This window comes from Bacillus sp. AC266 (assembly GCF_979253805.1).
The window spans coordinates 173014-288356 of record NZ_CEEDEC010000003.1 but is presented as its reverse complement, the minus strand read 5'-3'; the positions used below and the strand labels follow the sequence as shown (position 1 = coordinate 288356).

The window sequence follows — 115343 nt, the reverse complement described above, 5'->3', positions numbered from 1 at the left end:
TTGTTATTGACGAAATTGGTGATCCACTCGTTCATTTAATTCGTAATGCAATTGATCATGGTATTGAAACTGTCGAAAACCGACGTGATGCCGGGAAAAATGAGACAGGTACTATTAAATTAGAGGCGTTTCATAGTGGAAATCATGTCGTAATTCAAATTACTGATGATGGAAATGGTATTCATAAAGGAAAAGTATTAGAAAAAGCGATAAAAAATGGTGTTGTAACGGAATCAGAGGCAAATAAATTAACGGATCGTGAAGTGTTTGATCTTATCTTCCAACCGGGATTTAGTACAGCGGAAGTTGTATCTGACCTTTCTGGACGTGGGGTTGGATTAGATGTTGTTAAACATACGATTCATAGTTTAGGTGGGCATTTAATTATTGATTCTGAAGAAGGAAAAGGAAGTACATTCAGAATTGAACTTCCTTTAACATTGTCTATTATTCAATCAATGCTTGTTCAAACAAATGATAAGCGTTATGCCTTGCCTCTTGGCAATATTGCTGAAGCCATTCGAATTAAGAAAGAAGACATACAATCGTTACAAGGGAAAGACGTTTTAAACTATCGCAATCAAATTATTGAAGTGAAACATTTAAGTACTGTATTTGGTGAAAAAACAGTAGATGAGGCGTTCGCATCATATGATAGTCAAATGGTTCCTGTGTTAATTGTTCGTAATACACATCGTAGCTATGGACTTATCGTAAACACAATTATCGGTCAAAGAGAAATAGTTTTAAAGTCATTAGGTGATTTCTTTGCAGAGAGCTCTAACTATTTCTCTGGTGCGACAATTCTCGGTGATGGACGAGTGGTCCTCATTTTAAACCCAGAAGGTTTATAATAGGAATGAAGGAAGCTCCCCACTTGTATACAATTGGGGAGCTTTTTGGGTAGAACTAATAATATAAGTATATGAAAACCGTCGTTTACACATATTGTGGAAATAAATACATGTTCACAATTCAGATGATAAGTTTGGTAAAATATAACGAGTGTAATAGAGAGTTTAAATCATTTGATAGAAAAACAAAAATGAGGAGGCAGGAAAAATGCCTGAGCAACACACAAAAGGGGATACTGGCACAATTGTGCTAGAAAAAGAAAATGAACATTTAACGCCTCAAGAATGCGATATTCTTGGTGAGATTGCTAATATATCATTTGGTTCAGCTTCGACTGTATTATCAACAATTTTAAATAGGCAAGTAAGTATTACTGCTCCTCAAGTAGAATTGGTAGATTTATATGATACAAGTGATGTTGAAATTCCACATGTTGTATTAAATATCCATTTCACAAAAGGATTAGATATGGAAAATCTTCTTGTTCTTCAACAAGATGTTGCTTTATCTATTGCTGATTTAATGATGATGGGAACAGGTGAAGTTGAAGAGGGAAAAGAGCTTGGTGAATTAGAGCTAAGTGCAGTACAAGAAGCTATGAATCAAATGATGGGATTCGCAGCAACATCTATGTCAGAATTCTTCCAAGATACGGTAGACATGTCTCCGCCAACAATTAAAGTTGTGCAACTTACAGAAGAGATGGAGAAGATTTCTGGTATTAATGGGAATAATATGGTTGTTAAAGTATCGTTTGAATTAAAAATAGATAATCTTGTGAATTCTCAGCTTGTACAGGTTGTTTCAGTTGAACATGCGAAGCGAATGATAAATAAATTGTTACAATTATCTGGTGGTGTGGAAGAAGAAATAGATGAGCCGGCGGAAGTGCAGGAAACTGAGATTGTAGAAGAGCATGTAGAAAAAGAGCAATTAACACAAGAAGAGAAAGATGTGCTTGGTGAAATTGCGAATATTTCAATCGGTTCGGCTTCAACAGTACTATCGACGCTTTTAAATCAGCCTGTCACTATTAGTACACCAAATGTAGAGGCGATTAATGTTCGTCATTATGAAGGAGTACCGGTTCCGTTTGTTATTTTAAATGTCGATTTTGTTGAAGGACTAAAAAATGAGAATGTATTCGTATTTACGAAAGATGTTGCTTTAACAATGGTAGATTTAATGATGATGGGAACGGGTGAAATTGATCCGGAGAAAGAGCTAAGTGAATTAGAGTTAAGTGGCATTAAAGAAATTATGAACCAAATGATGGGGCATGCTGCAACAGCGATGTCAGAAATGTTTAAAGAAAAAATGGATATGACACCACCAGACGTTAAATTTGTTTCTTTAAAAGAAGAAATGGAGTATTTGGGAGAGTCGATGGCAGTTGACGAACTCGTTCAAATTACTTTTAATCTTGAAATTGGTGATCTCCTTCAATCAAAGATGTATCAAATACTACCGATATCAGAAGCGAAAGAAATGGTTAGAAGACTTCTATATCCAATGGTGGAAGAGCAAGAAGAAATAGTTGAGGAAGTTGTTGAAGAGGAAGAAATTCCTGCACCAGTCGTACAGCCAATTGAATATAAAGAAGTCAAGCAAGTTGAGCCAGTATATATGGATACATCTATTCTACAAAATGTAGAAATGAATGTTAAATTTGTATTTGGAAGTACAGTGAGAACAATTCAAGATATTTTAAGTCTACAAGAAAATGAAGCGGTCGTACTTGATGAAGATATTGATGAACCGATTCAAATTTATGTGAACGATGTATTAGTGGCGTATGGAGAACTTGTAAATGTAGATGGGTTTTTCGGAGTAAAAGTGACGAAATCGCTATAAGGCGTCAAAATAGGAGTTTGAACAAATAGATGAAAAAAGTAAAGTTTTTTCTAGTTAGTTGGCTATTCTTACATATATGCATATTTTCACCATCACAAGGGCAGGCAGAAGAAAAAAGTGTACAAGATCAAAATATAAGCGAAATGAATGACCAAGAGGGAAAAAATAAAGAAGTTCAGGAACAGCCGGAACAAGTGGAAATGCCCTCGGTTGAAGATGAAAAAAAAGTAGTAGAAAATGAGCAAGGGAAAGAACAAAAAGAAGAAAGAACGATAGAAACAGACCGAGGGGTTATTACAGTTAATAAGCAGGAGCTAAAGGTTGGCGAAGAAGTGTGGATTGCTGTAGAACCAAATGAAAAAAACATTCAAAGTGTAAAAGGTATATTACAATTACAAAAAAATGGTGAGCAGTACAGACAAGAGAGAATAATATCTTTTGAGTATGAAGAAGAAACGAAGCGATGGATCGCTAATTATAAGGCCGGAATATATGATTTACAAGGTGATTGGAACCTTAGGCTCGTTGAAAGCTATAAAGAAGATGAGAAGGAAGAAGTAATAGAGAACGAATTAAATGTCCCGCTCATTCGTATAAACAATGAAGCACCAACTATAGATAAAGAATTGCCAAAGTTAGAGAAAGTTAGTATTGATGAGGCAAAAGGGAACTTAATTGAACGGAAAAAGGGAGAATCCGTTCATATACGAGTACAGACGGTAGATATAGAATCGGTTGTTAAAGAAGTGCGCGTTATATTAAAAGGAAAAGAAGACGGTAACGATATTACTTTTTTATTAGACTATAATAAACGCGACATGGATTGGCAGAAAATATTTGAAATAACAGAAGCTTTACCTGTTGGGCCGCATCAACTTATTGTGGAAGTAACAGATGGGGCAGGTAACAAACTTGTGACAGAGAGTGAATATATCGTTTCTATCATCGAACAAAAAGTGAAAGATGATGAAAAGATAGAAGAGCAAGAGAATCAAAATGAAGTAGAAGATAAGAAAGAAATTGAGAAGCAGGAAGATCCGAAAATAGAGATGCCACTTCCAGAAGAAAAACTTCCAGTTGTTCAAATTCCAAAGCAAGAAGAAAAAGTGAACTCTTATATAAAAGAGCCGTTGAAAGAAAAAGAGGAAATCAACTACGTTATAAAAGAGTCGTTAACAGACAACAAGGAAGTAAATAATGTGAAGGTTCATAAAGAGAAAAAAAGCGGAAATGACAATCAAGTCGTTTCTAAAAAGAAAGAGAAAATAGAAGAACAACAAGAAAAGAAAGAGGAAAAAAGTGAGCAGGGAGTACAGGCTTCTAATGTGTTTGCTGTTATGTCAGGATTATTTGTACTGTTTTTAGTTTTAAAGAGTAATAAAGAATGGGGCTAATAATTTGATAGTAGTGGAGGCGCTTAAATGGAAATTAAACGTACGACAATTCAAAATAAGACGCTACAACCATTAAAACAGCCTGCAGCTATTTCAGAACATGAAATTCAGAAAGAACGAAAGCGGAGTAACCTTGTGTTTACTGGGCAGCCCAAAATCATTTCGAAAAACAATGAAATAGGGATTTTGCTTGCAAGTTTAGGTGATGGAAAGATTGTAAAAGAAATGCTTTCTAAGGAAATGGATACGGTGTTGCAGTTGTTTTCAAAGTTACATATGTTGTCCGAGGAAGGAAAGCAATCGGAAAAAATATATGAACAAATTGTTAGAAGTTTACAAGGGATTATTAAGCAAGCGTATATAAAAGATATTCCGTTACTCGATGGGACGTATGATTTCGCTGAAGTACAGCTTTCATTCGGGCGAAAAGTACATGTTCCTTTACTTGACGTAAGTGCTCTCATTTCTAGAGTGGAAAGTGATTCTTCAGAAGGAAATATAAATTTAATGATAACGGTTATTACAGCTTACATGACGAAATTGTCTAATGAAACAATCTTAATTAGCGGTACAGATCGTATTTCTAAAGAACGTGATGTGAGCGTGTGGAGAGCACTTGCAGAAATGAATATGACGCAATTATCTCATGCGTTGAAACATACGATTCAAGAGCATAAATGGTCTGTTACGGCTCTATTTCTCTTCATGTGGGTTATAGGTATCATATTGATTCGTATTATATAATAAAAAAAGGTCGTCATTTTAATTATGACGACCTTCTTTTATACTTTTTCGTAAAAGAATGTATCAAAGCGCTGAAGATTGTAGCGTTCAGGTGTTAAAATTTGTTCAGTGCTACCAACGAATAGTACGCCGCCCTTTCGTAATGAACGACTAAACTTTTCATAGAGCTTTACTCTTGCTTCTTCTGTAAAGTAAATCATTACATTACGACAAATGATTAAATCGTAGTTTGTATCGAATGACTGCATTAATAAATCATGTTGTTTGAATGTGACTTGTTGTTTAATGTTTTGGTGCAATATATATGTATCATCTTCTTTTGTGAAATGACGCTGTTTCAAATCATTAGGTAATTCTTTTAAAGAGCGTTCTGTATATTGACCGCGTTTTGCAGTTTCTAAAATATGGTAATCGAGATCTGTTGCTTGGATTTCAAAGCGAAATGGAGCTAGATGCTTCGATAAGATTAAAGAGAGTGTATACGGCTCTTCACCAGCAGCACAAGCGGCACTCCATACTTTTAATTTACCATTATTTTGTTCAAGTAGCTTTGGTAGAGCTTTCGTCTCTAACGTTTGCCAGCGATCTTTATTTCTGAAAAATTCTGATACGTTAATTGTAATATAGTCAATAAAACTTAAAAATAACGTTTGATCAGTACGTAAATGATTTGAAAAGTTTGTGTAATTTTCAAAACCTTTTCTCGAAATGAAAGCATCGATTCTTCGGCGCATTCTATCTTGTTTATAGGAAGCAATATCCATATTAAATTGTTGTTTAAAACTCGTGATAAAATAATCATAATCTTGTTCAGTTTTCATATTTACAATAGGCACAATAACGATATTGTGCCTCCCCCTTTACATCATACGAATTTTTTGTTCAAAGCTTTTTTTCATCTGCTTTTCATGTAAGCCTGGTAAATCATAAATAACAGCATCAATTCCTGCTTCTTTTGCAACGTCAACGGGAATGACAGACGTATGTTTATCTCCGTTATAAAAACAGAGAACTAAATCGGTATCTTCGACAATTTGCTTTACAAAAAACATATAATCTGATCGATAAATGGAGTCGGAAGGATGATCAAAAGCAATATACTCGGCTCCGTGTTTTTTTAAGTAATCAACGACTTCTTGAAATTCGTCTGTTAATACTTGTAACGGTTGTAGTGTGTAAAGGCATAAATTTTGAGCGAACCTTTCATTTTCAATGAAAAAACGAAGAACTTCATTTTCAATAGATTTATAACATAATATGTAAATTTTATGTTTGTGAGCATAGTCAATTAAAAATTTTTTTATTTCTTCCTGATCTAATGCTGTTAATTGATTTGAACCACAAAGAAAAATATTCATAGATTTGTGCCACCTCATGCTAAATTGTAACATATCTTCTATAAAAAATAACTGCAAAATATCATTGTACAGAGTATAATTATAAATAACTGGATTTTACGATTAAGTTTGGAAGGAAATAAAAAAATAAATAGGTGATATATATGCTGCGTTCTATCTCGCATAATCCAATTTTATCGCATATACCGCCTGCTACTCAAATGCCGAAAGAAGCAAATGTCAGGACAGGACTTGCTTTTTCGGATAATTTGCATGCAGATCCGAAAAAAGATAAATTGTTAGAACAAATGGAAGCATTTGTTGATAACATTGGAGAAATTAAAGAGAAAATCGAATTAGAGTTAACGCTCGATAATGTAATGGAATACAAAAATACTGTAAAATCATTTTTGAATTTTTACGTTGATAACGTATTGCAGTATAAAGATGTTATGTCTCGTCATCCGCGTTACGGATATTCGCAGAAAATGACGATCGTAAAACAAGCTGAAATGGGATTAACTGAGTTAGAAGATGTTATGAATTTAATTAATACGAAAACAGGGCATTTAGAAATGTTAAATCAAATTGGAGAAATTCATGGTTTGATTGTAAATTTAGTCTTGTAAAGGAAAGGAAGCTATATGTACATACAATTATATGAAAAGCTCGTTATTATTCAAAAGGCATATGAAAATATTCAAACGCTTGGGGAACAAATATATGAGAATTTAAAAAATAAAAATGTAAATGCAGTTCAAAAGTTGCAAGTAGAGCAATTGCAGTACATAGAAGGTGTTAAAGGATTATCGCGATCTTTTGAGGAAATGGTTGTTCAGCTTTGTAAAGAAAAACAAGTTGAACCGCTGCGTATGCGTTCGCTATTTTCGTATTTTTCACAGGAAGAAAATGAAAAAATGGAAGAATTACAAAAAAGTTTAAATGAATTAGAAGAAAATGTAAAAATGATTCTTTTGAAAAATCAATATTACTTAAACGTACTATTAAAAACTACAGAAAGTATTGTGGATTCCGTTTCTGAATACAATTTGGAGAAAAACAATAATTCGCAAATCTTTATGAATGAACTATTGTAAAGGAGAAGTGAAGCATTATGAGATTATCTGATTATAATACGCCGTTATCTGGTATGCTAGCGGCCCAAATGGGATTACAAACGACAAAACAAAACTTATCTAACATTCATACGCCGGGTTATGTTCGTCAAATGGTAAATTACGGATCTGTTGGAGCAAGTAACGGTCATACGCCTGAACAGAGAATCGGTTATGGTGTACAAACATTAGGAGTTGACCGTATTACAGATGAAGTGAAAACGAAGCAATTTAATGATCAGTTGTCACAGTTCTCTTACTACGCATATATGAATTCTACTTTATCACGAGTAGAGTCTATGGTAGGAACGACAGGGAAAAATTCATTATCTAGTTTAATGGATGGATTCTTCAATGCTTTTCGTGAAGTTGCAAAAAATCCAGAACAACCAAACTACTACGATACATTAGTTTCTGAAACTGGGAAGTTCACAAGTCAGATAAATCGTCTTGCGAAAAACTTAGATACAGCAGAAGCACAGACGACAGAAGATATTGAAGCACATGTGAATGAATTTAATCGTCTTGGTGCTAGTTTAGCAGAGGCGAATAAAAAAATTGGACAAGCAGGGACACAAGTACCTAATCAACTATTAGACGAACGTGATCGCATCGTTACAGAGATGTCTAAGTATGCCAATATTGAAGTATCTTATGAATCTATGAATCCTAATATCGCGAGTGTTAGAATGAATGGTGTTTTAACAGTAAATGGACAAGATACATATCCACTTCAATTAAATAAAGAAAAAGAACCAATGTCTGTTGCGATTTATGGATCGGATATTCCTTTAAATGGTGGAGCAATTCAATCAGCGATAGATACGAAAGCGAAGATTGCTAGTTATAAGAAAAACCTTGAAGAATTAATGAGTTCTGTAAAAGGTCAAGTGAATACAGTGATGGGAAAAGATTTCTTCGTTGGAGATCATGCGAAAGATATTCAGTTAAACCCTGAATTCGCAAAAGATGTTTCGAAAATGAAAATCTCCGCTGAAACAGCAAATAAACTAGCAGGAATTACAGATGGAGATTATAAAGAAGGTCTTTCTTATAAACAAGCATTAGACCAATTTATAGTTGGTGTAGTTTCTGATAAAAGTGCAGTGAATGCTTATCAAAATATTCATAAAGATTTATTAGAAGGTATTCAACAAGAAAAAATGAGTATTGAAGGCGTAAATATGGAAGAAGAAATGGTTAATTTAATGGCTTTCCAAAAATATTTTGTCGCAAACTCTAAAGCTATTACGACGATGAATGAAGTGTTTGATAGTTTGTTTTCGATTATTAGATAACATGTAGAAGGATCGAAAAAGCTTTTTTTGTGATGGAAGAGAGGGTCCGGCGCAGGGTAGAAGCGGACAGAGCCTTTTAGTGGACCAAGCCATGTTAGACCAGAGATATGGGATGGTTGAATGGGAAGTTAAGGGGGAGAATAGCCATGTTTAGCAAGCGTCCTCCCCCATGTAAATTAAATGAAAACGAAAAAGTCTTTTTTTATGAGGGAAGAGGATAGCTGTATATAGGTGCGGTTTCTTCTTCGCGCCAATTCAAATATAGATAAAGGAGAAGGTAAAGATGAGAGTATCTACATTTCAAAATGCAAACTGGGCAAAGAATCAGATGATGGATTTGAATGTGCAACAACAATATCATCGAAATCAAGTAACTTCAGGTAAGAAAAATCTTTTTATGAGCGAAGACCCACTTGCGGCAAGTAAATCATTTGCGATTCAGCATTCGTTAGCAAATATTGAACAAATGCAAAAAGATTTAGCGGATTCGAAAAATGTATTAACACAAACTGAAAATACATTACAAGGTGTTTTTAAATCTTTAACAAGAGCGGATCAATTAACAGTACAAGCGCTAAATGGGACGAATAGTGAAAAAGAATTGAAGGCAATCGGTGCAGAGATTGATCAAATTTTAAAACAAGTTGTATATTTAGCGAATACGAAAGAGCAAGGCCGTTATATTTTCGGTGGGGATAGTGCTGAACAAGCTCCATTTACAGAAGATGGTACGTATCAAGGTGGAAAAAATGATGTGAACTGGCAACTAAATGACGGTTATCAATTAAAAGCATTTCGTAACGGAGAAGAATTATTATCCCCAGTTATAAAAACGTTAAAACAGATGAGTGAAGCACTGAATAACGGTGATCAAAAAGCTTTGCAACCGTTATTAGGAGAAAATAAGAAAAACTTAGATAGCGTCATTAACCGTACAACTGAAGTTGGTTCAACAATGAACACAATGGAGACGTTTAAAACAATTTTAAGCGAGCAAAATTTAGCGCTTCAAGAAAACCGTAAAGAAATTGAAGATGTCGATTTGGCGGTAGCAATTTCTGACCTAGCATATATCAATGCAACGTATGAAGCGACGCTTAAAGCGGTTAGTACGATGAGTAAAACGAGTATTTTAGACTACATGTAAACAATAAGGAGTGAGACAATATGGCAGGAACATTAACAGGTATCGGTGGTAGACAACAGATTTGGAATCTCGGAAATAATATGATCGACACTTCTAACTTTGTAGAGTTAGAAATGCAAGCGTTAGATATGAGAAAAGCACCGTATACGAAAGAAAAGAGTGATCTTTCAAACGATAAACTATTATATACAAGTTTAAAATCAGAATTTAGTTCTTTTACACAGACTTTTAAAAACTTAGCAGCTTTTAAAGGAAATGAGAAAAAGGTAACAACATCACAAGACGGTTATATTAATGTAAAAGCTGATGGTGGAGCGATTGCAGGAACTTTTAATATGACGATTACACAGCTTGCACAACGTCATCAAATAGCCTCTAATAAGATTGCTGATATAAATGCGAAGCTTCCTAAAGATGAAACATTACAACTAGGCGGTAAAGAACTAAAAGTAACAACTGATATGACATATAAAGATTTAATTAACAAAATTAATGACGGAGATTATGGTGTATCGGCTTATACACTTGGAGATAAAATCTTTATGTCCTCGAAAAAAGAAGGAACAGATGGAGAAATTAATTTTAAGGGGAACACATCTACACTGTTTCAAGATATTGGTTTAGCTAAGGCGGATGGGACAGCAGTCAATACAATTAATGAAGCGCAAAATGCCAAATATAGTATTAATGGTATTGAAACTGAAAGTTTTACCAATACAATTGAAGCTCTTCCGGGCGTGAAAATTGAATTGTTAAAAGTAACTGAGCCGAAAGCAGAAGGAACACCAGATGCAGGTACAACAACAGATCCAAAAGCAAAAGGTATAGATCTGAAGTTTACAGTAAGTGACTCAAACGTAACAGATGCATCGAATGTTATTAAAAAGATGGTGGCGGATTATAATAAAGCTGTTTCTACAGTAGATATCTTTGCTGGGAAAGGTGGAGCTTTCCAAGGTCAAGCCATTATGCAAAGTGTACGTCAAGCGATGAATAATGTCGTGACATTTTCTCAAGACGGTAATTATTTATTCTCATTTGGTATCCAATTAAAGCAAGACGGGACGATGGAAGTTAATGATGAACAATTAACAAAAGCGTTAAAAGACAAGCCGGATGCAGCGAAGCAATTTTTCTTTGGTTCTAACGGTTTAGGGAAGATGATGGAAGAACCACTTGATAAACTATTTGGTGATAAAGGTGTAGTCGGAGAGCGTGTAAAAAACATCGATTCACGTGTAAGTGATTTAGATAAAAAGATTAAAGATATTGAAACACAAAATCTGCAAAAACAAGATGAGATTGTGAAGAAGTATCAAAAGCTAGAAAGTACATTAGCGGCGCTAGATAGCCAACTAAAAACAATTAAAGCAATGACAAAACAAAAAAGTGATGATTAATGAAAGTTAAGGAAGTGATTGTATGCAAGCATGGCAACGTTATATGCAAAATGATATTATGACGAGTAATCCAATTAAAAATACAATTTTTATTTATGAAAGATGTATCGTTGAGTTTCGTAATTTAGAAGAACTTTTAAATACTTTTAAACTACAAGAAGGAGATGCGCTTCTTGAAAAATTAGAACGTATTTTTGAAGAGTTAAAGCTTCAATTAAATCCTGAGATTACTAAAGATTTATATGATAGTCTATTCGGTTTATACGATTGGATTAGCATTCAAATTCAGACGATGAAAGTAACGCGTGAAGCAAAAGACATGGATGCGATTGTACAAGTGTTACAAGATTTAATAGACGGTTACCGCGGAGCACTCGAAAATGAACAATGATATTTATCGAGCGTTTGTCGGCTGTTTTAATGAAATCGGTGAATTGCAAGTATCAGATGGGGAATTTGCTGAGAAGAGTGCAATGTTAAATCGCTGGATGATGACATTGGATGAAGAGACGCGCGCAGATGTTGCAGCGGAAGTGAGTCCATTAATAATTAAGGCAGCACAGCATATTCGAGATAAGCAAAAATTTTTGGAAGAAATGATTATGACAAATGATGGACGAATGAAAGCGAATTCGTTTTACGGTAAATTTTAATGGTGAATTACGGAAATGGATACCCCTTTTAAAAGGGGATCCATTCCATTGTTTGAATAAGGCGTTCCGCTGATTGAGGTTTCACTTTATGACTGTAATAAAAAGAATGGTAATAATCCAAACAATGAAAAATAAGATGTCTTTATTTTATAGAGAGAAGTGTATGGAAGCTCTTTTTTTATTGTTTATATATCAAAATGTTACATGGATTACTACGCGTATACAGTTTTTTATATTCTTTTTTATATTTTTGTATTTTTCTAAAGACAACAATGGAAAAATGGAATAAAATATGTAAGGGTACATAATAGATAATATTTTAATAAATAAATACATATAGGAAAATGAATAATAAAGTGAAACTTCCATCAGTGGATGATCATGCGCTAAACGAGCATGATGGAAAAGGAAGGGTGTGGAATATGCCAGATTTAGTTAGTGATGTAAGTCATTATATGAACTATTTAGTAACGAAGCGAAATACCGTTTCTAGTAATATTGCAAATGCGAATACACCTGGCTATAAAGCACAAGATGTAACATTTGCTGAGAAAATGAATATGAGCAGTGCATTATACAAAAAAAATGCTGCGGATTTAAAGAGTAATCCAGATTTATATCAAACGAATGTAATGCACTTACCGACAGCAAATACGAAAAATACATACGCAAAGATTCAAACGAAATCAATGCAAACGAATAAAGATGGAAACAGTGTTGATGTAACGACAGAAATGCTAGATTTAATGAAAACAAACCAATTATACGGTGTTTCAATTAATGCAATTAATACGCAATACGCTATTAACCAAGCAGCACGTGGACGTTAATAGTTAAAAGGAGAGACAAAGATGTTTCAGGCAATTAATGCAAGTGGTTCAGGGCTAACTACAGCGAGAAAATGGATGGAAGTTACTTCTAACAATATCGTAAATGCAAATACGACGGGAGCACCGGGTGCAGAGCCGTATCACCGTCGAAGTGTAGTATTAGAATCAAATAATAGTTTTGCAAGTATGCTAGATGGAGCTCCTACTAACGGAGTGAAAATAAAAAGTATTGAAACGGATCGAAATGAAAATCTTGTGTATGATCCGACGCATCCGCATGCAAATGAAGAAGGATATGTACGTTATCCGAACATTGATGTGACAGCTGAGATGACGAATGTAATGGTTGCTCAAAAAATGTATGAAGCAAATACAAGTGTATTAAATGCGAACAAAAAAATGCTCGATAAAGATTTAGAAATCGGCCGAGGATAAGAGGGAAGAGGGGAAATATGAAAATTCAACCAATGTTAAATACACAGCCATTTGGAGCGATTCAGCCGATTGGCACACAGAAAACTTCAGAAAAATCTGTAGTTGAAGGCAAAAAGTTTATTGATTTATTGGAAGATATGAATCAAACGCAAAATAATGCCCAAACAGCAGTATATGATTTACTGACAAAAGGGGTAGGAGAAACGCATGACGTTTTAATTCAGCAGAAGAAAGCTGAATCACAAATGAAAACAGCTGCTCTCGTACGCGATAATCTTATTGAAAATTATAAGTCACTAATTAATATGCAAATTTAGGAAAATGGACGGGTGTATTTAAATGGAAAAGATAAAAAATGTTTTCCAATCGTTGAAAACGTGGCATAAGTTAGTGATTGGTGCTGCGCTTTTAGCGATTGCAACAGGAGCACTTTTATACTTCACCTTGCCAGATAAATATGTTGTTGTATATCAAAATTTAAATGATACAGATAAGCAAGAGATTACAGCAGAATTATCGAAGCTAGGTGTTGATTACCAATTAGCAGCCGATGGTTCGATTCGAGTGCAAAAGAACGATGCTCCATGGGTTCGAAAAGAAATGAATGGAATGGGCTTGCCGTTTAATTCAAAAAGCGGTGAGGAAATTTTATTAGAAAGCTCACTCGGTTCAAGTGAACAAGATAAGAAAATGAAGCAGATTGTCGGCACGAAAAAGCAATTGGAGCAAGATATTGTACGAAACTTCGCGACAGTTGAAACGGCAAATGTGCAAATTACATTACCTGAAAAAGAAACAATTTTTGATGAGGAAAAAGCGAAAGGGACAGCGGCAATTACTGTTGGTGTGAAACGTGGACAACTATTAACAGCTGATCAAGTTGCGGGTATACAGCAAATGATTAGTGCGGCAGTTCCTGGCGTGAAAGCAGAAGAAGTAAGTGTTATTGATAGTAAAAAAGGTATCATCTCAAAAGGAACAGATGAAGCGCATTCTAACAGTTCCTCTTCTTATGAAAAAGAAGTAGAGATGCAGCATCAAATTGAAGGTAAATTAAAGCAAGATATTGACGCAACGTTAATGACGATGTTTAAATCAAATGAATATAAAGTGAATACGAAAGTGTCTGTAAACTACGATGAAGTTACACGTCAGTCAGAAAAATATGGCGATAAAGGTGTACTTCGCAGTAAACAAGAGCAAGAGGAAAGTTCTACTGCGCAAGAAGGAGCAGATACGAAGCAAGGTGCGGGTATTACAGCGAACGGTGAAGTGCCGAACTACGGTACGAACAATAATCAAAACGGTAAAGTTGTCTACGATAATAAAAATGGTAACAAAATTGAAAACTATGAAATAGATAAAACAGTTGAAACAATTAAGAAACATCCGGAATTAACAAAAACAAATGTTGTTGTATGGGTAGATAACGATACGTTAGTAAAACGAAAAATTGATATGACAACATTTAAAGAAGCGATTGGCACAGCAGCTGGGCTTCAAGCTGATCCGAATGGAAACTTTACAAACGGTCAAGTTAACGTTGTAACTGTTCAGTTCGACCAGCCGAAAGTTGAAAAAGAGAAAGAGCCAGAAAAAAGTGGTATGAACTGGTGGTTATTCGGTGGAATTACAGCTGGCTTGCTAGCAATAATTGGCCTAGTATGGTTCTTCTTAGCAAGACGTAAGAAAAAGAGAGAAGAAGAGGAATATGAAGAATACTTAGCAGAAGAAGAAATTGCTGCTAGTAGTGAAAGTATCCTGGAAATTCCTGAAGAAAAAATAGTACCAGAGCCAAAGCCAGAACCGGTAGAACCATCAGAACCTACATTAGATGATCAAGTGCAGGAAGCTACGAAAGAGCATGTAGAAGGTACTGCAAAAGTAATTAAAAAATGGTTAAACGGACAGTAAGGGAGGAAAAACAATGTTAGATGAAATCTCCTCCAAAGAGAAAGCTGCCATCCTCATTCGTACATTAAACGAAGAGGTGGCAGCAAAAGTCATTGAATATATGACGGCTGAGGAAAAAGAAGTGTTACTTCGCGAAATCGCGAAGTTTCGTGTATATAAACCAGAAACGTTAGAAAATGTACTAGGGGAGTTTTTGTACGAACTAAATGTAAAAGAGTTGAATTTAGTAACTCCAGATAAAGAATACATTCGTCGTATATTTAAAAATATGCCAGAAGACGAGTTGGAAAAATTATTGGAAGACCTTTGGTATAACAAAGATAATCCATTTGAATTCTTAAATTCACTTACAGATTTAGAGCCACTTCTTACAGTGCTTAATGATGAATCGCCACAAACGATAGCGATTATTGCTTCTTATATTAAGCCGCAACTTGCTTCTCAATTAATTGAGAGATTACCAGATCATAAACGTGTAGAGACGGTAATGGGTATTGCAAAGCTTGAACAAGTAGATGGTGAATTAATTAATCAAATTGGTGAGTTATTAAAAGCAAAATTAAATAATATGGCATTTAGTGCTATTAATAAAACAGATGGATTGAAAACAATAGTGAACATTTTAAATAATGTTTCACGGGGTGTTGAAAAAACAGTCTTTCAAAAGCTGGATGAAGTCGATTATGCGTTATCTGAGAAAATTAAAGAAAATATGTTTGTCTTTGAAGACTTACTTGGTCTTGAGGATCTTGCGCTTCGCCGTGTATTAGAGGAAATTACAGATAACGGTGTTATCGCGAAAGCACTTAAAATTGCAAAAGAAGAAATTAAAGAGAAACTATTTACATGTATGTCTTCAAACCGTAGAGAGATGATTCTTGAAGAGTTAGATGGCTTAGGACCGCTTAAGATGACGGATGCTGAAAAAGCACAACAAACGATTACAGGTACGGTGAAAAAGTTAGAAAAAGAAGGAAGAATTATCGTTCAAAGAGGTGAAGATGATGTCCTTATTTAAAAACAGAATTCCGAAGAATTCTGTTTCTTTTTCTGAAGAAACGTATGAATTACAATTTCCGAAACCAGTATCAGTTCACATTGAAGAAGAGATACAAGTGGATCATGCAGAACTTCTTGCACAGCAAGATGCATTACATATTGAAATGAATCAACTAAGGCAGCAGCAGCAAATGCTAGAACGAGAGCGTCAGCAGTTGTTGCAAGATAAAGAACAGTTTCAAATGCATATTCATGAACAAATGGAACAGATGGAAGCAGCGCGTATACAGTTTCAAAAAGAACAACAAGAAACAGCATACGAATGGACAGAGTTATTATGGAATCAATCTTTTCAGTTAGCAGAAAAAGTAGTGAATCAAGCGGTAGATTCGCGCTTATTAGACGTTTTGCCGATTTTAACAGGCATCGTGCAAACATTGCCTACTTCATTTGAAAAATTAATTATAACGGTTCATCCAGAAACATTTGAACGTATACAAGAAGAGAAAGAAAATACGAAAGAGTATTGGCTACTACAATTAGTAGAATGGAAGTATGATTTTTCTTTACAGTTTGGCGAATTTGTTCTGGAAGAAGAGAAAGAGTTTTTTGAGTTTAAATTTGCGCCTATATTTGCGAAGCTTCGTCATAAGTGGGAAGAAGAGAAGTTGTTTGAGGAGCAAAATGTATGAACAACGAGCTAATGAATGAACATAATAAATGGAATACATTTATTGAAACACCGTTTTATACGAAAGTTGGCAAAGTTCATAGTGTACAAGAGCAGTTTTTTGTAGCGAAAGGTCCGAAAGCAAAGATTGGAGATGTTTGTCTCGTTGGAGAACATAGTGTCTTATGTGAAGTAATTGCAATTGAAAAAGAAAATAATATGCTACTTCCATTTGGACAGACAGAAAAAGTATGTTACGGAGATGCAGTTACATTAATTACAGAAGATGTCGTTGTTCCCCGTGGTAATCATTTACTTGGTAAAGTGTTAAGTGCAAATGGAAAAGTGTTAAACGAAGATGCCGAGAACATTCCACTGCAAAAAATAAAATTGGATGCACCGCCGATTCATGCATTTGAGCGTGAAGAAATTACAGATGTATTTGAAACCGGAATTAAATCAATTGATTCTATGTTAACGATTGGGATTGGTCAAAAGATAGGTATTTTTGCTGGATCAGGTGTTGGTAAATCTACTTTACTTGGAATGATTGCGAAAAACGCAAAAGCTGATATTAACGTTATTAGTTTAGTAGGTGAGCGTGGCCGGGAAGTAAAAGACTTTATTCGAAAAGAGTTAGGCGAAGAAGGTATGAAAAAAAGTGTCGTTGTTGTAGCAACGTCAGATGAAAGTCACCTTATGCAACTTCGTGCGGCTAAGCTTGCAACATCTATTGCTGAATATTTCCGTGACCAAGGTAATAACGTATTACTTATGATGGATTCTGTTACTCGTTTTGCTGATGCACGCCGAAGTGTTGATATTGCGGTAAAGGAATTACCGATCGGTGGTAAAACACTGTTAATGGAAAGTTATATGAAAAAGTTATTAGAACGATCAGGAAAAACGCAAAAAGGGTCAATAACAGGTATTTATACAGTGTTAGTTGATGGTGATGATTTAAATGGTCCTGTACCAGATTTAGCTCGTGGTATTTTAGATGGACATATTGTATTAAAACGTGAGCTCGCAACTCTTAGTCATTACCCTGCCATTTCTATATTAGATTCGGTAAGTCGGATTATGGAAGAAATCGTATCGCCGAACCATTGGCAGGTTGCAAATGAAATGAGAAAAATTTTATCTATTTATAAAGAAAATGAATTGTATTTCAAATTAGGAACAATTCAAGAGAATGAAGAAAATGCCTATATTTTTGAATGTAAAAATAAAGTAGAAGGTATTAATACGTTTTTAAAACAAGGTCGAACGGATAGTTTTCATTTTGAAGATATTGTCCAAGCGATGCACCATATTGTATAAGACCTCATGCTCATGCCTTGGGGTCTTATTTTTTTGTTTTTTAATATTTCACAGATTTTTTTGTAAAAAAACTATATAATAGAAAAAGGTAACGTTATAATAGGAAGGAGCTATGAAAACAGGTGAATAAACAGCAGTACGACACGATTAAATTGCAGATTAATCAAGAGAAAGAACATATCTTGAAAGAAGTGTACGAACTAACAGCTGAAAAAAGAAAAATAGAACGAAAAAAAGAATATGATCTATATGTTGTGAAATCACGCAATAAGGTTGTACAAACGGGACAACGTATTATGGCTGGTATGCTGTCTTCACATACATTTTCACCTGAAAGAATAGAAGAATGGAATCGAAAAATTAAAAAAACAGAAGGTTTTATTCAAAAAAATGAAAGCCTTTTAGAGCAAATAAAAGAAAAAGAACGTGTCATTGATGAAATGTATCAAGAAGATTGTAAGAAGCTTGCGAAAGTAAAAGAAAAGCTGGAAGAAAAAATGCTTCTTGATTTAAAAATGTGTATGAACGGATGAGGTGGATGTAGTGATACAGTTTGTATTACCGGTGCAGCAAAGTTTACCTCCGCAAAAAGAAAAAGGGCTAGAAGTACAATCGAAAAATGAAAATTCTTCATTCGATAATACAATGAGAATTGAAAATAAAAAACAGCCGAAAACGGAGAAACCGAAACGAGAAGAAGCACCAGAAGAAGAGAAGAAAGAATATATTCTCGCAAAAAAAACGGTAACGAAAGAAGAGCCGATTGTAAAGAAAGAAGAAAAGAAAGAGACAGAACAGTTATTGTTAGCTGTATCTGAGCAGATGGTTGCAATTGAGCAATTGCATATGCAGCCAGAATTGTTATATCAATACATACAAAAAATACAGGCGTTATATAAAGAATACGGAAATATTAAACTGAACGAATTGCCCGCAGCTGAATTACAGCAATTACAAGAGCTTTTTTCTAACATGAATATTAAAAATGCCATATGTTTAGAAGATACAATGCAAATGGTGCTAGACAAGGTGACGATGCCAGAGCAAACGTTGCAAGTATTAAAAGTCGTAGAAACAGAAACTTGTAATATCGCAAAGAAACAAGAGGAGTCCAAGGAAGTAGAACTCCAGAAAGCTGAAAGCGATGATGTGAAGTTAGAGTTACCAGAAGTCGATCAATTAAACGATTCAAGTTCGGCCGGAGCTGAATTATTAAATAAGGCAACGGGGACTGATCAAATAGGAAAACAAAATAGTGGAGCTGAGAAGGTTACATTACCTGACTTAGGCAAGAAAATGGAAGCACAAGTAGAGGCTCTGCAAAAGTTTGTAGTGAAACAAGAACGTGTTTTATTCCAGCTAAATCCAGAGAAACTTGGTTCATTAACTGTATTTATGAAAAAGCATGGAGATCAAATTGAAGTCCATGTAGAAATGGAAAAACACGATGCGAAAAAGCGTGTTGAAATAATTTTTGACGAATTGAAGCTGAAATTAAAAGAAAAAGAAATTAATATTCAAATAAGTTATTCAGAAAAAGATGAACAACGTAAAGAACAGCGAGAACAAGAGCAAAGACAAAAACAAAAATTAGCAAGTACGAAGCAAGAGAAACAAGAATCGAAAGAATTTGCAGGATTATTGGAGGAATAAAGCGTGCCAACAGTTGGATTAAACACAACGAGTACAAATCATATTCCATTGCAGGCAGGAGCGCAAAAAAGTAATGCACCTGTTAACGGTGTACAATCGCCAGTTCAACAAACAAACGGAGTATCAGAAAGTGCTCAAAAAACTCCTGGTGTAATGGGGAAAGACGATTTTCTAAAATTATTTTTATCGAGTTTCCAGCACCAAGATCCGTTCAATGCGATGGATATGAATCAAATGATGAACCAAACAGCGCAGTTATCTCTTATGGAACAAGTGCAAAATATGACAAAAGCAGTTGATTCTTTAAGAACGACGATGTATTCGACAGCGCTTGATGGTGGAATGAAATTTTTAGGGAAATACGTAAGAGGTATTGACGGTGAAGGGAACAAAGTAACTGGTCAAGTAGAGACAGTTCGCCTTGCAGAAAATAACGATGTACAGCTCGTTATTAATAATAAAGTAGTATCTCTTCGTTTCGTTGAAAGAGTGTCTGATAAACCGATTGGAGAAACGAATCCAGAAGATGCAAAGAAAGACGATCAAAAAGTAACTGAAGAAGTAAAAACTACAAATTCATAAGGAGTGTACATACGTTATGATTAAAGCGTTATATACAAGTATTACAGGAATGAACGCAACACAAAATGCATTAAGTGTAACTTCAAATAATATTGCCAATGCACAAACGGTTGGTTATAAAAAACAAAAAGCAATGTTTGATGATTTACTATATAACAATTCAATTGGTGCAAAAGGTGACGGTAAATACGCAGGAACGAATCCGAAAAGTATCGGTAACGGTGTGAAAATGAGTGGTACGGTTACGGATTATAGTGATGGTACAATTACGTTAACAGGTGGCAAAACACAAGCTGCAATGGAAGGTAATGGTTTCTTCGTTGTAGGTGATTCAAAAGGCGGAAACATGGAATTTACGCGTAAAGGTACGTTTGGAATATCTTCAGATTATTATATTACGAACACAGAAGGTCAATACGTATTCGCATACCCTGCTAATGAGGCGACTGGTGAAGTTGATTTATCTGGTATTCCAGGCCCATTGCAAATTCCAATGGGGACGGCAATTGGTGGTATTCGAACATCGCAAGGGACAATTAAAGGGAATATTCCAACTGGTGAAAAACAAATTACGCAAGACTTACCTGTATACGATAATGCCGGTAATACATGGACAATGCGTGTAGAATTTACACAAACAAGCGAACACAATTATACATATAAAGTACAGATGCGTAATGACTCGAAAAAGGATACAAAGTTTGAGGATGTTCCAGGTGCAGGTGGTAATATGACATTTGATGCTGTTGGAAATCCAAATCCGAAAGAGCAAGGGGCCAATATTCCATTTGATGGTGGCTCTATAAAGTTAGACTTAAGTCATTTAACGAATCATCCGACAGATAAAACATTATCAGTAACAAATGTAGATGGTAGAGCGGCGGCGACTGTTAAAGATTGCTTTATTGCTGACGGTGGATATGTGATGGTAAAATATTCTGATGGAAGTATGAAATCTGCTGGTCAATTAGCTGTTGCGATGTTCCCGAATGAAGGCGGTTTGATGAAAACTGGAAATGGTAACTATACAGCGACGAATACAACTGGTATTTTAGCGTTAGGTGCATCTGGCCAAAACGGTGCAGGAAAAATACGTGGTGGTGCACAAGAAGGTGCAAACGTAGATTTATCTGTAGAATTCGTTGATTTAATGTTATACCAACGTGGATTCCAAGGAAATGCGAAAGTAATCAAAATTTCAGATGAAGTATTAAATGAAGTTGTGAACTTAATTCGATAATAAATCGTAAAGAAAAATTGTAACGTAGTAGAAAGGGTTTTATATTCGTATGACAAGACAAGAGCGAATTTTACAATTGCCTTTTTTCGAAAATAAACGTGAGCTTGCTGAGCAAGTGTTAAAAATAGAACGAGAAGAGCATGTATATTTACCAGATCAATTTGAAATCAAACAAGTGCCTCCATATTCGTTTGGTGAAAAACAAGCAATCATTGGCCGTATACACGAGTTTTATTTCGTAAGTATTGGTAGCGATAGTGTTTGGAAGTATCAACTGTTTAAAGATGAGATGAAGTGCCGTGAGTTTTTCGTTATGTTGCCGGATATTACGGATCAGCAGCTTGCTTTTTGGTTCAATAACATTGAGCTGTTGAAAGGGGCTTAAAAGCTTTTTTTTAAGGTTTTGAGAGAGGGCCTAGCGATGAGTAGTAGCGGTTAGTGCTTATGAGTGGCTCGCGCATTGTGAGAACAGAGATATGGAGTGGTTCTAGGTTAGTTGAAGAGGGGCGAGGACCTAGCTGAGTGTAGTAGCGGTCAGTTGCCTATGAGTGGCTCGTACATTGTAAGACGAGAGGTGTGGAGTGGTTCTAAGGTAGTTGAAGAGGCCAAAAGCCAAGTGTAGGTGGTGCCTCTTCACTTTTGGGAGAGAGGATTTATCCGAGTCTAGAAGCATTGATTTGAAATAGATTTAGATTAATTAAGATATTGTACAATTAGACTAAGTTTATATAAAAGGAGAGGTGAGGAGGATGGCGCAGAATAAGTATCGCGTTACATTCATTTCGCCAAGTGAGGTTGAGCAACGTACTGTAATGGCGGCGAGTAGTTTACCTAATTTAATACGTCAAGTAGAGAGTATTATTGCAGATCCGAACGGTTATTTTGTAAATGATAAAAAAAATAATTGCTATTTTAAAGTTATTAAAGAAAATGTTACGTATATTCAATATGAGTTACTATTTTCTGATAAGGAAATTCACATTGAAAAATTAAAGCATATGGCGCCTAGTGTACTGAAGAAATTATTTGAGAAAATAAATGATCCTGAACTATACGCTCTTTCGCTTATCGATGTTGATATAGCGACGAAAGAATATGTGCTAGGAGAAATGGGTCCAGAGCTAAGAATGAGAGTGGAAACAGAGCTTTCAAAAAAATGGGAAGCGATGCCGACAGAAATTGTAGGAGCACAAGAAGTGTTACTAGAGGCACTTGCTTCGTTTATACAAGATTAAGTTTTACCGGTAGTATTTCTACTTTAAAACTGTGAGAATCACTCAACTATCTATATTTTTCATATAGGTAGTTGACTTTTCGGTTTTAATAAAGCTTAATAATTAGATATACGGAATTAATGGAAGGGGAGCGACACCTTTATGTCACAAGCACAAAGTATTTTATTAGAAAGCGGAACAAACGAATTAGAAATCGTAACGTACACTGTTGGTGAAAATTTATTTAGTATTAATGTAATGAAAGTGCGTGAAATTATTAATCCATTCCCTGTTACAACTGTGCCAGAATCTCATCATGCAGTTGAAGGTGTTGTTCAAGTACGTGGTGAAATTTTACCTGTTATTAACTTAGCAACGGCTCTTAATTTAAAATCTATAAAACCACTTGATCAAACGAAATTTATCATTTCAGAATTAAACCAAATGAAAGTTATTTTCCGTGTTGATGAAGTGCATCGTATTCAACGTATTTCATGGGAACAAATTGATGAACCAGCTTCATTATCTATGGGACTAGAAGAAACGACATCTGGTATTGTAAAACTAGATGGGAAAATCATTTTACTATTAGATTATGAAAAAATTGTATGTGAAATTAGCGGTACTGGTTATGACAATAAATCACTTGCAGGATTAGAGCAAAAAACAGATCGAGCTGAAAAAGTTATTTATATTGCAGAAGATTCAGCGATGCTTCGTCAAATACTAGAAGAAACATTATCATCAGCTGGATATACGAAAATGAACTTCTTCAGCAATGGTGCAGAAGCATTAGCTCAAATTGAAAAATTAGCAAAAGAGCAAGGTGAAAAAATGTATGAACATATTCACCTGCTTATTACAGATATTGAAATGCCGAAAATGGATGGACACCACTTAACGAAAGTAATTAAAGATAGTGAAGTAATGAATCAATTACCAGTCATTATTTTCTCTTCATTAATTACAAATGAATTATTCCATAAAGGTGAAGCAGTAGGAGCGAATGCTCAAGTAAGTAAGCCAGATATCCAAGAATTAATCGGGCTAGTTGATAAGTTAGTACTATAAAGCTTCTTTTAGTTGGAAGAGAGGAGCCAGCCATGTGTGTAAAGACAGAAAGGTAGAGTGTTTCTGAGATATTTTTGTTTTTCTGTAGCCACGGTGGTAATAATGGTCATTCTTTCGGTTAATTAGTTAGCGTTGTGTAAAACCCTCACCTTTATAGTAAAGGTGAGGGTTTTTTTACATGATGTTCAATTATCTCATCTATAAGATTTCGTGGTGGCGCAAACTTTTTCGGTGAAAATATATTAGGAATACCATATAATATAATTAAGTAGAATTTTTCTGATATAATATTTTGCTTAGCTATTTTTTATTTTTTAATATTTGTTAAAAATCATTTTTTATTTCGATACTTTTTATACCTTTTTGTATGTTAATTATTTGACAGATAATTTCGAAATGTTATAATATGGATATGTAAAAATTTCTATTTTCTTAAAGGGCATGGGAGTCATATGAGAATTGTGAAAGGATGAGGGGGAGTGACACAGATTATGTATCACCACACAGCAATCAATGTATTAAGTCTTTTACAAAACATGTCAAATAATAAAACGAACGATATGAAATTAGAGGCGGAATTTAAAAAAATAGAGAAACAATTCCAAGTCAGGTATGAAGAGTTAATCGATTTATATAATAGAATGGTATTATTTCAAATAGATATAGAAAAAAATGGCGGTATGCGAGTATATGAAAAATCAGCGATTACTTGGTTGAAGTCTGAACTAGAACTATTGTATGAAGTATATCAATTTTGTCAACGTCACGGCTTAAACATCGCAAATATTTCAAAATATGTTAGTAAAAATGAACTGAATCTTTTTCCGAAAACGGAAAGCCAATTGCAAAACACGTATTATAAATTAAAAAAACAAGAAATCCCGTTTGAAAATATTGAAAAACAAAAACCGGGGCGAAAACGTAAATATGCACCTGTAAAAGAGACAATTGCTGAGACAAAACAAGAAAGCAAGCAGGAAGTAAATGAAGAAGTTCGAAATGAAGAAGATGAAAAAAGCCTCGTAACAGTTATATCTGGCATCGTAGATAACTTTGAAACAATTAGTCAATGTAGTGAAAAGAGAGAACACGAATTGCATCAGTTCATGGAGGGAATCTATAAGCTTTCTAGCATGGCTGCAGAGCGTTCGAAGGATGAGAAGCACGCACGTGGTCTTGAAGGCGAATTACATTCATTACGAGCTGAAAATGAAAGATTAAAACGAGAGAAGGCAGAGCTCGTTCATGATATTAAAGAAATGACGCATCATTTAATTCATTTCATGACGAGCTCGGATATCGATCAAATTCGTACATTGCCTTACTTCGTAAAAGAATGCAAACAAGATCTGCATAAGCTAGGGTTATATAACGCACAAGACGGTAAAATGAAAATTATGGTCGATCGTAGTGGACAGGTTATGACCGTAACACAATAAAAAAATTGGGTACAAAACAAAAGGGAGATACATAGTGTATATGTATTTCCCTTTTGTTTTGTATGGAATCATTTCGGGCAGAGGAAAAGTTATAATTAATTTTAGTTAATCAAAAATTTGTACAAAAGGAAGGAGCTAGGTCTTACTTTGTAGTATTGTGATCCGAAAAATACTGGGAATATGCGTATTGTCACTGTGAAAGGGCTTAATACATAATGATTTTAAAGATAAACCGACTCTTCCTCAATATTTAACTGATTTAATTGAGGTGAATAAGTTGTATAATCGTACAGTTGTTATTACATTTCATCAACAAACTTTTAATACGGAGAATTGAAGAGTAAAGTAGGATTCCAAAGCATAGCCAAAAAGGTGGCTGTTATAAGTTATTTGCCGACCAAAATAATCAATATTTGTTTAAAATATAAGATTACTATTTTATTATACCGAGTAATTATTCACATTATATAATAATTACTTACTACATAATTAACATGGTTATCTTACAAAAATGTAAGGTTTTTTTAATTGACACTCGTACATATAAGTAACTATACTGGTTACACGACGTTGGTGAATATATTTAATAGTCTCTATCTATAAGTGTATGTCTCAGGATTCTTTTCGGAATAATAGTTAGATTTAAATTTATTATCTGTAATATATTGATAATACCTATTTAATCTGTTCTTTATTCTAGGTCGTATTATTTAAAGATTAACTATAAATGATATATTTACCAAGTTGTAATAATTTTTTAGAGGTGTTACATTTTGAAATACAAATTAATTGCTACAGGAATTCTTGCTGGAAGTCTACTATCCTATTCATCTAGTGCATTTGCAAATACTCATAAATTCCCAGATGTTCCTGCATGGGCTGACAAATCCGTTAATTATTTAGTTGATAAAAAAGTATTGAGTGGTTATCCAGATGGAACTTTTGGTTCAAGTGATACATTAGATAGGGCTTCTGCGGCAACAATTATGACAAAGGCCCTTGGTATACATATTGACTTAAATGCAAAACCATCTTTTACAGATTCACAAAACCACTGGGGAACGCCATACATTGCCGCAGCTGAAAAAGCAGGAATAATTAAAGGTGAAGGAAATGGAATATTTAATCCTTCTGGAAAAGTTACTCGTGCTGCTATGGCTACCATGCTAGTGAATGCATATAAACTACAAAATATAAGCACTAGTAATGGACAAAGTAAATTTGAAGATTTAAAAGGGCATTGGGGTGAAAAATTCGCCAATATTTTAATTGATTTAAAAATTTCAGTTGGTACAGATAACGGTTGGCAACCAAATAAATTCATAACACGTGCAGAAGCCGCACAACTTACTGCCAAAACAGATACCCTTCAATCCAGTCCGAAAAATCCTTTAGAAAGTAAAACAATCATTATTGATCCTGGACATGGTGGCGAAGATCCTGGAAAAGCCACAAAGGGATTGCCTGAAAGTAAAATTGTATTAGACACTTCTTTACGCCTACAACAATTACTCGAAAAACATACACCATTTACAGTTTTACTAACTCGTGAATCTGATACTAGACCTGGACATGACCAAAAAAGCTCTTTACAGGAACGTGTTAAATTTGCTAAGCAAAATGAGGGGGATATCTTTATAAGCATTCATGCAAATGCTTTTAATGGTAATGCAAAAGGGACAGAAACATACTACTATAAATCTTCTGAATCCGAAAAAACAAATCCTCATGTGGAAGAAAGTCGTGTGTTAGCGGAAAAAATTCAAACACGTTTAGTAGAGGCTCTTCAAACACGTGATAGAGGCGTTAAACATGGAGATCTTCATGTTATAAGAGAAAACGACATGCCAGCTGTGTTAACGGAACTGGCTTTTATAGATAATGGTATCGACTACAGTAAACTATCTACGGCAAACGGCAGACAGATTGCAGCAGAAGCCATTTATGAAGGGGTTTTAGATTATTATGAATGGAAAGGAAATAATGTATCTGAATATAGATTGTAATAGGTAAAAGAAAGTTTAGTAATTCTAGGAATATGAAATTTATAAATTGCTAAAGTATAATTTTGTTATTTGTAATGTGTTTTAGTTTTATAGTGTATACTGGCGCCGACTTATTAAGGATTATAAATAAGTCGGTGTTTAAGTTAGCGTACTTAATGAATACTATAGAAGTTATGAAGAAAAAAAGATAAATAGATAGGGGCATACACCTACATTCATTATTTTTACGTGAAATTTTAATTTAAAAATAGTTAAGTTATATGATTCAGATGGGCAGTATACAATGAGTTCAAAGAAAACATTCTTTGAACTCATTAGCTATTAAATAAACTTGTTACATAAATAGTTCGTATAACAATAATTGATAGTGTTAAGGACATAGCTGTTCATATTTTTTTGTAATTCCTGTTATAGAATTTTTAAATATTTACATTTGCAATGTAAGGCTACTTTATTTTGAAAGAAATCTTTTGAAATGGTCATAATATGAATAATAATTAGAAACAAATTTTTGAAAAAATGATGAAAGACTTAAGAAGGTGAATATATTGCTTAAACATTCACATTTGCAATTTATCTTATTAACAATAGCTCTAATATTCTATATAAGCTTTTGTTTTATATTTTTATTTGTTTTTCCGAATCATTATTTTGTATCAGATTTTAATATCCGACTATCATCCTTAGTTGTTGAAACTACTGTATTTATCTCATTACTTTATTCTATATTATCCGGAAAAATTAAGTTAGGAGTATTCTGGGTTTGCATTACTATTGCAATAGGGTGTTTCTTGATCGGGAATTTTATATCCGCTTTTCAAGTACTTAATGTAGAATTGCCGATACAAAATTTTAATATCTCTGATGTGTTTTTATTGTTTTTCTTATTCTTCTTTCTCTTTGCATTCTTTTATAAAATCATTATGGAATGTAACAAGTGGGAAAAAGCGTATTTAATTTGTGATTTATGTATTGTTGTTACTGCCATTTTTACATTAGAGTGGTACCTGTTTAATAAACCTTCTGCAAATATCTTATTCTTATCAATTGGAGATGTTTTTCTCTCATTTATTTTTCCGATTATAGATTTATTACTTCTTTTATTAGGAGTTAGTCTAATCTTTCGACCAGCTATTTTTAATGCGAAAAGTAAATTATTTATTTTTATTCTCGTATTAACTGGATTGGCTATTACGGACTACTTGTATTTTTACTTACAAGATGATTTGTCAGATCGTTCACTTATATTATTAAGGTGTTTGTATAGAGTTTTCCTTTTATTTATCGCTATTGCTGCTTCGATCTCAAAGAATGCATCTTCTAGAAGGAATTATTTCATTATCGATCCCACATTTGGGAAGAAACTTCTTGTTATATTTCCTTATCTTGCAGTTGCGGTATTAATTGGCTTTACTTTAAAAGAGCAAACTTCCTCGGCTACACTTATTACTGGGAATTGTATTGCATTTGTATTTGTGCTGATTCGTCATACTATCGTACGAATGCAAAACAGCGATTTAACCGAAATGTTAAAAGTGTTTAATAATCAATTAGAACAAAAAGTATCTCAAAGAACAGAAGATTTAATAAACAAATCCAATGACTTGGTCAAAAATCAAGAGAGATTTAAGTCATTATATGAGTATCATCCAGATCCTATTTTAACGATTAATTCAAATGGTACTGTGTTAAATATAAACCAGGCTGGAAGTATGTTATTAGGAAAAAACAGTGATGAATTAATAGGTAAAGAGTGCTTCTCGATTTTTTTAGACGAAGATAGATCTGAATTGGAAGCAGCTCTACAGGAAGGGAAACGATGCAGTTCGGCTTCGTTACAATTACGTGTGAAAAATAATAATGAGAAGGACATTCATTTTTGGTACGTCACCATTGTTCCTATTATGATAGAAGGACAAACTTTTGGGAGTTATGTAATGGTAAAAGACATTACGAGAATGAAGAAACAACAAGATGAGATAAACTATCTAGCATTCCATGATACAGTGACGGAGATTGGAAATCGAATATTCTTCCAAAAAGAATTAGAAAAATCCATTGAGCGTGCACGAAAAACGCAGGGTGAATTTGGACTCTTGTATATAGATTTAAATCGTTTTAAAACCATTAACGATACACTGGGACATTCAATTGGTGACAGTGTTTTAAAAGAAGTTGCTAAACGTTTTAGGCAATGTCTGTCACCGGCTATTCCTCTAGCGAGAATAGGGGGAGATGAGTTTGCGATCATAGTCCATAACCACACAGAGCAACAGCTATTGGATTTGTGTGAAACTCTATTTCGTATAACTGAAGAACCATTTGTAGTTAATCAACATAGTTTTTATTTATCTCTTAGTATAGGAATAGCGGTGTATCCGTTTGGAGGAATAAATACTACTACACTTTTACAACATGCTGATATTGCTATGTATAGTGCAAAGGAAAAAGGTAATAATGCTGTTTGCATGTATGACGAGACATTATCAAAAAAAATAACAAGACGATTACGATTAGAACAGGATTTACCGAAGGCATTAGAAAATAATGAGTTGTTTTTATTATATCAACCACAAGTTGACAGTAAGACTGGTATGGTTATTGGTGCAGAGGCTTTAATTCGTTGGCAACATCCAGAACTGGGACTTATTTCTCCTTTTGAATTTATACCTATCGCGGAAGAAACGTCGCAAATTATTCCAATTGGGAAATGGACGTTACAGGAAGCGTGTCGACAACTGAAAAAGTGGCATTCTGCAGGCTATGCAAATCTAAAAATGGGGATAAATTTATCAGCTATAGAGTTTGAACAGAAAGATTTTGTTCAAGCAATCATATCTACCATAGAAGCAGTAGGGGTACCTGCTAATTCGATTGATTTAGAATTAACAGAGAGAATAGCAATGGTAGATGAAAAAGAAACCTTATCGAAGTTAAAAGTATTAAAATCATATGGTGTACATTTATCAATTGACGATTTTGGTACAGGGTATTCTTCATTAGCATATCTCCCTTTGTATCCAATTGATACCTTAAAAATTCCAAGAGAATTTGTTAATAGGATCGGAAATTCTACTGATGGAAATGAAATTATTCATACCATTATTTCACTAGCGCATACTTTAAACATGAAAGTGATCGCAGAAGGGGTGGAAACGAAGGAACAATTAACAGTGTTACAACGTAATGCATGTTATCTAATTCAGGGCTATTACTACAGTAAACCTGTAAGTGAAGATGAATTCATCAAGTTTTTAAGCACAATGTCGCGTCACCTTTTCTAAGAAAACCACAATCTAGATTTGTTTTTTGTTGAAATTATAACAAATAGAGGACAGCAAAGTAACTGTCAAAATGTTTTAGCATTTAATTTGGCTTAATAGGAAATTCTAATGAGCAAAGACCTTATCTGATTTTAGTTTTAGAAAGGAGAGAAGCGGATGGATTCAATATGGCTAGAGTATGCTTGGGCATTGTTAATTTTAATCGGATTAGAAGGATTGTTATCGGCTGACAATGCCCTTGTACTAGCAGTTATAGCCAAGCATTTACCCGAAGAAGAGAAAAAAAGAGCTATAAATTACGGAATTATTATGGCCTTTGTTTTTCGATTTGCAGCCCTTTTTGCTATATCATTTATTGCAAATGTTTGGCAAATACAGGCGATAGGAGCAGCGTATCTTCTTTACTTAGGATTAAAGCATGTCATTCAGGCGCAATTCGGAAAAAATAATCAAAATATTCACAAGGAAGATGAAAAGGAAGCAGCAGGAAAAAGCTACTGGTTCACAGTAGGAAAGATTGCATTAGCTGACCTTGCCTTTGCGATTGATTCAATATTAGCCGCAGTTGCTCTTGCTCTGGGGCTTCCGGATTCTCCGCTTGACGATTTCGGAGGTATGGATGGAGGACAGTTCATTGTTGTACTTCTTGGAGGGATAGCTGGACTTATTTTAATTAAATTTGCGGCAACTTGGTTTGTACAATTACTGGAGAAACGTCCAGCACTAGAAACAACAGCATATGCGATTGTTGCTTGGGTTGGTGTCAAACTAGCTGTAATTACACTGGCTCATGAGGACATTGGTATTTTAGACCATGATTTTCCGCATAGTACAACTTGGACTTTAATCTTCTACGGAGTATTAGTTGCCATCGCACTAATTGGTTGGTTTGCACCGGGAAGTAAGTCATCTCAGAATAATCCTAAAATGTAATACAAAGGTCAGAGCATTATGTGCTTTGTCCTTTGTAATGATAATTATATTGTGTATTTTTCGATTTAACGCTATAATTACAGTGTTAAAGATGGAATCGTGATATGACCTGTTATGAATCTATCATTTTATTTATGAATAAATGGATTGGTATTTTAGCAAGATGTGCTAATAAACTACTCCACCATGATGATAACGTGCCAAAAATGTGGTGCGTATATTTTCGTGGTGGAGTTTTTTTTATTCTCAAAAAGGGGGAGTAACCATGAACGACAGCATGGTTCATATTACAATTAACGGCAAAGAGTATAATGCTGAGCCTGGTTCAACTATACTGGGCATTATTAATGAGAACGGAATTGAACATCCACAAATTTGTTATGTGCCGGAAGTGGATCCTATTCAAACGTGTGATACTTGTATTGTAGAAGTTAACGGAAAGCTTGTGCGATCCTGTTCTACTGTAGTGACGAGCGGTATGAATATTGAGCTGTCCTCTACTGGTGCAAAGGCAGCACAACATGAGGCGATGGACCGTTTACTAGAAAATCATTTACTTTACTGTACGGTTTGTGACAACAATAACGGGAATTGTAAACTGCATAATACGGCAGAATTAATGGAAATTGAGCATCAAAAATATCCTTATGAGCCAAAAGTTGATGCAAGCGAAGTTGATATGTCTCATCCATTTTATCGCTATGATCCGAATCAATGTATCGCGTGCGGTCAATGTGTAGAGGTGTGTCAAAACTTACAAGTTAATGAAACGTTATCTATTGATTGGGAGGCAGAGCGCCCACGTGTTATTTGGGATGAAGGAGTAGATATTAACGATTCTTCATGTGTAAGCTGCGGTCAATGTGTAACGATTTGTCCTTGTAATGCTTTAATGGAGAAATCGATGCTCGGTGAAGCTGGATTTATGACTGGGCTGAAGCCGGATATTCTTGAACCTATGGTCGATCTTATTAAAGAGGTTGAACCTGGATATAGCGGTATTTTCGCTGTGTCAGAAGTAGAAGCTGCGATGCGCGACACTCGTACGAAGAAGACGAAAACAGTATGTACGTTTTGTGGTGTAGGCTGTTCATTTGAAGTATGGACGAAAGGGCGCAAAATTTTAAAGGTGCAACCAACTTCTGAGGCACCAGTTAATGCAATTTCTACTTGTGTAAAAGGAAAATTCGGTTGGGATTTCGTTAATTCTGAAAAACGACTTACGAAACCTTTAATTCGTAAAAATGGAGTGTTCGTGGAATCAACTTGGGAAGAAGCGCTGCATGTAGTGGCGAATAAATTGGGCTCTATTAAAGAAGAGTACGGTAAAGGCTCTATCGGCTTTATTTCTTCTTCTAAAATTACGAATGAAGATAATTATGTTATTCAAAAATTAGCGCGTCAAGTGTTCGAAACGAATAACGTTGATAACTGCTCACGTTATTGTCAATCACCAGCGACAGATGGATTGTTCCGTACAATTGGTATGGGCGGAGATGCAGGGACGATTAAAGATATCGCACAATCGGGTCTTGTTATTATCGTCGGTTGTAATCCAACAGAAGGTCACCCAGTATTAGCAACTCGTGTGAAACGTGCGCATAAACTTCACGGTCAAAAACTAATTGTTGCAGATCTTCGTAAAACTGAAATGGCAGAGCGTTCAGATATCTTTATTAGTCCAAAGCAAGGAACGGACCAAGTATGGTTAATGGCTGTTACGAAATATATGATTGATCAAGGTTGGCACGATCAGCAGTTCATCGATGAGAATGTAAACTTCTTTGATGATTTCAAAGATAGTCTCGCGGAATATACGCTTGAATATGCAGAAGAGATTACAGGTATTTCAAAAGAAACGCTCGTTAAAATGGCAGAAATGATTCGTGATGCAGATGGTACGTGTATCCTTTGGGGAATGGGGGTAACGCAAAATACTGGTGGTTCAGATACTTCCGCTGCAATTTCAAACTTACTTCTTACAACAGGAAACTATCGCCGTCCAGGTGCTGGTGCATATCCGCTTCGAGGTCATAATAACGTACAAGGTGCTTGTGATATGGGAACACTTCCAGGTTGGCTTCCAGGATATCAGCACGTTACTGACGATGTAGAACGTGCGAAATTTGAAATAGCTTACGGAGTAAAAATTGATAACAAACCAGGTCTTAATAACATTGAAATGCTTCACGCAATTGATGAAGGAAAAATGAAAGCTATGTATCTTGTTGGAGAAGATATGGCTCTTGTAGACTCTAACGCAAATCACGTACATGAAGTGTTATCAAGCCTTGAATTCTTTGTCGTTCAAGATGTGTTCCTTTCTAAAACAGCTCAATACGCTGATGTAGTATTACCAGCAGCGCCATCTCTTGAGAAAGAAGGTACTTTTACAAATACAGAGCGTCGTGTACAAAGATTATATCAAGTGCTTCCAACGCTAGGAGATGCGAAACCAGACTGGTGGATCGTGCAGGCAATTGCTAATAAGTTAGGCGCAAACTGGAGCTATAATCACCCAAGTGAAATCTTTGCGGAAATGGCAAGCTTATCACCACTATTTGCACACGCAAACTATGAAGTGCTTGAAGGGTGGAACAGTTTCCACTGGGGAAGTTTTGATGGTACGAATACGCCGCTTCTATTCAAAGATGGATTTAACTTCCCGGACAAAAAGGCTCGTTTTGCGATAGCTGATTGGGTACGTCCTGCTGAATTCCCAGCAGAATACGATCTTCACATTAATAACGGCCGTATGCTTGAACATTTCCATGAAGGGAACATGACAAATAAATCAACTGGTATTCAATCGAAAGTACCAGGTGTTTTCGTCGAAGTTTCTCCAGAACTTGCAAGGGAACGTGGAGTGAAAACTGGTTCGTTAGTACGCCTTGTTTCTCCATTCGGAGCACTAAAATTACGTGCACTTGTAACGGATCGTGTAAAAGCGAATGAACTGTATTTACCGATGAATTCGACTGATAAAGAATCGGCAATTAATTTCTTAACAGGTCCTGCCGTTGACTTGCGTACAAACACGCCGGCATATAAACAAACGAAAGTACGTATGGAAGTGTTAGAAGTTGATGGCGAAAATCCGATGCCAAAAACGAACCCGCGTAATAAAAAGCGTCATCCTCAAAACGGTATTGAGGTAAATCGTAAGTGGGCTCGTCCAGGATACGTACATTTAACGGATAAAGTGAAACTTTAATCAGTGGGGGGTTTCTTTATTACCCACTGATTATTAGCTCGCACCAATCGGGCGTTTACGGGCAGCCCGACCCCCACCTAAATTCTTTGCTTTCGCTGAATTTTGAGGTAGGGTTCTTACTGCCTGCAAATAGCGGGATAACTAAGGGGGAGAAAAGAATATGGCAGCACCTATTCAAGCGATCCAGAAACAGGAGCTAACTGAGGAAGAACTTAAACAACAAAAACTCGAAGCTTTAAAAGAACTGCTAGCTAATAATGAAGATGCTTTAAATCAAATGTTTAATATAGTAGGTGAATTAAATGACATTGGGATGCTGGAAGCAGCAAATTCTATGCTGAAAGCGAAAGAACCAATCGCAAAAATCGTTCTAGGCCAAGTCACTCGTGAACCAGTTACAAATTTAATTAATAATATGATGGGCGCTGCAGGAGCTTTAACAGAACTTGATCCGGAACTTACGAAAAAGCTTATAGGTAGCGTATTGACAGGTATGGATGAAGGAAACCAGCATTTGCAAAGCAATAAAAAAGTAGGAATATTAGACCTTATGAAAGTACTGAAAGACCCAGATATTAATCGTGCTATCGGATTTGGTCTTCATTTCTTAAAAGGTATGGGTAAAGGGTTAAAAGAAGAATAGATAAGCAACAATAATAGTATTTCATATGTTGTTTGCGTACTTGAGATAATTGTAAAAGATGATCCATTTCGTCTCATTATTAAATAGTTTAGGCGAAATGATCATTTTGTTAAAATAGTTGTGATGGAATAACTAGGAAGGAATGAGAGTATGTCAAAAATGGTACATGAATTTAATGATATGATCCGAAAGCTTCGAAAAGAGTTGTTCGGGAAAGGGCCGGAAAGAATTCATACTGTATTTACCGAGAACATGGCTATTGCAACACTTTATGGGAATTTAACACCTACTGAGAAATTTATTTCGGGAACTACGGATGGGGCGGAAATGGTTCATATGGCTCGAACGAAAATGATTCAAGAAGTGTATGTGGCTAATCCTCATGAACATTTAGAAGAACTTGTTGGTGCGAAGTTAGTTCATCTGTTTTCTGATATGAAAGTAGATGAGGATATTGCAGTTTCCGTGTTTGTTTTTGATAAAAATATAACGTGAGAGAAGGATGCTCATCGTGAAATCGATTCAGGTGGAACGGAAAATTTTTAAATATGAGCAAGGGGAATTTAAACATATAGAGGACAGCATTGTAACAGAGTTTCCTGTTACGGTTAAAATTAACGGCCAGGAATTTGTTACAATGGTTAGTACTCCAGAGTATATTGAAGATATGGTAATTGGCTTTTTAGCCTCTGAAGGCATTATCCGAAAGTATGAAGATATTGATGAAATATGGATGCAAGAAAAAGAAGGCTATGTACATGTAAAAACGACGAAAATCAATCCTTATTATCGTGACATACAAAACAAGCGTTATATTACTTCGTGCTGTGGAATGAGTAGGCAAGGGTTTGTTTTTGCGAACGATGCGCTGACTGCGAAAGAAATGAATGATATTCGCGTAAAGATCTCTGCCGAGGATTGTTTTCGGTTAATGAATGATATGCAACAATCTGCGTCTACGTTTCAACATACAGGCGGCGTTCATAATGCAGCTTTATGTAATGTGAGTGGAATTGTTTTAAGCCGCATGGATATAGGGAGACATAACGCTTTAGACAAAATTTACGGCTATTGTTTAAAAAATAACATTTCGATTGGTGATAAAATTATTGTTTTTAGTGGACGTATCTCTTCTGAAATTCTATTAAAAGTTGCGAAAATTGGCTGTGAAGTAATATTGTCAAAATCAGCTCCAACTGAGTTAGCATTAGAACTGGCGGAGCAGTTAGGGATTACTACAATAGGCTTCATTCGTAATAAATCTTTAAATGTATATACGCATCCAGAGCGGATTATAAATATAAAATAAGTAGAAACGAGGCAATAATCATGAAATCTGTTACATTAGACAAATTAGATCGTCCTTTAAAGGATTTACGTATTTCTGTTACTGATCGCTGTAATTTTCGCTGTCGATATTGTATGCCAGAAGAAATATTTGGTCGTAATTATTCTTTTTTGTCTAATGATAAAATTTTATCTTTTGATGAAATTGAAAGGATTACACGTATTTTCGTTTCTTTAGGTGTAAGAAAGTTACGTATTACCGGAGGAGAGCCTTTACTTCGAAAAGACTTACCTGAACTCATACAGCGGTTAAACGAAATTGATGGAGTAGAGGATATTGGTTTAACGACAAATGGATCATTACTTAAAAAGTTTGCGCCAGATTTATATAAGGCGGGTTTATCTCGTGTAACAGTTAGTTTAGACTCGTTAAATGAAGAACGATTCTCTTATTTAAATGGGAATAGAAGTAAAGTAAAAACGGTTCTTGCGGGAATACAGGCTGCAGCGGAAGCCGGAATGAAAATTAAAATGAACATGGTTGTCCAAAAAGGGAAAAATGAAGAAGACATCGTTCAGATGGCAGAGTACTTTAAAGAGAATAAGCATATCCTTCGGTTCATTGAATATATGGATGTCGGAAATTTTAACGGCTGGGAATTAGGTGAAGTAGTTTCTAAGCAGGAAATAGTAGAGATGATTCATAAAGTGATGCCGCTTGAACATATTGAAGCGAACTATCCTGGTGAAGTTGCAACACGTTATCGTTATGTTGGTAGCGAAGAAGAAATAGGAATTATTTCATCTGTAACGGATTCGTTCTGCTCATCATGTACAAGAGCGCGTATTTCTGCAGAAGGAAAATTGTATACATGTTTGTTTGCTTCTAAAGGAAACGATCTTAAAGAATTACTTCGCTTTGGATATACGGATGAGGAGATTACTAATGTTATTCGTGACATTTGGAATAATCGTTCAGACCGTTATTCAGACGAACGGTTAAGCAATACGAATAAAAAAGCAATGCCGAAAATTGAAATGTCGCATATCGGTGGCTGAGAAGCTACTAAGAATGTAGATTCTCTTTGTTAACGTAAATAGTGGGAAATGTGCAAGTTTTGTACACTTTCTATGAGTATAGTAAAAATGATGATTGATATTTCTGTAAGAGATATGCAGAGAGATTAAGCAGCATTCAAAAATCCTTACGATGATAAGGGTTTTTGGTGCTGCTTTTTTTAGATGAGAAAAATGGAGGAATTGGTTATGGCATTTCATAAACCGGAACAAATTGCTGCGCTTGTGATTGAATCCGGTGTTCAAAAGGTGGGGCAACCGCTATCAGCGATGCTTATTCTTGGTTTTTTAGGAGGAGCATTCATTTCATTAGGATTTTTACTTAATATTCGTGTTCTAGGTAATGTACCGGAGCAGTGGGGAAGTTTAGTCAATTTTATAGGAGGAGCGGTTTTTCCTATTGGACTTATGCTCGTTGTTTTAGCAGGAGGAGAATTAATTACGGGAAATATGATGTCGATGGCCATGGCACTGTATGCACGGAAAATTTCATTGAAACATGTGTTAAACAATTGGGCGTGGATCACTTTAACGAACTTCGCAGGTGCACTTTTCGTAGCGTATTGTTTCGGTCACCTTGGCGGGTTAACTGAAGGTGCCTATTTAAATAAAACGATAGCGATAGCTCAAGATAAATTACATGAATCTTTCGGAAGAACTTTAATTTTGGCAATTGGTTGTAACTGGCTCGTTTGCCTTGCAATTTGGTTAGCGTATGGAACGAACGATTTAATCGGAAAGATTGTTGGGATTTGGATTCCGATTATGGCATTTGTCGTAATTGGGTTTCAGCAAGTAGTAGCAAATATGTTTGTCATTTCAGCAGTTATTTTTGCGGGTCACCTTACGTGGATGGATCTTGCGAAAAACTTTGTGCCAGTCTTTATCGGAAATGTAATTGGCGGAGCTGGATTTGTTGGATTCGCTTATTTTTCTTGTTATCAGAAACAAAGTGCTACCGAAGAAGATGTATTGAAAAAATAACAGTATTTGAAGCTGATTTTTACATGAAAGGAAGGTTACCTCATGATAGAGCGGTATTCACGACAACAGTTGTTCACTCCTATTGGAAAAGAAGGGCAAGAGAAGATTAGAAATAAGCATGTATTAATAATAGGGGCAGGTGCGTTAGGAAGTGCAAGTGCAGAAAGCTTTGTACGTGCAGGTATCGGGAAATTAACGATTATTGATCGCGATTACGTAGAATGGAGTAATTTACAGCGGCAACAACTTTACGCTGAACAAGATGCGATAGAAAAGTTGCCAAAAGCAATTGCAGCGCAGAATCGTCTCAAACAAATTAATTCAGACGTGCAAATTCAGGCGCTAGTAATGGATGCAAGAGTAGATAATATGGAAGCTTTATTAGGTGGTGTCGATGTCATTATTGATGCCACAGATAATTTCGATATTCGGTTTGTAATCAATGATATATCACAAAAATACAATATCCCTTGGATTTACGGTTCTTGTGTCGGAAGTTATGGCATGAGCTATACAATTATTCCGAAGAAAACACCGTGCTTACATTGTGTACTGAAAAGTGTTCCTGTTACAGGGGCGACGTGTGACACAGTTGGAATTATTAGTCCAGCTGTTCAAATCGTTGCAGCGTATCAAGTAGCAGAAGCATTCAAAATTTTAGTAGAAGACTATGAAGCAGTTCGGAAAACTTTTTTAATGTTTGATATATGGAGTAATCAATATCATTCTATCAAACTAGGGAAAATCAAAACGGAAGACTGTCCTTCGTGCGGAACAAATAGAACTTATCCTTATTTATCATACGAAAAGCAAACGAAGACAGCTGTTTTATGCGGAAGAAATACAGTTCAAATTAGACCGGCGCATAATAGACATTACAACTTTGATGAGTTAGAAAAAGTATTAAAGAACCACGGGAAAGTTGATCGGAATCCGTATTTGCTCTCTTGCCAATTAGAAGAGTATCGCATCGTCATTTTTCATGATGGTCGTGTATTCATTCACGGAACGAATGAAATTCAAAAAGCGAAACAACTATACTATCGGTTATTAGGATAATAGAGAGGGATTGGTAATGATGGAAAGAAGAGTGCCAATTACAGTTGAAGAGGCTGTTCGTAAAGTGATGGCATTTGCTAATTGTGGTGTAAAAGAACTAGTACCACTGGAATTAGCATACGGACGTACGTTAGCAGACGATATAGTAGCGGATCACGATGTTCCTTCCTTCGATCGCTCGCCATATGATGGATTTGCTATTAGGGCAGAAGATACTTTACGAGCAAGTCGTGAGAATCGGATCGTATTTGAAGTCATCGGTGAAATTGGAGCAGGTTCCGTATTTCCTACAGAAGTAGGAGCGTTTCAAGCAGTTCGAATTATGACAGGGACACAAATTCCGAAAGGATGTAACGCGGTCGTCATGCTAGAACTGACTCGTCATCGTCAATATGAGAATATCGGAAAAAGCTATATGGAAGTGAGGCGCTCATTTAAAAAAGGGGACAATATATCCTTTCAAGGTGAAGATGTTCAGAAAGGAATCGTTCTCGCAAAAAGAGGTAGTTACATTAATCCGGGTATTTCAGCTCTTCTTGCTACATTCGGTTATAGCGAAGTGCCAGTAGCAAAAAAGCCTGTCATTGGACTATTAGCGACTGGGAGTGAACTTCTTGATGTTGATGAAACATTACAGCCAGGGAAAATTCGAAATAGTAATACGTATATGATATCGTCTCAAATTCGAAGAGCAGGTGGAAAAGTAAAATACTTTGGGAAGTTTAGTGACGATTTTAATACGTGCTACGAAGCAGTGAAAAAAGCGTTAAGCGAAGTGGATATGTTAATTACAACTGGTGGTGTTTCGGTAGGCGACTATGACTATTTGCCAGCTATATACGAAAGGTTAGGCGCATCAGTTCTTTTTAATAAAGTAGCCATGCGGCCGGGTAGCGTCACGACTGTAGCGCAATTAAACGGAAAATTATTATTTGGATTATCAGGTAATCCATCTGCTTGCTATGTAGGTTTTGAATTATTCGTAAAACCTAGCATTCGTGCGTATATGTTTAGCGAAAAACCACATGTAAAACGAGAAAAAGCAATGCTCGGAGAAGATTTTCTAAAACCGAATCCATTTACAAGATTTGTACGAGGTAAGCTTCAGTATAACGAAGGACGACTAATCGCTTATCCATCAGGATTTGATAAATCTAGTTCCGTTTCTTCATTAGCGGAATCAAATGTTTTTATCGTACTACTAGGCGGAACGAGAGGATATAAGAAAGGAATGTTTGTAGATGTTCTCTTATTAGAAGATAACGAAGGTAGTGAATGGCCTTGGACATTCCGTAAAGTAGGGAGAGGTTTTGATGGGACAAGCACGATTTGAAATTGTAGATACTCCGATTGTAGTTGAAGAAGTAACGAATAAAGTAGCAAGAAGAGAAGCAGGAGCCATTACAACTTTTATTGGAACGGTTAGAGAATTAACGAAAGGAAAACGAACGTTACATCTTGAGTATGAAGCATATAAACCGATGGCAGTAAAAAAGCTTACTGAAATTGGAGAAGAAATTAAGAAGCAGTGGCCGGATGCAAAAATAGCAATCACGCACCGAGTAGGCCGACTAGAAATAATGGATATTGCCGTTGTCATTGCAGTATCGTCACCGCATCGTAAAGTAGCGTACGATGCGAATGAATACGCAATTGAACGTATAAAGAGAATCGTCCCAATTTGGAAAAAAGAATTTTGGGAAGATGGAACGGAATGGATTGGAGATCAACTTGAAAATACTCCGTATCCAGAAGGAAAGCCAAAGAAAGAAGAATGAGAGAATGATTACAATTTTACTGTTCGCAAATTTGCGAGAAGAAGTCGGGTCAGAGAGGTTAGCAATAATCAATAAACGAGAGATGACTGTTCATCAATTGAAAAAATGGTTGAAAGAAAACTATCACTTACAGACGCTAGAAAAAGTTATGGTAGTAATCAATGAAGAATTTGTAACGGACGAAGATATTGCAAAAGCCGGAGATACTGTCGCGTTTATCCCACCTGTAAGCGGAGGGTAATTTTTTTATTCGAGTATTAAATCTTTCATACGTTAAGGAGGATCATTATGAGTGAATTTTCGCACTGGAATGAAGAGGGTAGAGCTAAAATGGTTGATATCTCTCAAAAGGATATTTCAACACGCACAGCTGTTGCGCAAAGTACAATTTTTTTATCAAATGAACTATTTGAAGCAATTCAAAGTGGTGGATTGAAAAAAGGAGACCCGCTCCAAGTAGCACAAGTTGCTGGCATAATCGGTGCTAAAAAAACAGCGGATATAATCCCGATGTGTCACCCGATATTAATCCAAGGAACAGACTTTACGTTCCGTTATGAAAAGAAAACCGATGGCTATGAATTAATGATACGAGCTACAGTAAAATGTAGTGGGAAAACAGGTGTAGAAATGGAAGCATTAACGGCTGTATCAATCGCCGCCCTTACTTTTTACGATATGTGTAAAGCAGTTGATAAAATGATGGTCATGAAAGAAACGTATTTAGTACAAAAAACGGGTGGGAAAAGCGGAGACTTTTTTCACAAGGTAAAATAATTACAATGGAAGGAATGTGTATGATGATTACTCACGAACAGATTATGAACGCGTTAAGCCATGTAGAAGATCCAGAGTTACACAAAAGTATTGTGGAACTAAATATGGTTAGAAATATAAAAATAGATGGTACAGAAGTTGGGCTAGAAGTTGTTTTAACAATTCAAGGTTGTCCGTTGAAAGCAAAAATTCAACAAGATATTGAAGACTCCCTTCGAAACATTGGTGCGTCGAAAGTTTCCTTAACATTCGGTTCTATGACACCAGAAGAACGCGCGGCATTAACAGCGTCCTTAAAGAAAGAAGCTAGAACAGAAACAGGAATGCCTAGTATGCTTCGACCTGATTCAGGAGTACGTTTTATTACTGTAACGAGCGGAAAAGGGGGAGTCGGAAAATCAACTGTGACGATTAACCTTGCTACTGCGTTAGCTCGTATGGGGAAAAAGGTTGGAATTTTAGATGCAGATATATACGGATTCAGTATCCCAGCTATGATGGAAACGAATGAAAAACCAACAATGATTGATCAAACAGCAATTCCAGTCGTTAGTCACGGTGTTAAAATTATGTCGATGGGATTCTTTACAGAGGGAAACAACCCAGTAATGTGGCGAGGACCAATGTTAAACAAATGGATTCAAAACTTCCTTGCGAACACACACTGGGGAAAACTAGACTATCTTCTTCTAGATTTACCACCAGGAACAGGAGACGTTGCGATAGATGTTGCTGCAATGATTCCACAAGCGAAGGAAATTATCGTTACAACTCCTCATAGTGTAGCTTCATTTGTCGCATCTAGAGTAGGAGTAATGGCAAAACATACGAAACACGACATTTTAGGTATCGTTGAAAACATGGCATATTACGAAGAACAAGACGGCTCAAGAAACTATCTCTTCGGAAAAGGCGGGGGCGAAATGCTAGCAGAACAACTGCAAACAGAAGTAATCGTCCAAATACCGTTTGCAAAGCGAGAAGAAAATAAGGGCTCATGTGTATATGATGAAGACTCACTTGTTGGAGAAATCTTTACTTCTTTAGCTGAGGATCTAATTTATAATGAATAAACTAGTGTAAAAGTAAAAGGGAGATACATAAACGCTATGTATCTCCCTTTTATTTTTATATGGGGTTCTTTCAATAGTTTTAAAGGTTATATTTAAGATTGTAGTAATTTCGAAACCATTTGCGGAATTTGATTTGCTTGTGAAACCATACTAAGGGCAACTTCAGTTAACAATTTAAACTTTAAAAAATCGCTCATTTCCTGCGCCATATCCGCATCTTCAATTCGAGATGCAGCATCTGTTAGGGCCATACTTTGGCTATTTAAATTTTCAATATTAAACTGTAAACGATTCATCATAGCCCCAAGATCAGCACGATGAAGTGATACATTTTGTAAAGCCTCTTCAATTTTACGAATTGCCGCTCTTGCTTCTTGTTTTGTTGAAATCTTGATGTCATGTTGTGTAGGGGAAGGGGGAATATGTTTTATCATATTTACTGTATGACCAATATCATCTAACGTAACAGGCCGGTTTTGTTCATCAAATACAGATAAATCATTAAACTCAGTCGTCTCGCCAATATAGCCAATTTGCTCTGTTAAAGATTGAAACTCTTTATTTAGTGAATCACGGTTTTTATTTGAATTTGTACCGTTCGCAGATTGAACAGCTAAATCACGCATACGTTGTAAAATATTCGTCACAGTTTGAAGAGCAGCTTCCGCTGTACGAAGCATTGATATTGCATCCTCATTATTACGAATTGCAACGTGCATACCACTCGCTCTCGCATGCATACGAGTCACAATCGCAATATTTGCCGGATTATCAGAAGCAGCATTTAACTTCTTACCAGTCGCCAAATGTTCCATCGCAACATTCATACGTTTCTCATTCTCATAAAACGATTGCCTAGCATTCATACTTAAAACATTCGTACCAATACGCATAATGGACACTCCTTATAGATTCATATAGGGTCTTAAAGCTAATAAACGGCTATGAAAAGAAAAAGGACTTATGCTCATTTCCTATTTGTGTTTTAACATGGGATGGAGTAAAAATAGGCACTGACCGCTTCTACGCATCGCTGATGCTCTCTTTCACCTAAAAAAAAGAAAGGTTTTACAAATAATTCATTTATATAGAAAAAATGAACCTCTCTGCAAGCAGAGAGGTTCATTCATGAAACTAACTCAAATGGCTTATTGTAATAATTTAGAAACCATTTGTGGAGTTTGGTTTGCTTGAGAAAGCATGCTGATACCAGCTTCGTTCAAGATCTTGAACTTAGTCATTTCAGACATTTCTTTCGCCATGTCAGCATCTTCGATTTGAGAAGCAGCTGAAGCCATAGAAGAAGATTGGCTCTTCAGGTTGTTTACGTTAAAGTCAAGACGGTTTAATGTAGCACCTAGAGTTGCACGGTTAGATGCAATGTTTTTAAGTGCTGTATCGATAGACGCGATTGCACCAGAAGCATCAGCTTTAAGATCTGAAGTTTCAAGTTTTGTTAATTTAGCAAATTCTTTACCTAAATCATTTGCTGCAGCTGTTGATGCAGCACCGTCTGTTGCTTTAGTGTAGGTTTCTAATTTTGCTTCGATTTTCTTTACATCATCTGCAGACATGAAAGATTTAACTTTGTCAAATTCTTCCATAGTAGCTTTTACTTTTGGATCAAGTAGCGCTTTAGTAGCATCTGTTGCCTTTCCAAGATTATCAAATGATGTTGTAGTTGTCTCATATGTTGTTTTGTTAACTTTATCAGTTCCGATAGATAAAGTATCAAGTTTTAATTCTTTAGTGGATACATTAGATAAGTTAATGTTAATTTGTTTACTTGTATCAGCGTTATCTAATGTTTGAATTGCGATTTCTGTATTTGAACCATCTAATAATTTTTTGTCATTGAACTCAGTGTTTGTAGAAATATAATCGATTTGCTCTTTTAATGCATCAAATTCTTTGTTTAATGCAGCTTGGTTTTCATTAGTATTTGTACCATTTGCAGATTGGTTTGCAAGGTCACGCATACGAAGTAAGATGTTAGATACTGAGTTCATTGCTGAATCAGCTGTACGGATTAATGAAATACCGTCTTGTGTGTTGTTAGCTGCAACTCCTAATCCGCTTTCACGAGCACGCATACGAGTTGCGATTGCAAGACCTGCTGCATCGTCAGAAGCGTTGTTGATACGTTTACCGCTTGATAAACGGTCCATAGCGTTGCTCATTTTTGCTTGGTTTTGGCGCATGTACTCTTGAGTACGCATGCTATTAATATTTGTATTGATTCTCATGTTAAGAACCCCCATTTTTTTATATTGACTTTTCTGCAAATTGAAAAACGGTAATATGCGAAAAAATCGATTTCGAGATTTATTGTAATCCTTGCTACAACGGGTGTCAACTAAAAATTCGAATTAATGAATATAAAAAAATAACAGTTTAACAATCTATTCATTTTTTTATTACAATATTATTAAAAGGATTATTGCAAACTTTTTAAAAAAACTCTAATATTAGATTATCTTTGTTTACCGAAAAGGTGATATTATGGTAGTTGGAAATATAGTAAAAGAAGTTCTTGCATATAAAAAAGGACAAATTCAGCAAAAGTTAAGTAGTCCGCAAGCGTTCGTTAGTAGCCGTTTTCAAGATCAATTGCAGAGTGAATCTGCGAAGGAGACGAAAGTTGCTAAAGAGCCGGCAAAAGTAGAAGATATGAGTCAGCCGGTACAATCTACGAAAATAGAAACGGTTGTTAATAAACCGGAAGAATCTATTAATAAAGTAGAGGAAGCGAGTAAGCCTGAGGAGACGGAGAAAGCTGAAACGAAGAAAGTAGATGAAGTGCAAGTCGCACAAAAAGAGTTTGAACGACGTTTCCCAGAAACGAAAAATGAGCCTGCTGATACGTGGGAATTAACGAAGAAGTATAATATTCAAAAAATACGTTCTTCCAATGAAGGTAAGTATGAGGATATTATTGATCGCGCTAGTCATACATACGGAATTCCGAAAACGTTAATTCAAAAAATGATTGAAGTGGAGTCTAATTTTAATCCGAAAACGGTGTCACATGCAGGGGCGATGGGGCTTATGCAACTTATGCCAGCGAATGTGAAAGAGATGGGTATAAAAAATCCATTTTCACCAGCTGAAAGTATTGAAGGCGGCGTGAAAGAGTTAAGCGGTTATTTAAAGAAAAATAACGGTGATCTCGTATTGGCGCTTGCTTCTTATAATGCTGGTCCTGGTAATGTGAGAAAGTACGGGGGCGTACCGCCATTTAAAGAAACGCAAGGATATATTAAAAAAATATTAAATATCGACGTTTCAAAATAAGAAATTTCATATATAGAGAGAACATGAAATTTTTGTGAACATGATATGGGAGTTGGCTAGATTTGAAATTACAAGATGATATTCCGTTAACAATTTATTTTGAAATCGGAAATACGAAAAAGAAAATTGAAGATCTGCTTCATATTACGAAAGGTACATTGTATCGTCTTGAAAATTCAACGAAAAATACGGTGCGTCTTATGCTTGAGAATGAAGAGATTGGAACCGGAAAGATTTTGACGAAGAATGGGAAAATGTATGTCGAAATCGTTGAATTGAAAAGGTAGGGAAGGGGATTGTCATGAGTGGCGAAAAATTAAGCCAAGAGCAAATTGATGCCCTGCTGAAGGCGGTGAATGAAGGCGAGGAAATGCCAGCTTTCGCACAAGAAGCAGGGAAGCAAGATAAATTTCAAGAGTATGATTTTAATAGACCAGAGAAATTTGGTGTTGAACATTTACGTAGTTTGCAGGCGATTGCGTCTACATTTGGAAAGCAGACGTCACAGACGTTGTCAGCTCGTATGCGTATTCCAATTGAACTAGAGCCTTCGGCCGTTGAGCAAGTTCCATTTACGAGTGAGTATGTAGAGAAAATGCCGAAAGATTATTATTTATATTGCGTTATTGATCTAGGTTTACCAGAGCTTGGAGAAATTGTTATTGAGATTGATTTAGCGTTCGTTATATATATTCATGAATGCTGGCTTGGCGGAGATAGTAAGCGTAACTTTACGATGCGTAGACCGCTAACGGCGTTTGAATTTTTAACGCTTGATAATATATTCTTGCTTCTTTGTAAAAATTTAGAGCAATCATTTGAAAGTGTTGTTGCGATTGAACCGAAGTTTGTAACGACGGAGACAGATCCGAATGCACTTAAGATTACGACGGCAAGCGATATTATTTCATTACTGAACGTAAATATGAAAACAGAGTTTTGGAATACGACGGTTCGTATTGGAATTCCGTTCTTATCTGTTGAAGAAATTATGGATAAGTTAACGTCTGAAAATATTGTCGAACATTCTTCGGATAAGCGTAAAAAGTATACGTCTGAAGTAGAAGTGAAAGTAAATCAAGTGTACAAACCTGTTCACGTTGCGATTGGTGAGCAAAAGATGACGATTGGTGAGATTGAGAAAGTTGAAGAAGGCGATATTATTCCGCTTCATACGAAAGTTTCAGATCAACTACGTGGTTATGTAGATGGGAAACATAAATTTAATTGTTTTATTGGGAAAGATGGAACGCGTAAGGCGCTCCTATTTAAAAGTTTTATAGAGTAGGAGGATCCATATGAAGCATGAAGTATCTCCTGTGTCATTAATGGGATTAGAAGAATTTGCAGGGAAGCGAAATGAAGCGGGGAAGGCACATATTGATACCGTTTCAGACATTTCGATTGAACTTGGAGTAAAGCTTGGGAAGTCATCTATTACGCTTGGTGATGTGAAGCAGTTAAAAGTTGGCGATGTTCTTGAAGTAGAGAAAAATTTAGGACATAAAGTAGATGTATATTTAAGTGATATGAAAGTCGGTATTGGTGAGGCAATCGTAATGGACGAGAAGTTTGGCATTATTATTTCTGAAATTGAAGCTGATAAGAAACATGCAGCGCTTATGAAGGCACAAAATCAAATGCAGGATAAAGAGTAGAGGAGGAGTCATATGTCGTATATGACGACCTTATTTCAAGTCGTTTTACTGTTTGGTGCGCTCGGCTATGGTGCATATTATATGACGAAAAAGACGCGCAAACAGCAGTTTTTTAAGCAAGGTGAAAATGGACACATTCAAGTGAAAGACGGTGTTTATTTAAATCATCAAACGAGCGCCTTTTTATTTGAAGTGGACGGAAAGCAAGTGTTCACTGTTATTAGTAATAACGGTGTACAATCTGTGCAGTTAACAGGAACAGGAAATCAGTTTCAACAAGCGTTAGAAGACGCGGTGAAGAGTGAAACGAAAAAAGTAGAGGATCCATCATGAGAATAAAGAAACAGTTATCGTTATTTGCCGTTATTTTCGCATTTTCTATTATTTTTTCATTTGTTTTTGTAAATCCAGCGTATGCAGCCCCGAACGGCTTTATTAATTTCGAAAATGGAAAAGAGTTTACGAGTAATTCAAGTGTACAACTATTCGCGCTCGTTACCCTTCTATCATTATCTTCTTCTATCGTTCTTTTATTTACGCATTTTACTTATTTTATGATTGTTCTTGGGATTACTCGTCAAGGGCTTGGGGTTATGAATTTACCACCGAACCAAGTGCTTGTTGGACTCGCATTATTTTTATCGCTATTTACGATGCAGCCAGTGCTTGGTCAATTAAAGAGTGATGTGTGGGACCCGATGACGAAAGAAAAAATAACAGTAAGTCAAGCTGCGGAAACGACAGCTCCGATTATGAAAGATTATATGTCGAAGCATACGTATAAGCATGATTTGAAAATGATGCTGAAAGTGCGCGGAGAAGAGTTGCCGAAAGATTTAAAGGATCTTTCACTGTTTACGCTTGTGCCATCCTTTACGTTAACGCAAATTCAAAAAGGTTTACTTACAGGGATGTTCATTTATTTAGCGTTTGTCTTTATTGATTTAATTATTAGTACACTTTTAATGTACCTTGGGATGATGATGGTACCGCCGATGATTTTAAGTTTACCATTTAAAATACTCGTTTTCGTATATTTAGGTGGATATACAAAAATCGTCGATATTATGTTTAAGACGGTCGCCTGAAGCGTTTGATGCTATGTGATAGGAGTCATATAAATGAATACGTCACCAATTATAGATATTTTCCAAACCTTTTTTTATAAAGGGGTTATGATTTTAATGCCGATTGCCGTTGTAAGTATGATTGTCGTTATTATTATCGCGGTTATTATGGCGATGATGCAAATTCAAGAGCAAACGCTGACGTTTTTACCGAAAATGGCGAGTATTGTGCTCGTTATTATCATTTTAGGTCCGTGGATGTTTCAAGAGTTAACGATGCTTATTTTAGATTTATTTGATAAAATCCCATCGCTATTGCGTTCGTACTAAGATAGGTGAACTGAAATGAATATGGAATTATGGGCGGCGACGTTTTTTGCGTTTTGTCGCATTACTTCATTTTTATATTTTCTACCGTTTTTCTCAGGCCGATCAATTCCGGCGATGGCAAAGGTTACATTTGGACTCGCTCTTTCGATTACAGTGGCAGATCAAGTGGATGTCTCTCACATAAAGACAGTTTGGGATGTAGCAGCTTATGCAGGAACGCAAATTGTAATTGGATTATCACTTTCAAAAATTGTAGAGATGCTGTGGAACATTCCGAAAATGGCAGGGCATATTTTAGACTTTGATATCGGTTTATCACAGGCGAGTTTATTTGATGTAAATGCAGGGTCACAGTCCACTTTGCTATCAACAATTTTTGATATATTTTTTCTTATTATTTTTATTTCACTGGGCGGCATTAACTATTTCGTTGCCACGATTTTAAAGTCGTTTCAATATACAGAGGCGATTTCAAAATTGTTGACGAATAGTTTTTTAGATAGTCTACTTGCAACGTTATTATTTGCAATTACATCAGCGGTTGAAATTGCTTTGCCACTTATGGGCAGTCTATTCATTATTAATTTCGTCCTTATTTTAATCGCAAAAAATGCACCGCAATTAAACGTTTTTATGAATGCGTACGTAATTAAAATAACGTGTGGTATTTTGTTTATTGCGATGAGTGTACCGATGCTCGGTTATGTGTTTAAAAATATGACAGACGTATTACTGGAAGAGTATACGAAACTATTTAACTTTTTCTTAACGAAGTAGGGGGACGCGCATGGCAAAGGATAATAAAACAGAAAAGGCCACCCCGCAGAAGCGTAAAAAATCGCGTGAAGAAGGGAATATCGCCCGGAGTAAAGATTTAAATAATTTATTTTCCATTCTTGTATTAGCAGTTGTCGTTTACTTTTTCGGAGATTGGCTCGGCTATGAGATTGCACATTCCGTAGCGGTACTGTTTGATCAAATTGGAAAAAATACAGATTCGACCGAGTATTTTTATTTAATGGGTATATTACTTCTGAAAGTATCGGCTCCTATATTAATACTTGTATATGCTTTTCATTTGTTCAATTATATGATTCAAGTTGGTTTCTTATTTTCTTCTAAAGTACTTAAGCCGAAAGCATCACGTATTAATCCGAAAAACTATTTTACGAGATTGTTTAGTCGTAAAAGTTTAGTAGATATTTTGAAATCACTGTTTTATATGGGATTAATCGGTTACGTTTCGTACGTTCTCTTTAAAAAGAATTTAGAGAAAATCGTTAGTATGATTGGATTTAACTGGACAGCGTCACTTACTGAAATTATTAGCCAAATTAAATTTATCTTTTTAGCCATTTTAATTATTTTAATCGTTCTTTCTATTATTGATTTCATTTATCAAAAATGGGAGTACGAACAAGATATTAAGATGAAAAAAGAAGAAGTGAAAAGGGAGCATAAAGATAATGAAGGGGACCCGCAAGTAAAGGGGAAACGAAAAAACTTTATGCATGCCATCTTGCAAGGGACAATTGCGAAGAAGATGGATGGTGCAACGTTTATTGTGAACAACCCGACGCACATTTCAGTTGTGCTTCGTTACAATAAACAAGTTGACGCAGCGCCTATTGTCGTTGCAAAAGGGGAAGATGAGCTCGCATTATATATACGAACGCTTGCCCGTGAACAAGAAATACCAATGGTAGAGAACCGTCCGCTCGCTCGTTCTTTATATTATCAAGTCGAGGAAGACAGGGCGATTCCAGAAGATTTATATGTAGCTGTAATTGAAGTTATGCGCTATTTAATTCAAACGAAAGAACTTGAAGTATAATAGCGCGTTTGGAGGGGATCTCTTTGTTTAAGATGGATTCTGCAAGAACCTATTTTTCTATCTTTTTAGCAGCGTCATTCGTTGTGGCGCTCTTAATTCCACTTCCACCATTTATACTTGATATCGTTATCGTTTTTCTACTAAGTATGTCAGTGCTTATTTATATGCGAGCTACAAGTATTAACGAGTGGGATGAATTAAAGTCATTTCCGACGATGTTGTTATTAATCGGGATTTTCCGCGTATCGATTAACGTTTCGACGACGCGAGCGATTTTAACAGACGGAAATGCGGGTCATGTTATTGAAGAGTTCGGCCAGTTCGTAATTGGCGGAAACTTATTAATTGGTATCGTTATTTTTATAGTATTAATCATATTCCAGTTTATCGTTGCAAACGGTGCGTCTCGTACAGCTGAAGTAGCAGCTCGTTTTACACTTGATTCTTTACCAGGGAAACAAATGTCTATCGATGCTGACTTGAATCAGCGTCTTATTACAGAAAAAGATGCACAGGCGAAACGAAAAAAATTAAATATGGAAACAGAGTTTTACGGAGCGATGGATGGTGCCGGAAAGTTCATTAAAGGGGACGTTATTTTCGGGATTGTCATTTTATTCGTAAACATTATTTTCGGCTTAATTGTTGGTATGATGCAGCAAGGAATGAGCTTTGCAGATGCGGCTATTCACTATACACAGTTAACTGTCGGTGACGGAATTGTAAACCAAATCGGTTCGTTAATGCTTGCGATTTCAACAGGTATTATCGTAACGCGTGTATTTGACGGTTCAGCTGATACAGTAACTGAAGGAATCTTTAAAGAGTTATTAGCGCATGAAGTTGTTGTATATGCACTCGGTGGTTTATTTATCGCAATGGGTGTTTTTACACCGCTACCATTTTTACCATTTGCTCTCGTTGGAGGCACGATTATTTTCTTAGGAGTTCGTAATAAAAAGCGAATAAAGAAAGAAAAAGAAGACGAGCTTCAAAAAGAATTAGAAATGATTCAAGGCGATGAAGAGCAACTGCAGCAAGTGGAAGATTCATTCGGCGTCTTTACGGATAAATATCCAATTATTGTAGAGCTCGGTTTAGATTTAGCGGCACTTGTAAAGCAGAAGATTAACGGGGAAACAGCTCGTGATAAAGTTGTTCTTATGAGGAAGTCGATTATTACTGACCTTGGTATTAACGTTCCTGGAATTAACTTTAAAGATAATACGAGCTTTAGACCACGCGGACGTTACATTATTCGTATTAAAGGTGCGAAAGCGGCTGAAGGTGTTTTAAAATCAGGTTATTTACTAGCACTGAAAACACCGAATGTAATGGCTGATTTAGATGCAGAACCAGCGAAAGATCCAATTTTTGGTGAAGATGGATATTGGATTTTGGAGCATATGGTACAAGATGCACAAATGAAAGGCTATCAAGTGTTAGAGCCGCTCAGCATATTAATTACGCATTTAGATGTTGTCGTTAGACGTAATCTTCATGAGTTAATTCAGCGTCAACATGTGAAAGACTTGATTAACTCGCTTGAAACTGATAATGGCGTTTTATTAGAAGAAATTAAGAAGAAAGAAATCGATTTATCACTCGTGCAAAATGTTATTAAACAACTTCTGAAAGAAGGAATTTCAATTCGTGATTTACCAACAATTATTGAAGGTATTATTGACGGGAAAGAAATTTATCAAAACCATGTTGATGGTGTCACTGCATTTGTTCGTGAATGTATTTCAAAAGTTATTTGTGAGAGTGCGAAAAATCCTGATGGAAAAATTTATGCGGCACTCTTCGCTGACTCGCTTGAGTTAGATGCGGATGTTGTTAATAATTCATACCAAGGTTATTTATTAAACTGGGATTTAGATTTAGAAACGCGAGTAGTAGAGCAAGTACAGCGCGTTTTCAAACAAGCTCGTTTAATGGGACGAGAGCCAGTATTATTAACGCGTAGAAAAGATTTCAGGTTTGCGATTGTGAGACTTCTTGAACGTTATCAAATAGAAGCTAAAGTATTATGTATTAGTGAATTGGCACCAGAAATTGTTGTAGATCAAATTGCTTATATTGAATAGTAGGAGGTGAAGTAATGGAAAGTACAGAAAAAAAAGAAGCGTTAATGCGAATAAAAGCAGCTTCGAAAAATGAATTGTATCGAAAATTATTTGACCAATATGGTACAGATTATTACTACGTTGTCGATGAAAGTGTAAAACGAAATATCCCGTTTTTTTGGAAAAAGAATTATGAAATGTTAGTCGCTTTTCCTGAAGGTAAACAGGATGAAAATAGTGAAGGAACAACTCAATTTCATGAGCAATTAATGGATGTTGTAAATGAACCTTCAGAAGAAATTGTGAAGGCAAATGGAATTCAATCGGTACTGCACAATTTAGAAAACGTAACGACTTCTATGTCATACGCAGCGATGCAAACAGGCAATAGTGAAGAATGGGCAAGAAAAAAAGAGAAACTATTACAACTGTTTGAAAAAGGTATTGTCGTTGTGAAACGTACGGAGGAGACGAAAGTAGCTAAAAAACAGCCTGTTGTGAAACAAGCTATTCCTGTAAAGAAAGAAGAAGTAGTTATAAAAAAAGAAAAACAGGAATCTGTACCATTTATTATTCAAAAAGTAATTCGGATGTTAGAACAAAACGATGTGGAACAATATTTCATTCATGCATATGCTGAAAAATTAAAAGTGAAGTTTGAGAATGCAACGATGATTACAGAAGAAGAAGTCATCGGATACATATTGGAAGATATGAGATCTCATTTCAATACTGAAAACGTATTTGAAAAAGAGGTACAAACAATTGCATTAATCGGTCCAACTGGCGTTGGAAAAACGACGACACTTGCGAAAATGGCGTGGCAGTTTCACGGTAAGAAAAAAACGGTTGGTTTTATTACAACAGACCACTCTCGCATCGGAACGGTACAGCAACTGCAAGATTACGTGAAAACAATTGGATCAGAAGTTATCGCTGTGCGGGATGAAGCCGCAATGGCACGGGCGCTTACTTATTTTAAAGAAGAAGCGCGCGTCGATTATATTTTAATAGATACAGCCGGAAAAAATTATCGTACGTCAGAAACGGTTGAAGAAATGATTGAGACGATGGGGCAAGTAGAGCCAGATTATATTTGTTTAACGTTATCAGCTTCTATGAAAAGTAAAGACATGATTGAAATTATTACGAACTTTAAAGATATTCATATTGATGGTATCGTGTTTACGAAATTTGATGAAACAGCAAGTAGTGGTGAATTGTTGAAAATTCCAGCAGTATCATCAGCTCCAATTGTATTAATGACAGACGGACAAGACGTGAAGCAACATATACATATCGCTACAGCTGAACATTTAGCAAAACAAATGTTACAAACATCGTAAGAAAAGAGGTGAAGAATAAGGCGCTTGCCTTATTCAAATGAGTATGAACGGTCTTTATATAGGTTCTATGGGTATGATGAATTACATGCAGCATATTAATGTTCATTCGAATAACGTCGCAAATGCCCAAACGACAGGATTTAAAGCAGAAAACATGACGTCTAAAGTATTTGATGTGCAAGACACATATCGCCGTGGAGACGGATCGGCGACAAATATCGGCTCGGTCGATTACGCTGTCGTACCAGCTGCGACGCATGTGAACTTAGTACAAGGAAATGTACAAATGACAAATAGTGCTACAGATTTCTTTTTAGACGACGGTGCGGCTGGCACATCATCATTTTTCGTTACATCTAAAAATGATGAAACATTTTTAACGAGAGACGGTAGTTTTACATTAAACAGTGATCGTTATTTACAAACAGCATCTGGTGCTTTCGTAATGGGTGAGAATAATGAACGTATTCGTATTCCAGAAGGAGCAAAGATAGCTGTACAAGCAGACGGTACATTATACGATGAAGTAACACAAAATAATATTGGCCGCTTGCAAACGAAAACAGTAGATGCAGAAACGAATGCTCGCCTTGTGCAACGAGAAAATAAAAGTTTTACACTAGCAGAAGGTAACCTCGCTGATTTACCGAACGGAACAGGAATAGTAAAAAATCATATGCTAGAAAATTCAAATGTGGATATGACGAAAGAGATGGCAGATCTTATGTCGAGTCAAAAAATGATTCAAGCATCGCAACGTATTATGACTTCGTTTGATAAAATTTATGAAAAAGAAGCAAATGAAATATTGAGATAAAAGACTCCCATTAGCGGGAGTCTTTTTTGTTATTGCATTTATTTCAGTAACATCATAAAATGATATTGATAATCATTATCATTTTATGTGTTATAAAAAATACAAGATGTGATGGTCGCATCACTTGTTTAACTAGGTGAATTAAAAACTAAGGGGAAGGTGTGTACATATGTCTACAAAAAAACAGCTTTGCATTGGACTATGTTTGATTTCTAGAAAGAAAGAACAAGAGAATGAGTTTGATTCGGGAATTGATGAGCAAGTAGAGTTAGCGAAGCTGGCAGAAAAATCGAAGTTAGATTTTGTTTTTAAAGCGGATTATTTAGTGGCACATCCAGATTTAATTGTACGTAATAAGGGGAATGTAATTTTAGATCCAACATTACTTTTTACTGCAATTGCTTATGCGACAGAAAAGATTGGAGTGGTTACGACCGCTTCAACATCATTTTATCCACCATATATACTAGCGAGGCAACTACAATCTTTAAATTGGATTAGTAACGGCCGAGTAGGATGGAACATTGTCACATCAATTGATGGTGCTGAAAACTTTGGTGAGGCAGGGATGCCACCATCTGAGGAACGATACGCGAAAGCGGCAGAATGTACAGAGTTAGTAAGAAAACTTTGGAGGAGTCATCCTTATGAAGTTTTGAAAGAAGACAACGCAGATGTAATTAGAGAGATGGTACAGCCAATTGAGCATCGTGGTGAGCATTTTGAGGTGAAAGGTCCACTTAATATCCCGCAACATATTTCTGGGGAAATGCCTTTATTTCAAGCGGGTGCTTCAGAGTTTGGCCGGAATTTCGCTGCTTCTGTTGCGGATGCAATTTTCGCCGCGATGCCAGATGTAGAATCAGGAATCGAACTTCGCCAAGATTTAAGAAGAAGAGCAGAAAAGCATGGCCGAAAGCAAGAGGATATACGTGTATTGCCTGGTTTATATTTCTTTATTGGCGATTCATATGAAGAAGCACTAGAAATGCACAGGCAAGCTCATCAACACCTTACAAAAGAGAAGAGGTACGCTTTACTCGAAATGGTTCTCGGATTAGACGTTAGAGGGATGCCATTAGAAAGTAAGGTTACTGAACATATGCTACCAAGTAGAAATCAAGCTGTACGTAGTAAAACGCATGCCCAATTATTACGGAATTTCATCATAAAAAATGAACCAACTGTTGAGCAAATACTAGAACGACCAGAAGTTGTTGGTTCTGCTCATTGGGTCGCTATTGGCACACCACAAGATGTTTGTAAGCAAATTATGGAAAGATTTGAAGCAGGGGCACTAGATGGATTTATTGCAATTCCAGGCGGTCCTCCAAAATCATTGGATTTATTCTTTAGTGAAGTCATTCCTTTATTCGTGAGAGCAGGTGTATTTAGAGAAGAGTATACAGGCTCAACCTTACGTGAGCATTTGGAGGGTAATATATCAAATGCTCTACAGTTGAAATAATTCCTTATGCACAAAAAGCCTTTCAAAAGAAGGCTTTTTATTTCGAATAAAAATTCGGAATTATCAGTTGACTTGTAGAGGCTTCTTTTTTATATTAGTAGGTATAGCAATAACTACTAATGGAAAGTGAAATCGTAGTTTTGAAATTAGAGCTATATAAATTGTGAGGGGTTACCGATGGATGAAATAATAAAGGAGTTACAAAAGTTAGGTTTTTCCCAGTACGAATGTAAAGCGTATATTGGACTATTAAAACATTATCCAGTAACAGGTTATGAAGTGAGTAAACAAACAGGCGTACCCCGTTCAATGATTTATGAAGTACTTGGCAAGTTGATGGATAAAGGAGCGGTGCATATCGTTCCTTCTGAACCAGTGAAATATGTACCAGTGCCAGCTACGGAATTAATGGATCGAATGCGAAAAGATTTTGAAAAGTCCTTTGAATTTTTAGACCGAAAATTAAATTGTTTAGAACAAGAGCGACAAATTGATGTAATTTCGCATATTCGCTCAAATGATCGTGTTTTGAAAGAAATATGCAATATAATTAATAGAGCAAAAGAAGAGTTATGGATTTCTGTATGGGAAGATCAAGTGCAAGAGATTGAGCCATTCATTCATCAAAAGGAAGCGGAAGGCGTACATATTTTTTCAATTTTATTTGGTGCTCCAGAAACAAAAATAGGAGCGACATTTCACCATAATTATATGACACCTCACGTCGTTGAAAAGAGAATGGGTGGTCATTTAACTGTTATCGCGCGTGATGGGGAAGAAGTATTAATTGCTAACTTTTCAAATGATAGCACTTCATGGGCCGTTACAACGTACGATCCAGCTTTAGTTCTCGTCGCTACAGAATATGTTCGACACGACATTATGGTGGAAGAGATTACGAAGGAGTTTGGAGCTGATAAATTAGATACATTATGGCGTGAAAACATAGATTTAGTTCATGTCGTAACAGGAAAACGTACTATGGAAGAAATGGAGGGAGATAATGGTGAATAAAGCTCAAGCACATATGACACTGCAGAGCGATGATTCATTTCAGCAAGGTGTAAAGGATTGTTTACCAACTGTATTTGGATATTTGAGCATCGGTATAGCGGCTGGTGTTATTGCGAAAACAGCAGGTTTCTCGATCATAGAAATTGCTTTTATGTCCACATTAATTTACGCAGGTTCTGCTCAGTTTATATTAGCGGGTATGTATGCAGCGGGTGCCCCAGCCTCGGCAATTATTTTTACTGTGTTCTTTGTTAATTTACGTCACTTATTAATGAGTGCTGCACTCGCACCTTACTTCACCAAGATACCTCTTTTTAAAAATTTAATAATTGGTTCGCAAATTACAGATGAAACTTTCGGCGTTGCAGTGCAACAAGCAGCACAAAAAGGCTATTTAGGCGAGAAATGGATGTTGGGACTTAATGTAACAGCATATTTAAATTGGATTTTAGCTACAGTTCTCGGAGGGCTTTTTGGAGAGTGGATACCAGATCCTCATACGTACGGAATGGATTATGCGTTACCAGCGATGTTTATCGGATTATTTGTACTTCAGCTAATAAGTAGTAAACCGAAACTAGCCATTCATCTAAGTGTTGCAATTGTAGCGATTATTATCGCATACGTTTCACACTTATTTATGCCAGATAGTATAGCAGTTATTATCGCAACACTTTTAGCTGCGACAATCGGGGTGGTGATTGAAAAATGGAAGTAAGATTGGACGTATTATTCCTTTTACTAGCAGCCGGAGCTGTCACACTCGTACCACGTATTTTACCTCTTCTCGTATTTAGTAAACTACAAATTCCAGACTGGGGTTTAAAATGGTTAAATTACATACCAATTGCGATATTAGCAGCACTTTTAGCACAAGTATTATTTATGCATGAGACAGTGCAGTGGGATTATATCATTGCGGCAATTCCTACATTTTTCGTAGCGATATATACTCGTAGTTTATTAGGAACAGTATTAACAGGAGTCATTGTAATTATTTTGTTACGTTTATTTTTCTAAAAAGGATTCAGCTCATATAATAGCGAAAGGTGTAATAACATGAAATATATAGGGGTGGTGTTATGATACTTTTAACGATAGGAGCAATATTGTTAACGTTGTTTATTTTTTTTATTATCGGCTTTATTACGTTTATGATGTTTGTTGATAAGGCGACACCTCAAATTTATTACACACCTTGTGAAACTATGACAATAAAATCTAAAGGTAAAAATAGAAGGAAGAAAAGTTGATGTTGGGCTTTTCTTCCTTTTATTTTTACATTCCTGAAAGAACTAACAACAATAATCCAAATAGAAAACTAATAGAAGAAAGGAAACCAATAGATATGGAAAAAATACGATTGTTCTTCCATTCGCGTGCGAAAACAATAAAGCCTAAAACGCAAAGGAAAAACCAAATAGGTAGAAATATAAATCGACTAACTTTCTCAGGTAGTAATGAATAAAAATTTGTTAAATATAATATCCAATTCGTAAAAAATAGAGCACATACGATGAATGATTGTAAGTATGGTCGGTTTAGAAAATTTCCTTTTTTAACCGTCATAAAAATGAGAGCTAATGCTGAAATGAAGGGAATTATTAGGAATATGAGTAAAAGTAATGTAAGTGACATATAAAACTCCTTTATCATATTGTTTGCGTAAGAAACGAATCTATTAGGTTGTATGCTTGCTTTGTAGAGTGCTCGTTATATTTTTCAGTGTACGGATTTAAAAATCCATGTTCACCGTGTAGTTGATTTATTTCTAATAAAGGATTATTTTGTTGCTGCAATGTTTGGATTAAAGAGGATACTGAAAAACTAGCTTCTTGTTTAGGGAAAATAAGTAATGTAGCACATGTAGGTTTAATGTGAACATAGTCACGTATACGGGAACCGTAACATCCAATGATAAAATCTATTTTTGGATTGTTACTACAGAGCCAAGCGATGGTAGCCCCAACACTAAAGCCGATAAGTCCTATATGCGTGTAATCATTTGAAAGGGTAGAAATTACCTCATTAATTTGTTCTTTCCCATAATCAAATCCAATATGATTCATAAAATATTGATATGCTTTTTCTTCATCACTATAATGAAATGAATTTTGTAATTGTAGAAGGTTAGGACAGAATACATCTAATATAGATGTAGTGAAGTGATCTATAACATGATGCATATGATCATTCACACCGTATATTTCATGAACAACAACGAGAGCTAGTTTTTTCTTCATAGTTACAATGTACCTCTCTGAAACTTATATTCTTTCTCAACAAGGCAGATGCGCAGGTGGAAATTTTCATACCATTGCTCACGGCCTCTTTTTTTCGCTTCTTTATGTAAGGCGTTCCTTTTCCAATTTTCAATTGCTTCAAGTGACTCCCAATAAGAAATTGTAATTCCGAGTCCCGAATTATCACGTGCACTTTCGACACCTAAAAATCCAGGTTGCTGTTTCGCAAGTTCCTCCATTTTTTCGGCAACGGTACTATAGTCTGTTGTATCATTCGATAGATTAGAAGTGAATATAACCGCGTAATAAGGGCTAGTTTTTTGTGGATTAGTTCCCATTATCTTTCCTCCTTAACATATATGGTACGAATGTTCAGTTCATAGTTTGTATTGTAGCACGTAATAACAAGAACAGAAGCAGGAAGCTTCTGTTCTTGTTCAGGTGCTGAAAAACAGGGGTGAGAAGGAATATACAAATTAAGTGATACAAAGTAAGAAAAATGCCACTTCAAAAAAAAGAAGTGGCATTTTTTATATTTCCTCTAAGCTATTAACTGGAACCGTTAATTCGCGTTTTGGATTTGTTACTTCATATATGCGGGCGGTTTCGTTGCTTTCATCGACGTGTTGAATCATAACAGGCATGCCTTGAAAACTGACATTGGCTTCTTCAGATGACTCGGAAAGCTCTTTTGCGCGTTGTATATTCATTTATATTCCTCCCATCATTATTATCTTTGCAAAAAAGGAGGAATAATATACCATTTCGAGACATTTTTAAAGTTTTTGTATTATTTGTAATGTTTCTTTAATAAAAGAAGAAAAGATGGAATCCGGGTAGGATTGTATCTTTTGAGCGGCTTCTGTAGCTTCCTTCAGAGCCCTTTTTTTATCGTTAAGTTTTACATAACAAAGGGCACGATATGCACCTGCTGTTGTAAGCCACGCTTGATCAAGTGGATGGTTCATATAATCCGGCATGATATCACGTTGCAATGCTTGTAAAGCTTCCTCGTAACGTTTCAATCCGTATAAAGCTTTTCCTTTTTCAAGATAATACAATCCGTCGTCTTGAAAAAGTGGCTCATCTTTTAGTTTCTCTCGAAATTGTTCTAGATGTTTTAATGCGATTGTATATTCATTAGTAATCGTGTTGTAGTAGTAAGCTTTTAAAATATCAATAATCGCAATGGATAGAGTATCTTCTGTAAAAATGGCAAATTGCTCAGATTTTTTTATGTAATATAAATATTGTTCTTTATCAGCTGTAATGACTTTTTGGTAAGATAAAATCCGATAAAATTCGTCTGTTTTAAAATATACTTGATGCTTTTTTGAAAACTCGAGTGCCTCTAATATTGTTTTTTCACATGTTTCATAATCGCCGCATGCTAGTAAAATGATGGCTTCATATAAACATAACTCGATATGTATAATGAGATCCATTTCTAAATGTTTCTCCTCATAATCATTTCTAATACTAGCTATAAGTTGTAAACATTCACCATACTTTTTACGTGTGAATATCGTAAAGGATAATTTTAATTTTGTTTCCGTACTGTCCCGGTATAACGTATATTTTTCAAAAATAGAAGTAGCCTTTTCAACGTAATATTCAATGTTGTAATCTTTCATAATCGCTGCAGCTGTTACAAATTGTTTATATAAACGAGCGGTATTTAAAGTAGAAGGTAGCTCTTTTTGAACGATAGGTAGTAAAGTCTCATATACTTCATCACATTTATTTGCCTTTATTAGTTGTTCCATTTGTTGAATGATTTCTACAATTTCTACATCATCTTCTTCTAGTAAAAAACTCGTTTCGCATCCAAGTTTTTCAGCGATGTATTGTAATGTTTTCATGGAAGGTGTAGCTTTTCCATTTTCAATTTGACTTAACATACTTTTTGTCAGTTCTGAACCTGCTAATTCAGTTTGAGTAAGCTTTTTTTCTTTTCGTAACGTTTTAATTTTCTCGCCGAGAGTAGCCATCATATGCTCCTTTATAATTAAAAAGTTAAATATAATTAAACTTTTCGTTGTAAAAATTGGAAAGTTTTATATATAATAAGTTTAACACAATTTAACTTTTAAAGGGAGAGTGTCATAATGGGGGATGTAAGTATAGGTCAAAATGATTGGAAAATGAAGATTGCAACGAGAAATATTATTTTAATGATGATTGGAAAAATGACGTCCTTGTTAGGGGCGGGTATTTATACGTTTGCAATGGGATTATACGTATTAAAGACAACTGGTTCAGGAATGGGGTTTGCAACTACTCTTATTTGCGGATCAATACCAAGAATGATCTGTGGCCCAATTGCAGGTGCTGTAGCTGACCGTGTGAACCGAAGATGGCTTGTAATTGGCACTGATTTATTAAGTAGCTTAACAATGCTTATCATGTTTATTCTTGCTACTATATTTGGACCATCACTTCTGTTTATTTATGTATCAGCGGCATTATTATCAATTTGTGCAAGTTTTTATTCTGTTTCATTAACTTCGTCTATTCCTAATTTAGTAGATGAGGAGCGTATTCAAAAAGCGAGTGCTTTAAATCAGACGGCATCATCTTTATCGAATATTTTAGCGCCGATTATTGGAGGAGTTGTATTTGGTTTCTTTTCAATCAAAACATTTTTCTTGTTAAATAGTATTACATTCTTTTTAGCAGTTATTGTACAATTATTCATCGTATTTGATTTATATAAAAAAGAATTGGCCGAAAGTAAAGAGCATTTCTTGACGAGTATAAAAGAAGGTTTTTCATATGTGAAACGACAGCATGAAATATATGGTTTAATGAAAATTGCAGTAGGGGTAAACTTTTTTGCGAGTGCACTTTTCGTTTCGCTTCCATATATTATTATTAAAAATTTGCATTTATCCTCGAAGCAACTCGGTGTTGTAGAGGGAATGTTAGCAGTCGGGATGCTAATTGGTGCAATTGTTTTATCAGTACGTAAAGAAGTGAATAATCCGTTTCGCTCTGTTTATATTGGACTGTTTTTATTTGCGGGCTTGAGTTTATGCACAGTCTTTCCGTTGTTAGTTATCATTCCGAAAGTAGCAAGTTTTATTTACTATATCACTTTTATGATTTTAACTGGTATATCAATGATGGTTGTAAATATCCCGATGCAAGTACATATGCAAAAGACGACAGATCCAAACTATTTAGGACGTGTATTCGGTCTACTTGAAACAATTTCTACTGCAATCGCACCGCTTGGAATGATTGTATATGGATTATTATTAGATATGTTGCCAACTAGCATTGTTATGATGACATTAGGTGGAGGATTATTGTTAGTTGTATTAGTTGGAGTAAAGCAGCATATGGCGAAAAAACAAGTGGATGTATCGGTTTAAAAGAAAATTTTAACAATATAAAAATGACCATATTAGTATTTTAGTTTTTGAAACTATTTTTCATGTATGTTACAGTAAAGTAAGCAGGCAAAGAAAAGGAGAAAACATCATGAGAAAATTAAGTTTTGTAATGCTTTTTCTGTTAGTCGTAATGGCTGGATGTAGTAATTATGACACGTATATTGAAACAGGTATGCAATCATTGAAAAATGAAAAATATAGTGATGCGATTATGTGGTTTGAAAAAGCGGAAAAAGAGAAATCAGGGAATGAAGCAAAGGCATATAAAGAAGTCGCTCAGTTACTAGATCGTGGTGCGACAGCATTAAAAGACGGTAAGTATTTAGAAACGAAAGATATTGCAAATGAAGTGTTACAAAAGAAAAAAGATGATGCACTTGAAAAAGCTGTGACATCAAATGCAGAGAATATGCTTCAAAAAGCAAAAGATGTGGAAGAGAAAGTAAATGAAAGAGTAGCGAAACGAAAAAAGGTAAATGAAGAAGGAATCGATAAATTAATTAAAGCTGTTGATAGTATAGATGATGTAAAAGAAAAAGAGAAAAAAGTTTCAGAAGCATTAGATAAGGCTGAAGAGGCACAAGCGAAAATTGAGGATAAGAAAAACAAATAGAGTTATAGTTTAAAAGGCTGTCGTGTATAACGACAGCCTTTTAATTTTTTTCTGCAAAAGAAGTAATGCTATGTAGTAAAAAAGAAATTATTTTAGAATTCCATCTGTCCTCATGATGAATGGTATAAATATTACGCTGAAATTCAAAATCAGGGATCGGTATATAGCATAGCTCATTTCGTTGTACTTCTTGCTCAATAGCAAGTTTTGAAATAAAGGCAACCCCATTACCATATTTTAAAATTTGTTTCATCGTTTCTAATGAATCTAGTTCAATTTCTGATTGGAATGTAATGTTATGTGCTAACGTCCATTGTGTAAGTAAATCTCTCGTTGTAGATGGATTACGATGCAATAATATACGTTCTTTTTCGATATCTTGTAATGATACATTTGTTCTTTTAGAAAGATGATGTTCTTTGGAAAAGGCAAGAACAAGTGTATCAGGCATTACATTCATTTGTTTTAGAAGTGGTTCGTCAAACGGTGCCGCAGAAATTACCCCGAGATCAATTTCATGATTTTGTAGCATCGTTCGAATTTCAGGAGCTGTTTTTACTATGAGTGTTATTTTTATATTTGGAAATTCGCATTGAAATTGGTGAACAACTTCTGGTAAAAGATAAGTCGCTGGTACATAACTAGCACCAATTGTTATAGCGCCTTTATTAAAATCTTTAAACTCTTGTGTGACCCGCCTAGCTTCTTTCATAAGTGCATCTATTTTACAAGCATAATGATGCAACGCCTCACCAGCTTCTGTTAAGAAATACCTTCCAGAACGTAATTCAAATAAAGGTACACCAAGTTCCTCTTCTAAGCTTTTTATATGAAACGTAATAGTAGGTTGTTTAACACCAAGTTTTTCTGCAACGATAGTAAGCTTTTTGTATTTCTTAATAAGCACTACAATTTCTAATTTTAAGAGATTCATGATAAGTTGGCCCCTTTTTCTTCTAACTATAGAAAAAATCTATAGAAATAAATAGTTTATTAGAGATTTTTTAATTTAATCTTTACAGTACATTAACATTCAGTATAAAACTTCCAGATAGAATGAAAGCAGGTTAAGAATGAGGGGAGAGAGGTGAAACGATGGATATTAAAATTCATGGATTAGAAAAGGCATTTGGGAAAACACAGGCGTTAAAGCCGTTACAGATTGTAATGAAAAAAGGGGAATTCACCACACTTTTAGGACCTTCAGGATGCGGGAAAACGACTTTACTTAGAATGATTGCAGGGCTTGAGGAACCGGATAAAGGTGAAATATATTTTGGAGATAAGTGCATGTATTCTTCTGCTAAAAAGATAAAAACATCTCCTCATGAGCGGAATATCGGCATGGTATTTCAAGATTTTGCTTTATGGCCGCATATGACTGTATTTGAAAATGTTGCATTTGGTTTAAGGGCTACAAAGCAAACGAATCACTTAAGAGAAAAGGTAGAAGATGCGATAAAGCGAGTTCGTTTGCAAGGTATGGAGAAAAGATATCCGCATGAACTCTCAGGTGGACAGCAGCAACGTGTCGCATTTGCTAGAGCAATTGTAACGAAACCTCATTTTATTTTGTTCGATGAACCGTTAAGTGCACTCGATGCAATTTTGCGAGAAGAAATGCGATTAGAACTTATGGACATCGTTCATTCAATTGGTTTAACGGCATTGTATGTAACACATGATCAAACAGAAGCTATGTCAATGTCAGACCAAATTATTGTCATGAAGCAGGGTGAAGTATTACAAAAAGGAACACCAGAAGACATTTATGTGAAACCGTCTCATGAATTTGTTGCAAAATTTGTTGGTAAGGCAAATTGGCTTGTAGAGGGGAAAAAAATGATTCGTCCAGAGCATGTGAGCTGGACAAAAAATGACTTATGCGAAATGTATACAGGTGAAGTTCAGCACGTTACATATGTAGGAGAACGTTATGAAGTGAAAGTAAACATGGGGACACTCGGTGTATGGACAGCTTATCACAATAGTAAGCTAAGCATTGGTAAACCGGTATCGTTATATGTACCAAAAAAATGTATTCATCATATAGGGGGAGAATCGTATGAAGAAATTCAGTTCGCTTAAGTCTTTATTTGTATGTACTTTACTATTTTCTGCTGTAGTAACAGGTTGTAGCTCAAAGACAGGCAGTGTAGATGCAAAAAATAAAAACGCTAATGAAAAGAAAATTGTTGTATATAGTGCAGGACCAAAAGGATTAGCAGAAAAAATTCAAAAGGACTTTGAAAAGAAAACAGGGATAAAAGTAGAAATGTTTCAAGGAACAACAGGTAAGATTTTAGCAAGAATGGAGGCTGAAAAGAAAAATCCAGTCGTTGACGTTGTCGTACTTGCTTCTTTACCAGCGATGGAAGGATTAAAAAAAGATGGGCAAACGTTAGCTTATAAAGAAGCAAAAAAAGCTGATAAGCTTCGTTCTGAATGGTCGGATGATAAAGGACATTATTTTGGATATAGTGCTTCAGCATTAGGAATTGTGTATAACACAAAAAATGTGAAGACAGCACCTGAAGATTGGAGCGATATAACGAAAGGAGAATGGAAAGGGAAAGTGAATCTTCCAGATCCAGCACTTTCAGGTTCAGCTTTAGACTTTGTAACAGGATATGTGAAAAAGAATGGACAAGATGGATGGAATTTATTTGAACAGCTTAAGAAAAATGAAGTTACAGTAGCTGGGGCAAACCAAGAAGCGTTAGACCCAGTTGTAACAGGTGCGAAAGATATGGTAATTGCGGGTGTTGACTATATGACGTACAGTGCAAAAGCAAAGGGTGAACCGGTTGATATCGTATATCCAAAAAGCGGAACAGTCATTAGTCCACGTGCAGCAGGCATTATGAAGGATAGTAAAAATGTAGAAGGTGCAAAAGAGTTTATTGATTATTTATTATCAGATGATGTGCAAAAACAAGTTTCTAAAGCGTATTTGTTGCCAGGTAGAAAAGATATAAAAGCTGAAAATAGACCGAATGTAGAAGAGATTCCAGTATTAAATATTGATTGGAAAACAGTTGAGAAAGAACAAGATGAAATAGCAAAACAATTTAAGAAAGTATTTCAATAAGATGGTGATTACATGGTAAATCGATTCGTATCAGTAAGACAAGTTGGAATGACAGTAGCGTTGTTACTTGTGGCGATGTTAATCGTCATTCCGCTTTTTCTCATTTTATTTTCTAGTGTATATGAAAATAGCAGTTGGAATTTTTTAAAGCCTTTTGAAGTCATGCAGAGTGGTGGATTAGCTGGAATTTTTCTGAATTCGATGCTTCTAGGTGTACTCGTTGTAATAGGAGCTACAATATTTGCGTTTCCATTGGCGTTCATTATGAGCAAAACAGATGTAGGAAAGTATAGTAAGTTAGATATTGTTTTTATGATCCCATTTATGACCCCACCCTATATCGGATCGATGGGATGGATTTTGTTCATGCAACCTAACGGTTATTTTGAACAATTTTTTCCGGCTTTAAAGCCGATTTCATCATCGTTTTTTAGTTTAGGCGGTATGGTTTTAATTATGAGTCTGCATTTATTCCCATTCCTTTACTTCATGTTGAAAAACACGTTACTTCAGATTGGGAGTAGTAAAGAAGAAGCGGCAGCAGTTCATGGTGGAAGTTTTTTCTATCGTTTAAGAAAAATAATACTACCGTTATTGTTATCAAGTTATGTAATGGGTGCTTTACTCATTTTCGTAAAGACGATTGCTGAATTTGGAACACCAGCTACATTCGGACGTAGAATAGGATTCCATGTGTTAACATCTGAGATTCATAAATTTATCTCTAGTTGGCCGATTGATTTTGGCAGTGCCACAGCACTATCTTCTTTATTACTTAGTGCGTGTATGCTCATTTGGTATATGCAAAATGTATTGAATCGAAAGTATACATATGCAATGGTTAGTGGAAAAGGTGTGAAATCTAAAAGGTATACTTTGTCTATATTTGCGCGCGTTATAGCATGGGTTTATGTAATTGGCTTACTAATAGTAGCAATTGGAATCCCATACTTTTCTATACTTATTGCTTCTTTGTCGAAGTTAAGAGGCGGTGGCTTACATTTTAATAACTTTACAACAAGTCATTATGAAGCATTATTTACAATTGGTTCTCCGGGATTAGAAGCTTTATGGAACAGTTTTCTTTTTTCACTCGTAACGGCGATTGTTGCTGTAATTATTGGCGTATTTTTGGCGCTTATGATTCGAAAGGGGAAAAAGTCCTCTGAAAAATGGCTTGATATGTGCGGCATGTTACCGAATATGGTACCAGGAATAGTGATGGTTGTAGGGCTTATTTTATTTTGGAATTCACCCTATATGCCTATGTCAATTTACAATACACCAGTCATGGTTATCGTAACGTATGTTGTTCTCTTTTTACCTTATACGGTGCAGTATGTAAAAGCATCGCTCGGACAAATTGATGATTCTCTTGTACAGGCAGGAAGTATTTTTTCTGGGAATTATATTTATATTTTTAGAAAAATAATATTGCCGCTTATTATTCCAGGAATTCTTGCTGGATGGGCGATGACATTTACGATTTCGATAAGAGAGTTAGTAGCATCGCTTCTCGTACTACCTCCATCAGTAGAAACGTCAGCAACGTTTATTTTTGCTCAATTTGAACAAGGAGAAGTATCTATAGGAATGGCAATGGCTGTTGTTTCTGTTGGGCTTACAACAATGTGCTTATTACTTCTGCAACATATGGAGCAAAAACGAAAAGGGGTAGCATGATGAGGATGGAAGTATGGGGAGGAGCGGGAGAATACGGTCGTTCCTGCTATTTTGTAAAAAATAAAGAGACAAAAATAGTATTTGATTGTGGTATTAATCGATCATATGAGGATAGTTATCCAAAAATAGAAAGAGAAGTTGTTCCATTTTTGGATGCAGTATTTTTATCACATATTCATGAAGACCATACGATGGGTTTACCTTTATTGACGAAGTATGGATATAAGAAAAAAATTTGGACGACTCGTTATACGAAGGAGCAATTTCCAGCTCATTTTGAAAAATGGGGAAACTACAATCTTTCAAAAGGGTGGAATTTACCTTATAACGATCAAAATATTAAAGATTTAAATTATGTATGTATTGATGAGATTAGTAATCCAAATGAATGGATACAGATTACACCAACGTTGCGGTTTCAATGGGGGTATAGTGGGCATGTATTAGGAGCTGTTTGGTTTTTAGTGGATATGTGTAATACATACGTATTTTATTCTGGTGATTATTCAGCAGAATCTAATATACTACGAGCTAATTTACCTAAAGATTTGCGAAGCGATATAAAAATTGCAATTGTAGATGCCGCTTATCACACTGATGATGTTTCACAAAAGGAACGAGTAGACGAATTATGTGCAGAAATTGAACGAGTTGCGCACAATAAAGGAATAGCATTACTACCACTGCCCTCACTTGGTAGGGCGCAAGATATAGTATTGTATTTATATGAACGATATAAAGAACTTCCAATTATAGTAGATAAAGAAATTTTTGCTGGATTTGAAGAGATGTTCGTATATAAAGATTGGTTAAAAAATAATAAAAAACTTGAACGGGTTGTGGAGGATTTAAAAAGAAACATAATAGTTATGGATAAGGACATTTGTATGCAAAATAGTTACGGAATAGTTGTAATGAGTGATGCGAATATGCAAACAAAACGAGCACAGTTGTATTATGAACAACTTCGGCATAAAGAACGAAATTCCATTATCTTTACTGGACATATTGCTAAAGGAAGTTTTGCAGAAAAAGTTTTGAAGGAACGTGTAGGTAAAGAATGTAGGGTGAAGCGAGTTCCATATAAAGTTCATCAAAGTATAAGTGACGTTAAGGAAATGTTAAATACACTATTACCAGAACATACGGTGTTAGTACATGCTTTGAAAGAGGATACGGATCGATTACAACAAAAGCTAAGCACAGCAGGATATGAAAATGTGTATTCGCTTACTCTGGAACGTATAGAAGTAATTTAAAATGTAAAGGAGATCGGTATATGAAAAAGGTATTTGTATTCGTAAGTATTTTCTTTTGTTGTTTCCTTTATCATGTTAAGGAAGGGTTTGCTGCTAGTCCAATGAAACCCAGTTTTGAAGTGAAGTTATTATTAAAGCCAGAACAAGTATTAGGTTATAACAAAGAGATGAAGCAAGAGGTACTAGAATATTTTCAGGCTGGTACAAATTATGAAAGAATACAGGTGCAATTTTTAGATACGGCAAATAAAAATTTAAGTAATGAAGGTTGGTTTGCGAGAATTCGAAAGAAAGAATTTAGTAAAGATTTTGAGCTAACATATAAAAAAAGATATCCTATTCAAAATGGTGTAATTCAAGAAGCACTAGAAGTGGCTAAAAAGGATGGATTTGATAGTAAAACTGATAATTATGAGGCGGAAATAGATTGGGGATTTGAGAAAAAAACGTTAAGTATTTCAAATAAGAAAAGTTACAGTGCTAAAGGATATGGAGTACTTGATTTACCAAACGAACGAGCCGCTCAAAACATGTTAATAGAAAAGTTGCCAGGGAAAATGAACAAATGGTTGTATACGAATTGGGGAGAAGAAATGCTCAAGAATTCTCGTATTTACGGTCCTGTATTAATGAAACGGTATACAGGGGAGTTTGAAAATATAAAAACGAATATTGAAGTTTGGCCACTAAGTAATACAGGGAAAATAGAAGATGATTTCGTAATAGAAGTGTCGTTTAAAACAAATGAGGAAAGTATTGCAACAAAACAAAGAGAATTATTAATGAAGAGTTTAGAACAAAAAGGATGGTTGTTACCGAAAGATAGTTTGAAGACAGAGCTTATTTTTCAGTAAATAGGAAAGAAGGAATCCATGTGCCATGGATTCCTTCTTCTAATATATGAGTATTAAGCTAAATCAGCTGACACGAACATATCATTATTTTGAAGGTTTTTAGAGCGTAAACTATAAGCAACTACCTTCTTTTTATGTTGTTTTACTACATCAACATGCTCTTCATGACTATAAATATAAAATGTAAAATCTTTTTTGCCACGTTTTGCATTGATAATTAAAGGAGTGCCTTCATTGTGTGGTGGTGCATAATAGCGATCTAAAAATAATCCTTCATTAAAATCATGAATAATTTTGGATTTCTTTTCGCCTTCTAAGTTATTTCCATTGATTGTAACAGTCACATTCTCTTCTTCAAGTTGTGGATGTGTTTCGTACTTGCTAATAATGGATTCAATAGCAGAGTTAGGAAGGCTAGAAACAATAATTTTAAATGCTCCAAATACAACTAACATTACAATAAACCAAGTCGTCATAGTATTTCATCCCCTTTATCCCACAGTAACGGTCCGTAAAATCCTGGTTGGTGCGGGCTAATAATCAGTGTGGGATAGATACCCCGTACTGACTAAAATTTCACTTTATCCTATTTAACAATATAACTCATGTGGCAATAGTACATATGGTGAAGTTTTGTATAATTTGTGAAAAATATTCCATTTTTATGAACGAAATATTAGAAAAATCAATTTTGTTACAAAAAGTTGAAATCGAAGTATTTTAAAAGAAAAAGGTTTATAATAAAAATATAACTAATAACAACATTACTAATTATAAGGAAGTGTAACTATGAGTACTGTAACAATCGTATATGGTATTATTCTTTCTACAATTATTGTTTTATTTATTGTCGGGGTATCGCGTTATATTCATAAGTGGAAAGAAGGAGTTGCGAAATTAAATCATATTGAAGAAGAACTTAGTGATTTAATGTTACATCATGGTAAGTAAAAAGTTTATTTTTTAACTAAATAATGTGAAAAAAATCACAAAACATGCTCTCATCATGAAGGCATGTTTTTTTGTTATGTTGTTAATAGGCACATTTATAAAATTTCCCCATACGATACAGTGTGAAAGTAGAAATGTTCGGAGTGGAAAAGAGGGATAAAATGAGTAGTTCAGGTTATGTTCCAGATAATAAAAATTTAAAGAAAAGCTCAGGAACTCCAAACCTTTTCTTTGATTCGAGAAAAAATGTCTTTTTTAAAAGAGATGAGAAAAACGTTGCATATGAAGTTACCTCAACGCAGTTACCTGCGATGATAGGAGGGGCGTTTGTTGATTTATTTATGACGAAAGGGCATATGCGGGAACCACATTGGCATCCGAATGCGTGGGAATTAGATGTTGTTGTATCAGGAGAAGTAGTTACATCCATTTTAAATCCCGAAACGAATCAATTGCAAAATTATCATGTGAAAGCGGGGCAAACTGTCTTTATTCCAATGGGATGGTGGCATTGGATTACAGCGGTAACAGAAGAAGTACAATTACATTTGTTCTTTAATAACGATCAGTTTGAAACAGCAGAGGGATCAGACATACTTAGATTAACACCGCCAGAAGTATTTCAAGCTGCATACGGTGTAAGTGCAGAAAAATTAGGAAAGGACCTTTCGCCAATTAAGGAGTCAGTTGTAATTGGTCCTCCTAACTCAAATCGACTAAATAGAGTTAAAGAAAGTGACGACTCAAATATAGTTGTTACGTTAAATGGACAAATAACATCATGTGAAATAGAGTAACTCTTTCTTTTTTTAGGAAGAGTTACTCTATTTTGTATAATTTTGTATTTTTATTCGTTATAATTATTATATAGAAGGGAATTTATAGAGGGGGCATATTGTGAACATATTAAAGATTATAGGAATTGTTGCAGGAGTGATTGTAGTAGCTGTTATAGCTTTCTTTGTTATTATGAAGTACTATTTGTCAAAAGAAGATCCTGATTACGTATTAAACTACATAAAAGAACATAAAGGTGATGAAACGTGTTCATTACTTATTAGAAAAAACGGTGAAGTAGTAACATCTGTAAATGAAAATAAAAAATTACCATTAGCAAGTACGGCAAAAATCGTAATAGCAGTTGAATTTGCTAAGCAAGTGTCAGAAGGAAAAATAAGTCGAGATGAACAAATTTCATTGCAGGATTTAGAAAAATATTATGTTAAAAACACTGATGGTGGAGCGCATCCTGACTGGTTAGAAGATTCAAAAGTGAGAGAGTTAGTGCAAAATGGACAGATTGCTTTAGAAGAAGTGGCTAAAGGGATGATTCATTATAGTTCTAATGCGAATACAACATATTTGTTAGATAAGCTTGGAATAGAAAGAGTAAATGATAGTTTAAAAGAGTTAGAACTTACTAGTCATGACAAGTTCTCTTCGTATACTGCTTCACTATATATGAGAGGGTATGTAGAAAAAGAGCTTAATGAGCCAGAAAATCAATCGTTAGAAATGATACGTAACATGTCTAATGATGAATATAATAAACACGTGTTACAAATACATGAATGGATGAAAGATGAAAGTGAATGGAAGAAACGTGATATACCATTAAAAATAGATATGGAATTCCAGCGTATTTGGTCAGATCGATTAGTGAGTGCAAATGCTAAAGATTATCTGAGTTTAATGGAAAAGATAAATAGTAGAAATTATTTTCCAAAATCAATGCAAGATGAAATTGATAATGTTTTTAAAGGAACAGTTGAAAATAGTAAGTTGGAATATGCTGGTCAAAAAGGTGGTTCTACCGCATTCGTATTGACAAAAAGTTTGTATACTACAGATAAGAAAGGGAATAAGGTAGAAGTTGTAATTATGTTTAACGATATAGAAGATCAAGTTGCATATCAAAAGCTGAGAAATAATATAGATTATTTTATTCAAGATGCTATAACAGATGAAGAATTCAGAAGAAAGTTATAATGAAATAATTTTATTATGTAAACAACGGGCGCTTATTTGAAAGCGTCCTTTTCTTTTACTGATACAGGATCTCCTATTTACTCCATTGAATATAGATTGAAACTAAGAAAGAAAGGAAGAGGAACAAATGACTACAATATATTTCGTTCGCCACGCTCACTCTACATATACAAAGGAAGAAAGGGAACGCCCCTTATCTGACAAGGGACACATTGATGCAGATAATGTAATACATTTATTAAAAGAGGAACATATTGATGTTGTGATCTCTAGTCCGTATAAAAGGGCGATTCAAACCGTGCAAGGAATTGCGAATACATATAATTTATCAATACAACTGGAAGAAGATTTACGGGAAAGGTTATTAAGTAAAGAGCCAGTAACAGATTTTAACGATGCTATTCAGAAGGTATGGGAAGACTGGACTTTTGCATACGAAGGCGGGGAATCAAATGATGTAGCGCAGAGGCGTGCTGTATTATGTATGCAAAGTATATTAAAAAAATATAAAGGTAAGAATATTGTAATAGGTACTCATGGGAATATTATGGTATTACTAATGAATTATTTTGATTCGAAATATGGTTTTCAGTTTTGGAAAACCCTTCATATGCCTGATGTGTATAAATTAACTTTTGATAATAATTGTTTCAGTTCTGCTGAAAGAATACAGTCTACAGATTATCAGATAAATAATTTGTAAAAGTTTATCAAAAAAAGAGGAAAGGGAGAAGGTATTGTAGAAGTATGACTTTGTAACATAAAAAATATTGGTTAAAGGAGGCTGTTTACATGTTTGAGAAAGAGAAAGAAGGGCTTATTGAAGTTCACAACGTATATGAAATCGCACCAGCAGATGGAGCAATTATAGGTATGGCAACGGAAGAAGAAATGGAGATTGCTGCTGAACTAGAGTTACAGTACTATGCCCATTCTCGTTTATTAGAAGCAAATATTCAGTTAGACGGTTCCTCCTATAAAGAGTTACTTCAGGAGTTCCAGGAGTACGAAAGAAAATCAATGAACTTTTGGAGAGCAATACATAAACGTTTAGCTGTGCCATGGGCATGGGTACTACGTATTGATGTTGCGAACGGTCCTATATATGTAAGCAATGGGAGTTCGTATTATGAAGAAGTCGATGATGAAGAAGACTATGAATAGATAAGTAAGGAAGCAGCTTTAGTTGCTTCCTTTTTTTATTTACAATAAGTGAATGGCTTCAATGATAGCATCTGGACGATCGTTTTCTATCCCGTGACTAGCATGTTCAGCCAAAATGTATTGGCTGTTTATTGAGAGATTTAATTGTTCACGAATAAGTTCTTGCCACATATCTTCAAGTTGTGTAGCTTCTTCTTTTGGCATACCGCCCTCAATCAATTGAGCAATAGAATATTGAGGATCTCTACTGATAACGATTAATGGTATTTCTAATGTTTTATGTTGTTTTTTTATTGAGCGAGCACAATTTTTCCACTCGGACAGTTCAGAAGCTGTCGCTTTATATAATGAAGGAGAGGTAGAAAATTTGATATGCTGTTTTGTTGTATTGACGAGCATAGATTTTAGTTCATTATAAAGTGCGTCTGCATCCATGTTGGAGTAAGTATAATATTTTTGTAGCCACATATCATCAGAATCAGTTTGATCAGAAACTGGTAAATGAAGCTCATCTAATCGGTGTAAGTTCATGGAAGTAGAATCAACTAAAAGAAGTGCTTGCAGCCTATCTTCATGTAACATTGCAAAATGTTGTGCACATAACCCTCCATAGGAATGGCCGATTAGAATGATTGGCTTGTGAATATGTAGTTTGTTTAGTAACATATGTAGTTCCTTTGTAACTTGCCTTGCTGTACGTGGAGTATTTCCTAGCTCACTTTTTCCGTAACCTGGGCGATGGTATGAAACAACTGTAAAGTGTTGTGAAAGCTCTTCTATAATAGGGAGCCAATCATAAAATGAGCAACTCATTCCTGTTTGAATGACTACAGTTTGTTTACTGTTACCTCTTATATATACTTCTACAGTTTGTCCAAATATCTCTATTGATCTATTAATAGTAATTCCCCCTAAGCTTGAAATACTTTTTGGCAAGTAAAGACGATACACCAAGCACATATGCCGAAGAGTATAGATGTACTAAGTGAAAAGGAGTTCTTTAAACCGATATAAACAATAAATAATAGTAGTGCGGATGCAGGAAATCCATATAATACGCCTAAAGCGAATTGACTTAATTCTTGTTTACTCCCACCTTCGAAAGAAATCCAAAATAGGCTTAGTAAACTAACGAGTGGAAGGGCAGCGATAAAGCCGCCTATCGTACTATAATGTTTAGCGACTTCAGTAATAACGCCGATAATAAGTGCCGAAACGATTACTTTAACGAGGAAATGCATATTTTGCCTCCTTCGCTAATAACGAAAAGGCTTTTTCAATTAATTGTTGTTCTTCTTTTGATAACTGTGATTCTAATATTTTTATCTTTTCTTTATCTAGTAAAGTATGCTTTTCTAATACTTCAATGCCTTCTTTCGTTAAAGTAAGGTTTACAACCCTTTCATCGTGTTTGTTTCTTTCTTTTATAATAAATCCTTTTTGAATAAGGCGCTTTACGTGTTCAGATGCTGTGTTATGAGAGAGACTAAGCTCAGTAGCAACTTTTCCAATTGTTATATCTTTCTCACGAGAAACGATTTGTAAAATACGAATAGCTTGGTGAGAAAGGTTGTCTTCATATTCATATCGTAAGTGATAATAAATACTTTCCCAATGTTGATTAATGTCTTTCATAATGATAAATCCTCCTATTTTTATATCGTATAGTAAGATATATTCGTTGATTAAGAAGTGAAATCCTTTTATTTTCATTAAAAATGTTGAAAAAGTTTATTTTTATTGAAATATAAGGTAATCTATGTGTAAAGGTATACATTTAGCAAGAGAGAGGATGATAGCTGTGAATACATTTAAATGGATTAGTCATGAAAAGATGTATGTAGATCAAATACATGTTGAAAAATGTGGTCCTCTTTCAGTCGGCGTATATGGAGGAAATCAAGAGAGTGATGCATATGAAAGAGGAGATGCAGTGCTAGCTTGGTGGGATCCGAAATTAGAATTTGAATTTGTTATGATTTTTGATACACATCATAAAACGAAAAATATACATTATATAATAGAAGCGATTTCAGAAAGAGAAGAAAAACTAAAAGAGTTATTTTCATACCCAATCCATTTAGCATTTCATCATACACATATGTATTTATTAGCGTTATTTACAGATGAGCTCTTTATCGAGAAATGTGACCAAGATGATAAGGAACTTGCATGTTTAATTTGTTTACGAAAAGGTGAGTTCTTATATTGGCTATCAGTTGGTGATTGCTTCGCGTATTTATTCCATTCAGAGCAAACGAAAAATGGAAAAGGTAGGCTAAATAAGCGTAAGAACTATGAGTATATAGGAAGAAAAAATGTTTTTGCAGCGAATACACCTTGTTTTACATCAGGGGTAAGGGGATTAGAAAAAGGTCAGAATCACATTGTAATGGCAACGGATGGTATTTTAGAGTGTGATAAACTAAAGTTTGATGATGATCAATCTTTAGTAGAAATATTACACGACGGATCTTGTTTACAGATTGAGCCTGTATTAACAAATGTACTTCAGTGGAAAGGTAGAGATTGTGCCACTATTATTGGATGGTCCATCGATACTGAAAATAGACAATGTGCCAATTAATAAATGAAAGAGAGTTCAAGGATTTTTGTCCTTGAACTCTTTTTTGTTAAGCAATATGAATATGATACGTTTTTAACCATTCATTTACTTGTAGCATATACTCCATAGCACTTCTTGCTTCAAAATTGGTAATCTCTTTGTTACTTTGATCAGCAATTGCAAGTAATATGGAATGGTTAATGAGTGAGAAAACAGGATTGTTTTTATTACTGCACATATCAAGCGTTAAATTGCGGATTGTTTGTAAATAGTGTGGATCCTGTGAAGTAGGGTAAGCGCTTTTTCTTCTATTTCGCACATCATCAGGTAAAGCTGGTTTCAGCGCTCTACGTAAAATTCCCTTTTCGATATTATCAATACTTTTAATATTGAAAGGAACGTTCCATAAATATTCAACTAATCTATAATCGCAAAACGGTACACGAACTTCAAATCCTACAGCCATACTCATACGGTCTTTACGGTCGAGTAAGAACGGAAGGAATCGTGTTAAAAATAAATAAAACATTTGACGTTGTTTCGCGGATTTTTTACTTTCACCTTCAAGAGTAGGTACTTCAAGAGCAGCCTCATGGAATCGTTTATTAATGTACTGCTCAGGATTACATTGAGTTGTTACGTCGTTTAATAATAGAGAAGATGTGTTTTTCCAGTTTGTTAACCACGGAAACTTATCTACATATAATAGTTCTTCTTGATGAAACCAAGGATATCCCCCGAATACTTCATCAGCAGATTCTCCAGATAAAGCTACGGTTGCATCTTTTTTCATTTCGCAAAATAGTAAATAAAGTGAAGTTTCCATTTCACCAGCACTGGGTAAATCTTTCGCGTGAAGGGGAACGAATAAGTGATTTGCTAACTCTTCAGCATTCACAATAATGTCATGATGCGATGTCCCTACATGTTCAGAAACACGTTTTACCCAAGGAGCGTCTAAACCAGTGCGAGCAAATGTCAGTTCGAAATCTTTCGCGCTATTTAAAAAGTCGATTGAATATGTGTGAAGTGTTTTGTGTTCCTCTCTAAATTCTTTACCTGCCAGTGCAGTAATACCACTAGAATCTAATCCGCCTGATAACATACAGACGAGAGGAACATCGGCAATTAATTGTCTTTTTACTGTATCTTGTAAAATAGATAAAATATGTGATGATGTATCATCAGTAGAATCTGTATGAATCTTACTTTCTAAATTCCAATACTTTTGAACTACTTTTTTATCACGTGTGAATGTTATAGAATGTCCAGCACGAACTTCTTGAATATGTTTAAAGACGCCACATCCTGGAGTTCGAAATAAGCCTAATCCAAATATTTCATTTATGCCGTCCGCATCAATTTCAGCAGGAACAGATGGATGAGCTAATAATGCTTTTATTTCAGATCCGAAAATAATACTGTCATTTCTTTCTGTATAAAAGAGTGGCTTTACGCCTAAATGATCACGTGCTAAAAACAGTTGTTGCTTCTGATCATCCCATAAGGCGAAAGCGAAAATTCCGTTTAAATGTTGTACGCAGTCTTCTTTCCATTCTAAATAAGCATGTAGTAATACTTCTGTATCTGAATGCGTTTCAAATGCATGACCACATTTTCGAAGCTGTGCTCTCAGTTCACGAAAATTATAAATTTCTCCATTATAAGTAAGAGCATACGTATAATCACCGGTATGGAATGTTTTTGGCTGCGTCCCGCCTTCTGGGTCAATAACAATTAAACGTCGGTGTGCAAAAGCCGCATGAGGTGAAAACCAAAATCCTTCAGCATCAGGACCGCGATGCTGAATACTATTCGCCATCTTTTCTAAAATAACATGTTCATTTGAAAGATCTTTCTTCCAATCTACCCAACCTGTAATTCCACACATACAAATCTCATCTCCTAATTTAAAATTATAAAAGTAGATTAATTAAATGAAATGTACACCAGGTTAAAGAGTGTCTGCATAAATAGTGTACTACACTAATTGAATTACAGACTTGAGAAAATTTTCTTCAAGCCTATATTTATATGAGACAATGGCTAAGGAAAAGTATTCCATTACATACAAAAAATAAAAAAGATGAGAGAAAATATTTTTTTAGACGTTATATAGGGTGTAAAAGCTTTTACAAAAAATAAGGGGAATCGCTACATGAAATCAAATGAGAAAAATTTTATAAAAAGATTACAGCGGCAAAAAGAAGATGCGCTAGAATTTGTTGTCGATACATACTTACCACTCATAAAAGGAATCACGCACAAAGTACTTCTTCCAGCTCAAAATGATGGATTGATAGAGGAATGTGTAAATGATATATTTCTTTCCATTTGGAATAACGCAAATAAGTTTCATGGAGAGCCGAGTGATTTTAAAAAATGGATTGCAGCGATTGCAAAGTTTAAGGCGATTGATTATTACCGGAAAGCGACTAGAACAGTAGAAATTATTTCAGATGAGTTTCATATTAGTACAGAAAAATCGGCAGAAGATGAATTAATCGTTATGGAAGATAGGGAAGAGTTATTGAAGCTTATTAATCAATTAGAACCGTTAGATCAAAAGGTGTTCGTTATGAAATATCTTCTCGGTATGAAGACAGAGGAAATCGGTGACAAGTTAGGATTAACCAGGGCGGCGATCGATAATCGTGTGTACCGGGGAAAAAAGAAACTACAACAAAATGCTACGAATATTAGTTTTGGAGGTAGTGCAATATGAAAGACATTTATGAACTATTAAATGATATTGATATAGATGAAAAAGAACTTGAGGAAATTGAGGCTTCTGAAATTGAAAAAGAAAAAGTAAAACGCAATGTAAAACAATCGATGCGTACGAAGAAAAAGATGAAAAGTTGGAAAAAAAGTGTTGCTGCTGCATCCATTTTAGTAGGATTATCAGTTGTAACACTCGGTATCGGATTTCCTACATATGCTGGAGGATTGCCAATTGTAGGTGACATATTCCGCTTTTTAGATAACGGTAGAACAGGATTATATGAAAATTATAAAGAGTTTTCGACTGAATTGAATATGACGAGAGAGAGTAATGGGGTTAAAGTTACAATTAATGATGCTGTGTTCGATGGTAGAACAATTACAATCACATATTCTATTGAGAGTGAAAAAGATTTAGGAGAGAAACCGTTCCTATTTGGAAGTCCGCAAGTTATGGGCTTTAATGGCGGAGGAGGTAGTTCGAACGTTTCAAAAGTTGGAGAGGGAAAATACGTAGGTATGACTACGATGAGTGGTAATAGTAGTAAAAGGTTAGATGTTGCAAATGTTTGGTGGGATATGGAAGAAATTGAGATGGATTATAAAGGTAATTCAATTAAAGGGAACTGGAATTTCGCACTTAGTTTAAAAGCAATGAATAGTAAGGAAGTAAAGCTCAATAGGGTTTCTGAAAATGAATTAATAAAAGTAAATATAGACAAAATGGAAGTAACCCCGATGTCCTTTATCGTTTTTTACAATCAAGAAGAATCTAAGGCATTACGAAGTATATGGGATAGCGCGGATGTGGAATTAGAAATAAAAGATGATTTAGGAAATAAATATGCAGGTGAAGGAAATGGAGGAACTGGTACAGTAGCAGAACCACATAAAAGTAGTTGGAGTGCTACATTCCAAAAGTTAAACGAAAATGCTACAAAGCTTATCGTTACACCTCGTGTGCACTTGCGAGTTCATACACCTGAAAATCATGGTGGAGTGGAATATGTGAATGGAAAAGAGAAGAAAATTGAAGTGCCGAAAAAAGAAGCGAAGAGTAAAGTAAAGATATTGTTCTAGATGATATTGTAATTGATTTAAAGAAATAAAAGAGAGACTGCCTAAAAACATTAGGCAGTCTCTTTTTCGTTAAAAACTAGTAACGAGCAATGCATGCGGATGCTGCGTTTTATACTCATCTTTCCATGTAATGTTTAGCTGTTCCCACGTTTCGCCGCTATCAGTGGATTGAAAGATGCCATTGTTATTTAAAGTGTAAAACGTATGTGGTTCGGCTGGATTTGTAGCAAACATCGAAATGACTGTACCAATTGCAGATGGTAGACCTTGCTGTACTTGCTGGAACGGAGTATCTTTCGTTTTCCGATAAATATAAGATTCATAAGGAATACGGTGATGAGCAAGGTCGGCACTTGGTGCGGCAGAAACGAGAATTGTATCGCAATCAGCCGGATCGATAGCCATGCTGTATAAATAATGATGCTCAAGTCCGTCACTACATGAGATCCAGCTGTTTCCACTGTTATAACTTTCAAGATATGCACGATCAGGTCCGCCCATAAATCCGTCACCACATGATGCATAAAGGCGATTTGGGGCTTCAGGGTGCATGAGTAATTGATGAGCATCGATAGGAGCACCGAATTTTTTATCAATCCATGTATGCCCTTTATCATTACTTTGAATAACAGCACCAGCTTCGATTGAAACATGGAGTGTATTTGGATTGTTTGGATCAACTGTAATCCAGCGTACGTGATGGGTAAAAGGTCTAGGCGGAAAAGCCCACGTATAGGAAGATAATAATGATTTCATATTTTTAAGTTCAGTCCACGTTTCACCACCATTTTCTGAACGGAATAAAGCACTCGGTTCTGTGCCGACATAAACGACGCCGTAGCCGTTAACTTGTTCATTTGAGCTTATCGTTATAGAAGTAATAGAAGAGTGTAAAATACCATCCTCTTTAGGGAAATCAAAGTAACGATATGAATCACCAATTGGTCTCCACGAATCCCCGCCATCGTCACTTAGCCATAAACCTCGTCCAAATGTGCCGCAATAAACACGATTTGTTTGGAATGGATCAACCATAATACAGGTAGGTTGCATATTTTGTAAATGATATGTGGTTTCATAGTTACCATATTGTTCTTTTACTACAACAAGTTCACGCTCCATGCAGAGAAATAGTCGTTTCAATTTTGTAACCCCCTTAAAAATTCTTTCATTAGTAAACAATATGAAAATAAAAAAGAAGTAGTCTTGTTTTTAGTTGAGAAAAAGGACTTGTTTGAAAAGTAGCGAAGTTTGTATACAGAGGAAGCGGGATAAAGTGAAACTTTAATCAGTGGGGTATTGTTCATCTTCTACGGATTAGTAGCATTCACTATCGGGCGTTAATGGGGGATAAAGATAGGGAATTTGTTTTATACTAACATACAGATATTGCACTTAAAGGAGCATTTGTATGGGACACTCACATGATCACGGTCATTCAAAAAATAAAAAAGCGTTATTAATTGCCTTCTTATTAACAACAAGTTTTATGATTGCTGAAGTTATTGGCGGATTTGTAACAAATAGCTTAGCACTATTGTCTGACGCAGGGCATATGTTAAGTGATGCAGTATCCTTAGCTTTAAGTTTACTTGCGTTCAAGCTTGGGGAAAAAACGGCAACGGCCGCGAAAACATATGGGTATAAGCGAGTCGAAATGTTAGCGGCATTATGTAATGGTGTCGTTCTTATTGTCATTTCAGTATATATTTTTATTGAAGCAATTCGTCGTTTTAAGGAACCAGTTGAAATCGCTAGTAATGGAATGCTCATTATTGCTGTGCTTGGTCTGCTTATTAATATTGTATCAGCTTGGATATTAATGAGAGGCGGAGATGTGAAAGGTAATTTAAATTTAAGAAGTGCGTTCTTACATGTACTAGGCGATTTATTAGGTTCAGTTGGAGCGATTATTGCTGCGTTACTTATTAAATTTTTTGGATGGACTGCTGCAGATGCGGTTGCTAGTATTCTTGTGTCTATTTTAGTCATTATAAGTGGATGGCGTGTAACACGTGATACAGTTCATATATTAATGGAAGGTGCACCGCAGCACATAGATGCTGAAGAGGTGAAAAATACATTATTAAATATTACTATTGTAAAAGAAGTTCATGATTTACATATATGGTCTGTAACATCAGATTTTCAAGTATTAACTTGCCATCTTATTATCGAAGGTAATGAAACGCAAAGCGTATTGAAAGAAGCAACGGATGTATTAAAGGGGAAATTTCATGTAGAACATGTCACCATTCAAGTTGAAATAGAAGGTGAATTTAACCATAATGAGACAACTTGCAAAGTATGAAAGAAAAAGGGTATGAAAAAGTGTCATAACATTTTTCGCGTGGCATACATATATATAATGTGGCCACAAATACTTTGTAAGGTAAATATTTCATAAGATTACTTTACTTATTAAGAATCATCTTTTATAATCAAAAGTGGTAATTGATAAAGATTATCATTTTCAATGATCGTAGAAAGGAGTTTTTTAAAAGATGAGTAGTCAACTCCGTTTTGCTGTTGAAAATCGTAAGAGACATTTAATTGATGAGTTAATTGGAGCAGGGGTGTTTAAGATTCGCGACCGACAATTATACGAGCTATCTTTAGAGGAATTGGAAAAAGAGTACGAGCATATTGAAGATTACGCAAATATTCAGGCATAGCATATAGATTATTAAAGAAGGAGCTGGTTACACTTTTGTGTAACCAGCTTTATTATTTCATAGAAATTATTTTTTGTATTTCTTTCATTGGACGGAGCCAGTTTTGAGACATCATTTGTTCCATTCGTTTTTCATCCTGTTTTTGTAGTGCTTGAATTATAGAGTGATGTTCTTTAATAGATTGACTTGCAGGCACGAAGTTTTGGAAAAATAAATATTCAAGGCGTAAAATGTGAAGTTGCATATTTTCTAGAAAAGGTTCAATATATCGGTTTTTAGCAATAGAAGTAATTGTATTGTGAAATCGTATATCTAGTTCTAAAGCTTTTTTTGAATCTTTTTCATGTATAGATTGTTGAAAAGCATCATTTATCTCGGAAAGTAGTTTAATATCAGCGTCTGTAACTTTTTGAAGTGCTTGCTTTCCTATAATTGAGTGAAGACCAGCTATCGTCTCATAAATGATAGATACGTCGTCTAACTTAATAGGCGCGATTTTCGTTTTTTGCCCAGGTACCATTTCAACTAATCCAGAAAGCTCTAAAATTTGTAAAGCTTCTCTAACAGGTGTTCTGCTTACTCCTAGTGCTTCTGCCAATTCCCCATCATTTATTTTTTCATCAGGTCGTAAAACACCTTCTATAATCCAATCTTGCAGTTGATTTAAAACGAGTGACTTTGCTGAAACTCTTCCTGGTTTTTTATAATTTTGAGGGACAGGCATAGTGAATTCAATCCTTTCATTGTATATATTTCTTTTTCGTATTAACAAGCTTTAATTTTGGTTTTCCTTTATCCGGTTTTTGGCTCAATATGAGCACCATTACAATTACACAAAAAGCACCTAATAACTGAAAAGATTGAAACGGTACGTGCAAAATAAGCACAGAAGAAATAATAGCTGCGAGTGGTTCTGTACAGCCAAATAATGTTGTTTCTTTAGGCGTAAGGTATCTTATGCTATCTAAGTATAAATAAAATGCGATGAGTGTCCCGAAAATGACGACAAATGTAATGAGCGGGAGGGTACTTAGTTTTACATATTTCATAGTTGATAATAAAATGAATTCGTTTGTGGAAATAAAGTGTAAAATCGTTACGCCAATCCCCCCAATGATCATCCCCCATCCAACGATAACGGATGAAGACCACTTTTCTAACAATTCTTTTGAATACAAACTATAAAATGCAAGAGATAGTCCAGATAAAACGCCCCAAATGATAGCAGGTGTAGATACAGCTAAGTTATGAACAGAACCGTTTGTTAATAGGAGAAAAGTACCTACTAATGAGAGGGTAATTGAAATATAATCAATTTTTGATGGACGAACGCTCCATTTGAAAAGTAAGTATACAGTGATAAATATAGGGGCTAAATATTGTAACAAAGTTGCAACAGCAGCATTTCCTTCTTTAATAGAAGCGAAGTACGTGTACTGTACAGCAAGCATGCCTAAAAGACCGAACAAAATTATCTTATTTGCATCAGACTTTTGTTTCCAAATTCCAAATATTTCTTTTTTGTTCGCTCCGAATGATGACATAATGAGCAAAATAGCACCGGATATAAGCAAACGGATTGTAACTAACCATTCAGTAGAAACGTTTTCATACTGAAAAAGTTGTTGCGCAGCTGTTCCGGATAAGCCCCATAAACAAGCACCGATTACAACCATAATAATTCCTTTTAAACGATTTGAATCCATAAAATATATAAGTCCTCCTTTTTTAAAAAATATATTGAATACAATATGCAATATATCACAGAATGGAATATCAATAAACTGAAATTTCCAATTTAAAATAAAATTGTTTATCCCGCATTAACGGGCAGTAAGACTCCCACCTTGAAATTCGGCGAATGCGAGGAAGTTAGGTGGGAGTCGTGCTGCTCGTAAAAGTCCAATTGGTGAGGCTAATAATCAGTGGAGGATGGAAAAACCCCCACTGATTAAATTTTCATTTTATTAAGAACGATCATCTTTTTATGAAATATAATCATAATCGCGACGCCAAAAAAATAAAGATAAGAGTAATTTGGTTTGTTAAAAATATGTGTATAAGGAGATACGTGATGAACTGGGTTACTCATAAACCATCGTTTGAATTTGAAAATTTTAGTCCTATTATTCGGTCACAATCTGCGTGGAGTGGGCATTTAGATTTCGCATATGATTTAGTAAGATTTGAAGAACCAGCAACTTTAGTTGAGTTAGGTACGCATTTAGGTGCTTCATTTTTTAGTTTTTGCCAGGGGGTAAAAGATGGTGGGTTAGCCACAAAATGTTTTGCTGTAGATACTTGGGCTGGAGATGGGCATACAGGTCCATATGGAGAAGGGGTTTTTCAAATAGTAGAAAAAGTGGTGAGGGATAACTACCTGAATATAGGGAATTTAATTCGGTCTACTTTTGATGATGCTCTGGATGAGTTTCAAGATGAAACGATAAATCTTTTGCATATTGATGGCTATCATACGTATGAAGCTGTTTCTCATGATTATAAAACATGGTTACCTAAAGTTGCGAAAAACGGTATTGTATTATTTCATGATATTGAAGTTAAAAACGGTGATTTCGGTGTGTATAAGTTTTGGGATGAGGTCAAGGTGAAATACCCTCATTTTCAGTTTGGGCATTCATATGGACTCGGAGTTTTATTTCCGAAAGGTTGTAGCGATAAGTTTTCGGAAATACTTAAAAATAAAGAAGAGATACAAAATATGTATAAATAAAAGAGGGGCATGCATCGATTAAATGATGTATGCTCTTTTTTTATGTGGAAATATATTATTACATATGAGGTGAAAGCGGTAGTAAAAAGTTTTGTTGAGGCAAATATTAAAAAGGTTATTATGGGTTAATAATTAGTGGGGATGGATAAAACCCTCATTGATTAAAGTTTTATTTCATTAGGTGTTTTTATCTAAATAAATAAAAATACAACATTTTTTATATTTTTCATTGCGAAAAGCGCAATCTACTTTTACAATAGAAAGGGTTGTGAATATATTATACTGGAAAAATAAATCGAAATAATATGAAAATTTTGTTTTGTCTTCGCTAATTGTATACTACATACACGTAAGACTACATACATCATGTTATCGACTTGTAAGGAGAGAAAAAAATGAAAAGTGTAAGATTACCATCGATGCTAGAAATTATTATTCTTTTATGCCTATTTCTTGCTGTCGTCTTTTCCTTCCAAACGATTTTTGATCTCCCAATTCAATTAGCGCTATTTATTTCATGGTTTTTAGTTATTGCGCTTGGATTAAGATTAGGATTTCGTTATCAAGAATTGCAAGATGCAATTACGAAAGGGATTTCTAATGGATTAGAAGCAATTCTTATTTTAGTTGCAGTTGGGGCTTTAATTGGAACGTGGATTGCTGGTGGGGTTGTACCTACATTAATTTATTATGGATTAGAATTCATTCACCCTAGCATATTCTTATTGGCAACTTTAATTATTTGTTCAATCACTTCTATCGCGACAGGAACATCATGGGGAACAGTTGGAACTGCAGGTATTGCTATGATGGCGATAGGTGAAGGGCTTGGATTACCACTTCCGCTTGTTGCGGGTGCAGTCCTTTCAGGAGCTTATTTCGGAGACAAATTATCACCACTTTCTGATAGTACAGTTCTTGCAGCTTCTATGGCGAAAGTAGATGTTATTGCTCACGTTCGAGCTATGCTCGTATTAGACGTTCCAGCTTATATTATTACCAGCATTATGTTTACTGTTGCTGGATGGATGTATGGCGGGGATAATGTAGATTTAAATAGAGTTGAGTTTTTAAAAGAATCTTTATTAAAGCACTTTGATATTAAAATATGGATGCTTGTTCCAGCGGTAATTGTTATTGTGCTATTGGCGATGAAGAAACCATCTATGCCAACAATTGCTATGGGAGCTTTAATTGGTGCAATTTGGGCAACACTTTTCCAAGGAATGAACTTTGGAGAGGCAATTGGAACAGCATATAACGGATTCTCAATTCAATCTGGTGTCGAGTTTGTCGATAAGTTATTAAACCGTGGTGGAATTAATGGTATGCTTGGTTCAGTAGCTGTTATTATTTTCGGATTAGGTTTTGGTGGATTACTTGAAAAGTTAGGTGTTCTAAAGGTAATCGTATCGAAATTTGAGAAGAAATTAAATTCTGCAGGTAATGTAACATTGTCTACATTAATCGTTGCGTTTTTAGCTAACATATTTGGTTGTGCGATGTACGTATCACTTATTTTAACACCAAAAATTATGGAAGAAAGCTATGATAAATTAAAAATAGATCGCCGCGTATTAGCACGTAACTCAGAAGTAGGTGGAACTTTGACTTCTGGTATGGTTCCATGGTCTGATAATGGTATTTTTATGGCTGGTATTTTAGGTGTATCAACATTATCATACGTTCCATTTATGTGGCTAAGCTTCGTATCACTCATTTTAGCAGTTATTTATGGATATACAGGCAAGTTCATTTGGTATGTAGATGATGCGGATAAAGGAAAGCAAGCATCATAAAAAATTACCTTCTGCGGTGGCGGAAGGTAATTTTTTTTATATGTATCAATGAGAATTCTTATCATTTGATGGAAAGTCTGTTAAAATAAAAGATGTAGGTATTTTATTTTCAAGGGGATGAAAAAATGGAGTACAGAATTGAAAGAGATACATTAGGAGAAATGAAAGTTCCAGCTGATAAATTATGGGCAGCACAAACGCAGCGTAGTAAGGAAAATTTTCCGATTGGAACAGAGCATATGCCGCTTGAAATTGTAAAAGCATTTGCGATTTTAAAGAAGAGTGCAGCGCTTAGTAATCAAAAATTAGGAAAGCTATCAGAAGAGAAGACGCAAGCAATTGTGGAAGCTGCTGATGAAGTTATCGCAGAAAAATGGAATGAACATTTTCCACTTGTCGTATGGCAAACGGGTAGTGGTACACAATCGAATATGAATGTAAATGAAGTAATTGCAAACCGCGGTAATCAAATTTTGAAAGAAAAGGGATCTGACGTACATATTCATCCGAATGATGACGTGAACATGTCTCAAAGTTCCAATGATACGTTCCCAACAGCACTTCATGTAGCGTGTGTAATTGCGGTAGAAAATCATGTATTGCCAGCTATTACGAAATTAAAAGAAACATTAGCAGAAAAAGTAACTGCATTTGAACATATTATTAAAATCGGTCGTACGCATTTACAAGATGCAACACCTTTAACGTTAGGACAAGAAATTAGCGGATGGCACCGTATGCTTGAAAAAACAGAGCGTATGATTGCAGATAGCAATACATATATGAAAGAATTAGCAATTGGTGGTACTGCGGTTGGAACTGGAATTAATGCGCACCCTAAATTTGGTGAGATGGTAGCGGAAGAAATTAGTCTGTTTACAGGTAAACAATTTGTTTCTGCACCAAATAAATTCCATGCGTTAACGAGCCATGATGAAGTTGTATTTGCACATGGAGCATTAAAAGCATTAGCTGCTGATTTAATGAAGATAGCTAACGATGTGCGCTGGCTTGCAAGTGGTCCACGAAGTGGTCTTGGGGAAATTATTATCCCTGCAAATGAACCAGGAAGCTCTATTATGCCAGGTAAAGTAAATCCAACGCAAAGTGAAGCATTAACAATGGTTGTAGCACAAGTTATGGGGAATGACACGACAATCGGATTTGCTGCGAGCCAAGGTAATTTTGAGCTAAACGTATTCAAACCAGTTATTGCTTACAACTTCCTGCAATCTGCTCACTTATTAGCTGATGCAACCGTTTCGTTTAATGATAAATGTGCAGTTGGTATTGAAGCAGATGAAGAAGTAATTAATGAAAATGTAAATCGTTCATTAATGCTTGTAACAGCGCTAAACCCACATATCGGGTATGAAAATGCCGCGAAAATTGCGAAGCATGCCCATAAAGAAGGGTTAACTTTAAAAGAAGCGGCATTGCAATCTGGACTACTAACAGAAGAGCAATTTGATGAGATTGTAGATCCGAAAAAAATGATTGCTCCGAAAGAATAATAGAAGAGGCCAAGATTCTTAATTTAGAATCTTGGCCTTTTTATCCCGCTATTTGCCCTGTGCCCATAAACGCCCGATTGGTGAAGGCTAATAATCAGTGGGGGATGAACAAAACCCCACTGATTAAAGTTTCACTTTATCGCATATTAATTTTTAATTCCTTGTGGAAAAGTAAATACACATAAAGGGTCATATTTTTTACTGATTTTTCTTAATTTGTTCGCATGTGTCCCGTAATAAGCGTTCATATAATCTTTCAAATCGCTGTATGGGAAATTGATGGATGAGCCTTCTGTTATAGATTCTATATAGTCAAATCGGCTTTCTAACCATTGGGAATTATCCTTTTTAACAATCGGATCTTCCCATATAGTTTGGATTCCTAGAATATAATGTGCATCGCGGTAATAAAAAGCGCTCGCATCTTTACCTACATCTTGAATTTTTCCTCCAAGGGGGTAGAGACTTATAGCTGCAAAAATACTACCGGAAGCTCTATCTTCAATAAGACTAATAATTTTTTCGATTTCTTCCTCGTTATATTGTTTATGAACGAACCGGCCTGTAGATTTAAATTGTTCAGACGAGGGATATGAAGATTCTACAATGGCCATTGCTTCAAGAAAACTGATATATTGTAAATTCATCTTCACCCCGTTTATATTGAGTAAATCTTGTAGAATGAACGCTGCATCTTCTGGGGTACCGTAATATAAACCTCGTCCATATATTGCAAGTCCTTCCACAGCAGAGTTGTATATGCTCGCACCGATTGTCATCTTACTATTTAAATTTACTAGCCAGCTTTGCCATGTGTGAAGAAATTCCTTTTGGATGTCTACTGAAGCGTTAGGCCAATATAGTTCAACGAAAGTAACTTTATCAACTATTGGAGGGAGCTTAAAAGTTAGCGAAACAACGATGCCAAAATTTCCGCCACCTGCCCCGCGACAAGCCTAAAATAAGTCTTTATGGCAAGTTTCATTAGCTGTAATTACTTTACCTTTATAGTCAATTAATTCTAACTCTATTAAATTGTCACAACCAAGGCCGAAATACCTACTAGAATAGCCCCAACCCCCACCTAAAGTGTATCCACTTACTCCAACAGTTGGACAAGTTCCTCCTGGAAATGGGTAACCTTTTGAAGAGATAAAGTCATAGATTTGTTTATTTTGAGCACCACCTTGAATGACTAATGTATTTTTATGTTCATTAAGCTGCATACAGTTCATTTTACTTATATCAATTACGAGGACATTGTTTCCGACAGAATATCCTTCGTAATGGTGTCCACCAGAACGAGTGCGAATAGCAATTTCATTTGTTCTCGCCCAAATAATCGCATTACTAACATCCCATTTCGTAAAACAATAAATGATAGCTAAAGGAAACTTTTGAATAGCACGATTCCATTCTTGTCTAGCTTCTTCGTACTCACAATCATATCTTGTAATAATTTCACCTGTTCATCCTTCATAACTTAACTCATACATAATAAGCACCTTTCATTCATTTTGTGTAGTAGTTTGTTTTTCTAGAAATAGTGTATGTTCGTATCGTTTGTTTGTGATGAAGGCGTAGTATCTTTATGTAATAAAAAACAGACTAACTATTGGGGAGTTAGCCTGAGGGGAGAATAAATATGTACACAGCGGTTTTACTTGGGGAGGATATTCAATTCTTATATAGTTATCCTAATAGCATTGAACTGTCTCAAACAAAATTATTCATTTGAGGTACTATTGATTATTTTCACATTTGGCCAGTTTTCTTTTAAGAGTGAAATGAATTTCTCCTCTTCTTGTGGTACGAAAGATGTTACTGAGTCGAATAAATTATAATGAATTTCTATTTGTTGTCTTGTCCAATTTTCTGAACGAAGCTTTTTACCAGAGTATTTAATGTGGCGTATATTTTCAAATGGAATTTCAGTACGGAGTATGAAACCATGTTTAACAATAAGGGCGGATTCCGTTATTTTGTAATGAGAAAAATAGAAAGAAGAGAGATTCACGATATTTAAGAGCATCATGAGAGTGAAAAAAATAGAATTCTCATTTTGAAAGAATAGAGAAATGAAAAAAACGACTAAAAACAATGAGATTAAAATGATATGAAATGGATTTTTTTTCGCTTTAAATTTCAAGTAAATCACCTCGGTATACCAGTCATTAAAATAATTAAATCACAATATTGTAATGAAACGTAAAAATATGCAACATTACATATTCTTACGTTTCATTATTCGTGTAAACTTTTTTTGATGGGGTAAATTTGAATGGAGTTTTCAAAAGTGGAGTTGCATAAAATGATTTGCAGAAAAAGTATTAAAGTAATAGTCATAATTAGTTGTATGATGATTAGTGGTTGTTCAAATAGATTCGTTGAGGATGGAAATCGAAAACATGTATTTGTAAAAGCAAGTAAAGTTTTAGTAGAGGTTGTTTATAAAATATATAAAAGGTAAAAGGTGTTTTCGTATATGGAAACACCTTTTTTGTAGTCAAAATTGAATGCTGAAGTTTTGGAATGTGTGAATGCCGGTTCCATGTTGAATTAGGTTTGTAGCACTTAAATATTGAACAGCATATTTCACATCTTAATAATAAGTGGTTTCTAAAAACATATTCGCTGTTTGTTGGGATAAGTCCTTTTTATAACGTATAAATAGATATTTTTATAAAAGTTTGTAAAATGGGTAAACGAAATATTGAATTGTTTGCTTTTTGTATGGTAAGATGATGGAGTGGTAATAAACGTTATCGTAATTTGTTTATGGTTTTAATAAACCTTTTGGAGGAATGTTTAGTATGAGTGATATTTCAGAGAAGTTTTGGGATGCGTCGATAGAGGAATTGAAGAAAGGGTATGTATTTGACGAGGAAGCAGAGGAGTATGTTTGTTTAGCTTGTGGAGAAACGTTTATTAAAGGGGTTATTTATCAAGAAAATCAAGTTTTGTATGAAGCAGAGAAGTTTGTACAGTTGCATATTCAAAATGAGCATACATCTATGTTTGAATATTTATTAAACCTTGATAAAAAGTTTACAGGCTTAACTGATTTGCAAAAGAAAATGGTTCAGTTTTTCCATATGGGACTTAACGATAAAGAGATTGTAAAAGAAATGGATGGCGGGAGCACATCGACGATTCGCAATCATCGATTTACATTGCGCGAGAAAATGAAGCAAGCGAAAGTATTTTTAGCGTTAATGGAATTGTCAGAAGAAAAATCAAAAGTTCAAACTAAATTTGTACCGATTCATAGAACAGCTACGATGGTGGATGATCGATACAATATTACAGAGGAAGAAAATGCTGAAGTTTTAACAGCGCATTTTACAGAAGGTTTGGATGGACCGCTTTCTAAATTTCCGAAAAAGCAAAAGCGGAAATTAATTATATTACGTCATTTAGTGAAGAAATTCGATAGTAATAAAAAGTATACTGAAAAAGAAGTAAATACAGTTTTAGAAAATATATATCCGGATTTTGTAACTTTGAGAAGATATTTAATCGAATATGGTTTTTTAGATAGAACAGCTGATGGAAGCCAATATTGGGTGAAGTTATAAGAATGAAGAGAAGAAAATGAATAGATGCACATAATAAAAACAACTATACAAAGAGATTGAGGATTACAGATACGAAAAATATGTTAAAGTTCTATGATGAATTTGAAAATAGTGAGTGGAAGAAGCAATTACTTTGACGAGCAAACAGTATAGAAATGGTTGGAGTAATTACAACTATTTGAGCACGGATTTAACCGTGCAGATTTTAAATAAAAGGAGAAATGAAATTTGAAACCACCTACAGATAACGATAAAGAAGGTGTAGAGTCACAGAAGTCAGAAACAGAACATAAGCCGATATGGAAATCGATGTCCATGTTTTTAGTGCCGTTACTTTTAAGTAATGTATTACAGTCAGTTGGACAGTTATTTGGAATGGTAGTAGTAGGAAGATGGCTTGGCGTAAATGATCTAGCAGCTATATCGGCATTTTTCCCGTTATTTTTCTTACTCGTTTCATTTGTAATTGGAATTGGTTCTGGTAGTTCAATTTTAATTGGTCAGGCATTTGGTGCTAAAAATGAGGAGCGCTTAAAAGCTATCGTTGGTACGACGCTTACGTTTACTTTTATTATCGGAGTCGTGTTGGCGATAATAGGTAGTATTTTTGCGATGGATATTATGCGTCTTATGGGAACGCCAGAAAATATTATTGAAATAAGTGTGCATTACGCAAGAATTTTATTTATATCTATGCCAGTGTTATTCTTATATTTTGCATATACAACATTTATGAGAGGTACAGGAGATTCAAAAACGCCATTTTACTTTTTAATCGTAAGTACAGCGCTAAATATGATTTTATTACCAATTCTTATTTTTGGCTGGTTAGGAGCTCCGAAATTAGATGTTTACGGAGCAGCCTATGCTTCAGTTATATCTACAGTTATTACGTTTATTGTCATGCTAGTGTATTTAAAGAAGAAAAATCATCCACTACAATTAGACGGGACAGTAAGAAAATATCTTCGTATGGACTGGGAGTTATTAAAATTATTGTTACGCCTCGGTATTCCAGCGAGTATTAATATGATATTAGTTTCATTATCAGAGATCGCGGTAATCGCATTTGTAAATCGGTACGGTTCAGATGCAACAGCGGCGTATGGCGTTGTGAACCAAGTTGCAAGTTATGTACAAATGCCAGCGGTTAGCCTCGGCATTACGGTATCAATTTTTGCAGCGCAATCAATTGGTGCGAACCAATTTGATCGATTACAGAAAGTTGTTAAGGCCGGAATTATTATGAATTATATCATTGGTGGTGTATTAATATCTCTTATTTACTTGTTCTCAAGAGATATTTTAGCACTATTTTTAACAAGTCAAAATACAATTGACATTGCTCATAGTCTAATCATGATTACATTATGGAGCTACTTAATTTTCGGTCATGCACAAATTATTAGTGCGACAATGCGAGCAAGTGGTACTGTATTATGGCCAACTTTAATCAGTGTTGTATCAATTTGGCTTGTTGAAGTACCTGTGGCGTATTATCTTTCTTACCATACGAGCCTTGGAATAGAAGGGATATGGATTGGGTATCCAGCTGCATTCATCGTCAGCTTAATATTACAGTATGCATATTATAAGCTTTCATGGCAGAAGAAACGAATTACACGATTAGTGAGTTAAAAGATGAAAATGTCCCTAAGTCATTATACTTAGGGACATTTTTTTATGAATGCTTATAAATAACTTTTTAAAGTTATGTCAAAATGTTGTCTAATGAGTTCTCCATTATTCATATAAAACTCCCAAGCTGTATCTGGCTCACCGATAATTTCAAATGAACCTTCTGTAATATATAAAGCACAATTATCTTCTAATGCAATACCTTCTATATTACCTTGGTGCGTTTGTAAAAACGTATGGAAGGCATTCAGTCTATTTAATTGATTGTAATGGGGGCAAAATCTTTTGTTAACAATACCCCAGCCACTACTTTCTATATAACCGGAACCTTCATAATCTGAACGAATGCTAGATGTGAACCAGCACATAGCACCGGCACTATATCCTGCAATAAGTGTTCCACGTTTTAAAGCAAATAGTAACTTTTCATCTAGTTTATGTTCTTTCCATTGTTCAAGCATGTGAACGTAATTTCCACCGCCAAGGTAAATTAAATCGGCAGAATGAATCATCTCATCTATTTCATATTTAGTAGGTGTTTCGGTTGAAATGCGTAAAATTTGAACCTCACAATGTAATTGCTTTTCAAATGTTGCTAAAAATAACTTTATATATCCTTCATCATCACGACTAGCTGTAGGAATGAATAATACTTTTGGGTATTGTTTATTCGTTAATTCTATAAGTCGTTCATTAATATGCAAGTGATTTGGATCTTGTAAATCACCGCCACCAATGACAGCTAATTTCATAGTAAAGCACCACCTAATAATATTTGTTATGTAAAAATTCGATAGTGGGGAGTTACATTCCTTCTGTGATTTAATGAATAAGGGGAAATAAAGTGAACAATATATTGAAATAGCATAAGGAGTCGATAGCTGTGGATAGAAAGGAATTAGAATCAGTTTATCCCGCTATTTGCGGGCAGTAAACTCCCGCCTCAAAATTCGATTGGAGCAAAGCAGTTAGGTGGGAGCCCTGCTGCCCGTAAACGCCCGATTGGTGTGGGCTAATAATCAATGGGGGATGAACAAAATCCCCATTGATTAAAGTTTCACTTTATTGATATATAATACTGGAAAATATTGTTTCAAAATATGGGGACAATATGTTTAAATGAATATAACGACGTACTAATGAATGTTGAAAGAGTATTTATATTTAAAAAGTACAGGGAATACCAAAAGTTTTACAAAAGTGTTTTTTACTTTTTATAGGAACTTATTTTATAATATAGTTAAATTATATTAATATATTTATTAGCGTAGACTAAAAAGAGGGAGCGTGAAAGAGTGGATTTTCGATTTGAGTTCGCAGCGAAGGTGAAAGAATATTTAGATGATGAAAAAGATGAAAAAATAATAAAGGATGGACACAGAGATATAATTTATAAATATTTATATCCGTTAGAGAGTGAAATTGGAATTTTTAAAAACCCTAACTTTACTTTTTTTGCATCAGGAAGACGTTCACATATAGTATTAGAAAATATTGAATTTAAAACAGAAGTAAACGTAGAAAGTAATATAATTGAAATTATAAAAATAGTGGATAATGTGGTGATTCCATTAGATACTATCGTAGCTAAAGATCGGGAATTATTTGCACTTGGGCGTAATGAGAAATTTAGTGTGCAAATATTAGAATATTATCTCTATGATACATTTGGAGAGAAGTTAGGTTTACAATGAATCGAACGTGGTACAGATAACTAATTAGTGGAGATTAGGATTCATTTAAGTATCAGTTAATATCATTTATGTTTGACCTTCTATATATTTTATACTACAATCTGTAGTGTGAAAGGGGCCATACGATGTTTACTCAAAACTACAAGTTAAATGAGCAAGGGTTAAATCACTTTTTCGGACCGCTTGAAGCGAAAATAATGGAAATTGTTTGGGCTACTGAGGGTATTACCATTAAAGATGTGCAACAGAGATTAAGTGAAGAATCCCCGGTGAATTTTAATACTGTAATGACAGTTATGAACAGATTAGTAGAGAAAGCACATTTAGAAAAGCATATTGTGAAAAGAAGTGGTATGTATCGTACTACACAAACGAAGGAAGAATTTTTATCTAATCAAACGAAGAAAATGACACAGGAATTAATGGGTGAATTTGGAGATCTTGTTGTGAACCATATGATAGATGAGTTAGAACAAGCTGATCCATCTTTAATAAAAAAATTAGAAGAGAAATTAAGTCGGCTAAAAAAAGAGGACCGATAAAATGAAGTGGCAAATGCGTAAAATCGTTTTGTTAGCAGTGACTATTAGTGTGCTTTTTTTAAGCATGTTAGTATACTACGTTACATACCCATTTCTTTTTCAAAATAAAGCATTTTTCCTTTCTCAATTTTGTTTATTTGAATTACAAAAACATATGAGGGAACTATCAATACTTCGTATAATGATAGCCGGATTACTGTTATTTACTGTAATCATTATGAGTAAAAGAATTTGGAAGCAATTTTTTTATAGTAAAAGATTGAAAAGAAATCTCGTGTCTATTACTAGAAAAGGAAGGCAAGTGTACGTATTATCAACGTTACAGATTACGGCATTTACAATTGGATTATTTCGACCGAAAATTGTCATTTCAGAAGGAATGTTTCAGGCATTTTCTGAGGAAGAAATTGATGCGATTGTATTACATGAGGAATATCATCAAAAAAATCGAGATCCATTAAAGTTATTTTTCTTTACATTGTTAGCTGAGGGAATGATGTATATTCCTATATTAAAAGGGATGTTGCAGCGTTATCATGTATATCAAGAACTATCAGCAGATAAATATGCGATGCAAAAAATGAAATCTTCATTTGAGCTAGGTAGTGCATTATTAAAGTTAATTAAAATAAAGACGATGGAAAATCAATGTATTACAGCGTCGTTTGCGAAAACCGCAATTAATTTACGAATTGAGCAAGTGTTGAATGAGAAAGTTGTTAAGCTGAATATGCCATTACATACAAATTCAGTATATGTAACGTTAGGGCTATTTTGTATGTCGATTGTACTTATTGTCGGAGAGTGCATATAGCCTCTTTTTTTAATAATTAACACTACGCATTGTAGTGTGTTTAGGAGGGATAAAATGAATGCGGCGGATTTAACAATTTGGCTAGTAGTAGGGGCTGGGATACTTTCATTTATATCACCATGTTCTTTACCGCTATATCCATCTTATTTATCATATATTACAGGTGTGTCTATTCAAGATTTAAAAGAAAATCGTGGGATTATGCAAAAGTCAGCGATTATACATACAGTATTTTTTATGATCGGTTTCTCGGTTATATTTTATGCGTTAGGTTTATCGGTGAGTTGGATTGGGATTACTTTTTCATCTAATCAAAGATTGATTCAGCAAATTGGTGGGGTTTTTATTGTTTTGATGGGGTTATTTATGACTGGATTGTTTCAGCCTAAGTGGCTTATGGCAGAGAAAAAAGTGCAGTATAGAAGTAAATCGACAGGATATATTCGCTCAGTTTTGGTCGGCATGACATATGCAGCAGGATGGACACCGTGTGTTGGTCCGATATTTTCTGCAGTGCTTATGCTCGGGGCGACCAATCCTGAAAGTGCGCTTCTTTATATTACGGCATATACTCTTGGCTTTGCAGTTCCGTTTTTCGTGATGGCATTTTTTATTGGAAAGGTAAAATGGATTGTTACTTATGCCAATGTCATGATGAAAATCGGCGGTGGAATGATGATTTTAACAGGGGTTTTATTATATACAAATCAAATGACGAAAATTACAGCGTTCTTTATTCGTCTATTCGGCGGATTTACGGGATTTTAGAAATGAGGAGGAAAAAAAGTGAAGAAACTAATTGCTATTATACTAGCTGGGGCACTAATTTGGGCAGGAGTTAACTTTTATAATACTAAGAAAGAAGAAAAAGAAAGAAAAGCGAAACAAGCGGAGTTACAAGAGAAGGAAGTATTACCACAAGTGGGATTTAAAGCGCCGAACATAACATTAAAAGGATTGGACGGGAAGCTTTATTCGTTAAATGATGCAAAGGGAAAACCATATGTTATTAATTTTTGGGCATCATGGTGTGGTCCATGTGAAATGGAGGCTCCTGATCTAGTTCGTTTGTATGATAAATATAAGGAGGATGTTGAAATCTTTGCGGTAAATGCAACAATCGGGGATCCAGTACAAGAAGCGAGCGCATTTGCAGATCGTCACGGATTTAAATTTCCTGTTCTATTAGATATGGACGGAGTAGCTGGAATAGATTATAAAGTATTTTCTTTACCAACGACATTTTTTGTTAATAAAGATGGAATTATTGTAGATCATGCACGAGGTGTATTACCTCCAGATCAATTAGAAGAGAAGTTTAAGAAAATAATTGAGAATTAAGAGGGGATTTCATAGTGATGGAGTGGATGGTGAGGTTACAACCCGTTTCTCTTATAATAGGAAGTTTATTTGGATTTACTCTAATGAAACTAAGGATGAAAAAGCAAAATATTCAATATGAAAAAATGATGGATGCAGTAACGAATGGCTTTCTTATCATTGTATTAGTATGGAAATTCGCACCGGCAATTTTAAATCCGGTATGGGCCATTGGGGCGCCAATGCCAGCATTATTAGCTGTAGGAAGTATTCAGCATATTATAGTAGGGTGCGTAATTGCGAGTATATATATTGTTTGGAAAAGTAAAAAAGAGCAATTTTCTCTTCGGATTTTACTTGATACATTACCTTTTGGATTTTGCGTGAGTATAATCTTTTATTTTATATTCCATCAAGAAGTAGGTGCACAAACGACACTGCCGTGGGGGATGAAAATATATGAATCAAAATTTTTGTATCATCCTATTTTCATGTATGAGATTATACTCGCACTCGGTATAATTGGCTCGTTATGGATTAAAAATGAAAGATTAGGAAATGGAAAGAATATAAGCTTTTTTCTAATTTGCGAGGGAATTGCTCATATCATTATTTCACTTATTAGTGAACAAAATTCAGTTCTATTTGGTCTTTCAATACAGCAAATACTCAGTTTTTGTGTTATTAGTCTAGGGATTTTGTTAGTACCAAAAAAATAAAAGTAGCCATGCACGGAGAGCATGGCTATTTTTGTATCATCATATGAATTAAAAAATCGGCGGAGTAACAGAAAATAAAACAATCGCATTTTTCTCGAATTGATTTACCCATTTATGTTTTAAATAAGCTGGTATTTTTACGCTATCACCAGTTTCTAATGTGTATTCTTCTTCATTTAAGTGCAATGTGATTTTTCCGTCTAATACAAATGCTAATTCTTCACCTTTATGTTCTAGAACATTTTCTGATGAAGCAGTATTTGGTGGGATAGTCATAATTGCTGTTGCTAAATTTCCTGTGAAATCAGGTGATAACAATTCATATGATAAATTATCGATAATCATTTTTTTTCTTTTATGAGAACGTACAATTAAATCGTCTGTATTATTTTCTTCAAGTAAAAAACTAAATGTTGGAACATCAAGAGCTTTTGCAAGTACCTTTAATGTTTGAATAGAAGGGTTAGCAGAACCACGTTCAATTTGACTAAGCATTGATGGTGTGATTTCGGCCATCTTTGCTAATTCTTTACTAGTTAATCCTTTTTCTTTTCTTTGTTTTTCAATCTTTTTACCAATATCTATATTTTCCATAATAAATGCTCCTTAATAATTATTAAATTATATTTAAATAAATTAAATTGAAATTAACTAAAATGAATTATTTATGTTAAACTATATTAAAATTAATTTAATTATAATTTATTATATGGCTATCTACAAGGATATGAGGAGGAAGAGGAATGAAGGAGATAGAGGCATTAAAAGAGCAATATCCACTAGTAAATAACTTAATCGCAACAGAAGAAGTATTTTGGATAAACCCGAATATGGAAAAGTATGAAACAGCAATAAAAAATTCGCCACTTAATGAAGAACATGTAAAAGACGCGGAAGAGAGATTAAAGCGTTTTGCACCATATATTGCGAAAGTATTTCCTGAAACGAAAGAAACAGGCGGTATTATAGAATCACCTTTAGTGAAAATCTCTTCTATGAAACAATCTTTAGAGAAAAGTTATGGGAAACCTATTTTAGGGGAATTACTATTAAAATGTGATAGCGGGCTTCCGATATCAGGATCAATAAAAGCTAGAGGCGGAATATACGAAGTGCTGAAACATGCAGAGCAACTGGCACTTCAGCATGGAATGTTAACAGGGAAAGATGATTATTCAATTTTAGATAGTGATAGATTTAGAGATTTTTTTGCGAAGTATTCAATTGCAGTAGGTTCTACTGGGAATTTAGGGCTTAGCATCGGTATTATGAGTGCGAAATTAGGTTTTAATGTGACTGTTCATATGTCGGCAGACGCAAAAGAATGGAAAAAAGATTTATTAAGAAGTAAAGGTGTAAACGTTATTGAATATGAAGCTGATTATAGTAAAGCAGTAGAAGAAGGAAGACTGCAAGCAGATGCAGATCCTAGCTGTTATTTTGTTGATGATGAAAACTCGCATGATTTATTTTTAGGATACGCAGTAGCAGCGTCACGTTTACAAAAACAATTAGAAGAGTTAGAGATTGTAGTAGATGAAGAGCACCCTTTATTCGTTTATCTTCCGTGCGGGGTAGGTGGTGGGCCTGGCGGAGTAGCATTTGGTTTAAAATTATTGTACAAAGACAACGTACACTGTTTCTTTGCGGAGCCTACGCACTCTCCGTGTATGTTACTCGGTTTAATGACAGGGCTTCACGATAAAATTGCCGTTCAAGATATCGGAATTGATAATGTAACCGATGCGGATGGACTTGCGGTAGGAAGACCATCTGGATTTGTCGGTAAAACGATGGAACCATTTTTGAGTGGAAATTACACAGTAAGTGATGAGGAGTTATATAGATTATTAAAAGAACTGGCTGATACTGAAAATATTTATTTAGAGCCTTCTGCATTAGCGGGTATGATAGGGCCGTTGAATGTATGTAAAGCTGAAAATGAGTATTTACAAAAACAACAGTTAACAGAGAAGGTGAAGAAAGGTACTCATATTGTGTGGGGAACTGGTGGGAGTATGGTTCCGGAAGACGTGATGAATGGGTATTATAAGAAAGGTTTGGAATTAACGTTAAAATAAAAATGAGGCTATTTACAGCCTCATTTTTTTCATGTGCATAAAATTCTTTGTTATTTTCGCATTAGTTCATTATAGTATAGATATAAAGGATTGCTAATATCGAATAAATATAACAAAAAAGCTTTATTTTACATAATAAGAGGATGTGTATACGATGTCATTACAGACTAAATATATAGCGGGTATTTCGCTTGGGGTTATGGGCGTAGGTTTTGCGGCTTCCATCCCTTTTCAAGGAACGGTAGCTGGAGAAATTATACAAGGTGGATTTGAAGCTGGGTTAGTTGGTGGACTTGCGGATTGGTTTGCGGTTACAGCTTTATTCCGTCATCCGTTGGGAATCCCAATTCCACATACAGCATTATTACCGAAAAATCGTAAGCGGGTAACAAAGGGACTCGTTTCTACGTTAGAAAATGAATGGCTGACGAAAGACAGTATTACAAGTAAAGTAAAAGAAATGCAGCTAGCGCAAATGGTACTGCAAATTGCTGAGAAAGAGTTACAGTCTGACGCTGTGAAAAAAGGGATTGTAACAATTGCTGAGAAAGCGATTCTTCAAATAGATACGGAAAAATTAGCAGTTATTATTGAAAAAGAATTAAAAACGTATTTGCATACAATTAATACAAGTAACATATTACAAGTTCTCGTGGATCAATTAGTAGTGCAAGAATATGATGAAAAAACACTTGATTACATATTAGTAAAAGTGAAAGATTGGACAGCTCAAGATGAAGCACGTTATCAGCTCGGAAGCTTAGGCATGAAGGCGATGGAAAACATAAAAGTAGATGGATTCCTACAGTTTACTTTGAAATCGTTTATGAATATTGTTGATGAGGATAAAATCGGCGGCATTTTGCAGAAGTTTATCATTAGCAATATTAACAGCTTACAAGATGCAGATAATAGCACAAGGCAACTTATATTAGCGAAAATTCGTCAAGAGATTATAAATGTAAAAGAAAATGAATCTTTATTACAGGAATTAGAGAAGTGGAAAGAAAAATGGATTGCAAATTGGGATGCTACTGACAAAATAAAAGAGATGCTAGAGCAAGTACAGAGTAGGGCAGTTACTTTTGTGAAGAATGAAGAATTTGCTGATAAATATGTTGTTCCATTCTTACAAACACAAATGAATAAAATAAAAGAAGACGAATTGACTGTTCAAAAAATAGAAGATTGGTTACAAAAACAAGTTGTTACTATTGTTGAAAAGAATCATTCGAAAATTGGAAAGCTTGTGCAAGAAAACCTTGATAAGTTAGATGATAAAACATTAATCGAAATGATTGAAAATAATGTCGGTAAAGATTTGCAGTGGATTCGTGTGAACGGGGCTGTTTGTGGTTTTATGATTGGATTAATTTTAGAAGGAATAAAAGCGATTATATGAGAAAAACCTTCCACAATTGTGGAAGGTTTCTTATTTTTCGATAACGCTCATATTTAAATTATAAGCTTTCTCAATATTTAATTTGTACGTTCCATTTCCTGTTTTTATCGAGTTTTTATACCAATGTTCTTGCCCATTTAATTCTGGATTTTCTTCTGAAGAATTATTTTCTTTTTTCGCTAAATCTTCTACTTGTTCCCAAGGTGTGTTTCCGTGAGTTTCTTTTTGATTTGTTACGGCTGTTAAAGAAACATCACTTTCTTTAGTTAAATGAACAGATACGTTTGAACTGTTTTGTACAAACCAATTATTTTGTAATTGACCTGGATAAAGAGATAGTTCGTTATTCGAAGCGCGGATCTCTACATTTTTATTTTGCGGAAGAACGAGTGTTTGTTTCACCTGTGGTGCGAAGTTAAAAAACGTATGCTGAACCGGTAATGGTTTTAACGTTATATACATCGTTTCTCCAGCCGTTTGAACTGAAAGGAAATCATCTCTTTTTAAATTAGGTTTTTCATTTGTTTTTGTCGTCATTTCATATGTTCCAAAAAGATGAATTTGATTTGTATTATCTCCCTCTATCGTTAGAGGGTGATGCCCCGCATCCACTACGATTTTTTTGATAGATTCAGGTATATCAAGTTGTCCGTCTGGAATATTACTCGTTTGTCTAGTTGTGTTAATAGAATGACGAACTTCTTCTAGCAATCCAGTTGATAATAAGCAGTAAAAAGCAATTCCAACACTTCCTAAAACTCCGATAAAGAAAATACTAAAAATATCATATTTAATAAATGAATGTTCCTTCTTAGAAAATAGAAGGTATAGTAAAATTTCAGCGCCAAGTATGATAAGTAAAACAGGCCACCAGGCTGTTAATGTATCTAATGCTTGAACTCCTTTTACGACTGAAAATAGTAAAAAGCAACCTAATGTAATAATGGAGAGCCCCATTGAGAATGTTCCAACGCGCCATGTTCTCATTCGTTTGTACCACCTTTGTTTTCTTTATTTCCAAGTAACAATTTAAAGCCGCCACCAATTAAAAGGAGAGCAACGATAGATGTTTGGAAATAGCGATAATATAGTTCGCTAAGATGAATATTAAATATAGTTGCAAAATAGTCATTCAAAATAGGAAGGACTGTTTGATCTAATAAATAATAACCACCGAGTGTAATTAACCCAATACCGATCCATCTTTGATGATTGATAAAATAGTCAATGATAGGTTCGTCATTGACACGTTCTTTTCCGTATTTTGCAGTTTGCTGTAACGCATCAAAAAAGCTATAGAACCAAATGATTGGTACTAAAAATAAAAACGCAGAGAGTCTTAATAAGTCGAGCAAATAAATAGATAGTAAAAAGGCTGCCATAAGCTGAAGACCACGGCGCTGTAAGCCTAAATACATATGTCCTGCTCCAGGAAACATTGCTAAAATGGAAGCGAATGTTTTATTTTTCTTTCCTTGTTCTCGGTGCTCTTCAAATTCTTCAAAAATAGTACGATCCACTAATTGCTCGCCGCGTTCTTTTTTCTGTAGTTGTTGAACAACATCGAAGAAATTATAAATCCATAAAACAGGTAATGTAATAAGAAAGATAAGGAAACTTCCTTGAGATGTTAAGAGTGCAACGAATATAATCATACTTCCGATTCCTGTGCAAGCGACTAAAAATGTAAGTCCGCGTTGCATAAGTCCTAATTGGAAATGGCCAAGTCCAGGAATGATTGATAGAAGAATGATATAAAATCGTTCGCTTTCTTTAGAGGACTCTGTAAATTCTCCGGCTGCTTGTTTTTTCGATTGATTAATAATAGTGATAACTAAATCTAATAAATTGATCGCCCATAACACGACTAGTAAAAATAGAGAAAGAAAAGCAATATCACGCGCTCCTAATGCTATTGTACAAAATGCTGCAAGGATAAATAGAAATAAAGCCCCGCCGCTATATAAAATAAATCGTCCAAATTTCTTTAAATATAAATGTCCAAGCCCAGGAATTAGCCCTAACACAAGTGCTAAAAAGGGATTTTTATTCATGCTTTGAACCTCCGTCCTTTTTTGATGTGTCTACCGATTTGTTTACAATTTGTTGTGAGATAGAAGACTCGTTATGTTTTGAAGATTTCTCGAAATTTGATGTCGCTGTGAAAATATACTGGAATAAACCACTTACCATAAAAATAATTGTAGCCGCAGTCGCAATTATGTAGTGAATAATTGTGCGCTTTAGTGAGTTTGTTTTTATATTTTCATTAGATTGTAGTGTTTCAAAATTAATTTGCGTCATAACTTCGTTCGTAAATGAATCATCATTTATCATTGGAAGGTTTTCATGTTGTTCATCAATACTTTCCATATAAAGTGCTAAACAATGATCACATTCATAAAGATGTTCTTCCATAGATTCACGTTCATTGTTTGATATAACATCTAATGTATAATTGCGCCAATCTTCTTTTGAATAATGCATCATAGAAACTCTTCCTCCTTCCAATGTTTTTTAATCCATTTTCTTGCCCGATACAGTTTCATTTCGACTGTTTTCACTTCAATATTTTCTTGCAAAGCAATTTCTTGATAACTTTTTTCTTCTAAGTAATGTGCGAGAACGACGTCACGGTAATTGTCGGGAAGTTCTCTCAGTTTTTGAGCAATGAGTAATTTTTGCTCTTTCGTCAATAATAAAGCCTCAATATTATGAGAGGATTTTATATTTTCCGCAGTTTCTTTACATAAGGAGAGTTCTTCGTTTTCTCTAGCTTTTTTTCTCTTATAATCAATAGCGTGATTGGTGGCAATACGTGCCATCCACGTTTTTAATCCGCGAAATTGATAATTTGGGAGAGAGGCGTGAATTTTTACGAATACTTCTTGTGTAACATCTTTAGCATCTTCTTCATGTCTTAAAATAGAAAAGATAACTTGAAAAATATAATGACGATATGTTTGTACAAGGATACGAAAAGCATGTTCGCTTCCTTGTTGTGCTTTTTCAACTAATTGTTTTTCCTCAATCGGTCTCTCCCTCCTTTTTGACGCATTCTATTATATAGACGTAAGAAATGATAAGTCACCCTACACATGTTATAAAAAAAGAATAATATATTTTTAGCAGGAGGGCTATATGAAAAAGGTGTGAAAAAATGGTAAAGAGAAGTATATAATGAGCAAGAAGGAAATGTTACACAGAGAAAGGATGTGAATGTTAGTAGGGGAAGGTCCATACTAACAAACATGAAAATTAAAATATTAATAGCGGACGATAATTCTTTTATTAGAGAAGGCATGAAAATTATTTTAAATACATACGAAGAGTTTGAAGTATTAGATACTGTAAATGATGGGAAAGAGGCTGTAGCGTATTGTAAAAAGTATGAAGTTGATATCGCGCTTTTAGATGTTCGTATGCCAAACATGAACGGGGTAGAGGCGACGAAGTTAATTTGTGAAGAGACAAAAACGAAGCCTCTCATTTTAACGACGTTTGATGATGATGAATATATTTTGGATGCAGTAAAAAACGGAGCGAAAGGTTATTTGTTAAAAAATAATGATCCGGAGCGTATTCGTGATGCGATAAAAGGAGTTTATAACGGTCAAACTGTTATGCAAGATGTAGTGCTTGATAAAATTAAGTCTAATTTAATGGAAAGTAAAGAGGAAGAATCTAAAATTGATAAGAGTCTTTTTACAGAAAGAGAGCTTAGTATTATCGCATTAATTGCGAAAGGCTTTTCGAATAAAGAAATTTCGAAGCAACTTTTCATATCTGAAGGAACGATTGCAAATTATATTACATCAGTTTTAGGGAAAACTGGACTAGAACATCGCACACAAATTGCGATTTATTACTTAACAGGGAAAGTAGATTAATGTTATGGAATTTTGGTTAACTGTAAGTAAACTTATTGTCTTTTTATATATAGTGTTTAGCTACATTCATTTAAATGTTACGAACTTACCGTGGATTATACTTACTTTGCTTTTATATCTTTCTGTCAATGTGTTGATCTCTATATTTAAAAAAGATACGTACAAAAATATATTAACTTGTGTGTCAATTGGCGTAGTTATGTTATTTACATGGAAGGTTCATCCGTTTTTTATTTTGTTTTTACCTTTGAACTTATATGAAATTGCAAATTATTACATAAAAAAGAAATGGTTAATCTTTTTCATTATGATTCTTCCTATTATTTTTATAGGTGAAGGTATTCAAATGACGTATGGACTTATTAGTGCATTTTGTTTTTTTTCCTTAACGATAGCTCATCGCTATATAGCACGATTATTAAAACTAGAAATGCAAAATGATAAAATGAGAAAAGACATACAAAGACTTACGAAAAGTTTAAATGAAAATAAAGATTACATAAGGCAATCTGAATACACATTTAAATTAGAGGAAAGAAATCGACTATCTCAAGAAATTCATGATAAAATCGGTCACTCAATGACAGGTGCACTTATTCAAATGGAAGCAGCGAAGAGATTAATGGAAATAGATAAAGTGAAATCTGCTGAGTTATTACAAAATGCAATTCATATTTCAAAAGATGGAATTGAAAGCATTCGGATTACATTAAAAAATATGAAGCCACCAACTGAGCAAATTGGTATTCATCGTATGAAATTATTCATAGAGGAATTTGCCGGTAAGCATGATATAAATATTCCTTTCGTATATAAAGGGAATTTAGATATGATTTCACCGATTCAGTGGAAGATTATTGGTGAAAATGTTACGGAGGCACTAACAAACGCGATGAAATATGCTGATGCGACAGTCATTTCAATAGATATTCATGTACTGAACAAGATGGTGAAAGTACAAGTGAAGGATAATGGTAAAGGTGCAGCTCTTGTTAAGAAAGGCCTCGGTATTATGGGAATGGAGGAGCGAACAGCATCAGTAAACGGAAAAATTATTGTAGATGGAACAAGTGGTTTTTCAGTAACAATGTTATTGCCGATATAAGAGGATGAGACGAGGATGAATCATCTCATATGAAAAAAGTGAATAATCTCATGTGAAAAGGGTGAACTTCTGCACTGAGCAGGTTCATTCTTTTTGTTTATAATAAAAGCAGAGAAACCGAAATAGGGGTGAAATGATGAATACATTGGAAATTAAAAATTTAACGAAAAAATTTGGTGACTTCATCGCAGTAGATAATATGTCTTTATCTATTAAAGAAGGAGAGATATTTGGCTTTTTAGGATCAAATGGTGCTGGTAAAAGTACAACGATTAATATGATTGCTGGTTTGTTAAGAAGTAATGAAGGTGAAATTAGCATACTAGGAAAAAATATAAAGAAACATAATCGATTTGCGAAAATGAATATCGGTATCGTTCCGCAAGATATTGCGATTTATGAAGAGTTAACTGCCTATGAAAATGTGAAATTCTTTGCTGGATTGTATGGATTACGAGGAGCCGAGCTAAAAGCGAGAGTAGAGGAAGCACTTCAATTTGTAGGCCTTAGTGATAAACATAAAAGTTATCCGAAAAACTTTTCTGGCGGGATGAAACGAAGACTGAATATCGCTTGTGCAATCGCTCATAGACCGAAGTTAATTATTATGGATGAACCGACAGTTGGAATTGATCCGCAGTCAAGGAACTACATTCTTCAGTCTGTCCGAAAATTAAATGAAATGGGAAGTACGATTATTTATACGAGTCACTACATGGAAGAAGTAGAAGAGATTTGTACGAAAATAGCAATTGTCGATCACGGTAAAGTAATTGCAGAAGGAACGAAAGAACAGTTAAAAGCAATTATTACAGATACGAAAGATATTTGGATTGAAGTAAAGTCAGTAGAAAATTTAGATGTAGAAAATTTAAAAGAGATAAATGGTGTGAAAGCTGTTCAAATTGAAGAGAACGTAATCAAGGTAAACTCGGATGCAGGATTAAATAATTTAAATAAAATTATTCAGCATTTCATTAATCATGACATTGAAATTCGTTCGTTAGAGGAGCAGGCTCCAAACTTAGAAACAGTATTTCTTACGTTAACTGGAAGAAACTTACGAGATAAATAAAGGTAAATGAAGAAAAGGTAAAGGGAGGTTCATCAATTGAACATCTTTAACATTGCAGTGATGCACATTAAAAGAGATTTCAGGGACGTAAGAACTTTAGTTTTTATGTTAGCATTTCCGATTGTACTTATGCTTGTGTTAGGAACAGCGTTAACGAATGCATTTAATAGCGATAGTCAATCGTTTAAGGATATACAAGTGCTATATAAAGATGAAGCAAATAGCACGTTTTCTCAATCATTTGAAGCATTTACGAAAGAAGTCGATAAATCAGGTATTCATTTTAAAAAAGCTTCCGAAGGTATAGATGGGAAAGAAGAAGTGAAGCAAAATAAATATGCTGCTTATGTAGAGTTAAATAAAGATGGTGCAAAATTTTATGGAAGTGACAAAAGTAGTATTGAGGGAAGTATTGTGGAAGGCATGCTTACAACATTTGTTGATAAGTACAACGTAGTGGCCGAAGTTGCAAAAGTAGACCCGAGTAAGGTTAGCGCAGTTATTTCAAACGGAAATCATAATGATTATATTAAAGAAACATCTTTACAAGCTGCTAAAAAACCAGGTTCTATGGATTACTATGCGGTTGTAATGACGACGATGATTGCACTGTACGCTGCAATGGGGGCGAGTTTTTTAATTCGAGGAGAACGAATACGTAAAACAGGAGATCGTTTAATTGCAGCACCTATAAGTAAGGCTGAAATTTTCATTGGGAAAGTGCTCGGTAGTCTTGTAGCGAATGCCCTTTGTCTATTACTTGTCGTTTTATTTAGTAAATTTGTTTTTCAAGCGAATTGGGGCGACCATATTGGAATCATATTTATTATTTTACTAACAGAAGTCTTTTTAGCAATTAGCTTCGGTTTAGGAATCGGATATATTACAAAAACAGGTGAGGCATCTAGAGCGATTATTATGGTTGTTGTGCAATTAGCGTCTATTTTTGGTGGTGCGTATTTCGTAGTGGAAGAAAATTTCGTTACGAATTTATCACCATTAACGTGGGCAAACACAGCTATTATGAAAATTATTTATGCAAATGATGTAGGAGCGGCACTGCCGGTAATATCTTTAAATCTTGGGATTTCAGCAATCTTCTTATTAATTGCGATTATTGCATTACGTAGACGGGAGGGGCTATAGTATGAAAGATATTTTATGGCTCATACAAAAAACGTTATCTGTGCTTCTGAAAAATAAAAAGGGGTTACTTATTATTATTAGCTTGCCGATAATAGGAACGCTCATTTCCTTTTCGATATATGGGAATGTAGGGCAAGGAACGTTAAATATTGGGGTTATAAATAAAGAAAATCAACCTATCGCAAATGATACAGTGAAATTTTTAGAAGGACTCAATCATGTAAATGTTAGTAAAATTAAGGAATCTGAAGTGGAAGATAAACTCACTTCAAAAAAACTTGATGGTGTTATTACATTACAGTCTGGTTTTTCTGAAAGTGTTCGAGAAGGGAAACCGAGTCATATTGAGATTTCATCGATTAAAGGCGATCAAGTAACAGGATTTATAAAATCGTATTTATATAACTATGTTGATAACATCGCTGCGATTAGTAAAGTGGCAGGGGCCGATCAAAGTACGTTTAATAGTATGTACGCGGGTTATCAAAAAAGTTCATTTAAAGTAAAGTCTGAGACACTTGAAGATACTTCAAAAAATAAAGATATGACAAATCAAACGATGGGTTATCTTATTATGTTTATGTTATTTTCAGCAGTGAACTTATCAGGATTTATTTTAAAAGAAAAAGAGAACAGAACGTATTTTAGATTATTATCAACGCCGATTGACGGAAAGAAATTTATATTATCTAATGTCGCAGTAAATATGATGATATTAACAGTACAAATTGTAATTGCAGTATTCTTTATGACGAATGTTTTTCACACAACTATAAATATGCCTTTCATAGTTATGATTGGTGTGCTTATGATATTCGCTTTAATTGCAATTGGTTTATCATTAGTCATTGTGTCTTTTTCAAAAAGTTCAACTGCTTCAAATGCAATGCAAAATATAGTAATAGTACCAACATGTTTACTTGCTGGATGTTATTTCCCGTACGACATTATGCCGAAAGCAGTACAAAAAGTAGCTGATTTCCTTCCGCAGCGTTGGTTACTAGATACGATTTCAAAACTACAGCAAGGCATTCCATTTTCTGAGTTGTATTTAAATATTTTAATTTTATTCGCTTTCGCGATAGCATTCTTCTTAATTGCTATTTATAAGTTTGGAAGAAATAATGATGCGAGGAACTTTGTTTAATGAAAAAAGGTGTGGCGTAAATGCCACGCCTTTTTTGTTCGTAATTAAAAGTAAGGAATACATTTCGTATGAAAAAGTAATTTAATGAAACACTACGAAATAGTAAGTAATATGATCGGAAGGAAATCCAAATGATTAAAAAGATATTGCGAGTTACTTCTATTATTATTGCTATTTTCGTTGTTATTTTAATTTGGATGCATATTGACGTTACGCTCGGAAGGAAAATGGAAGCCGGGAAAAACATGCCGACAGAGTATGCGCCTCATTATAGTGACTTTCAATTATATGTGGAAGGGAAGTCGTTTTATAAACAGTTATTTACTGATATAAGAGAAGCGAAGCGATCTATTTACACTTATTTTTATATTTTATCGGATGATAAAAGTAGCCATACTTTTTTAAACTTATTAAAGGAGAAGGCGAAAGAAGGAGTAAACGTATATTTATCGGTTGATCGCATTAATGATTTATCATTTGAAAGAAAGATGAAAAATGAATTGCGGGAAAGTGGTGTACATTTTACATATAGTAGAAAACCTGAATTGCCATTCGGATTTTATTCACTTCACCATCGTAATCATCGTCGTATTACGACGATTGATGGGGAGATTGGCTATACGGGTGGCTTTAATATGGGGGATGAGTACTTAGGGAAAGATAAGCGATTTGGATATTGGCGTGACTATCATGTGCGGCTTAGAGGAGAAGGAGCAAAAGATTTAGAAGAGCAATTCGCTTTAGATTGGAAACGAGATACGAAAGAACATATAAAAAGAAGTACGAATAAAGCGAGTAAAGGGAATACATTACATACGATGGTTAGCTACAATGGACATCACGTCGCTGAAAAATATATAAAGTTAATAAAACAAGCGAAACATTCAATTGTAATTACAACACCTTATTTTATAGCGAAAAATAAAGAATTAATGAATGCTTTAATTGGAGCGCAAAAACGTGGTGTTACAGTAAAAATACTATGGTCATATAAACCAGATATTCCTCTCATTAAAGAGGCTGCATACCCTTACATCCGTCAAGCTGTTAATAACGGGATTACGGTATACGGCTATAAAAAAGGTATGTTTCATGGAAAGTTAATGCTGATTGATAATGAACTAACTGTTATCGGTACTACAAACTTTACTGCACGTAGCTTCTATATTAATGATGAGATGAATTTGTATATTCATGGTGGTCCTATCGTAGCGCAAGTAAATAAGGCGTTAATAGAGGATTTTAATGATTCGAAAGAAATGAAGAAAGAGTTTTTTGATAACTTATCTTTTTGGGAGCGTTTTAAGGAGAGGTTGGCGGGATTAGTTGATTTTTATTTATAATAATTAAGGAAGAAAGGGTGTCTATAAAGGACACCCTTTTTTGATGGGAATAACTATTTTTCATGCACAAGCATCGAAACATCATCATTAATCAACGTCCCAACATGTTCACCTAAACAAATTCTTTTCATAACACCAGGCTCATCAAAGTTAAAGACGTGTGCCGGTAAATTATAATCTCGAGCAAGTAATAAAGCGGCTTGATCCATTACTTGTATGTTTTGCCTAACAATATCGTTATAGTTCAGTTTACTGTACATTTTCGCTGATTTGTTATGTTTCGGATCACTTGTAAAGACACCGTCTACTCCTTGTTTTGCGACTAAAATGGCGTCGCTATTCATTTCAATGGCTCTTTGTACACTTGGGTAATCTGTTGTAACGAATGGTTGCCCGTTACCACCACCGAATATGACAACATAACCGTTATCTAAATGATGTACTGCACGTAGGCGAATATATGGCTCAGCTACTGCATTAAAAGGGATGGAAGTCATAACGCGTACTTCTCTATCTGTTTTACTTGTTAAAACGCCGCGAAGCATTAAGCTGTTAATAATCGTACCTAGCGTACCGATATTATCAGCTTCTACACGATCAATTCCCCATTCTTCAGCTAGATGACCTCTGAAAATGTTACCGCCGCCGATGACAATGGATACTTCGATATCTAGGTCAATAATGGATATTATTTCGTTTGCGATATGTTCTAATCGTTTGGAGTTAAAGCTATTTCCAGATTGATCAGCAAGTGCGCCGCCACTTAGTTTAATTAAGACGCGTTTATATGGTTTCATAACAATTCCCCCTATATAGATTGCAATAAAAAAGGAACAAAGGCGAATGCCTTTGTTCCTTCGTAAGAAAATGAAATAGAAAAGAAATAGATATGATGAACTTCTTCACGTGATTTTTCATAACATCCACTCCTTTTCATCCCCATTTATTTAGAATACGTATATCTTTTAGATTATACGAAATAATCTGATGTTTTATCAAGGTTATTTTATTTCTTTTTTATAAAAAAGTGTCAATGAATATTATAAGAAATAAATTTGAATTTTTTGTGACGAACTTGTAGGTTTTTGTATGATTTTGTAGGTTCGCCTATATGATGTGTGAGTAAGCTTTTATAAATACGAAATGAAAGCGTTCGCATAAAAGGGGATGAACATAAATGAAAAAATTCGGATTGGCAACACAAATTTTTGTCGCACTTGTTTTAGGGATTGTAGTAGGGGCAATCTTTTATGGCAATAAAACGGCGATTTCTTATATCACACCAGTTGGGGATATATTTATTCATTTAATTAAAATGATTGTAGTACCGATT

At 34.9% G+C, this 115343-nt stretch carries 122 protein-coding genes and 4 pseudogenes (2 of these 126 only partly in view); 99 read left to right on the top strand and 27 right to left on the bottom strand.

The window, feature by feature from the left end; all coding sequences use genetic code 11:
* From AC0IXC_RS14660 to AC0IXC_RS14645, 4 genes are all read left to right on the top strand, one after another.
* On the top strand, nucleotides 1-854 hold the end of the coding sequence (locus tag AC0IXC_RS14660; RefSeq protein ID WP_215591073.1) for a chemotaxis protein CheA. 1117 nt of this gene lie to the left of the window's left edge; 854 of the gene's 1971 nt are visible here — the last part of the coding sequence; its start codon lies beyond the left edge, outside the window; the stop codon is at nucleotides 852-854.
* Between the two features lie 208 nt (nucleotides 855-1062).
* Nucleotides 1063-2709, top strand: a complete 1647-nt coding sequence (locus AC0IXC_RS14655; RefSeq protein WP_215591074.1) for a flagellar motor switch protein — start codon at nucleotides 1063-1065, stop codon at nucleotides 2707-2709.
* A 29-nt stretch (nucleotides 2710-2738) separates the two neighbouring features.
* Entirely contained in the window at nucleotides 2739-4103 is a 1365-nt protein-coding gene (locus tag AC0IXC_RS14650; protein WP_215591075.1) for a transglycosylase, read from the top strand.
* 27 nt (nucleotides 4104-4130) lie between these two features.
* The gene (locus tag AC0IXC_RS14645; protein ID WP_471653001.1) at nucleotides 4131-4847 is read left to right on the top strand and encodes a hypothetical protein; all 717 of its coding nucleotides are present in this window, start codon (nucleotides 4131-4133) and stop codon (nucleotides 4845-4847) included.
* 38 nt (nucleotides 4848-4885) lie between these two features.
* Here AC0IXC_RS14645 and AC0IXC_RS14640 read toward each other — a convergent pair whose 3' ends face one another.
* Both AC0IXC_RS14640 and AC0IXC_RS14635 read right to left on the bottom strand, forming a co-directional pair.
* On the bottom strand, nucleotides 4886-5668 hold the full coding sequence (locus AC0IXC_RS14640) for a CheR family methyltransferase (RefSeq protein WP_142344638.1): 783 nt from the start codon (nucleotides 5666-5668) through the stop codon (nucleotides 4886-4888).
* Between the two features lie 39 nt (nucleotides 5669-5707).
* A complete protein-coding gene (locus AC0IXC_RS14635) occupies nucleotides 5708-6205 on the bottom strand; it encodes a flagellar motor switch protein FliG (RefSeq protein ID WP_471653000.1) in 498 nt (165 codons plus the stop codon).
* A gap of 143 nt (nucleotides 6206-6348) precedes the next feature.
* On the opposite strand from AC0IXC_RS14635, the gene AC0IXC_RS14630 reads away from it, so the two are divergent.
* The 39 genes and pseudogenes from AC0IXC_RS14630 to AC0IXC_RS14440 all read left to right on the top strand — a co-directional run bounded on the left by AC0IXC_RS14630 (nucleotide 6349) and on the right by AC0IXC_RS14440 (nucleotide 43282).
* The gene (locus AC0IXC_RS14630; protein WP_340851044.1) at nucleotides 6349-6813 is read left to right on the top strand and encodes a YaaR family protein; all 465 of its coding nucleotides are present in this window, start codon (nucleotides 6349-6351) and stop codon (nucleotides 6811-6813) included.
* Between the two features lie 15 nt (nucleotides 6814-6828).
* Entirely contained in the window at nucleotides 6829-7281 is a 453-nt protein-coding gene (locus tag AC0IXC_RS14625) for a flagellar export chaperone FlgN (protein ID WP_002064619.1), read from the top strand.
* Nucleotides 7282-7298: 17 nt separating this feature from the next.
* Complete coding sequence (flgK, locus tag AC0IXC_RS14620; RefSeq protein WP_326996399.1) at nucleotides 7299-8597, top strand: flagellar hook-associated protein FlgK; 1299 nt, start codon at nucleotides 7299-7301, stop codon at nucleotides 8595-8597.
* A 283-nt stretch (nucleotides 8598-8880) separates the two neighbouring features.
* Nucleotides 8881-9744: a flagellar hook-associated protein 3 gene (locus tag AC0IXC_RS14615; RefSeq protein WP_002030927.1), complete on the top strand. Its 864-nt coding sequence runs from the start codon at nucleotides 8881-8883 to the stop codon at nucleotides 9742-9744.
* Nucleotides 9745-9764: 20 nt separating this feature from the next.
* Nucleotides 9765-11144, top strand: coding sequence for a flagellar hook-associated protein 2 (locus AC0IXC_RS14610; protein ID WP_002012051.1), 1380 nt, complete (start codon nucleotides 9765-9767; stop codon nucleotides 11142-11144).
* Between the two features lie 22 nt (nucleotides 11145-11166).
* Complete coding sequence (locus AC0IXC_RS14605; RefSeq protein WP_002012050.1) at nucleotides 11167-11535, top strand: flagellar export chaperone FliS; 369 nt, start codon at nucleotides 11167-11169, stop codon at nucleotides 11533-11535.
* Nucleotides 11525-11797: a hypothetical protein gene (locus AC0IXC_RS14600; RefSeq protein ID WP_002141115.1), complete on the top strand. Its 273-nt coding sequence runs from the start codon at nucleotides 11525-11527 to the stop codon at nucleotides 11795-11797. Before AC0IXC_RS14605 ends, AC0IXC_RS14600 begins: the two co-directional genes overlap by 11 nt.
* Before the next feature lie 344 nt (nucleotides 11798-12141).
* Nucleotides 12142-12627 carry a flagellar basal body rod protein FlgB gene (flgB, locus tag AC0IXC_RS14595; protein ID WP_002064629.1) on the top strand — a complete coding sequence of 162 codons (486 nt, stop codon included), beginning with the start codon at nucleotides 12142-12144 and terminating at the stop codon, nucleotides 12625-12627.
* Between the two features lie 21 nt (nucleotides 12628-12648).
* Entirely contained in the window at nucleotides 12649-13062 is a 414-nt protein-coding gene (gene flgC, locus AC0IXC_RS14590) for a flagellar basal body rod protein FlgC (protein ID WP_002030933.1), read from the top strand.
* 17 nt (nucleotides 13063-13079) lie between these two features.
* The gene (gene fliE / locus AC0IXC_RS14585; protein ID WP_215587558.1) at nucleotides 13080-13379 is read left to right on the top strand and encodes a flagellar hook-basal body complex protein FliE; all 300 of its coding nucleotides are present in this window, start codon (nucleotides 13080-13082) and stop codon (nucleotides 13377-13379) included.
* Between the two features lie 22 nt (nucleotides 13380-13401).
* The gene (gene fliF / locus AC0IXC_RS14580) at nucleotides 13402-14976 is read left to right on the top strand and encodes a flagellar basal-body MS-ring/collar protein FliF (RefSeq protein WP_002086489.1); all 1575 of its coding nucleotides are present in this window, start codon (nucleotides 13402-13404) and stop codon (nucleotides 14974-14976) included.
* 13 nt (nucleotides 14977-14989) lie between these two features.
* Nucleotides 14990-15994 carry a flagellar motor switch protein FliG gene (gene fliG / locus AC0IXC_RS14575; RefSeq protein ID WP_002030936.1) on the top strand — a complete coding sequence of 335 codons (1005 nt, stop codon included), beginning with the start codon at nucleotides 14990-14992 and terminating at the stop codon, nucleotides 15992-15994.
* Nucleotides 15981-16667, top strand: coding sequence for a FliH/SctL family protein (locus AC0IXC_RS14570; protein ID WP_033706611.1), 687 nt, complete (start codon nucleotides 15981-15983; stop codon nucleotides 16665-16667). The genes fliG and AC0IXC_RS14570 overlap by 14 nt, the downstream gene beginning before the upstream one ends.
* Nucleotides 16664-17968, top strand: a complete 1305-nt coding sequence (fliI, locus tag AC0IXC_RS14565) for a flagellar protein export ATPase FliI (RefSeq protein WP_471652999.1) — start codon at nucleotides 16664-16666, stop codon at nucleotides 17966-17968. Before AC0IXC_RS14570 ends, fliI begins: the two co-directional genes overlap by 4 nt.
* A 122-nt stretch (nucleotides 17969-18090) precedes the next feature.
* Nucleotides 18091-18501, top strand: coding sequence for a hypothetical protein (locus AC0IXC_RS14560; RefSeq protein WP_012260670.1), 411 nt, complete (start codon nucleotides 18091-18093; stop codon nucleotides 18499-18501).
* 10 nt (nucleotides 18502-18511) lie between these two features.
* Nucleotides 18512-19621 (top strand): flagellar hook-length control protein FliK, encoded by a 1110-nt coding sequence (locus AC0IXC_RS14555; protein ID WP_242309141.1) that lies wholly within the window; start codon nucleotides 18512-18514, stop codon nucleotides 19619-19621.
* A 3-nt stretch (nucleotides 19622-19624) separates the two neighbouring features.
* Complete coding sequence (locus AC0IXC_RS14550) at nucleotides 19625-20203, top strand: flagellar hook assembly protein FlgD (protein WP_002086480.1); 579 nt, start codon at nucleotides 19625-19627, stop codon at nucleotides 20201-20203.
* A 16-nt stretch (nucleotides 20204-20219) separates the two neighbouring features.
* Nucleotides 20220-21443 carry a flagellar hook protein FlgE gene (locus AC0IXC_RS14545; protein ID WP_002012032.1) on the top strand — a complete coding sequence of 408 codons (1224 nt, stop codon included), beginning with the start codon at nucleotides 20220-20222 and terminating at the stop codon, nucleotides 21441-21443.
* 49 nt (nucleotides 21444-21492) lie between these two features.
* A complete protein-coding gene (locus AC0IXC_RS14540) occupies nucleotides 21493-21828 on the top strand; it encodes a DUF3964 family protein (RefSeq protein WP_002012031.1) in 336 nt (111 codons plus the stop codon).
* A gap of 364 nt (nucleotides 21829-22192) precedes the next feature.
* A complete protein-coding gene (locus AC0IXC_RS14535) occupies nucleotides 22193-22678 on the top strand; it encodes a hypothetical protein (RefSeq protein WP_012260675.1) in 486 nt (161 codons plus the stop codon).
* Nucleotides 22679-22819: 141 nt separating this feature from the next.
* Nucleotides 22820-23728 (top strand): chemotaxis protein, encoded by a 909-nt coding sequence (locus AC0IXC_RS14530; RefSeq protein ID WP_002030950.1) that lies wholly within the window; start codon nucleotides 22820-22822, stop codon nucleotides 23726-23728.
* A 491-nt stretch (nucleotides 23729-24219) separates the two neighbouring features.
* A complete protein-coding gene (locus tag AC0IXC_RS14525; RefSeq protein WP_471653065.1) occupies nucleotides 24220-25167 on the top strand; it encodes a DNA-binding domain-containing protein in 948 nt (315 codons plus the stop codon).
* A gap of 95 nt (nucleotides 25168-25262) precedes the next feature.
* Nucleotides 25263-25492 (top strand): annotated as a pseudogene (locus AC0IXC_RS14520) (Ger(x)C family spore germination protein); the annotation flags it as partial.
* A gap of 448 nt (nucleotides 25493-25940) precedes the next feature.
* On the top strand, nucleotides 25941-27173 hold the full coding sequence (locus AC0IXC_RS14515; RefSeq protein ID WP_061688891.1) for an N-acetylmuramoyl-L-alanine amidase: 1233 nt from the start codon (nucleotides 25941-25943) through the stop codon (nucleotides 27171-27173).
* 548 nt (nucleotides 27174-27721) lie between these two features.
* Entirely contained in the window at nucleotides 27722-30457 is a 2736-nt protein-coding gene (locus AC0IXC_RS14510; protein WP_471652998.1) for a putative bifunctional diguanylate cyclase/phosphodiesterase, read from the top strand.
* Nucleotides 30458-30613: 156 nt separating this feature from the next.
* On the top strand, nucleotides 30614-31390 hold the full coding sequence (locus AC0IXC_RS14505; protein WP_002086470.1) for a TerC family protein: 777 nt from the start codon (nucleotides 30614-30616) through the stop codon (nucleotides 31388-31390).
* A 104-nt stretch (nucleotides 31391-31494) separates the two neighbouring features.
* Nucleotides 31495-31687: pseudogene (locus AC0IXC_RS14500) on the top strand (hypothetical protein).
* Nucleotides 31656-34604 (top strand): formate dehydrogenase subunit alpha, encoded by a 2949-nt coding sequence (gene fdhF, locus AC0IXC_RS14495; protein ID WP_471652997.1) that lies wholly within the window; start codon nucleotides 31656-31658, stop codon nucleotides 34602-34604. Before AC0IXC_RS14500 ends, fdhF begins: the two are co-directional and overlap by 32 nt.
* Before the next feature lie 160 nt (nucleotides 34605-34764).
* On the top strand, nucleotides 34765-35247 hold the full coding sequence (locus AC0IXC_RS14490; protein WP_002012016.1) for a helical membrane plugin domain-containing protein: 483 nt from the start codon (nucleotides 34765-34767) through the stop codon (nucleotides 35245-35247).
* Nucleotides 35248-35397: 150 nt separating this feature from the next.
* Nucleotides 35398-35742, top strand: coding sequence for a Na-translocating system protein MpsC family protein (locus tag AC0IXC_RS14485; protein WP_002012015.1), 345 nt, complete (start codon nucleotides 35398-35400; stop codon nucleotides 35740-35742).
* Nucleotides 35743-35758: 16 nt separating this feature from the next.
* Complete coding sequence (gene fdhD, locus AC0IXC_RS14480; protein WP_002086466.1) at nucleotides 35759-36556, top strand: formate dehydrogenase accessory sulfurtransferase FdhD; 798 nt, start codon at nucleotides 35759-35761, stop codon at nucleotides 36554-36556.
* Nucleotides 36557-36576: 20 nt separating this feature from the next.
* Nucleotides 36577-37593 carry a GTP 3',8-cyclase MoaA gene (gene moaA / locus AC0IXC_RS14475; protein ID WP_471652996.1) on the top strand — a complete coding sequence of 339 codons (1017 nt, stop codon included), beginning with the start codon at nucleotides 36577-36579 and terminating at the stop codon, nucleotides 37591-37593.
* 207 nt (nucleotides 37594-37800) lie between these two features.
* Nucleotides 37801-38595, top strand: a complete 795-nt coding sequence (locus AC0IXC_RS14470; RefSeq protein ID WP_016094387.1) for a formate/nitrite transporter family protein — start codon at nucleotides 37801-37803, stop codon at nucleotides 38593-38595.
* 42 nt (nucleotides 38596-38637) lie between these two features.
* Entirely contained in the window at nucleotides 38638-39654 is a 1017-nt protein-coding gene (locus AC0IXC_RS14465; protein WP_471652995.1) for a molybdopterin-synthase adenylyltransferase MoeB, read from the top strand.
* 19 nt (nucleotides 39655-39673) lie between these two features.
* Complete coding sequence (locus AC0IXC_RS14460) at nucleotides 39674-40987, top strand: molybdopterin molybdotransferase MoeA (protein ID WP_471653064.1); 1314 nt, start codon at nucleotides 39674-39676, stop codon at nucleotides 40985-40987.
* A complete protein-coding gene (locus AC0IXC_RS14455) occupies nucleotides 40968-41432 on the top strand; it encodes a molybdenum cofactor biosynthesis protein MoaE (RefSeq protein WP_471652994.1) in 465 nt (154 codons plus the stop codon). The genes AC0IXC_RS14460 and AC0IXC_RS14455 overlap by 20 nt, the downstream gene beginning before the upstream one ends.
* Before the next feature lie 4 nt (nucleotides 41433-41436).
* Entirely contained in the window at nucleotides 41437-41673 is a 237-nt protein-coding gene (gene moaD / locus AC0IXC_RS14450) for a molybdopterin converting factor subunit 1 (protein WP_471652993.1), read from the top strand.
* A gap of 47 nt (nucleotides 41674-41720) precedes the next feature.
* Nucleotides 41721-42209 carry a cyclic pyranopterin monophosphate synthase MoaC gene (gene moaC / locus AC0IXC_RS14445; protein WP_471652992.1) on the top strand — a complete coding sequence of 163 codons (489 nt, stop codon included), beginning with the start codon at nucleotides 41721-41723 and terminating at the stop codon, nucleotides 42207-42209.
* A gap of 20 nt (nucleotides 42210-42229) precedes the next feature.
* The gene (locus AC0IXC_RS14440; protein ID WP_471652991.1) at nucleotides 42230-43282 is read left to right on the top strand and encodes a P-loop NTPase; all 1053 of its coding nucleotides are present in this window, start codon (nucleotides 42230-42232) and stop codon (nucleotides 43280-43282) included.
* A 92-nt stretch (nucleotides 43283-43374) separates the two neighbouring features.
* Here AC0IXC_RS14440 and AC0IXC_RS14435 read toward each other — a convergent pair whose 3' ends face one another.
* Together AC0IXC_RS14435 and AC0IXC_RS14430 are read right to left on the bottom strand one after the other, a co-directional pair.
* A complete protein-coding gene (locus AC0IXC_RS14435) occupies nucleotides 43375-44175 on the bottom strand; it encodes a flagellin N-terminal helical domain-containing protein (protein ID WP_471652990.1) in 801 nt (266 codons plus the stop codon).
* A 255-nt stretch (nucleotides 44176-44430) separates the two neighbouring features.
* Nucleotides 44431-45528: a flagellin N-terminal helical domain-containing protein gene (locus AC0IXC_RS14430; RefSeq protein WP_471652989.1), complete on the bottom strand. Its 1098-nt coding sequence runs from the start codon at nucleotides 45526-45528 to the stop codon at nucleotides 44431-44433.
* 256 nt (nucleotides 45529-45784) lie between these two features.
* Here AC0IXC_RS14430 and AC0IXC_RS14425 point away from each other — a divergent pair, with 256 nt between their 5' ends.
* The 17 genes from AC0IXC_RS14425 to AC0IXC_RS14345 all read left to right on the top strand — a co-directional run bounded on the left by AC0IXC_RS14425 (nucleotide 45785) and on the right by AC0IXC_RS14345 (nucleotide 59432).
* A complete protein-coding gene (locus tag AC0IXC_RS14425; RefSeq protein WP_471652988.1) occupies nucleotides 45785-46576 on the top strand; it encodes a transglycosylase SLT domain-containing protein in 792 nt (263 codons plus the stop codon).
* 62 nt (nucleotides 46577-46638) lie between these two features.
* Nucleotides 46639-46863 (top strand): flagellar motor switch protein FliN, encoded by a 225-nt coding sequence (locus tag AC0IXC_RS14420; RefSeq protein ID WP_000775712.1) that lies wholly within the window; start codon nucleotides 46639-46641, stop codon nucleotides 46861-46863.
* A 14-nt stretch (nucleotides 46864-46877) separates the two neighbouring features.
* Nucleotides 46878-47864 carry a flagellar motor switch protein FliM gene (gene fliM / locus AC0IXC_RS14415; RefSeq protein WP_201034968.1) on the top strand — a complete coding sequence of 329 codons (987 nt, stop codon included), beginning with the start codon at nucleotides 46878-46880 and terminating at the stop codon, nucleotides 47862-47864.
* Between the two features lie 10 nt (nucleotides 47865-47874).
* Nucleotides 47875-48234, top strand: a complete 360-nt coding sequence (gene fliN / locus AC0IXC_RS14410; protein ID WP_002011996.1) for a flagellar motor switch protein FliN — start codon at nucleotides 47875-47877, stop codon at nucleotides 48232-48234.
* 12 nt (nucleotides 48235-48246) lie between these two features.
* A complete protein-coding gene (locus AC0IXC_RS14405) occupies nucleotides 48247-48567 on the top strand; it encodes a hypothetical protein (protein WP_000121176.1) in 321 nt (106 codons plus the stop codon).
* Entirely contained in the window at nucleotides 48564-49322 is a 759-nt protein-coding gene (locus AC0IXC_RS14400) for a flagellar type III secretion system pore protein FliP (RefSeq protein ID WP_002126633.1), read from the top strand. Before AC0IXC_RS14405 ends, AC0IXC_RS14400 begins: the two co-directional genes overlap by 4 nt.
* Before the next feature lie 33 nt (nucleotides 49323-49355).
* Nucleotides 49356-49631 carry a flagellar biosynthetic protein FliQ gene (locus AC0IXC_RS14395; protein ID WP_002011993.1) on the top strand — a complete coding sequence of 92 codons (276 nt, stop codon included), beginning with the start codon at nucleotides 49356-49358 and terminating at the stop codon, nucleotides 49629-49631.
* A 15-nt stretch (nucleotides 49632-49646) separates the two neighbouring features.
* Nucleotides 49647-50408 (top strand): flagellar biosynthetic protein FliR, encoded by a 762-nt coding sequence (locus AC0IXC_RS14390; protein WP_471652987.1) that lies wholly within the window; start codon nucleotides 49647-49649, stop codon nucleotides 50406-50408.
* Between the two features lie 10 nt (nucleotides 50409-50418).
* Entirely contained in the window at nucleotides 50419-51465 is a 1047-nt protein-coding gene (gene flhB, locus AC0IXC_RS14385) for a flagellar type III secretion system protein FlhB (protein WP_016092913.1), read from the top strand.
* 23 nt (nucleotides 51466-51488) lie between these two features.
* Nucleotides 51489-53555: a flagellar biosynthesis protein FlhA gene (gene flhA / locus AC0IXC_RS14380; protein ID WP_215591097.1), complete on the top strand. Its 2067-nt coding sequence runs from the start codon at nucleotides 51489-51491 to the stop codon at nucleotides 53553-53555.
* A gap of 14 nt (nucleotides 53556-53569) precedes the next feature.
* Entirely contained in the window at nucleotides 53570-54880 is a 1311-nt protein-coding gene (gene flhF / locus AC0IXC_RS14375) for a flagellar biosynthesis protein FlhF (RefSeq protein ID WP_215591098.1), read from the top strand.
* 43 nt (nucleotides 54881-54923) lie between these two features.
* Nucleotides 54924-55697: a flagellar basal-body rod protein FlgG gene (locus AC0IXC_RS14370; protein ID WP_033716436.1), complete on the top strand. Its 774-nt coding sequence runs from the start codon at nucleotides 54924-54926 to the stop codon at nucleotides 55695-55697.
* Nucleotides 55698-55866: 169 nt separating this feature from the next.
* On the top strand, nucleotides 55867-57165 hold the full coding sequence (locus AC0IXC_RS14365) for an NtaA/DmoA family FMN-dependent monooxygenase (protein WP_471652986.1): 1299 nt from the start codon (nucleotides 55867-55869) through the stop codon (nucleotides 57163-57165).
* 177 nt (nucleotides 57166-57342) lie between these two features.
* On the top strand, nucleotides 57343-58179 hold the full coding sequence (locus tag AC0IXC_RS14360; protein ID WP_078204406.1) for a TrmB family transcriptional regulator: 837 nt from the start codon (nucleotides 57343-57345) through the stop codon (nucleotides 58177-58179).
* The gene (locus AC0IXC_RS14355) at nucleotides 58169-58897 is read left to right on the top strand and encodes an AzlC family ABC transporter permease (protein WP_002186218.1); all 729 of its coding nucleotides are present in this window, start codon (nucleotides 58169-58171) and stop codon (nucleotides 58895-58897) included. Before AC0IXC_RS14360 ends, AC0IXC_RS14355 begins: the two co-directional genes overlap by 11 nt.
* Nucleotides 58888-59199: an AzlD domain-containing protein gene (locus AC0IXC_RS14350; protein ID WP_002086437.1), complete on the top strand. Its 312-nt coding sequence runs from the start codon at nucleotides 58888-58890 to the stop codon at nucleotides 59197-59199. The genes AC0IXC_RS14355 and AC0IXC_RS14350 overlap by 10 nt, the downstream gene beginning before the upstream one ends.
* Before the next feature lie 62 nt (nucleotides 59200-59261).
* The gene (locus AC0IXC_RS14345) at nucleotides 59262-59432 is read left to right on the top strand and encodes a DUF3951 domain-containing protein (protein ID WP_002011981.1); all 171 of its coding nucleotides are present in this window, start codon (nucleotides 59262-59264) and stop codon (nucleotides 59430-59432) included.
* A 25-nt stretch (nucleotides 59433-59457) separates the two neighbouring features.
* Here the strand turns inward: AC0IXC_RS14345 and AC0IXC_RS14340 are convergent, their stop codons facing one another.
* The 5 genes from AC0IXC_RS14340 to AC0IXC_RS14320 form a co-directional block, all read right to left on the bottom strand.
* Nucleotides 59458-59817 carry a hypothetical protein gene (locus tag AC0IXC_RS14340; RefSeq protein ID WP_002126648.1) on the bottom strand — a complete coding sequence of 120 codons (360 nt, stop codon included), beginning with the start codon at nucleotides 59815-59817 and terminating at the stop codon, nucleotides 59458-59460.
* A 14-nt stretch (nucleotides 59818-59831) separates the two neighbouring features.
* On the bottom strand, nucleotides 59832-60422 hold the full coding sequence (locus AC0IXC_RS14335) for a dienelactone hydrolase family protein (RefSeq protein WP_002168711.1): 591 nt from the start codon (nucleotides 60420-60422) through the stop codon (nucleotides 59832-59834).
* Between the two features lie 2 nt (nucleotides 60423-60424).
* Nucleotides 60425-60760, bottom strand: a complete 336-nt coding sequence (locus AC0IXC_RS14330; protein ID WP_002126653.1) for an antibiotic biosynthesis monooxygenase family protein — start codon at nucleotides 60758-60760, stop codon at nucleotides 60425-60427.
* Between the two features lie 192 nt (nucleotides 60761-60952).
* Nucleotides 60953-61132 (bottom strand): H-type small acid-soluble spore protein, encoded by a 180-nt coding sequence (locus tag AC0IXC_RS14325; RefSeq protein WP_001025736.1) that lies wholly within the window; start codon nucleotides 61130-61132, stop codon nucleotides 60953-60955.
* 66 nt (nucleotides 61133-61198) lie between these two features.
* Nucleotides 61199-62413: a helix-turn-helix domain-containing protein gene (locus AC0IXC_RS14320; RefSeq protein WP_002126655.1), complete on the bottom strand. Its 1215-nt coding sequence runs from the start codon at nucleotides 62411-62413 to the stop codon at nucleotides 61199-61201.
* A 117-nt stretch (nucleotides 62414-62530) separates the two neighbouring features.
* Between AC0IXC_RS14320 and AC0IXC_RS14315 the strand changes: the two genes are divergently transcribed.
* Nucleotides 62531-63799 (top strand): MFS transporter, encoded by a 1269-nt coding sequence (locus tag AC0IXC_RS14315; RefSeq protein WP_002031019.1) that lies wholly within the window; start codon nucleotides 62531-62533, stop codon nucleotides 63797-63799.
* A 109-nt stretch (nucleotides 63800-63908) separates the two neighbouring features.
* A complete protein-coding gene (locus AC0IXC_RS14310) occupies nucleotides 63909-64433 on the top strand; it encodes an outer membrane protein assembly factor BamD (RefSeq protein ID WP_061688915.1) in 525 nt (174 codons plus the stop codon).
* Nucleotides 64434-64473: 40 nt separating this feature from the next.
* Here AC0IXC_RS14310 and AC0IXC_RS14305 read toward each other — a convergent pair whose 3' ends face one another.
* Entirely contained in the window at nucleotides 64474-65367 is an 894-nt protein-coding gene (locus tag AC0IXC_RS14305) for a LysR family transcriptional regulator (protein ID WP_002126660.1), read from the bottom strand.
* Between the two features lie 161 nt (nucleotides 65368-65528).
* On the opposite strand from AC0IXC_RS14305, the gene AC0IXC_RS14300 reads away from it, so the two are divergent.
* Genes AC0IXC_RS14300 through AC0IXC_RS14280 form a run of 5 tightly spaced genes read left to right on the top strand, consistent with a single transcriptional unit; the run spans nucleotide 65529 to nucleotide 71320 of the window.
* Nucleotides 65529-66521 (top strand): ABC transporter ATP-binding protein, encoded by a 993-nt coding sequence (locus AC0IXC_RS14300; protein ID WP_063217879.1) that lies wholly within the window; start codon nucleotides 65529-65531, stop codon nucleotides 66519-66521.
* Nucleotides 66499-67524 carry an ABC transporter substrate-binding protein gene (locus AC0IXC_RS14295; protein ID WP_471652985.1) on the top strand — a complete coding sequence of 342 codons (1026 nt, stop codon included), beginning with the start codon at nucleotides 66499-66501 and terminating at the stop codon, nucleotides 67522-67524. The genes AC0IXC_RS14300 and AC0IXC_RS14295 overlap by 23 nt, the downstream gene beginning before the upstream one ends.
* 12 nt (nucleotides 67525-67536) lie before the next feature.
* Entirely contained in the window at nucleotides 67537-69207 is a 1671-nt protein-coding gene (locus tag AC0IXC_RS14290; protein WP_002031009.1) for an ABC transporter permease, read from the top strand.
* Nucleotides 69204-70466 (top strand): MBL fold metallo-hydrolase, encoded by a 1263-nt coding sequence (locus AC0IXC_RS14285; RefSeq protein WP_471652984.1) that lies wholly within the window; start codon nucleotides 69204-69206, stop codon nucleotides 70464-70466. The genes AC0IXC_RS14290 and AC0IXC_RS14285 overlap by 4 nt, the downstream gene beginning before the upstream one ends.
* Before the next feature lie 20 nt (nucleotides 70467-70486).
* A complete protein-coding gene (locus AC0IXC_RS14280) occupies nucleotides 70487-71320 on the top strand; it encodes a hypothetical protein (protein WP_471652983.1) in 834 nt (277 codons plus the stop codon).
* 53 nt (nucleotides 71321-71373) lie between these two features.
* Here AC0IXC_RS14280 and AC0IXC_RS14275 read toward each other — a convergent pair whose 3' ends face one another.
* Nucleotides 71374-71796, bottom strand: coding sequence for a YfmQ family protein (locus AC0IXC_RS14275; RefSeq protein ID WP_002011948.1), 423 nt, complete (start codon nucleotides 71794-71796; stop codon nucleotides 71374-71376).
* 131 nt (nucleotides 71797-71927) lie between these two features.
* Between AC0IXC_RS14275 and AC0IXC_RS14270 the strand changes: the two genes are divergently transcribed.
* The 6 genes from AC0IXC_RS14270 (at nucleotide 71928) to AC0IXC_RS14245 (ending at nucleotide 75424) form a co-directional block, all read left to right on the top strand.
* A complete protein-coding gene (locus AC0IXC_RS14270) occupies nucleotides 71928-72044 on the top strand; it encodes a hypothetical protein (RefSeq protein ID WP_002031004.1) in 117 nt (38 codons plus the stop codon).
* 65 nt (nucleotides 72045-72109) lie between these two features.
* Nucleotides 72110-72271 carry a hypothetical protein gene (locus AC0IXC_RS14265; protein WP_000109008.1) on the top strand — a complete coding sequence of 54 codons (162 nt, stop codon included), beginning with the start codon at nucleotides 72110-72112 and terminating at the stop codon, nucleotides 72269-72271.
* 161 nt (nucleotides 72272-72432) lie between these two features.
* Nucleotides 72433-73068, top strand: a complete 636-nt coding sequence (locus AC0IXC_RS14260) for a cupin domain-containing protein (protein ID WP_471652982.1) — start codon at nucleotides 72433-72435, stop codon at nucleotides 73066-73068.
* Between the two features lie 100 nt (nucleotides 73069-73168).
* The gene (locus AC0IXC_RS14255; protein WP_002086414.1) at nucleotides 73169-74260 is read left to right on the top strand and encodes a serine hydrolase; all 1092 of its coding nucleotides are present in this window, start codon (nucleotides 73169-73171) and stop codon (nucleotides 74258-74260) included.
* Between the two features lie 127 nt (nucleotides 74261-74387).
* The gene (locus AC0IXC_RS14250) at nucleotides 74388-74963 is read left to right on the top strand and encodes a histidine phosphatase family protein (RefSeq protein ID WP_215591110.1); all 576 of its coding nucleotides are present in this window, start codon (nucleotides 74388-74390) and stop codon (nucleotides 74961-74963) included.
* 89 nt (nucleotides 74964-75052) lie between these two features.
* The gene (locus AC0IXC_RS14245) at nucleotides 75053-75424 is read left to right on the top strand and encodes a hypothetical protein (protein ID WP_000461762.1); all 372 of its coding nucleotides are present in this window, start codon (nucleotides 75053-75055) and stop codon (nucleotides 75422-75424) included.
* Between the two features lie 39 nt (nucleotides 75425-75463).
* Here AC0IXC_RS14245 and AC0IXC_RS14240 read toward each other — a convergent pair whose 3' ends face one another.
* From AC0IXC_RS14240 to AC0IXC_RS14230, 3 genes are read right to left on the bottom strand one after another with little or no spacing between them, the layout of a single operon-like run.
* Nucleotides 75464-76384 (bottom strand): alpha/beta fold hydrolase, encoded by a 921-nt coding sequence (locus AC0IXC_RS14240; protein WP_088039143.1) that lies wholly within the window; start codon nucleotides 76382-76384, stop codon nucleotides 75464-75466.
* Nucleotides 76336-76665, bottom strand: a complete 330-nt coding sequence (locus tag AC0IXC_RS14235; protein ID WP_002086410.1) for a DUF3147 family protein — start codon at nucleotides 76663-76665, stop codon at nucleotides 76336-76338. Before AC0IXC_RS14235 ends, AC0IXC_RS14240 begins: the two co-directional genes overlap by 49 nt.
* Entirely contained in the window at nucleotides 76649-77059 is a 411-nt protein-coding gene (locus AC0IXC_RS14230) for a MarR family winged helix-turn-helix transcriptional regulator (RefSeq protein WP_002030991.1), read from the bottom strand. Before AC0IXC_RS14230 ends, AC0IXC_RS14235 begins: the two co-directional genes overlap by 17 nt.
* Nucleotides 77060-77183: 124 nt before the next feature.
* On the opposite strand from AC0IXC_RS14230, the gene AC0IXC_RS14225 reads away from it, so the two are divergent.
* Nucleotides 77184-78011 carry a PP2C family serine/threonine-protein phosphatase gene (locus AC0IXC_RS14225; RefSeq protein WP_326996412.1) on the top strand — a complete coding sequence of 276 codons (828 nt, stop codon included), beginning with the start codon at nucleotides 77184-77186 and terminating at the stop codon, nucleotides 78009-78011.
* 46 nt (nucleotides 78012-78057) lie between these two features.
* On the opposite strand, the gene asnB is transcribed toward AC0IXC_RS14225, so the two are convergent.
* On the bottom strand, nucleotides 78058-79881 hold the full coding sequence (gene asnB, locus AC0IXC_RS14220) for an asparagine synthase (glutamine-hydrolyzing) (RefSeq protein WP_471652981.1): 1824 nt from the start codon (nucleotides 79879-79881) through the stop codon (nucleotides 78058-78060).
* A gap of 267 nt (nucleotides 79882-80148) precedes the next feature.
* On the opposite strand from asnB, the gene AC0IXC_RS14215 reads away from it, so the two are divergent.
* Nucleotides 80149-80715: a sigma-70 family RNA polymerase sigma factor gene (locus AC0IXC_RS14215; protein ID WP_471652980.1), complete on the top strand. Its 567-nt coding sequence runs from the start codon at nucleotides 80149-80151 to the stop codon at nucleotides 80713-80715.
* Nucleotides 80712-81823, top strand: a pseudogene (locus tag AC0IXC_RS14210) (DUF4179 domain-containing protein). The gene AC0IXC_RS14215 and the pseudogene AC0IXC_RS14210 overlap by 4 nt, the downstream one beginning before the upstream one ends.
* A gap of 40 nt (nucleotides 81824-81863) precedes the next feature.
* On the opposite strand, the gene AC0IXC_RS14205 reads toward AC0IXC_RS14210, so the two are convergent.
* On the bottom strand, nucleotides 81864-82937 hold the full coding sequence (locus tag AC0IXC_RS14205; protein WP_326996415.1) for a beta propeller repeat protein: 1074 nt from the start codon (nucleotides 82935-82937) through the stop codon (nucleotides 81864-81866).
* Nucleotides 82938-83205: 268 nt separating this feature from the next.
* Between AC0IXC_RS14205 and AC0IXC_RS14200 the strand changes: the two genes are divergently transcribed.
* Nucleotides 83206-84105 carry a cation diffusion facilitator family transporter gene (locus AC0IXC_RS14200; protein ID WP_002012090.1) on the top strand — a complete coding sequence of 300 codons (900 nt, stop codon included), beginning with the start codon at nucleotides 83206-83208 and terminating at the stop codon, nucleotides 84103-84105.
* A gap of 193 nt (nucleotides 84106-84298) precedes the next feature.
* A complete protein-coding gene (gene fbpA, locus AC0IXC_RS14195; RefSeq protein ID WP_002012091.1) occupies nucleotides 84299-84469 on the top strand; it encodes a Fur-regulated basic protein FbpA in 171 nt (56 codons plus the stop codon).
* A 52-nt stretch (nucleotides 84470-84521) separates the two neighbouring features.
* Here fbpA and AC0IXC_RS14190 read toward each other — a convergent pair whose 3' ends face one another.
* Together AC0IXC_RS14190 and AC0IXC_RS14185 are read right to left on the bottom strand one after the other, a co-directional pair.
* Nucleotides 84522-85193 carry a GntR family transcriptional regulator gene (locus AC0IXC_RS14190; protein WP_002030983.1) on the bottom strand — a complete coding sequence of 224 codons (672 nt, stop codon included), beginning with the start codon at nucleotides 85191-85193 and terminating at the stop codon, nucleotides 84522-84524.
* A gap of 16 nt (nucleotides 85194-85209) precedes the next feature.
* Complete coding sequence (locus AC0IXC_RS14185) at nucleotides 85210-86175, bottom strand: DMT family transporter (protein WP_016103098.1); 966 nt, start codon at nucleotides 86173-86175, stop codon at nucleotides 85210-85212.
* A 368-nt stretch (nucleotides 86176-86543) separates the two neighbouring features.
* Here AC0IXC_RS14185 and AC0IXC_RS14180 point away from each other — a divergent pair, with 368 nt between their 5' ends.
* From AC0IXC_RS14180 to fumC, 3 genes are all read left to right on the top strand, one after another.
* Entirely contained in the window at nucleotides 86544-87203 is a 660-nt protein-coding gene (locus tag AC0IXC_RS14180) for a class I SAM-dependent methyltransferase (RefSeq protein WP_002030981.1), read from the top strand.
* A 395-nt stretch (nucleotides 87204-87598) separates the two neighbouring features.
* On the top strand, nucleotides 87599-89002 hold the full coding sequence (gene nhaC / locus AC0IXC_RS14175) for a Na+/H+ antiporter NhaC (RefSeq protein WP_002135474.1): 1404 nt from the start codon (nucleotides 87599-87601) through the stop codon (nucleotides 89000-89002).
* Nucleotides 89003-89127: 125 nt separating this feature from the next.
* On the top strand, nucleotides 89128-90516 hold the full coding sequence (gene fumC, locus AC0IXC_RS14170) for a class II fumarate hydratase (protein ID WP_002035171.1): 1389 nt from the start codon (nucleotides 89128-89130) through the stop codon (nucleotides 90514-90516).
* Nucleotides 90517-90662: 146 nt separating this feature from the next.
* Here fumC and AC0IXC_RS14165 read toward each other — a convergent pair.
* Nucleotides 90663-91976 (bottom strand): annotated as a pseudogene (locus AC0IXC_RS14165) (FAD-binding oxidoreductase).
* 266 nt (nucleotides 91977-92242) lie between these two features.
* Complete coding sequence (locus tag AC0IXC_RS14160) at nucleotides 92243-92665, bottom strand: PH domain-containing protein (protein WP_033708974.1); 423 nt, start codon at nucleotides 92663-92665, stop codon at nucleotides 92243-92245.
* 132 nt (nucleotides 92666-92797) lie between these two features.
* Here AC0IXC_RS14160 and AC0IXC_RS14155 point away from each other — a divergent pair, with 132 nt between their 5' ends.
* The 3 genes from AC0IXC_RS14155 (at nucleotide 92798) to AC0IXC_RS14145 (ending at nucleotide 95732) form a co-directional block, all read left to right on the top strand.
* The gene (locus AC0IXC_RS14155) at nucleotides 92798-92986 is read left to right on the top strand and encodes a hypothetical protein (RefSeq protein WP_012260704.1); all 189 of its coding nucleotides are present in this window, start codon (nucleotides 92798-92800) and stop codon (nucleotides 92984-92986) included.
* A gap of 343 nt (nucleotides 92987-93329) precedes the next feature.
* Nucleotides 93330-94094: a DUF2087 domain-containing protein gene (locus AC0IXC_RS14150; protein WP_002086396.1), complete on the top strand. Its 765-nt coding sequence runs from the start codon at nucleotides 93330-93332 to the stop codon at nucleotides 94092-94094.
* Between the two features lie 228 nt (nucleotides 94095-94322).
* On the top strand, nucleotides 94323-95732 hold the full coding sequence (locus tag AC0IXC_RS14145; RefSeq protein ID WP_471652979.1) for an MATE family efflux transporter: 1410 nt from the start codon (nucleotides 94323-94325) through the stop codon (nucleotides 95730-95732).
* 53 nt (nucleotides 95733-95785) lie between these two features.
* Here AC0IXC_RS14145 and AC0IXC_RS14140 read toward each other — a convergent pair whose 3' ends face one another.
* Nucleotides 95786-96484: a Type 1 glutamine amidotransferase-like domain-containing protein gene (locus AC0IXC_RS14140; protein ID WP_471652978.1), complete on the bottom strand. Its 699-nt coding sequence runs from the start codon at nucleotides 96482-96484 to the stop codon at nucleotides 95786-95788.
* 543 nt (nucleotides 96485-97027) lie between these two features.
* On the opposite strand from AC0IXC_RS14140, the gene AC0IXC_RS14135 reads away from it, so the two are divergent.
* The 6 genes from AC0IXC_RS14135 to AC0IXC_RS14110 all read left to right on the top strand — a co-directional run bounded on the left by AC0IXC_RS14135 (nucleotide 97028) and on the right by AC0IXC_RS14110 (nucleotide 100821).
* Nucleotides 97028-97426, top strand: a complete 399-nt coding sequence (locus AC0IXC_RS14135) for a DUF3942 family protein (RefSeq protein WP_098632135.1) — start codon at nucleotides 97028-97030, stop codon at nucleotides 97424-97426.
* Nucleotides 97427-97551: 125 nt separating this feature from the next.
* A complete protein-coding gene (locus tag AC0IXC_RS14130; protein WP_002031086.1) occupies nucleotides 97552-97968 on the top strand; it encodes a BlaI/MecI/CopY family transcriptional regulator in 417 nt (138 codons plus the stop codon).
* Between the two features lies 1 nt (nucleotide 97969).
* On the top strand, nucleotides 97970-98782 hold the full coding sequence (locus tag AC0IXC_RS14125; RefSeq protein ID WP_471652977.1) for a M56 family metallopeptidase: 813 nt from the start codon (nucleotides 97970-97972) through the stop codon (nucleotides 98780-98782).
* Between the two features lie 54 nt (nucleotides 98783-98836).
* The gene (ccdA, locus tag AC0IXC_RS14120; RefSeq protein ID WP_002031088.1) at nucleotides 98837-99550 is read left to right on the top strand and encodes a cytochrome c-type biogenesis protein CcdA; all 714 of its coding nucleotides are present in this window, start codon (nucleotides 98837-98839) and stop codon (nucleotides 99548-99550) included.
* A gap of 18 nt (nucleotides 99551-99568) precedes the next feature.
* Nucleotides 99569-100123, top strand: a complete 555-nt coding sequence (locus tag AC0IXC_RS14115) for a TlpA family protein disulfide reductase (protein ID WP_002031090.1) — start codon at nucleotides 99569-99571, stop codon at nucleotides 100121-100123.
* A 17-nt stretch (nucleotides 100124-100140) separates the two neighbouring features.
* Complete coding sequence (locus AC0IXC_RS14110; RefSeq protein ID WP_176280911.1) at nucleotides 100141-100821, top strand: prolipoprotein diacylglyceryl transferase family protein; 681 nt, start codon at nucleotides 100141-100143, stop codon at nucleotides 100819-100821.
* Nucleotides 100822-100869: 48 nt separating this feature from the next.
* Here the strand turns inward: AC0IXC_RS14110 and AC0IXC_RS14105 are convergent, their stop codons facing one another.
* A complete protein-coding gene (locus tag AC0IXC_RS14105; protein ID WP_002012259.1) occupies nucleotides 100870-101415 on the bottom strand; it encodes a helix-turn-helix domain-containing protein in 546 nt (181 codons plus the stop codon).
* A 149-nt stretch (nucleotides 101416-101564) separates the two neighbouring features.
* On the opposite strand from AC0IXC_RS14105, the gene AC0IXC_RS14100 reads away from it, so the two are divergent.
* Together AC0IXC_RS14100 and AC0IXC_RS14095 are read left to right on the top strand one after the other, a co-directional pair.
* Complete coding sequence (locus tag AC0IXC_RS14100) at nucleotides 101565-102902, top strand: D-serine ammonia-lyase (protein ID WP_002141216.1); 1338 nt, start codon at nucleotides 101565-101567, stop codon at nucleotides 102900-102902.
* Between the two features lie 154 nt (nucleotides 102903-103056).
* Nucleotides 103057-104304, top strand: coding sequence for a DUF445 domain-containing protein (locus AC0IXC_RS14095; RefSeq protein ID WP_088031589.1), 1248 nt, complete (start codon nucleotides 103057-103059; stop codon nucleotides 104302-104304).
* A 30-nt stretch (nucleotides 104305-104334) separates the two neighbouring features.
* Here the strand turns inward: AC0IXC_RS14095 and exsE are convergent, their stop codons facing one another.
* Genes exsE through AC0IXC_RS14075 form a run of 4 tightly spaced genes read right to left on the bottom strand, consistent with a single transcriptional unit; the run spans nucleotide 104335 to nucleotide 107279 of the window.
* Nucleotides 104335-105291: an exosporium protein ExsE gene (gene exsE / locus AC0IXC_RS14090; RefSeq protein WP_002141220.1), complete on the bottom strand. Its 957-nt coding sequence runs from the start codon at nucleotides 105289-105291 to the stop codon at nucleotides 104335-104337.
* Nucleotides 105288-106358 carry a hypothetical protein gene (locus AC0IXC_RS14085; RefSeq protein ID WP_002086382.1) on the bottom strand — a complete coding sequence of 357 codons (1071 nt, stop codon included), beginning with the start codon at nucleotides 106356-106358 and terminating at the stop codon, nucleotides 105288-105290. The genes exsE and AC0IXC_RS14085 overlap by 4 nt, the downstream gene beginning before the upstream one ends.
* Nucleotides 106351-106794: a hypothetical protein gene (locus AC0IXC_RS14080; protein WP_002086380.1), complete on the bottom strand. Its 444-nt coding sequence runs from the start codon at nucleotides 106792-106794 to the stop codon at nucleotides 106351-106353. Before AC0IXC_RS14080 ends, AC0IXC_RS14085 begins: the two co-directional genes overlap by 8 nt.
* Entirely contained in the window at nucleotides 106791-107279 is a 489-nt protein-coding gene (locus tag AC0IXC_RS14075) for an RNA polymerase sigma factor (protein ID WP_080019334.1), read from the bottom strand. Before AC0IXC_RS14075 ends, AC0IXC_RS14080 begins: the two co-directional genes overlap by 4 nt.
* Before the next feature lie 276 nt (nucleotides 107280-107555).
* On the opposite strand from AC0IXC_RS14075, the gene AC0IXC_RS14070 reads away from it, so the two are divergent.
* From AC0IXC_RS14070 to cls, 6 genes are all read left to right on the top strand, one after another.
* Nucleotides 107556-108194, top strand: coding sequence for a response regulator transcription factor (locus AC0IXC_RS14070; RefSeq protein ID WP_002012250.1), 639 nt, complete (start codon nucleotides 107556-107558; stop codon nucleotides 108192-108194).
* A 4-nt stretch (nucleotides 108195-108198) separates the two neighbouring features.
* On the top strand, nucleotides 108199-109299 hold the full coding sequence (locus AC0IXC_RS14065) for a sensor histidine kinase (RefSeq protein ID WP_002031110.1): 1101 nt from the start codon (nucleotides 108199-108201) through the stop codon (nucleotides 109297-109299).
* Nucleotides 109300-109435: 136 nt separating this feature from the next.
* The gene (locus AC0IXC_RS14060) at nucleotides 109436-110374 is read left to right on the top strand and encodes an ABC transporter ATP-binding protein (RefSeq protein WP_002086377.1); all 939 of its coding nucleotides are present in this window, start codon (nucleotides 109436-109438) and stop codon (nucleotides 110372-110374) included.
* Between the two features lie 36 nt (nucleotides 110375-110410).
* Nucleotides 110411-111520 (top strand): ABC transporter permease, encoded by a 1110-nt coding sequence (locus AC0IXC_RS14055; protein WP_201066749.1) that lies wholly within the window; start codon nucleotides 110411-110413, stop codon nucleotides 111518-111520.
* A gap of 1 nt (nucleotide 111521) precedes the next feature.
* Nucleotides 111522-112667 carry an ABC transporter permease gene (locus tag AC0IXC_RS14050; protein ID WP_002031112.1) on the top strand — a complete coding sequence of 382 codons (1146 nt, stop codon included), beginning with the start codon at nucleotides 111522-111524 and terminating at the stop codon, nucleotides 112665-112667.
* A 131-nt stretch (nucleotides 112668-112798) separates the two neighbouring features.
* Nucleotides 112799-114010 carry a cardiolipin synthase gene (cls, locus tag AC0IXC_RS14045; RefSeq protein WP_471652976.1) on the top strand — a complete coding sequence of 404 codons (1212 nt, stop codon included), beginning with the start codon at nucleotides 112799-112801 and terminating at the stop codon, nucleotides 114008-114010.
* 53 nt (nucleotides 114011-114063) lie between these two features.
* Here the strand turns inward: cls and pyrH are convergent, their stop codons facing one another.
* On the bottom strand, nucleotides 114064-114807 hold the full coding sequence (pyrH, locus tag AC0IXC_RS14040) for a UMP kinase (protein WP_002012233.1): 744 nt from the start codon (nucleotides 114805-114807) through the stop codon (nucleotides 114064-114066).
* A gap of 380 nt (nucleotides 114808-115187) precedes the next feature.
* Here pyrH and AC0IXC_RS14035 point away from each other — a divergent pair, with 380 nt between their 5' ends.
* On the top strand, nucleotides 115188-115343 hold the 5' portion of the coding sequence (locus AC0IXC_RS14035) for a cation:dicarboxylate symporter family transporter (protein WP_002012230.1). Its footprint extends 1116 nt past the window's final position; only the first 156 of its 1272 coding nucleotides appear in the window; it begins with the start codon at nucleotides 115188-115190; its stop codon lies off the right edge, out of view.

What these genes read in the sequence shown, in the direction of transcription:
- AC0IXC_RS14655 (WP_215591074.1), top strand. Translation starts at nt 1,063, where the DNA reads ATGCCTGAGCAACACACAAAAGGGGATACTGGCACAATTGTGCTAGAA.
- AC0IXC_RS14650 (WP_215591075.1), top strand. Translation starts at nt 2,739, where the DNA reads ATGAAAAAAGTAAAGTTTTTTCTAGTTAGTTGGCTATTCTTACATATA.
- AC0IXC_RS14645 (WP_471653001.1), top strand. Translation starts at nt 4,131, where the DNA reads ATGGAAATTAAACGTACGACAATTCAAAATAAGACGCTACAACCATTA.
- AC0IXC_RS14640 (WP_142344638.1), bottom strand. Translation starts at nt 5,668, where the DNA reads ATGAAAACTGAACAAGATTATGATTATTTTATCACGAGTTTTAAACAA.
- AC0IXC_RS14635 (WP_471653000.1), bottom strand. Translation starts at nt 6,205, where the DNA reads ATGAATATTTTTCTTTGTGGTTCAAATCAATTAACAGCATTAGATCAG.
- AC0IXC_RS14630 (WP_340851044.1), top strand. Translation starts at nt 6,349, where the DNA reads ATGCTGCGTTCTATCTCGCATAATCCAATTTTATCGCATATACCGCCT.
- AC0IXC_RS14625 (WP_002064619.1), top strand. Translation starts at nt 6,829, where the DNA reads ATGTACATACAATTATATGAAAAGCTCGTTATTATTCAAAAGGCATAT.
- flgK (WP_326996399.1), top strand. Translation starts at nt 7,299, where the DNA reads ATGAGATTATCTGATTATAATACGCCGTTATCTGGTATGCTAGCGGCC.
- AC0IXC_RS14615 (WP_002030927.1), top strand. Translation starts at nt 8,881, where the DNA reads ATGAGAGTATCTACATTTCAAAATGCAAACTGGGCAAAGAATCAGATG.
- AC0IXC_RS14610 (WP_002012051.1), top strand. Translation starts at nt 9,765, where the DNA reads ATGGCAGGAACATTAACAGGTATCGGTGGTAGACAACAGATTTGGAAT.
- AC0IXC_RS14605 (WP_002012050.1), top strand. Translation starts at nt 11,167, where the DNA reads ATGCAAGCATGGCAACGTTATATGCAAAATGATATTATGACGAGTAAT.
- AC0IXC_RS14600 (WP_002141115.1), top strand. Translation starts at nt 11,525, where the DNA reads ATGAACAATGATATTTATCGAGCGTTTGTCGGCTGTTTTAATGAAATC.
- flgB (WP_002064629.1), top strand. Translation starts at nt 12,142, where the DNA reads ATGAATAATAAAGTGAAACTTCCATCAGTGGATGATCATGCGCTAAAC.
- flgC (WP_002030933.1), top strand. Translation starts at nt 12,649, where the DNA reads ATGTTTCAGGCAATTAATGCAAGTGGTTCAGGGCTAACTACAGCGAGA.
- fliE (WP_215587558.1), top strand. Translation starts at nt 13,080, where the DNA reads ATGAAAATTCAACCAATGTTAAATACACAGCCATTTGGAGCGATTCAG.
- fliF (WP_002086489.1), top strand. Translation starts at nt 13,402, where the DNA reads ATGGAAAAGATAAAAAATGTTTTCCAATCGTTGAAAACGTGGCATAAG.
- fliG (WP_002030936.1), top strand. Translation starts at nt 14,990, where the DNA reads ATGTTAGATGAAATCTCCTCCAAAGAGAAAGCTGCCATCCTCATTCGT.
- AC0IXC_RS14570 (WP_033706611.1), top strand. Translation starts at nt 15,981, where the DNA reads ATGTCCTTATTTAAAAACAGAATTCCGAAGAATTCTGTTTCTTTTTCT.
- fliI (WP_471652999.1), top strand. Translation starts at nt 16,664, where the DNA reads ATGAACAACGAGCTAATGAATGAACATAATAAATGGAATACATTTATT.
- AC0IXC_RS14545 (WP_002012032.1), top strand. Translation starts at nt 20,220, where the DNA reads ATGATTAAAGCGTTATATACAAGTATTACAGGAATGAACGCAACACAA.
- AC0IXC_RS14540 (WP_002012031.1), top strand. Translation starts at nt 21,493, where the DNA reads ATGACAAGACAAGAGCGAATTTTACAATTGCCTTTTTTCGAAAATAAA.
- AC0IXC_RS14535 (WP_012260675.1), top strand. Translation starts at nt 22,193, where the DNA reads ATGGCGCAGAATAAGTATCGCGTTACATTCATTTCGCCAAGTGAGGTT.
- AC0IXC_RS14530 (WP_002030950.1), top strand. Translation starts at nt 22,820, where the DNA reads ATGTCACAAGCACAAAGTATTTTATTAGAAAGCGGAACAAACGAATTA.
- AC0IXC_RS14525 (WP_471653065.1), top strand. Translation starts at nt 24,220, where the DNA reads ATGTATCACCACACAGCAATCAATGTATTAAGTCTTTTACAAAACATG.
- AC0IXC_RS14505 (WP_002086470.1), top strand. Translation starts at nt 30,614, where the DNA reads ATGGATTCAATATGGCTAGAGTATGCTTGGGCATTGTTAATTTTAATC.
- fdhF (WP_471652997.1), top strand. Translation starts at nt 31,656, where the DNA reads ATGAACGACAGCATGGTTCATATTACAATTAACGGCAAAGAGTATAAT.
- AC0IXC_RS14490 (WP_002012016.1), top strand. Translation starts at nt 34,765, where the DNA reads ATGGCAGCACCTATTCAAGCGATCCAGAAACAGGAGCTAACTGAGGAA.
- AC0IXC_RS14485 (WP_002012015.1), top strand. Translation starts at nt 35,398, where the DNA reads ATGTCAAAAATGGTACATGAATTTAATGATATGATCCGAAAGCTTCGA.
- moaA (WP_471652996.1), top strand. Translation starts at nt 36,577, where the DNA reads ATGAAATCTGTTACATTAGACAAATTAGATCGTCCTTTAAAGGATTTA.
- AC0IXC_RS14470 (WP_016094387.1), top strand. Translation starts at nt 37,801, where the DNA reads ATGGCATTTCATAAACCGGAACAAATTGCTGCGCTTGTGATTGAATCC.
- AC0IXC_RS14465 (WP_471652995.1), top strand. Translation starts at nt 38,638, where the DNA reads ATGATAGAGCGGTATTCACGACAACAGTTGTTCACTCCTATTGGAAAA.
- AC0IXC_RS14460 (WP_471653064.1), top strand. Translation starts at nt 39,674, where the DNA reads ATGGAAAGAAGAGTGCCAATTACAGTTGAAGAGGCTGTTCGTAAAGTG.
- AC0IXC_RS14455 (WP_471652994.1), top strand. Translation starts at nt 40,968, where the DNA reads ATGGGACAAGCACGATTTGAAATTGTAGATACTCCGATTGTAGTTGAA.
- moaD (WP_471652993.1), top strand. Translation starts at nt 41,437, where the DNA reads ATGATTACAATTTTACTGTTCGCAAATTTGCGAGAAGAAGTCGGGTCA.
- moaC (WP_471652992.1), top strand. Translation starts at nt 41,721, where the DNA reads ATGAGTGAATTTTCGCACTGGAATGAAGAGGGTAGAGCTAAAATGGTT.
- AC0IXC_RS14440 (WP_471652991.1), top strand. Translation starts at nt 42,230, where the DNA reads ATGATGATTACTCACGAACAGATTATGAACGCGTTAAGCCATGTAGAA.
- AC0IXC_RS14435 (WP_471652990.1), bottom strand. Translation starts at nt 44,175, where the DNA reads ATGCGTATTGGTACGAATGTTTTAAGTATGAATGCTAGGCAATCGTTT.
- AC0IXC_RS14430 (WP_471652989.1), bottom strand. Translation starts at nt 45,528, where the DNA reads ATGAGAATCAATACAAATATTAATAGCATGCGTACTCAAGAGTACATG.
- AC0IXC_RS14425 (WP_471652988.1), top strand. Translation starts at nt 45,785, where the DNA reads ATGGTAGTTGGAAATATAGTAAAAGAAGTTCTTGCATATAAAAAAGGA.
- fliM (WP_201034968.1), top strand. Translation starts at nt 46,878, where the DNA reads ATGAGTGGCGAAAAATTAAGCCAAGAGCAAATTGATGCCCTGCTGAAG.
- fliN (WP_002011996.1), top strand. Translation starts at nt 47,875, where the DNA reads ATGAAGCATGAAGTATCTCCTGTGTCATTAATGGGATTAGAAGAATTT.
- AC0IXC_RS14405 (WP_000121176.1), top strand. Translation starts at nt 48,247, where the DNA reads ATGTCGTATATGACGACCTTATTTCAAGTCGTTTTACTGTTTGGTGCG.
- AC0IXC_RS14400 (WP_002126633.1), top strand. Translation starts at nt 48,564, where the DNA reads ATGAGAATAAAGAAACAGTTATCGTTATTTGCCGTTATTTTCGCATTT.
- AC0IXC_RS14395 (WP_002011993.1), top strand. Translation starts at nt 49,356, where the DNA reads ATGAATACGTCACCAATTATAGATATTTTCCAAACCTTTTTTTATAAA.
- AC0IXC_RS14390 (WP_471652987.1), top strand. Translation starts at nt 49,647, where the DNA reads ATGAATATGGAATTATGGGCGGCGACGTTTTTTGCGTTTTGTCGCATT.
- flhB (WP_016092913.1), top strand. Translation starts at nt 50,419, where the DNA reads ATGGCAAAGGATAATAAAACAGAAAAGGCCACCCCGCAGAAGCGTAAA.
- flhF (WP_215591098.1), top strand. Translation starts at nt 53,570, where the DNA reads ATGGAAAGTACAGAAAAAAAAGAAGCGTTAATGCGAATAAAAGCAGCT.
- AC0IXC_RS14370 (WP_033716436.1), top strand. Translation starts at nt 54,924, where the DNA reads ATGAACGGTCTTTATATAGGTTCTATGGGTATGATGAATTACATGCAG.
- AC0IXC_RS14365 (WP_471652986.1), top strand. Translation starts at nt 55,867, where the DNA reads ATGTCTACAAAAAAACAGCTTTGCATTGGACTATGTTTGATTTCTAGA.
- AC0IXC_RS14360 (WP_078204406.1), top strand. Translation starts at nt 57,343, where the DNA reads ATGGATGAAATAATAAAGGAGTTACAAAAGTTAGGTTTTTCCCAGTAC.
- AC0IXC_RS14355 (WP_002186218.1), top strand. Translation starts at nt 58,169, where the DNA reads ATGGTGAATAAAGCTCAAGCACATATGACACTGCAGAGCGATGATTCA.
- AC0IXC_RS14350 (WP_002086437.1), top strand. Translation starts at nt 58,888, where the DNA reads ATGGAAGTAAGATTGGACGTATTATTCCTTTTACTAGCAGCCGGAGCT.
- AC0IXC_RS14345 (WP_002011981.1), top strand. Translation starts at nt 59,262, where the DNA reads ATGATACTTTTAACGATAGGAGCAATATTGTTAACGTTGTTTATTTTT.
- AC0IXC_RS14340 (WP_002126648.1), bottom strand. Translation starts at nt 59,817, where the DNA reads ATGTCACTTACATTACTTTTACTCATATTCCTAATAATTCCCTTCATT.
- AC0IXC_RS14335 (WP_002168711.1), bottom strand. Translation starts at nt 60,422, where the DNA reads ATGAAGAAAAAACTAGCTCTCGTTGTTGTTCATGAAATATACGGTGTG.
- AC0IXC_RS14330 (WP_002126653.1), bottom strand. Translation starts at nt 60,760, where the DNA reads ATGGGAACTAATCCACAAAAAACTAGCCCTTATTACGCGGTTATATTC.
- AC0IXC_RS14325 (WP_001025736.1), bottom strand. Translation starts at nt 61,132, where the DNA reads ATGAATATACAACGCGCAAAAGAGCTTTCCGAGTCATCTGAAGAAGCC.
- AC0IXC_RS14320 (WP_002126655.1), bottom strand. Translation starts at nt 62,413, where the DNA reads ATGGCTACTCTCGGCGAGAAAATTAAAACGTTACGAAAAGAAAAAAAG.
- AC0IXC_RS14315 (WP_002031019.1), top strand. Translation starts at nt 62,531, where the DNA reads ATGGGGGATGTAAGTATAGGTCAAAATGATTGGAAAATGAAGATTGCA.
- AC0IXC_RS14310 (WP_061688915.1), top strand. Translation starts at nt 63,909, where the DNA reads ATGAGAAAATTAAGTTTTGTAATGCTTTTTCTGTTAGTCGTAATGGCT.
- AC0IXC_RS14305 (WP_002126660.1), bottom strand. Translation starts at nt 65,367, where the DNA reads ATGAATCTCTTAAAATTAGAAATTGTAGTGCTTATTAAGAAATACAAA.
- AC0IXC_RS14300 (WP_063217879.1), top strand. Translation starts at nt 65,529, where the DNA reads ATGGATATTAAAATTCATGGATTAGAAAAGGCATTTGGGAAAACACAG.
- AC0IXC_RS14295 (WP_471652985.1), top strand. Translation starts at nt 66,499, where the DNA reads ATGAAGAAATTCAGTTCGCTTAAGTCTTTATTTGTATGTACTTTACTA.
- AC0IXC_RS14290 (WP_002031009.1), top strand. Translation starts at nt 67,537, where the DNA reads ATGGTAAATCGATTCGTATCAGTAAGACAAGTTGGAATGACAGTAGCG.
- AC0IXC_RS14285 (WP_471652984.1), top strand. Translation starts at nt 69,204, where the DNA reads ATGATGAGGATGGAAGTATGGGGAGGAGCGGGAGAATACGGTCGTTCC.
- AC0IXC_RS14280 (WP_471652983.1), top strand. Translation starts at nt 70,487, where the DNA reads ATGAAAAAGGTATTTGTATTCGTAAGTATTTTCTTTTGTTGTTTCCTT.
- AC0IXC_RS14275 (WP_002011948.1), bottom strand. Translation starts at nt 71,796, where the DNA reads ATGACGACTTGGTTTATTGTAATGTTAGTTGTATTTGGAGCATTTAAA.
- AC0IXC_RS14265 (WP_000109008.1), top strand. Translation starts at nt 72,110, where the DNA reads ATGAGTACTGTAACAATCGTATATGGTATTATTCTTTCTACAATTATT.
- AC0IXC_RS14260 (WP_471652982.1), top strand. Translation starts at nt 72,433, where the DNA reads ATGAGTAGTTCAGGTTATGTTCCAGATAATAAAAATTTAAAGAAAAGC.
- AC0IXC_RS14250 (WP_215591110.1), top strand. Translation starts at nt 74,388, where the DNA reads ATGACTACAATATATTTCGTTCGCCACGCTCACTCTACATATACAAAG.
- AC0IXC_RS14245 (WP_000461762.1), top strand. Translation starts at nt 75,053, where the DNA reads ATGTTTGAGAAAGAGAAAGAAGGGCTTATTGAAGTTCACAACGTATAT.
- AC0IXC_RS14240 (WP_088039143.1), bottom strand. Translation starts at nt 76,384, where the DNA reads ATGTGCTTGGTGTATCGTCTTTACTTGCCAAAAAGTATTTCAAGCTTA.
- AC0IXC_RS14235 (WP_002086410.1), bottom strand. Translation starts at nt 76,665, where the DNA reads ATGCATTTCCTCGTTAAAGTAATCGTTTCGGCACTTATTATCGGCGTT.
- AC0IXC_RS14230 (WP_002030991.1), bottom strand. Translation starts at nt 77,059, where the DNA reads ATGAAAGACATTAATCAACATTGGGAAAGTATTTATTATCACTTACGA.
- AC0IXC_RS14225 (WP_326996412.1), top strand. Translation starts at nt 77,184, where the DNA reads ATGTGTAAAGGTATACATTTAGCAAGAGAGAGGATGATAGCTGTGAAT.
- asnB (WP_471652981.1), bottom strand. Translation starts at nt 79,881, where the DNA reads ATGTGTGGAATTACAGGTTGGGTAGATTGGAAGAAAGATCTTTCAAAT.
- AC0IXC_RS14215 (WP_471652980.1), top strand. Translation starts at nt 80,149, where the DNA reads ATGAAATCAAATGAGAAAAATTTTATAAAAAGATTACAGCGGCAAAAA.
- AC0IXC_RS14200 (WP_002012090.1), top strand. Translation starts at nt 83,206, where the DNA reads ATGGGACACTCACATGATCACGGTCATTCAAAAAATAAAAAAGCGTTA.
- fbpA (WP_002012091.1), top strand. Translation starts at nt 84,299, where the DNA reads ATGAGTAGTCAACTCCGTTTTGCTGTTGAAAATCGTAAGAGACATTTA.
- AC0IXC_RS14190 (WP_002030983.1), bottom strand. Translation starts at nt 85,193, where the DNA reads ATGCCTGTCCCTCAAAATTATAAAAAACCAGGAAGAGTTTCAGCAAAG.
- AC0IXC_RS14185 (WP_016103098.1), bottom strand. Translation starts at nt 86,175, where the DNA reads ATGGATTCAAATCGTTTAAAAGGAATTATTATGGTTGTAATCGGTGCT.
- AC0IXC_RS14180 (WP_002030981.1), top strand. Translation starts at nt 86,544, where the DNA reads ATGAACTGGGTTACTCATAAACCATCGTTTGAATTTGAAAATTTTAGT.
- nhaC (WP_002135474.1), top strand. Translation starts at nt 87,599, where the DNA reads ATGAAAAGTGTAAGATTACCATCGATGCTAGAAATTATTATTCTTTTA.
- fumC (WP_002035171.1), top strand. Translation starts at nt 89,128, where the DNA reads ATGGAGTACAGAATTGAAAGAGATACATTAGGAGAAATGAAAGTTCCA.
- AC0IXC_RS14155 (WP_012260704.1), top strand. Translation starts at nt 92,798, where the DNA reads ATGGAGTTTTCAAAAGTGGAGTTGCATAAAATGATTTGCAGAAAAAGT.
- AC0IXC_RS14150 (WP_002086396.1), top strand. Translation starts at nt 93,330, where the DNA reads ATGAGTGATATTTCAGAGAAGTTTTGGGATGCGTCGATAGAGGAATTG.
- AC0IXC_RS14140 (WP_471652978.1), bottom strand. Translation starts at nt 96,484, where the DNA reads ATGAAATTAGCTGTCATTGGTGGCGGTGATTTACAAGATCCAAATCAC.
- AC0IXC_RS14130 (WP_002031086.1), top strand. Translation starts at nt 97,552, where the DNA reads ATGTTTACTCAAAACTACAAGTTAAATGAGCAAGGGTTAAATCACTTT.
- AC0IXC_RS14125 (WP_471652977.1), top strand. Translation starts at nt 97,970, where the DNA reads ATGAAGTGGCAAATGCGTAAAATCGTTTTGTTAGCAGTGACTATTAGT.
- ccdA (WP_002031088.1), top strand. Translation starts at nt 98,837, where the DNA reads ATGAATGCGGCGGATTTAACAATTTGGCTAGTAGTAGGGGCTGGGATA.
- AC0IXC_RS14110 (WP_176280911.1), top strand. Translation starts at nt 100,141, where the DNA reads ATGGAGTGGATGGTGAGGTTACAACCCGTTTCTCTTATAATAGGAAGT.
- AC0IXC_RS14105 (WP_002012259.1), bottom strand. Translation starts at nt 101,415, where the DNA reads ATGGAAAATATAGATATTGGTAAAAAGATTGAAAAACAAAGAAAAGAA.
- AC0IXC_RS14100 (WP_002141216.1), top strand. Translation starts at nt 101,565, where the DNA reads ATGAAGGAGATAGAGGCATTAAAAGAGCAATATCCACTAGTAAATAAC.
- AC0IXC_RS14095 (WP_088031589.1), top strand. Translation starts at nt 103,057, where the DNA reads ATGTCATTACAGACTAAATATATAGCGGGTATTTCGCTTGGGGTTATG.
- exsE (WP_002141220.1), bottom strand. Translation starts at nt 105,291, where the DNA reads ATGAGAACATGGCGCGTTGGAACATTCTCAATGGGGCTCTCCATTATT.
- AC0IXC_RS14085 (WP_002086382.1), bottom strand. Translation starts at nt 106,358, where the DNA reads ATGAATAAAAATCCCTTTTTAGCACTTGTGTTAGGGCTAATTCCTGGG.
- AC0IXC_RS14080 (WP_002086380.1), bottom strand. Translation starts at nt 106,794, where the DNA reads ATGATGCATTATTCAAAAGAAGATTGGCGCAATTATACATTAGATGTT.
- AC0IXC_RS14070 (WP_002012250.1), top strand. Translation starts at nt 107,556, where the DNA reads ATGAAAATTAAAATATTAATAGCGGACGATAATTCTTTTATTAGAGAA.
- AC0IXC_RS14065 (WP_002031110.1), top strand. Translation starts at nt 108,199, where the DNA reads ATGGAATTTTGGTTAACTGTAAGTAAACTTATTGTCTTTTTATATATA.
- AC0IXC_RS14060 (WP_002086377.1), top strand. Translation starts at nt 109,436, where the DNA reads ATGAATACATTGGAAATTAAAAATTTAACGAAAAAATTTGGTGACTTC.
- AC0IXC_RS14050 (WP_002031112.1), top strand. Translation starts at nt 111,522, where the DNA reads ATGAAAGATATTTTATGGCTCATACAAAAAACGTTATCTGTGCTTCTG.
- cls (WP_471652976.1), top strand. Translation starts at nt 112,799, where the DNA reads ATGATTAAAAAGATATTGCGAGTTACTTCTATTATTATTGCTATTTTC.
- pyrH (WP_002012233.1), bottom strand. Translation starts at nt 114,807, where the DNA reads ATGAAACCATATAAACGCGTCTTAATTAAACTAAGTGGCGGCGCACTT.